Here is a 115343-nt window from a genome sequence, read left to right as displayed (position 1 = left end):
CGACCGCGGCGGGGACGACCCCGACGTCGTTCGTGGCCGCCGCCGGCGCCAACCGTCCCGGTTCAGTCACGACGATCAGGTCACCCTTCTGCATGTTCGGGTCCATACTCCCCGATTCCACGGCGACCATCGGCGGCCACACGCCGGTGACGGCGAACAGTAACGCGCCGATCGCGAGCACGATGAGGACGCTCGAGACGACGTCACGGATCCAGACTGCTGGTCCCTCCGTGGCGGTCAGAAACTCGCGAATGGACCCTCGATCCTGCCCACCAGTCGATCGACTGAGCCCCCGTTCACGGCCACGATCGCGTTCACGACCACGCTCGGCGGCCGCCGTCGTTTCCGGTGCCTGCGACGGCCGACCGGCCGGCGAATCGCGATGCTTGGATCCTGACTCCGAGTGCGTTTCCTGCGTCTCGGTCCCGCCCGTGGGCATCGCATCGTCGCGGTCGCGATCGATAGCTCGATCGTCGTCGGTCCGATCGTCACCGCCGCTCCGGTTGTCGGTCCGATCGTCACCGCCGTTCCGGTCGGCAGTTCGATCGTCGCCGGTCGGATCGGTCGTCCGTCGGCCCCCGTCGGAACCGCTGTCGGGTCCCCTCGCGTCGGATCCCGGATCATCGTCCGATGGCTCCCCCGACCATTCGTTCCCGGAGCCCATTTGATTCGTCTTTTGCGGCTTCGGGTTTGAACGTTCTGGCTCCGGGTACGCTCCGGCTTCCGACCGAAGTCACCGACGACCGGTCCAAGTCGTCGACGATCGATCGAAGTCGCCATCGGTCGGCATTCTTTTGTTCACGCTTCCCCTTCAGCGACTCGTGCCACTGGAGACGTCGTCGCGGATCGTGATGGAACTCACCGAACGCGGGTTCAACGCCGACCGCGAGGCGATCACGCTCATCGCCGGAACCGACGACCCACGCGCCACGATCGAGGCCGTCACCGAACGCGCCGATGACGACGCTCTCCGCATCACGAGTGACCAGGTTCGGTCCACGATCGAATCCGATCCCTCCATTTCGACTGGATCCAATAGGTCGACAAACACCTCGACTGAAAGGACCTCTCCACCCGAAACAATGGGGTCAACCGGGTCGGACCGCTCGCCCGTCTCCGACGCATCCTCCGACGCATCCTCTGACGTATCAACCGAGGTATCGACCGACGCATCCCCCGGCGTATCAACCGATGCATCCACCGACGAGGGGAACGTCGCCGTCGACGACACGACGGAGTCCGACCCGTCCACGTCGGATTCCCGATCGGACACCAACTCGACCGGATCGACAGCGACCGCTTCGGACACGGCTACATCGACGACGACTGCTTCGAACACGGCTGCGTCGACGACCGCTTCGAACGCGTCACGCTCCGAGACGGCTACCTCGGACGCGGACCGGTCCGACACCGCCCATCTCAGGGACCTCGAGATCGCGAACGACATGACCGGCCACAGCACCGGGACGGGCGAATACGCGGACTTCGTCCGAACGTTCCGAGACCGGTACGAGCGCCTCTCGAAGATCCTTCGCGGACGCGTGAACCATCGTCCGGCGAGCGCGATCGCGGAGATGCCCGGCGGCAGCGACGCCGCGATGATCGGGCTCGTCAACGACGTCCGATCGACCCGGTCGGGACACTGGCTCGTCGAGCTCGAGGATACGACCGGAACCTTTCCGGCGTTGATCATGAAGGACAAGGGGATCGCGGACGTCGTCGACGAGATCCTCCTCGACGAGTGTATTGCCGTCGATGGGACGCTGGCCGACGACGCCGGGATCCTGTTTGCCGATGCGGTCCACTTCCCGGACGTTCCTCGAACGTTCCAGCCGAGCTACGCCGACCGGCACGTCCAGGCCGCGCTCATCTCGGACGTCCACGTCGGCTCCCAGGAGTTCATGCGCGATGCCTGGGAGTCGTTTGCCGGCTGGCTCCACACCGAGGAGGCCGAGCCGGTCGAGTACCTCCTCCTGGCCGGCGATATGGTCGAAGGCGTCGGCGTCTACCCGGACCAGGACGAGGAGCTCGATATCGTCGACATCTACGAGCAGTACGAGCGGTTCTCCGAGCACCTCAAGGACGTTCCCGACGATCTCGAGATCGTGATGATCCCGGGCAACCACGACGCCGTCCGGCTCGCGGAGCCCCAACCCGCCTTCGACGAGGATCTCCGCGAGTTGATGTCCGCACACGACTCCCGGATCGTCTCGAACCCAGCTGCGGTCACGATCGAGGGCGTCTCCGTCCTGATGTACCACGGCGTCTCCCTCGACGAGGTCATCGCCGAACTCCCGGCCGAGAAGGCCAGCTACGACGACCCCCACAAGGCGATGTACCACCTGCTCAAGAAACGCCACGTCGCCCCGCAGTTCGGCGGTCACACCCGCGTCGCACCCGAGGAACGCGACCACCTCGTCATCGAGGACGTTCCTGAGGTGTTCCACACCGGCCACGTTCACAAGCTCGGCTGGGGGAAATACCACAACGTCCTGGCGGTCAACTCCGGCTGCTGGCAGGAACAGACCGATTTCCAGAAGTCGGTCAACATCGACCCCGACTGTGGGTTCGCGCCCATCCTCGATCTCGACACGCTGGACATGACCGTCCGGAAGTTCGCGTAGGATCGCTTCGCGGTCACGCGCCGCCCCGTTCCACTCACGCACCGGCAGTCGGTACCGAACCTACTCGCGTACCGGCAGTCGGTACCGGACCGTCTCGGCGCCGTCGAACCGTGGACCCGATCCACCCTCCTCGAAGCCGGCGCCCTCGACGATCGACCGGCGCGTTTCGTCGTCCCGGTCGACGATCGCCTCGACCGCCATTCCCTCCCGGTCCGCGAACCGGCAGGGTTCCTCGAGGAGCCGCTCAAGCGCCGTCGCCTCGCCGTCGAACCCGGTCAGATGCACCGTTCCGCGTCGCGCGTCGAACGCGACGTAGGCGATCGGTTCGCCAGGAGCTGATCCTGCGTCCGGTCGGTCGTCGCTCTCGCCCTCGGACACCGCGACGCGAACCGACCGGTCGTGGATGACCTCCCGGGTCGCGTCGACCGGCTGTCCGGACAGCGCGGCGATCGCCTCCGCGTCGGCCTCGACGGCGTCTCGTACGCGCACGGTCGGTGATCGGCCGATGGAAACTTAAACGCCTCGGCAGCGATCACCATCCAGTCGCCGAGCGTGTCGACTCGGTCGAATCGTCGGCAGGAATGGCTCGGTCGAACTGAATGGATTTAAGCGACCGGCACCCACACGTCCGGTATGAGCACCCCAACGAAGGTCGTCCTTGGAACGGTCGGAAGCGCCGCGGTCCTCTCGATCCTCACGATCTTCACGTACGCCTTCGCCTGAATGTTCTCCCGGCGTGAACTGCCCGCCGATCTTGAGGCGGTTCGATCGACGCACGCACCCGACACGCCGGTCCTCGACGCCGAGTCGGATTTCGAAACGATCCCACCGGCTGCGGCGGAGGACCTCGGGCTCTTCGTCGACCGGCTCGAGCCGGCGACGTACCCCGCCGAGTGGCTTCCGACGGACGCACCCGCGGTTCTGGAGCGCTACTGCGGATCCACGTTCACCGTCGGCGCTCCCGGCGACGGGACCGTCGTATGGACCGCCCAGACCGACCCGCCGACGGTGATCTGCAAACGACGCGCCGAAACCACGCCGGACGAGTTCCTGTCGTTCCTGATCGCCGGCGCGTTCGTCGAGATCGGCGCCGACGTCCCCGAGCACTTTCTCCCGTTCTTCGGCGATCGGTACCGGGACCTCGACGCCGCGATCCGTGGTCCGGATGTCCCGGGCGATCTCACTCCGGTCGACGTCTACCAGGTCGCGAACGCCCTCTTCGACGCCTGGATCGGGCTCCGAACCCGCGAGACCTTCGCGGACTGGGCCGGTGACCACGACCGACTCCACGACGCGTGGGTCGACGCCGGCGAGCGTCTCACCGACCGCCTCGAGGCTCTCCCGAGCCGAATGGCCCGCGGCGAGATGACCTTCCCGGATGCGACCGAGTACGCCTGTTCGGCGGTCCGCCACGATCTCGACCTGCCGACCCCGTTCTCCGCGCTCGACACCGCCGCCTACGCCGACCACGGCGCCGACTACGCGGTTCGATGGGCCGAGAAGACGTTCGCGGCGCTCGAGACGTCCTGATCGCGGTCGGTGACGGCGCCGATCGCCGGCTGGACTCTGACTGCCGGTGACCACGACCCCTGACTGCGACGCCGACTATCGGTGACGCCGACCCCTGACTGCGACGCCGACTATCGGCGACGCCGCTCCCGTCGGCTACGACTCGACCGTGGCGGTTCCGTCCTCGTTCAGATCGATGACGACGTCGAAGAGCGTCTCGAACCGGTCCAACACGTCGTCGTCGTGGACCTCCTTCGAGAGGTGGAACAGTCCCACGGCGTCGTGCTTCGCGAGCAGCTCGAGGATCCCCGCCGCGGCCTCGTAGGCCGCCTCCTCGTCCGCGTAGTAGGCCATCTCGGTGAGCGAATCGATCGAGACGCGCCGCTTCCCGTCGTGGTCGGTCAGGAACCGCTCGACGGAATCCACGACGCCCTCGAGGTCGTCCGGCGAGGCCACGTAGTAGACGTCGTCGCCGGATCGACGCGAATACCCCCGCTCGACGGAGATCGTGTCGAGGATCGTCGCCCGCGATTCGTCGACGTCGTAGTACTCGAGCTTCTGCTCGACCTCCCGCGCCGTCGTTCGCGTCGAGACGACGAGAAAGGAGTCCGTGTCGGTTTTCAGAAAGTCCGTGTCGATCCGGTCCGTCTCGCCGATGCTCGGGTGTACTAACAACAGCCCGGTTCCTCCGGGGATCGTCTCCGGCGCGTTCTCGATCGCCAACGAGTACTCCATACAGGCGGCACCCGCCGGACGAACTTAAGTTGTGTTGCGATCCGTCTTTGCGTCGTCCGGTGTCGATCAGAACACGCTGTCGGCGGTCGCCGCGCCGACGACGCTGAAGACTGCTCCGATCGTGACTGCCTTCGCCGTCGTCACCCACACCTCTCGTCCGGTCATCCCCTGATTGATGAGGAACGTGTCCGGCGCGTCGAAGAGGAGCGCGAGCACCAGCACCGACCCGAAGGAGACCGTCATCAACGAAAGGAACCGGATCGGGATCCCGGCGACCGCCTGCTCCGTGTCGGGATCGCGACCGGTATCCGCACGGTACAGCGCTGCGTAGCCGATCGCGGCGACGACGCCCGCGGTCAGGATCGCCTGAATGGGATGCATCCCCTGTGCGAGTCCCCACACCTCCTCGGTCACGACGAACGGTCCAGCCAACAGGAACCCGCCGACGGTCTGTTGGGCGGAGTCGGCGATCCGGAAGTTCGGACGCCGAACCCGTGGCCGCTTCATACGTCTCTCTGCGGGGTCGGCAGTTAAAAACCCGCTGCCGGAGGAACCCGCTGCCGTGGGACCTCGATGCTCGCCGTCCAAAACGCGTCGCTGCCCGCCGTCCCGAACCTGTTTTGCCCGTCCCGCACCGAGACCGTTCCATGAGCGTTCGCGAGGAGTTCGACGAGTGGGCAACGACCGGCAAGGACCGCGGGATGGAGGATCGACACTGGCACACCGCCAAACACGTCCTTGCCCGGATGCCGGTCGATCCCGGCGACGTCGTCGTCGACCTTGGCACCGGCTCCGGGTACGCGCTCCGCGCGCTCGCGGAACGCGGGATCGACCGCGGATACGGGCTCGACGGCGCACCCGAGATGGCGCGGAACGCCCGGTCGTACTCCGAGGACGACCGGATCGGATTCCTCGTCGGCGACTTCGATTCCCTCCCGTTCGCCGACGACTCGGTCGACCACGTCGTCTCGATGGAGGCGTTCTACTACGCCGCCGACCCCCACACCACTCTCTCGGAGATCCGGCGGATCCTCCGTCCCGGCGGCACCTGGTACTGCGCGGTCAACTACTTCGCCGAGAGCGAACACACCCACGAGTGGCAGGCGTCGATCGACGTGGAGATGACCCTCTGGGACCGCTCGCAGTACCGCGAGGCGTTCCGCGAGGCCGGACTCCACGTCGCGGCCCAGGACACCATCCCGGACCGGGAGATCGAGATCCCGTCCGCGGAGGCGTTCCCGACCGAGGACTGGGAGAGTCGCGAGGCGATGGTCGATCGGTACCGCACGTGGGGCACCCTGCTCACGGTCGGCGTCGCGCCCTGACTGGCTCCCACGTACCGATAGCGAGGCCACGTACCGAACCCTTCGCCGCCGCGCACCGAACTCGACACCGCGCACCGAACCCTTAACTCCGAGACCGCCCCCAGCGATCACAATGATACGTGATGAGACGACCGGTGACTCCGCCGGTGGACTCTCTCCCGGCGAGTTCGAGGCGGTTCGCGGCGTCGAGGACCTCTACTACCACGACACCGGGATGTTCGACGCGCCCGGATATGGTTCCGTCTACATCTACGACACGCCCACGCCCGCGGTGATCGACACGGGGACCGGCGCGAACGTCGACACCCTGTACGAGACGCTTTCGGCGATCGGGATCGAATCCGACGACCTCGTGTGGATCCTCCCGACCCACGTCCATCTCGATCACGCCGGCGGCGCCGGCCATCTGGCCGATGCCTATCCCGAGGCCGCCGTCCGGACCCACGACCGCGGCGTCCGCCACCTCGTCGATCCCTCCCGACTCGTCGAGGGGACGAAGGCGGCCGTCGGCGACCAGTGGCGTCATTACGCCGACCCCGAACCGATCCCGGCGGATCGAACCGGCGGACTCGAGGATGGCGACACGATCGACCTGGGTGACCGACGGCTTGAGGTTCTGGAGGCACCGGGCCACGCGCCCCACCAGGTCGTGTTCCACGAGCCCGGAGATGGCGTCGTCTTCACCGCCGACGCCGCCGGGATCTACGTCCCGCAGATCGACACGGTCACCCCGACGACCCCGCCGCCGCAGTTCGACCTCGACCAGTGTCTCGATGACGCCGCCGCGATCGCGGATCTCGACCCCTCCGTGCTCTGCTTCTCCCACTTTGGTCCCCGGTCGTTCGACCCCGCGGTCATCGAGGAGTTCCAGCGCGCATCCGTCGAGTGGGTCGAGGCGGTCCGGCGCAAACGCGAGGAACTCGACTCCGACGAGGCGGTGATACGCCACTTCGAGCGGACCACCGAACTCGATGGGGTCTGGACGAGCGAGCGGGCACAGGCCAACGAGCGCCTCAACGTCCGCGGCGTCCTCACGATGCTGGACGCGTAGTCCTCTGCCGGCGTCCCGTCCCAGATGGTTTATAAAGACCCCACCCAACCGCCGAGTATGGACTGGCGGGAGGCGGAACGTGAGTTCGACGACGCGGTCATCGCCGAGGAACCGATCCCACGCACCTTCGATCGGAGTGCACGACGCCACGCCGACCGCACCGCCCAGCGGTACAAGGGCGGCATCGCCGACCGATCGCTCGTCTCCGGGGGCGTGATCCCGGCTGCACCTGACGGCGAGTACGCCGACCTCACGTACGCCGAGATGCGCTCGATCGTCGAGCATCTCGCCGCCGGATTTCGGGACCTCGGCGTCGACTCCGACACTCGCGTCGCGATCGTCTCGAACACGCGGATGGAATGGGCGCAGGCCGACCTCGCCCTCCTCGCGGCCGGCGGCGTCGTCACGACCGTCTACCCGTCCGCCACCGACGCGCGGCTCCGGTACCTGCTGGCGGATCCGGAAGCGACCGTCGTCGTCGTCGAGAACGCGGCGCTGTGCGAGCGGGTGCTCGACGTCCGCGAGGACCTCGATCACGACCTTGAGGCGATCGTCACGATCGACGACGTCCCGAACGTGAACGCGAGTGGCGCCGCGAACGCGACCGACGTTCCGCCCGCGGACGCGACCGACGATCCGCCCGTCATCCCGCTTGCGACGGTTCACGAACGCGGCCGCGAGACGTTCGATCGGGGCGCCTACGAGGGGTGGATCGACGACATCGCGATGACGGACCACGCGTCCCTCATCTACACGTCGGGAACCACCGGCCGCCCGAAGGGCGTCGAACTCACCCACCACAACCTCCGGGCGAACCTGACGCAGTGTTACAGGCGGCTCGGTCCGCGCCCGGACAAGGGACCCGACCTCCCGCGGATCGCCCCCGGCACGACGACGCTGTCGTTTCTTCCGCTGGCGCACGTCTTCGAGCGGCTCGCCGGTCACTTCCTGATGTTCGCCGCCGGTGCCACGGTCGCGTACGCCGAGAGTCCGGACACGCTCCGGGAGGACTTCGAGCTCGTTCGCCCCACGACCGCGACGAGCGTCCCTCGCGTGTACGAGAAGCTCTACGAGGCGATGCGTCAGGAGGCGTCCGAGTCGGCGCCCTCCCGCCGGATCTTCGACTGGGCGTGTTCGATCGGGCGGGCGGCCCACCGAACCGACGACCCTGGTCCCGTCCTCGCCGCCAAACACGCGATCGCCGACCGACTCGTCTTCAGCTCGGTTCGCGAGGCGCTCGGCGACAACGTCGACTTCTTCATCTCGGGTGGCGGCTCGCTGTCGGCCGACCTCTGTGCGCTGTATCACGGGATGGGGCTCCCGATCCTCGAGGGGTACGGCCTCACCGAGACCGCGCCCGTCGTCTCGGTCAACCCGCCGGAGGCGCCGATCGCCGGAACGATCGGCCCGCCGGTCGTCGACACGGACGTCACGGTCGACGAGGCCGCGATAAGCGACGATCAGGCCGCCAGCGTCGCCGGCGACGGTGACGTCGGCGAACTCCTGGTCCGGGGGCCGCAGGTGACCGACGGCTACTGGAACCGCCCCGACGCGACCGCCGCGGCGTTCACCGAGGACGGCTGGTTCCGGACCGGCGACATCGTCGCCATCAGGTCGGACGGCTACATCGAGTTCCGCGGCCGCGCCGATCGACGGATCGTCCTCTCGACCGGGAAGACCGTGATGCCGGCACCGATCGAGGACCGGCTCTCCGACGCCGCGGTCGTCGAGCAGTGTCTCGTGGTCGGCGACGACCGGAAGTTCGTCTCGGCGCTCATCGTGCCGAACGTCGAGGCGCTCCGTGACTGGGCCGCCGAACAGGGGATCGACCGTCCCGCCGACCGCCGCGGGCTGAGCCGGAGTCAGGACGACCGCGTGCGCGAGCGGATCCAGCGTGATGTCGATCGGGTGAACGCGGCCCTCGAGGATCACGAACGGATCAAACGATTCCGGCTCGTCCCCGAGCCGTTCACCGAGGAGAACGGGCTGCTCACCCCGACGATGAAGAAGAAGCGGCGGGATATCCTCGATCGCTTCGCCGCCGAGGTCACCGATCTCTACGACGAGGACGCCGACCTCGATGATGAGGACGCCGACCTCGACGACGAGGGTGGCAGATCGGGCGGGGCGTGAGGCGTCTCACTCCAGGTTGACGTTGACGTTCTTCGTCTGCGTGTACTCGTGGAGCGCCTCGGTCCCCTGCTCGCGGCCGTTGCCGCTCTGTTTGAACCCGCCGAAGGGCGTCTGCGGCTGGGTAACCGGGAATTCGTTGATGCTGACCATTCCGTAGTCGAGGTAGTCGGCAACGCTGTGAGCCGTCTCGAGGTCGGTCGTCCAGATCCCGGCCATCAGGCCGTACGGGGAATCGTTGGCGATCTTGATGGCCTCCTCGCGGTCCGAGAACTCGATGACCGACAGCACGGGGCCGAAGATCTCCTCTCTGGCGATCGTCATGTCGTTCGTGACGTCGGTGAACACCGTCGGCTCGATGAAGTGGCCCGCGTCCTTGTCGTCGGGGACGCCGCCGCCGGTCGCGACCGTCGCGCCCTCCTGACGCCCGGTCTCGATGTACTCGAGGACCTCCTCGTGGTGGCTCTCGCTGACGACCGGGCCCATCCGGCCGCCGTCATCGATCCCGCTCCCGAGGGGCGTCGATTCCGCCCGTTCGACGACGCGGTCGACGACCTCGTCGTGGACCGACTCGTGGACGAGCAGCCGCGAGCCCGCCCAGCACATCTGGCCGGCGTTCATAAAGATCCCGTAGTGACAGCCCGCCGCCGCGGCGTCGAGGTCGGCGTCCGGGAAGACGATATTCGGGCCCTTGCCGCCGAGTTCGAGCGTGACGCCGGTGACGTTTTGTGCCGCACGCTCCATCACGCCCTTGCCGACCCCCGTACTGCCGGTGAACGCGACGTGGTCGACGTCGGGGTGTTCGACCAGCCGATTGCCGGCGACGCTCCCGCGGCCGGGCACGACGTTGACGACGCCGTCCGGTAGTCCTGCCTCATCGGCCGCCGCCGCGTAGTAGAGCGCCGACAGCGGGGTCGTACTCGAGGGTTTCAGGACCGCGGTGTTCCCGCACGCAAGCGCCGGCGCGAGGCTCCGACCGGCGAGCTGGAAGGGGTAGTTCCACGGGATCACGTGGCCGGTGACGCCGAGGGGTTCACGGACGGTGTAGTTCAGTCGGTCGCCCGGAACCGGCACCTCGTCGCCCTCGATCTTGTCGGTCCAGCCGGCGTAATACCGGACCGTGTCGATGACCATGTCCACGTCGAGGGTCGCCTCGAAGGGCGTCTTCCCGTTATCGCGGGACTCGACGCGGACGATCTCGTCCTTGCGGTCCTCGATCGCGTCCGCGAACGACTCGAGGAACCGGCCGCGCTCCCGCGGGTCAAGCGATCGCCACTCGGCGTCCCGCTCGGCCGCCGCCTGAGCGGCCTCGACCGCGCGATCGACGTCGGTCTCGCTCGCCTCCGCGACGGTCGCGTACGGCTCCTCGGTCGCGGGATCCTCGGTCGTAAACGTCTCGCCGTCGTCGGCGCTCGTCCATTCGCCATCGATATACAGGTCAGTCGGACCGGTGTAACTCATCCGCGTGTGGTTACCTTGCGGGCACGTAAATACTGAACGTAATACCTCGGGGTTACCCGAACTGGGTGCCGACGGTCGTGGTCCCGACTGCGCGCCGCCGTCACTCGGCTCCCAGCTGCTCGCCGACGATGGCGTCCGCCGCTGCCACGAACTCCCGCTGGCTCCCGCTCGGGATGGTCGCGCCGGCGGCGACGTCGTGGCCGCCGCCGTCGCCGCCGACCGATCGCGACGCCTCCCGCATCACGGCCGACAGGTCCAGTCCCTGCCGGACCAGCCGATGGGACCCGCGGCTGGAGACCTTCACGTGGTCAGCGTCCTTCTCGGCGAACGCGACGATCGGCTTCGACCGGTCGACCGCCGGCGAGCCGATCGCCATCCCGGCGACGATCCCGACGATCGTCTCCCGAATCCGCGATCCGGCGTCGAACCACTGCAGATGGGCCTCCTCGGTGACGCCCTCGGACTTGACCCACTGCAGCCCCTCCGAGAGGTTTCGACGGTGGTTCCGCAGGAGGGTTCGTGCGCGCTCGAGCGGCGCTCCGCGCTCGCCGAGACAGACGGCGAGCCCGACGTCCGCACGCTCGTACCTGGCGGTCGCGTTGAGCAGCGTCGAGAACTCGCTGACGTCACGCAGTTCCGTCCCGGGTTCCTCGGCGGTGAGCGTGTAGGAGGTTCCAACGAGCTCCTCGATCCGGCTCGCGGGCACCCCCGAGGAGACCGCCCGCTGTAACAGCGCGCTCACGAGCGTTCGCCGCTCGGCGTCGTCCAGGTCGACCCAGCGCCGCCAGTCGCCGTCGTCGGTTTTCACGTCGAGATCCAGATCCGAGAGGAAGGCGATCGCGCCCGCTTCGTCGTTCGAGATCCCCGGGATCCGGACGTCGCTTGCGTACTCCAACAGCTTCGGGAGCGGGCGGGTCTGGCGTCCGTAGAGGGCGATGTCGGTCCGCGTCTCGACGACGCCCGCCGCGACCGCGTGGTCGACGATCCCCTCGTTCGCGCCGGTCAGCCCCTCTGTCCCGCCCTGCATATCGCCGACCGCCCCCACGATCGCGAGCGCCGCGAGGTCACGGTTGTCGGCATCGAGCGCGTGCGCGAGGACGTAGCTCGCACCCGCCCCCGACAGCTCCGAAGCGCCGTCGATCCCGAACAGGAGCGGGTTGAGGTGGTACTCCGTCTCGGCGTCGGCGGGCTGGTGGTGATCGGCGATGACCGGCGTGAACTCGCCGGCCGCCTCGTGGTCGGCGATGACGTCGAGCTGCCCCGACCCGAAGTCGGTGAACAGGACCGTGTCGAACTCCCGGGCCGCGATCCCGGCGATCGACTCCTCGTCGAGCTGCTTCTCGAAGACGGTCTCGTGGTCGATCCCTGCGCGCTCGAGCGCGCTCGAGGCGATCGCTCCGCTCGTGAGCCCGTCGGCGTCGATGTGGGACGCGAGAAGGACGCTGTCGGCGGATCGAAGCCGGTCGGCACAGGCAGCGGCCCGCTCCGCGAGGGGTGGCACTGGTGGGTCGGCGGCGGACATACACGTTCATAGATGCGCCATCCGGGATAAACGCACGCTCCCCGTCGGCTCCGCGTGTGCGTTATTCACTCCGACCCGGACTCGGTCTCGGATCCGCTTTCGGAACTGCCGCTTTCGCCACCGCTCTCACCTGCGTCCTCGGAATTATCGTCATCGGTGTCGGAGTCGCCGCCGTCGGAGTCACTGTCGGAATCACCGTCGGAATCACCGTCGGAATCACCGTCGGAATCACCGTCGGAATCACCGTCGGAATCACCGTCGGAGCCTCCACCACTCGTTGCGTCTCCGCCGGACTGGCCCCCGTTCGAACCGCTGGCGTCGTCGTCATCCGCCTCATCGCCCCCATCTGCGCCATCGCCGTCCGCGTCGTCACCACCCTCTGCGTCGTCGCCACCCTCTGCGTCGTCACCATCTGCATCACCGTCACCCTCCGCGCCGTCCCCATCTGCGTCATCGCCGTCCGCGTCATCGCCGTCACCGTTTTTCTCACCGTCTTCTTCGTTTCCTGAGTTCTCCTGTTTCTCGTCGGGACTCTTCTGTTCCTCTCCGGTGTCCTCCTGTTCCTCGTCGTGATCTTCGCCTTTGTCGTCTTCCTCGTCGGGTTTGTCGGCGTTTTTGCCGTCGGGTTTGTCGGCGTTTTTGCCGTTCGCTTGTTCTGGAGTCTCTCCGGACTTGCTCTCCCCCTCGGCGTTCTTATCGCCGCGTTCGTCCTTCTTCTCGTCGTTCCCGTCTTTCGATTTCTCGAACCCGGCCGACACGTTTTCACCCGAGGTCGAGTTCAGTACCCGGTCCACCTCCTCCGTTGTGAACGTCTCGCCGGTCTCGATCGTTCCGCTCACCGACGCCGAATCGCCGAGCAGCGCGACCGTCGCCGCGCCGCCGCCGACGGCGGCGAGGGTGACACACAGGCAGACGATCCCGACCACGAACCGATCGTATCCGTTTGGCGTCATTTTTGGCCCCCCTCCGTCTCCTCGTCGCGGGTCGTCACGCCCTTCGAGTCGTCGTCGAAGAGCTGGGTCGGAGCGGGCGTCTCCCGATCGGCCATCTCGCCCGCAGCTGGCTCATCGGAGTCGGCGCCGCCGAGTATCGGGATCTCGATGCGACCCCATCCGCTGGTCCCGGCCGACGTCTCGGTACCGTCGATCGGCGTTCCAGCTTCGTCGACGGACGTGCCTGCGCCGGCTCCGCTGGCCGCCGGTGTGTTGGTCGTCCCCGCCATCCCCGTCGATCTCGGCGTCGAGTCCGAATTCGGAGTCGAAGCCGGATTCGGAGCCGAGTCGGCGTTCGGCGTCGGAGCCGACCGTCCCGAATCATCGTGATCGCGGCTCCGGTGAAGCGAGACCATCGCGCCGCCGATCGCGATCGCCGACAGCGTGGTCGCGAACGCCACCGCAAGCGAGAGCGCCGTCTGCAGCTCCCACGCGATGTAGACGCAGTACGGCACGACCAGGACCAACACCCCCGTCGAGAGCTGGAGGTCGTTCTCGGTGAGCACGACGTCGTCGGTCCGGTCCGGATCGGCCGTGGTCTCGCTCGTATCGTCCGTCGCCCTTGCTTCCGCCGTCGCTCCGTCGCCGACGTCGGAGCCGCCGGTTGCGGTCGCCGATCTGTCGGCGTCGGTTGCGGTTGCTGTTCCGGCGGCGTCGGTTGCGGTCGCCGTCCCGGCGGCGTCGGCAGGGGCTGGCTCCTCGCTCGGCGCCGGCCCGGTTCGACTCGAGGCCAACAGCGACCACAGCTCCGTCGCGATCAACAGCCCGAGGGGCACCGCCACGAGCAGGAGGAATCCGACCCGCGAGTTGACCGCCTGGATGACGTACCCGATGTACGGAATCGTGAACCGGACCTCGCCGAGCACGTTCTCCGCCGGTACCGCGCGGATGTCGGCGTCCTCGTTGGCGTCGCCTTTGGTCTCGAACTGTCGCTCGGCCCCGCTTCCGCGGACGTCGACGACGCGGTGTGTCACCGGCGTTTCCGTGTTCCCGCGAACGAAGGTGATCACGTCACCGGTCTCGATGGCGTCGGGATCGGTTTCGTCGACGATCACGACGTCACCCGGCTCGATCGCCGGCGACATACTGCCGGTGAGCACCACGAAGCCGTATTCGGCGCCGACGACGCCCGGAACCGCGTAGATGAGGAACGGAGCCACGAGCGCGAGCAACACGAGCACCCCGAGTACCCGTGAGACGGTGCGTCGGTTCATGAGTCGCTCACCTCGCAGATGGACGTGCCGTCCTTCGTCACGGCTTTGAGAACGGTCAGCGTCCGCGTTCCGTCGGTTACCGTGGTTCCGGGCCCGAACGGCCGTGAACAGCTCGTGTGTATCGTCCCGAGCGCCCACTCGTCGCCGTTCGGATCGCGGACCGAGAGATCGAACTCCGGCCGCCCGCGGCCGGCGATCGGGACCGTGACGGAGTCCCCCGGCGCGACGTCATCGACCGTGACCGTCTCCTGCGGTGGGCTCCCGTTCGACTGTTGTGGCGAGTTCTCGGTCGACTGTTGTGGCGGGCTCCCGTTCGACTGTTGGTCGATCACGACGGTCACGCTGCTCCCCGCCGGCCCGTCGTATTGGACCGTCGCGCCACCGACGCGACGGTCGCCCGAGTCCGACTCACAGGGCACGCAGTCGCCGTTCTCGCCGTCGCCGTCCCCGTTTCCGTCTCCGTTGTTTCCGTTCCCATCTCCGTTGTCTCCGTTCCCGCCGCCGTTTCCGTCTCCGTCGACGCACGTCGAGACGGTGATCGACTCGATCCCCGGTCGGGTCTCGTCGCCGCCGTTCTCGTCGCTCGGCGTACAGACCTTTTCGCGCGTTCGGGTGAGCGGGGGGACGACGTCGTGGGTGGCGGTTCGCGTCTCGGGTTCCTGCTCCCGATCCGAGTCCGTGCGTCCGGTCACCGTGATCTCACAGATCGGCGGCGCGGCGGCCTCCTCGAACTCGCCGGTTCCCGTGGCGTCCCGCAGCAGCCGGACCGCGGCACAGACCGTTTCCCGATCCCCGTCGCCGTCGACGGCGTCCGTGGTCCGCAGGACCTGCAGCTCGTGTTCGTGCTGGTCGTCGTGCTGGTCGTCGTGTTGCTCGTCGAGCGCGTACGTCTCGCCGGGGACGAGTCGGCCGCCGTCGAGGTCGATCGTTCCGAGCTCGGCGCACGTCTCACACTCCACGTCGGGACACGCCGACCCGGACGCCGACGTCTCGAACGCGTCCATCGTCGCGTCCGATTCGGGGACGTGACGACACTGCTCGGCGAGGAGCTCGAACGCGAACTCGCCGGCCGCGCTGCCCGCCCACGCGGCGTCGGTCGGGAGTCGGTAGTCGAACTCGAGACAGGGGTCGTCGGCCGCCGAGAGGCAGGGGTCCGTGGGGTCGTCCACGCGGGCGCCGTCGACGAGCGTCTCACGCAGGTCCGCGAGGGTCGTCCAGCCGCTGCTCGGATGAAGCGTTCGTCGCGGACCGCCGTCGCAGTCCGTCGCGACGCGAAGCCGGACCTCGAGAGCCTCACCCAGCGGATCGACGGCTGGTGGACACGTGGTTCGCAGCCAGACGCGGACCGGATTCCCCTCGATCGAGAGCCCGAACCGTTCGGTTCGCCGCTCGCCGGGTTCGATCCCCTCGAGGGCGAACGTCGTCTTGCTCCCCTCCGTGACACAGTCGTCGCACGTCACGCCGAGGCCGACGCTGCCGGTGCGCTGGGTCCCCGAGACGGTCTCACGGTCCGAGAGGTATGCGGCGCTCGTCGCTCCGCCGGCGAACCCGAACGCGCCGAGCCCGCTCACGCCCGCGAGCAACCGTCGCCGGCTCACGTCGAACCGGTCCCGGCTCATTGGCCGCCTCCACACTGTTCGGCCCGGAACGCGAGCCCGAAGTCGGCGGCCGCGCCCTGGTAGGCGTTCGTGACCGATTCGTCGATCCGCCAGGCGAAGCCCAGACAGAAGTGCTCGTCCTCGGCCAGACAGTCCTCGAGTCCGTCCGTGATGATGAGCCCGTCGCTGTCGGGGCCATACTGATCGCCCAGGTCCCGAAGCGTCGTCTCGATCGCCGGATTCTCCGGCATCGACTCCGCCCCGCGACAGCCGCCGATTCCGAGGATCCCGGTGTCGTACCAGAGCGCAACCTCGATGACGTCCGCGAGCGCGCCTGAGACCGGGTTCTCCCCGGTCCCGTCCGTGAGGAACAGCCGGACGCGTGCGTCCATCTCCTCGACCGTCAGCCCGATGCTGACCGTTCCGGAGTCGCCCGGCAGGACGTTCGACGCGTCGATCAGCGGTCCCGGAACGCCGTCGGTATCGCCGAACTGCGGTCCGTCCGGGGTCCCGGACCCGTTGTCGTTCGTTCCGCTCGGCTCGATCGTGGAATCCGACTCGTTCCCGTCCGCCTCCGTTTCCGCATCGGTTTCGGTCCCGACGTCGACGGGGTCCCCGTTATACGTGCTGTTCCACCCGACCCGGATCGCCGGCTGGTCGTCGTCATCCGGGTCCGCCGGTCCGGCGTACGTGTACCGGGCGTATCGATCCGGAACGTCGGTTGACGGACGGCTCGGTGCGACACGTCGGCCGGCGGTCAGTCCGAGAACGCCGACGCTGCTTGCCCCGGCAAGGAGGCGGCGTCGGGTCAACGTCGGTTGGGTATCGTCCGTCATCTCTGAGGTCACTTCCGGGTGAATCGTCGGCGATCGATCGCCCCTGTTCGAGTGGATCCATCACACTCTCGGACCATATGAATGGATATCCTACCACCTCGGATTCCGATGGTATACTCCCCATACCGGTCGATGAGACCCGATCCATGCGGCTCCTCGATCGCCGCGTCTCGGGCCGCCTCGATCGCCGCGTCCTGGGTCGCCTCGATCGTCGCGTCCCGGGTCGGGGTCCGGCCCCAGTTTCGAGTCATACGTCACCCCCGGTTTCGTTACCGTTCTCGGTCCCGGTCGCGTTCCCGTCCTCGGTCGCGTTCCCGGACCCAGACCCGGTCGCGTTCCCGACTCCCGGCGACTCGTTGTGGCGGCACTGTTCGGCGTAGAAGCCGAGATCGAAACCGACCGAGTCGGTCTGGACCTCGTTGCCGACCGTACACGGCAGCCACCACTCCAGGCCAACGTAGTGGGTCGTCGACGGCTCGAAACATCGCGGATCGGGATCCGGATCCGGGTCGGGATCCGGAGTTTCGGCGTCGTAACAGATGCTGACGTGACTCACGCCGTAGCGCCTGTCGCCGGTCCGGAAGGGGGCGCCGAGCCCCTCGCCCGCGCTCGCGGTCAGGATCTCGCCGTCCTCGCTCCGGCTGCAGACGTTCGCGTTCGAGCCGCCCTTCACGATGACCGTGTGGGCCTGGAACCCGTCGAACTCGACGTCGAACTCCAGCACCTCGTCGTCCTCGTCGTCCCAGTCGGTCACCGTGATCGTCACGGTACCCACGGCCGTCCCGTAGGTCAGCGACTCGCCGAGCCCGCCCGGGAGGTCCTCCGATTCGACCTTGATCGCGCGCAGGAGCCCGTGGTCGGCACAGCTGGGGTTGCCCTGCTCGACGTGGCAGTCGTCCTCGGTCAGGGTGATCCCGTCGTCGCCGACCGGGACGACTGCCGGGGGGACCGCGTCGCCCGGTCCGTCCGCGCCGCCCGCGCTGCCGTTCGGGGACAGCGGGATGCCCCGTCCCTGTTCGAGCAGTGCCAGCACCGACCCCAGCGGTCCGGCGATGATCTCCGTCTCGTCGTCCTCGATCAGGTTGTCGCCGTCGTCGTACCATAGTCGAACGAAGATCTGCTCCGCGAGCTGCCCCTCCTCGGGCAGTCCGTCGTACAGTTCCGTCAGGCGCTCCAGTTCGGGGTCGGTGTAGCCGTTCTGGGCGTTCTCGGTGAGCTCGCCGGTCAACCAGATGTAGCCGGGGTTATCACACAGGTGATAGCTGAGCGTCACCTCGCCGAAGTCGCAGGGCTTGACGTCCGACAGCGACACGAGGGGCTTTGGAGTTCCCTCCTCGTCGTTCCACGTGTCGTCGTTGTCCGTCCGGAGGCCGGTGCCCGCCCCGTCCGCGCGGGGGTCCATATCCTCCGGGGTGTCGGCGCCGAGCGCACAGACGTACTCGTCCGACTCGGGATCGTCCCAGCCTGCCGGCGGGCTCTGGACGCCGTCGTCGGTGTCGTCCGGATACGCCTCGAGCGCGGTCGCGTCCATGAAGTCGCCGACGTTCTCCTGGGGGACCACGAAGACGGGGTCGTCGCTCGGGAATCCCCGGCGGTCGCCGGGGTCCTCGATCTCGGTGAGATAGCGTCCGTACTCCGTGCCGGCGCTGCCGTCGAAGTAGTGCTCCTCCCAGTCGATCTTGAGGTCGAGCGTCCCGGCGGCGATCGCGTTCCCCGCGAACGTCTCCGCGTCGTTCAGATAGGCTGTGGTTCCGAAGCCGGCGCCGGCGGATCCGACGCCGATGGTACCGAGCCCGGCGAGCACCGTTCGTCGTGAGAGTCCGGATGGGTCATCGTTGCTCATGGGTGATCCCCGGGGTGGGGAGGCCCGCGGCCGGAGTCGAACCGGCCTCGGATCCCGGCCACGGTGGCCGTATCCGCGGGGTGCGTTCCGGCGATCCGGAACGGAACTCGGGGAGCGATGCGTCTCGGCGGAGATTACGACGAGGGAGTCCCGGTCGGCGTCGGAGTCGGGGTCGCGGTGTCGTTCGCCGTTCCGTTCCCATCGCCGGTGCTTCCGGGGGTCTCGTTGTGGCGGCACTGCTCGGTGTAGAAGCCGAGGTCGAAGTGTGCCTCGTCGCCCTGGATGATGTTGCCGACCTCGGTGGAAACCTCCCACTCGAAGCCGATACAGAAGCCCGCGCGGGCGGGGTAACAGTCCTGCCCGTCCGCTCCGACGTTGAGCGCGGTCATCCCCTCGTCCTCGGTGCCCTCTTCGAGTCCGAACTCGGTCTCCATCAGCTCCTGGAGCGTGCCCTCGAAGATGGCTTCCTCGCCGTCGCCATCGACCTCTTCGGGGTCGGCGTAGACGTTGTCACAGTCCTCGTCGTACCAGACCGTGACCTCGACGTGTTCGGCGAGGTGACCGGAGTCCTCGATGTCATCGGCGGTGACGTTGCTGTCGTTCCCTTGTTCATCGAGGAGCGCGTCGATCTCGGGCTCCGTGGTGGCGCCGCCGTTCTCCGAGAAGTTGGCGGCGGTCATCCAGACGTAGCCGGGGTTGTCACAGAGGTGCAGCGAGAAGGTAATCTCGCCGCTGTCGCCCGGCTTGACGTCGTCAAACTCGACGAGGTGCTCCTGGTCGGGGTAGTTCTCGCTGCGGAAGACGGCCGGCGTCTCCAGTTCGACGCCGCTGTCGATGCCACAGGAACTGTGGATGGTGATGTCCTCGACGACGTTGTTCTCGTCCTCGTCGAGGCCGCTTTCGAGAACGATCTCATCGGAGTCCTGACCGCTTCCTCCGCTGAGGATAACGACGTCCTCCACCGTTCCATCGTCGTTTCTTCGTGATTCTTCCGCTGCAGCGCCGTTGAACGCCGCCGAAAGGCGAAGGGCGAAATCATCCGTGAGCGCCCCGATCGCGCCGCCGTCAGTGTATTCACTCCACCAGGCCCAGTCGGCTTCCCAAGTGGCGTATGGATCGTCCCCGTCGTCTTGCACCTGCCAGTCGCCGCCACCAACCAACCAACCGGGATTGACCGGCGCTCCCTCGACGGTGTACGAGGCTGCTCCGCCACCGTTCGCTTCGGTATCGTCATTGACGACGACGAGGCTCAGCTCGCCGCTCGTCGAATCCTCATACAGGAAGATGACGCTCGCGTTTGCTCTCGTGATGTCATCATTCTGTGAGGAGTTGTTCCCGTAGTCGTAGAAGTCCTCGATGCTATCCTCGGAGGTGACCGGCTCGATGCAGTAGGACTCACCGCCGTAGGTGACGTAGTACTCGTCCTCTCCACAGTCACAGCAGGCGGGGACCTCGGCGGCGTTGAACACCGGTTCCACGTTGCCGGCGCCGGAGTAGTGGACGCCGTCCAGGTCCTGGAGGCCGTCGCCGTAGCTCTCGCCATCCATCGGCGTGTCGGGGTAGGCGTTCACGGCGTGCTCGCCGACTTGCCCCGCGTTCTCGCCGGTCGGAATCGGTCCGTTGTATGTCTGTTGCCAGTCGACCTTGAGGTCGAGTTCGCCCGCGCTGAGGCTGTTCCCCTCGAAGCTCTCCTCGTCGCTGAAGTAGGCCGTCGTGCCGAGGCCGGCACCCGCGGAGGCGACGCCGATCGCCCCCATGCTCGCGAGTACTCGGCGGCGTGACAGCCCGATTGTACCTTGTTTGCTCATGGTCACCACCCCTTTCGGGGAATCCCATCGGCGGACTCGAACCGCCGCAGTGCGGGTGAAGACCCGCGCCACCGTGGATGGGAGTCGTTCGCGCTCGTCTCGATCAGTCTGCGGTGCCGGTTCCGTTCGTGCTGTTTCCGCCCGACGGGAGCCCGTTGTCATCGGTGAAGTTGCCGTCGAAGGGATTCTCCGGCGGCTCGTCGTTGTGCCGGGCCTGGAGCGCGTAGAAGCCGAGGTCGAAGCCGACCGAGTCGGTCTGGACCTCGTTGCCGACGTCATCGGGAAGCTCCCACTCGAAGCCGAGACAGTGGGTCATCCCGCCGACGAACGGGTCGTCCTCCTCCGTGGAGCGGTCGCCGTCGAGGGCGATCCCCTCCTCGAGGGCCGCCATCGCGTTGGCGAGTGAATCCTCGAGGATGACCGTCTCGCCGCCCGTGATCGTCTGGCCGACCTGCGAGAACAGCTGCTGGATGGCCGCGTCGTCGGCGCCGAGGAAGACGTGGTCCGCGTCCGGGTCGCTGGCGAGGTCGTTGAGTTCGCTCTCGCTTGCCCCGCCGACGCCGATCGCGAAGATCTCGGTTCCGGCGTCCTTTGCGGCCTGTCCGTCGGTGTTGATGTCGCCGTCGCCGAAGACGACCATGATACGACGCACGCCCTCCGGGCAGTTCTCGAGGTCGGACTGTCCCGCATTCACTCCGGCCTGCGCGTTGGTCGAGCCACCGGCGCTCAGGTTCTCGATCGCAGGCCCGACGCCGTTTCCTGCGGCAGGATCGCCGGGTTGGTCGTCGTACACGTCGGTGAGTGGCTCTACGACGTTCCCACCGGTGGAGAACTGCGAGACGCCGACCTTGTTGTCGGGGTTGGCGTCGAGGATGGTCTGGGCGAGCTGTTGAGCCCCGTCCTTCGCGTTCTCGATGCGGGTTCCGCCCATCGATCCGGAGGTGTCGATCACGAGCTGGACGCACACCTCCTCCGACTCCGAGCCGTCGCCGCCGCCGTCGTGGACGTTGTTACAGTTCTCGTCGTACCACAGCTTCGTCTGAATGGCGTCGGCGAGCTCGCCATCGCCGTCGATCGGGCTGTCCGAAATCCCGTTGTTCTCGCCGTCGACGCCCGCCTCGGGTTCCGTGACGGTGTTCTCGTCGTTGGCCGTCAGCGCGCCGTTCATGTACATCCACGCGGGGTTGTCACAGATGTGGAGGCTGACGGTGACTTCGCCGGAGTCCCCGGGCTTGACGTCCTCGAGGGTGAACACCGGGACCTCGTCGCCGTTGATCAGGCCCAGATCCGGGGCACACAGGTCCGTGTTCTGGACCTCGTCCGCCCAGATATCTCCCTCGTCGACCTCGGGGACCTCGCCGATCAGGTAGGTTCCTTCCTCGCCGTCGACCTTCTCGACGTCGAAGGGTTCACCGGGGCCGTCGTCGCTGTACCAGCCGTTTATTTCCTCCAGGCGACCCGGGCCGCCCGCGTAGGTCGCCTTGTAGTCGAGCTTCACGTCGAGCTCGCCGGCGGTGAGGCTGTTCTCCTCGAAGCTCTCCTCGTCGCTGAAGTAGGCCGTCGTCCCGAGGCCGGCGCCAGCGGAGGCGACGCCGATCGCGCCGAGACCGCCGAGGACGCGGCGTCGGGAGAGTCCGTGTCGGTGGGGTGTGTCGTCGGTCATGAGTGGTCCCTGAACGGGTCCGGGACCCCGGCGGTCCGCCCGTCCAGTTGATCTTCCCTGTGAGTGGATACCACGTAGTTACGAGCCGACACGTCACTGCGGAACGACGGATTCGGGAGAATACGCGCCTCGTGACGGTCTCGTTCGCGAAAACGGGCGTCTCTGAACCGATCGTTTTCCGCAACGAACCGATGATTCAGGCACCGTAGACCACCCCTACGGTCGATCCAACGCGGTGTTCGTGACCGGTAGGGTCCCCATCCTGACGGTGGTCCCGATACAATCCCGGCTTGACGACGTCACCAGTTCACACACCGATCGAGAACCCGGAGATGATGTCGATATGCCCATGTTTCGAACGAACGACCTTCCAGAATCGGACGTGTATACCGTCCTTGCGAACGCGCGCCGTCGTGAGGCCGTCCGTCACCTGACCACCGCGAACGGGACCGTGACGCTCGGCGAACTGGCCACGGCGATCGCGGCCGAGGAGACGGAGGAATCACCGCCGCCGCAGGCGGCCTACGAGAGCGTCCGCAGCTCGCTTCGCCAGACCCACCTCCCGATGCTCGACGACCTCGGCATCGTCGAGTACGATCCGGACACACACGTCATTCGCCTCCGCGAGCGCGCACGAGACGTGGACACCTATATGGAGGTGATCACGTCCTACGGCATCACGTGGGGGGAGCTGTATCGGACGCTCGGCGTGCTGTCGCTGTTCGTCGTCGTGGCGGCGCTGCTGGATGTGCCACTCATCGCGCGCGTCGATCCGCTTTTGTGGGCGAGCCTCTCCCTGTTCGCCTTCGCGGCCGCCATCGGCACCCAGTTCTGGACCCACCGGTGGTACGTGCTTCGCTCGCTCCGTGGATTCGATCGGGAGGCACGATAACGGATGACGCTCGCCGTCGATTCGGGACTCACTGATCAGTTCCGTAGCCCGCTCGTTCGGGCAAGTGTCCCCTCCATTCAGGGTTGTTCCCCGGTCGGCCGATCGGACGGATCCGGGCCGTCCAGGGACGGTTCGACGCCCATTGTCACTCGTTCTCATACGATTTCGGGATCGAGTGAAAATGTCGTATGTATATGCTCTTCTCGTTCGTTGGGTGCCATCGAGACGACGTGGGCGGCGGAGTCGTCACGGTCGAAACCGTCCATCGGAACCACCGGCTCGAAATCCATCCGCGCATCGCATCGACGAGTGACAACTCCCCACCCGACACCAATGGCTTCGTCCACACATCCCCGATCACCCCGATCCGATCGCGCGTATCGATCGACCCGATCACCCGAGTGCGAGACCGAATCGGGAATGCCTGCACCGCTGCCGATCGCTCCGCGTCGACCATCGACCAAGGGGGTGCGGACGCCATGACGGGGCTCGTCACGTTGGCGACGCAGGGCCGTGCGGTCGACTCTGCCGAGTTCGACGCCGGTCCGGATGCGGACGACGCGACCACCGAGACCGACGCCGACGACACCACGGGCAGGGAACTCTCCAAGGATACGGTCTTCAGTATGCTGTCGAACCGGCGTCGCCGTCGCGTCATCGAACACCTGAGCGAGGCGGAGGACGGCCGGATGACGATCCGCGACCTCTCGGAGGTGATCGCCGCCGAGGAGAACGACGTCTCCCAGCGGGAGGTGACCTACAAACAGCGCAAGCGGGTCTACACCTCGCTGTATCAGATCCACCTGCCGACCCTCGACGACAACGGGATCGTCGAGTACGAGAAGCGGTCGGGGGTCGTCGAGCTGGCGCCCACGGCGTCGGACTGTACCGTCTACCTCGAGTCGGTTCCCGATGGCCATTTCTCGTGGTGTGAGTACTGGCTCGGGCTCGCGGCCGTCTCGCTGGCGTTCGTCACGACTGCGACCCTCGGATATCTCCCCTACTTCTCCCAACACGGACACCTCTCGGCAGTCCTCGTGGTCTCGACGATCGCCCTCTCGGCGATCGCGTTCGCGGTCTCGGACCGTCGCGTCCGTCTCTAGGGGACCGGCCGAGGTTGCTGGGAGAAGAGATCCGTTCGCGGGGACGATCGTTACTCTTCGGGGAGGTTCGATGGATCCACGTCCAGTTCGAACAGCCGTGAGTCACACGACTGGCACGTGGCGGTCACCACGTCGCGGCTCCGACAGCAGGACTCGACGACGTCCTGGGACAACACGACCGCGCCCCCGCAGGCGGGACATCGCTCGAGGAACAGCCGGAGCGCACCGAGGATCTCCGCACGGGACGCAAGCGATCGTCGATCCCAGTCGGGGTCCCACGCCGGGAGTTCCGTGGCCGCCGCCGTATCCGCCACACACGCCGCCCGGGACGGCCAGGAGGCTAGATACGCGTCGTCCGCCCACGCCAGAAACGAGCCGGCGTGTGCGTCGAACTCGATGGCGTCCGGCTCGGCGTTCACGAACGTTCCGAGGCTTCGTTTCGCCGACTGCTCCTCGCGCCAGTGGTCGCGGACCGTCCCCTCCCACGCCCGTTCGAACTCGGGGTCGAGGATCAGGTCCTCGTTCGCCGGATCGTCGACGACGACGCCGATATCGAGCAGCACCGCCTCCGGATTGTCGGTCTCCAGGCCCGCATCTCCACCGGCCATCCGCTCCGGATCGACGTGCTCCCCACCGACCGGTTCCGGCGTCTTCTCGAACCACGCCAGCACTCGGTCCGGAAAGTATCGTTTCGTGATCGTCGGCGTCCCCGGGATCAGATATCCGCGAAGATAGATCGCGAGGAGGGAGACCGACAGCGTCACGACACCGACGGCGATCGGCGACAGCTCGATCGTTAGTGCGGCGTACCCCGCAACGATCGCGAGGATGATCGCGATGCCGAGATTGAGTATCGTGCAGGGAGTACACCGGTTGTCGCCCGTATACTCCGGCCGTCTCAGTCGGGACAGTACACCCGTTTCACTCGACGTCTTCATACCTGCCGATCGGCTCATCGGCGGGTAGTTATGATCGTCCTACCGTCGCTCTGTATCCCGGTTCAGGTGGTGAGCGTGAGCGGACCGTCCCGAGCCAGCAGCTGGCGGGTGACGACCACCAGTCCGTTTTCGCTTCCGGCGCCGAACATCGCGTGCTCGCCGTCGGCCGCCGCCCCGACGGTGCTGACGAGCGCCGCCGACCGGTCGATCAGCAACAGCCGCCCGATGGATCGTTCCCCGCCGTACCCGCCGGCCAGCCACTCGAGCCCCGACACGAACGTCTCCGCCCTCGGGACCTCACTCCGGATCCGGTGTTGGAGGGACTCATCAGTCCCGCCGATCAGCAGCGATACCCCGTCGTGGACGTCCGTCAGGGCCTCGACCACCGCCTCCGAGAGAAACATCCCGTCGCCCACCACCAGTACGACCTCGCTCATCGCCTCATCGATCAGTTGCCGGATCCGGTCTTCAATCCGGTTCTCCCCGGTCATCGTCCACACGTCCGGCAGGTTCGGGATCTCCTCGACGTCCGCAACTCGGTCGAGCGACGCCGCGAGCCGTTCGAGTTCCCGCTCGTACCGCTCACGGAACGTGCGGATCGCCTCCTCGGGCGGAACGGCTCGGAACCGCTTGGGGCTCGAGTGTTGGATCGTGACCAGCTCACGAGCCTCCAACACGCGGACGGCGTCGTAGACGCGCGTCCGTGGGACGTCGGTTATCTGGCTGATCTCCTTTGCGGTCCCCGTCGAGAGCTGCAACAGGCCGACGAAACACTTCGATTCGTACTCCCGAAGTCCGAACTGTCGTAACGCCTCGGCGGCCTCTACGATCGCATCCGGTGTTGTCATTGGTGATCATCCCCCCGTTGCATTGGTAGCTATCCTCACGTTGCTATGCTCACGGAATCAGCCGGCTCGATCCCCGCTTCGGAGTGACTCTCGTGTCCTCCGTCGGTATTGTCGACTATGTGATTTATTCACATAGTTCTATCGGCCGGTTTCGATCAGGCTGCTGTATGCCCGTGTCGTATGGCACCACGATCGGGGTCCGGCAGACCTTGCCGTAACTGACGGTTATAGATACATCGAACGATATGCACATAGTACATGTCCAGAGGGTTCGACACCCGGAGTCTCCACGCCGGAACCGATCCGGATCCGGCGACCGGCTCGCGCGCGACGCCGATCCATCAGACGACGTCGTACGTCTTCGAGGACGCCGACACCACGGCGGAGATGTACGCCCTCCGGGCCGACGGCCACATCTACTCCCGGCTGTCGAACCCGACCGTCGCCGCCCTCGAGGACCGGATCACCGACCTCGAGGGCGGCAGCGACGCGGTCGCGACCGGCTCCGGGATGGCCGCGATCGACGCGATCACGACCGTGCTCGCGTCCGCGGGCGACAACGTCGTCGCCGCCGCGGAGATGTACGGCGGGACGTCCACGTACTTCACGACGGTCCTCGACCGCCGCGGCGTGGAGACCCGGCTCGTCGACACCCTCGAGTACGACGACTACGCCGAGGCGATCGACGAGGACACGGCGTTCGTCCACGTCGAAACGGTCGCCAACCCCTCGCTCGTGACTCCGGACTTCGAACGGCTCGCCGAGATCGCCCACGACCACGCCGTGCCGCTGGTCGTCGACAACACGTTCGCGACCCCGGCGCTGTGCCGGCCGTTCGAACACGGCGCGGACATCGTCTGGGAATCGACCACGAAGTGGATCACCGGCAACGGCACGACCGTCGGCGGCGTGGTCGTCGACGGCGGCACGTTCCCGTGGGACCATCCGGACGCCGACTACGACGAGCTCTCCGGGCAAAGCCCCGCGTTTCCGATCGACTTCGTCGAGCGGTTCGGCGACGCCGCCTTCGCGAACGTCGCCCGACAGCGCGGCGTCCGGCCGACCGGCGGCCAGCAGTCCCCCTTCGACGCCTGGCAGACGATCCAGGGGATCGAGACGCTTCCGCTGCGGATGGAGCGCCACTGCGAGAACGCCCGGACGGTGGCCGAGTTCCTGCAGGGCGACGACCGCGTCGAGTGGGTCGCGTACCCCGGCCTGGAGGGCCACGAGACCCACGACAACGCCTCGCGATACCTCGACGGCTACGGCGGGATGGTCACCTTCGGCGTCGCGGACGGCTACGAGGCGGCCAAGACGCTGTGTGAGTCGGTCGAGCTGACGAGCTTCCTCGCGAACGTCGGCGACGCGAAATCGTTAATCATCCACCCCGCCTCGACCACGCATGCACAGATGGACCGCGAGGCCCAGCAGTCGGCCGGCGTCTTCCCGGAGATGCTGCGCCTCTCGGTCGGCCTCGAGGACCCCGCGGACATCCTCGCCGATCTCGATGCCGGCCTCGCGGCCGGCTCCGACGCCGGCGAGGGAACCGACGCCTCGCCGGTCGAGACCGACCGGTGACGGTCGGGACCGACGACCGATCGTCGGCTCCCCCCGACGTCGCCCGAACCGACGTTCCACTCACACCACACCGATGACGACGACACTCCACAGATGACCACGACACCACACGACAGCGGGATCGTCCCACTCGGCGAGTTCACGTTCGAGTGTGGCCGATCGATCCCCGAGTTACGGATCGCCTACGAGACCTACGGCGAATTCACCGGAGAAAACGCGGTCCTCGTCTGCCACGCGTTGACCGGCAGCCAGAACGTCGCGCGGACACCCGATATCCCGGGTACCGACGCGAGCGGAGGCGCGGGCACCGGGGATGCCGCCGGGAGTGACGCGGCGGCTGACGAGGGGGACGACGCTGACGCCGACGCCGAGATCGACGCCGGTGCCGATGGAGACCCGCCGAACCAGGCGGGCCAAGCCCGCGCGTGGTGGGACGACGTCGTCGGACCGGGCAAGGCGATCGACACCACCGAGTACTACGTCGTCTGCGCGAACGTTCCCGGGTCGTGTTACGGCAGCTCCGGACCCGCAAGTCGGCGGCCGGACGACGTCGACCCCGATCGAGAGGTCGACCACGACCGCTGGGCGCTCGACTTTCCGCCCGTACAGGTGGGCGACTGGACCCGCGCCCAGCGCCGGCTGCTCGACCACCTCGGCGTCGGGCGCCTGCACGCGGTCGTGGGCGGGAGCGTCGGCGGGATGAACGTCCTCGACTGGGGCAAACGGTATCCCGACGACGCCGACCATCTCGTCGCCATCGCGACTGCCGCCCGCCTCGACCCGCAGTGTCTCGCGCTGGACGCGATCGCACGGCGGGCCATCCGGTCGGACCCCGACTGGAACGGCGGCGACTACTACGGCGACCGGCCCGCCCCGGACACCGGCCTCGGGTTGGCCAGACAGGTCGGCCACGTGATGTACCTCTCGAAGTCCTCGATGGACCGGAAGTTCGGCCGGCGGTCGGCCGGCCGTGACTCCCTGACGCGTGGGGAGGGACTTGACGTCCCCGAGAACCCGACGGCGGCCTTCTTCCCGTACCGCGAGGTCGAGTCGTATCTGGATTACAACGCGGGGTCCTTCGCGGACCGGTTCGACGCGAACAGCTACCTCTATCTCACCCGGGCGATGGACGAGTACGACCTCGCGGGCGGCTACGCGAGCGACGCGGACGCGCTGGCGGCGTTCACCGGCGAGGCGCTCGTGATGTCGTTCACCGATGACTGGCACTTCACCGTCGACCAGTCGGTCGCCCTTGCCGACGCGTTCGGCGACGCCGACGTCCCGGTCGCTCACCACATCGTCGACTCCGACCACGGCCACGACGCCTTCCTCGTCGAACCCGAAAGCGTCGGGCCGCCGGTTCGGGACTTCCTCCGGTCGGGAATCGACGGCAAATCGATCGTCGACGCCGCCGAGTCGGACGAGCCGGTGACCGACGGGTCGGGGACGTCACACGCACCGGTTCACTCGAGCCTCTTCTCCGGGTGACGTCGCGGGATCGGCCACGGTACGATCGGCCACGGTACGATCGGCCACGGTACGATCGGCCACGGTACGATCGGCCACGGTACGATCGGCCACGGTACGATCGGCCGCGGTACGACCGGTTTCAGTACGACCGGCGTTCGATCGTCGATGTCGGCCGGCACCTCCGAAATCGTTTTTCGCGAGTAGCCACAAGGGACCCGTATGAGCGGTAGCCCAGACGACGAACGGATCGAGGAACTCCGCGAACAGAAACGGCAGGAACTCCAGGATCGTGCCCAGGGCGGCGGGAACGAGGAGACTCAGGAGGCGGCTCGCCAGCAGGCGGAGGCCCAACAGGAGGCCGTGCTCAAACAGCACCTCACCGACGGCGCGCGCCAGCGGCTCAACGCGGTCGAGATGTCGAAACCCGACTTCGCCGCGCAGGTCAAAAAACAGGTGGCGGCGCTGGCCCAGAGCGGCCGCGTGCAGGGGCGGATCGACGAGGACCAGATGAAGGAGCTCCTGCGCGAGCTCCAGCCCGACCAGAAGAGCTTCGACATCCGCCGACGCTGAAATGGAACTGGCCCTCCTGTACAGCGGCGGGAAGGACTCCTCGCTTGCGGCGCTGCTGCTCGACCGCTTCTACGACGTCCGCTGTGTCACCGGTAGCTTCGGGATCACCGACGACTGGCAACACGCGGAGCGGGCGGCCGAGGCGTTGGGGTTCCCGTTCGAGCGGGTCGCCCTCGAGGAGCCGGTCGCCCGGGAGGCGGTCGCCCGGATGTACGAGGACGGCTACCCGCGAAACGGCATTCAGCACGTCCACGAACACGCCCTCGAGACGATCGCCGCCCTCGACGTCGACGCGATCGCCGACGGAACCCGGCGGGACGACCGCGTGCCGACGGTCTCGCGGGCACAGGCGCAAAGCCTCGAGGACCGCCACGACGCCGACTATCTGGCACCGCTGTCGGGGTTCGGACGCCACGCGGTCGACCGACTCGTCGAGGAGGCCTTCGACGTCGAAACCGGCCCCAGCGAGGAGATCGCCAAGGCCGACTACGAGGACGAGCTTCGCGCCCTCCTCGCGGAGACGCGCGGCGAGGCGGCGGTCGCGGAGGTTTTCCCGGACCACGAACAGACCTACGTCCGCGGTCGAACCGGGTGAGCCGCGCGGACGTCTCACACACCCACCCCCGGTCCCACGCGGCCCCGAAGGGATGGTTTCAAGCGCCCGCTGGCCGAACCGCGGCGTATGTACGACCGACTCAAGGGTTTTCGTGACTTCTACCCCGGCGAGCAGTCGGCTCGCCGCGAGGTGACCGACACGATCGAGGCCGCCGCGAAGCGCTACGGCTTCCGCGAGGTCGCCACGCCGGCGCTCGAGCGCACCCAAATGTACACGGACAAATCCGGCGAGGGGATCGTCGAGGAACTCTACTCCTTTACCGACCAAGGCGGCCGCGACGTCGCGCTGACGCCCGAACTCACCCCGACCGTCGCGCGGATGGTCGTCGCGAAGGGCCAGGAGCTCTCGAAGCCGATCAAGTGGGTCTCCACGCGCCCGTTCTGGCGCTACGAACAGGTCCAGCAGGGCCGATTCCGGGAGTTCTATCAGACCAACATCGACGTCTTCGGGTCGTCCGAACCGGAGGCCGACGCCGAGGTCCTCGCGGTCGCGGCGGACGCGCTCACGTCCCTCGGGCTGACCGGCGATGATTTCGAGTTCCGGGTCTCCCACCGGGACATCCTTGGCGGGTTGGTGCGGGCGCTGGCCGCCGACCCCGACGCGGTCGACACCGCCGACGCGATCCGCGCGGTCGACAAGCGCGCGAAGATCGACGAGGCCGAGTACCTGACGCTGCTCGAGGAGGCCGGTCTGGACCGGAGAACCGCCCGCGAGTTCGACGATCTCATCGTCGGCGTCGATGACGTCGACGACCTGGATGCGGTCGCCGAGGCCGGGGGATCGGACGTCGAGGTCGCCGTCGAGAACCTCCGGGCGGTCCTGGCGGCTGCCGACGACTTCGGCGCCGGCGAGTACTGTGACGTCTCGTTGACGACCGCCCGCGGGCTCGACTACTACACCGGCGTCGTCTTCGAGTGTTTCGACTCCACCGGCGAGGTCTCCCGGTCGGTCTTCGGCGGCGGACGCTACGACGACCTCATTGAGAGCTTCGGCGGCCAGCCAACCCCCGCGGTCGGGGTTGCCCCCGGACACGCGACCCTCAAGTTGCTCTGCCAGCGGGCCGGCGTGTGGCCCGATGAGGCGCTTGAAACCGACTACTACGTGCTCTCGGTCGGCGACACCCGCGCGGAGGCCGCTCGGATCGCCCGCGATCTGCGCGCGCTCGGCCACGTCGTCGAGACCGACCTCACCGACCGCGGCTTCGGCGGCCAACTGGGCTACGCCGACTCGATCAACGCCGAGACGACCGTCATCGTCGGCGAACAGGACCTGGCCAACGACGAGGTGACGATCAAGGCGATGGCAAGCGGCGACCAGACGACCGCCCCGGTCGGGGAGTTCCCGCCCGAATCGGGACGGCCGACGTACGACGACTACGTCTAGGTCTGCCCGGCCCCGCGGTCGTGACCGTCCTTAGCCACCGTCCGTCGGGATATTTATCCACTCCTTCTTCTATATACTTCTATATATACATATGTCGAATAGATACCGCTAATAGTAGCGTTCATCCCTGCGTCCCGACTGCTGATCGATGATGGACGTGTCCAACCGCGGCGATCGAACGAGTCTCGGAACACGGCGTCGATTCCTTACGACGGCGGGCGCGGCGGCGGCGTTCGGTCTCGCCGGCTGCCTCGGGGGCGGCGACGAACGGGAGATCCGTATCACCGGCAGCAGCACGGTCTTCCCACTCTCGGAGGCGGTCGCCGAGGAGTACCAACGCGAGAACGACGGCGTGAACGTTTCCGTCTCCTCGGACGGATCGACCGGAGGCTTCGAGCAGTTCTTCATCCCCGGCGACAGCGACATCAACGGCTCATCGCGGCCCATCCTCGAGGAGGAGGTCGAGCGGTGCCGGGAGAACGGGTTCGAACCGATCGAGATCCAGTGTGCCGGCGACGCACTGACGGCGATCGTCAACAACGAGGCCGACTGGGTGGACTGTATGACCATCGAGGAACTCGGGCAGATCTGGGACCCCGACGCCGAGAACGAACTCTGGTCGGACGTGAACTCGGACTGGCCCGACGAACCCTTCGAGCTCTACGGTCCCGCCACCACGAGCGGGACGTTCGACTACTGGACCGAGGACGTCATCGGCAAGTTCCGTCAGATCCGTGACGACTTCGAGGGCACCGAGCGGGACGACATCATCGCCTCGAGCGTTGCGGGCAGTCAGTACGCTCACGGGTATCTCCCCTTCTCCTACTACACGAACAACCAGGATCAGGTGAAAGCGCTCGACGTCGACGGCGGGAACGGCTGTACGTCGCCGAGCCTCGAGGCCGCCTCGACCGGCGAGTATCCCCTCTCGCGGCCGATCTTCTGGTACGTCAACGGGAACCGTCTAACCGAGAACCCGGCACTCGAACCGTTCATGCGGTTCGCGATCGAGATGACCGGCGATCAGTCGATCGTCGCCGACGACATCGGCTACGTTCCGATGAGCGATGAGGAGATCCAGACCAACCTCTCGAAAATCGACGACGCCGTGAGCGAGTGATCCGATGACCGCAAGCACCGCGATCGGTGACCGGTCGGACCGCGAACGTCGAGTCGGCCGCATCGTCAAGGGTGTGTTCCTCGCGTGTGCGGTTCTGACGGTTCTCATCACCGTTGGGATCATCTTCACCCTGCTTCGGGACGCGACGACGTTCTTCACACAGGTTCCGGTCGTCGACTTCCTCACCGGCACCGAGTGGAAGCCGACACAGCTCACCGGCGACGGCGAGTACAAATTCGGCGTCCTGCCGCTGTTGAGCGGGACGATCCTGATCACCGTGGTCTCGGCGGTCATCGCGCTCCCGACCGGGCTGGCGGCCGCGTTGTACCTCTCGGAGTTCGCTTCCGAGACGACGCGGTCGGTGTTGAAACCCGCCCTCGAGATCCTCGCCGGGGTTCCGACGATCGTCTACGGCTACTTCGCGCTCGTCTACATCACGCCGTTCCTCGCGTGGGTCGGGCTGCCGGTGGACACGTTCAACGCGCTGTCCGCGTCGATCGTGGTCGGCGTGATGATCATCCCGATGGTCTCGTCGATCTCCGAGGACGCGCTCTCGGCGGTTCCCGACGATCTTCGACAGGCCGCCTACGGGCTCGGGTCGACGAAGTTCGACACCTCGGTCCGCGTCGTCGTTCCCGCGGCCATCTCCGGCATCTTCTCCTCGTTCGTGCTCGCGCTCTCGCGGGCCATCGGCGAGACGATGGCGGTCACCGTTGCGGCCGGCCAGACCCCGCGGATGTTGAGCATCCTGAACATCGACCAGAACCTGCTGCAGTCGAGCGAGACGATCACGGCGGCGATGGTCAACGTCGCCCACGCCGAGGGCGGCGGCGGCACGCCCGCCTACTACTCGATGTTCGCCCTCGGGCTCGTCCTGTTCGTGTTCACGTTCAGCCTGAACATCGGCGCGGAGGTCATCCGTGACCGACTCCGGGAGGAATACCGATGAGCGTCGAGACGACGTCGGAGGCCGCCGACGAGGGACCCTCCGCGGACGGACCCGACCCCGACGCGGGGGCCAACCCCTTCGCCCGAAGCGGGTGGGGACCGCTCTACCGCGCCCTCCGTGACAAGGCGTTCGCGATCGCGCTCCTGCTTGCCGCGCTGTCGGGGATCGCGATGGTGTTCATCCTCCTCGCGTACGTGGCGCTCGACGCCTTCTCGATCCTCGACCCCGAGTACGGCTCCTGGGTCGACTGGCAGTTCCTCACGAACCTCCCCTCGCGGACCCCGTCCGAGGCCGGGTTCCTCGCCCCGATCGTCGGGTCGCTGCTCATCCTGGTCGTGATGGTCTTTGCCGTCTTCCCGATCGGGATCGGCGCGGCGGTCTATCTGGAGGAGTACGCCCCCGACAACCGGATCACCCAGCTCGTCCAGATCAACATCGCCAACCTCGCGGGCGTTCCCTCGGTCGTCTACGGGCTGTTGGGCCTCGCGGTCTTCGTCCGTGGGATCGGTCTCGAGAGTGGGATCGTCCTCGTCGGCGGGCTGACCGTCGGCCTGCTCGTGTTGCCGATCGTCATCGTCTCCTCCCAGGAGGCGCTGCGTGCCGTCCCCGACTCCTACCGGCAGGCGAGCCGCGGGATGGGTGCAAGCGACTGGCAGACGCTCCGGAACGTCACGCTCCCGCAGGCGCTGCCCGGGATCCTCACCGGGACGATCCTCGCGCTCGGCCGCGCCATCGGCGAGACCGCGCCGCTCATCATGATCGGCGCCGCCACGAGCGTCTTCAGCGTCCCCACCACGCTCTTCGACAGCGTGAGCGCGATGCCGATGCAGATCTACAACTGGCGAGCCCGGCCGCAGCCGGAGTTCCGCTACGGCGTGGTCGCCGCCGGCGTCGTCGTCCTGCTCGCAATGATGATCCTGCTCAACGCGACGGCGATCCTGCTGCGCAACCGGTACCAGCGAAGCGACACCTGAGAACGGCGGCACCCCGCCATCGCTGCTTGCCGAACCGCTCGCCGTCGGTTTCGGCCGCCGGTTCCCCACGGCTTCGGCTCACCCCTTTCGTTCCCTGCCGTCGATCGCAACCACTAGGGCCCGGCTTCGCGATCCGACGCGTATGCAACTGGGCGTCATCGGTTTGGGCCGGATGGGACGGATCGTCGTCGATCGAAGCCTCGAGGCGGGCCACGACGTGGTGGCCTTCGACCTCTCGGCGGAGGCGACCGCCGCCGCGGCCGAGGCCGGCGCGGACCCGGCTGACTCGGTCGCGGACCTGTGTGACCGACTCGCTGCGGACGGCGAGGACCAACGCGACGACGGCAAACGGATCTGGCTGATGGTCCCCGCCGGCGAGGCGGTCGACGCCACCCTCGATGACCTCGAACCCCACCTCGACGCCGACGACGTCGTCGTCGACGGCGGCAACTCCCACTTCGAGGCCTCGCTGCGGCGCGCCGAGGCGACCGACGCGGCCTACCTCGACTGCGGGACCTCGGGCGGCCCCGCAAGTGCCGAGGCCGGATTCTCCCTGATGGTCGGCGGTCCCGAGTGGGCCTACGAGTCGATGACGCCCGTCTTCGACGCCGTCGCGACCGGGCCGGACGGCCACGACCGGATGGGCGAGTCCGGAGCGGGCCACTACGTGAAGATGGTCCACAACGGCGTCGAGTACGCGCTGATGCAGGCGTACGGCGAGGGGTTCGAGCTCCTCCACGAGGGACGCTTCGACCTGGACATGGAGTCGGTCGCCCGGACCTGGAACAACGGGGCCGTGATCCGGTCGTGGCTCCTCGAACTCTGTGAGGAGGCGTTCCGTGAGGAGGGCTCGGATCTGGGGGACGTCGCCGACCACGTCGCCGGCGGGTCGACCGGTACCTGGACGGTTCAGGAGGCGCTCGAACAGGAGGTCCCCGTCCCGCTCATCTACGGCGCACTGGCCGAGCGGTTCGACTCCCGGAACGAGGGTCGCTTCTCCCGGCGGCTCGCGAACCGGCTTCGATACGGGTTCGGACGTCACGAGGTACAGCGGCGGGAGTGACGGCGGCGGTCACGGACACGCCGGTCACACCGGATACGCCGGTCTCCCGGTCACGATCGCCTTCCGCGAGAGCGCCGCGGTCGCCTCACGCAAGGGCGCCGCAGCCTCCTTACGCGAGCGCGCCGGTCACGATCGCCGGGAGCGCGTCGCTGTAGGCGATCGTGACGTACAGCAGCGTGAACAGGGTCGCGTTGTAGACGCCGTGAATGAGCGCCGGCACCACGATGTTGCCCGTGTACTCGTAGCTAGCGCCGAAGACGAGGCTCGGAACGACGAGGATCGCGACGCTGACGAGGTTCCCGGTCGCCGACCCGCCGGTGAGCGCGAACCAGTGAAGCGCGGCGAAGACGGTGCTGGCGAGCAGGATCGCCACGACGGGGTGAAAGACCTCCCGAAGGCGCCCCTGGACGACGCCGCGAAACAGCAACTCCTCGCCCGGGCCGATGAGCAGGATCGAGGCGGGGATGAGCAGGAGAAGGGTCTCTGGGTTCGACATCCCGACCTCGGCGGCCTGATTGGTGCCGGTGTCGATCTCCGTCCCGGTCGCCACCTGGTAGGCCGAGAGGGCGAACGCGCCGGCGAGGGCGCCGCCGAACGCGAGCACGTACCCGCCGATCACGACGAGCACGTCACGGAGGGTCGGGACCGAGACGCCGATCGAAAAGCGACTCGCGTCCGGTGCCATCCCGAGCAGGTCACGAACGACCGGTTGGATCTCGGGGCGGAGGTGTGCGTACGCCAGCGCGACGCCCGCACAGCCGACCCCCTGGACGAAGACGAGGCTGAGGACGAGCCCGAGTGACGCGCCGATCTCGACGCCGAACCCGATTATCAGAATCCCGCCGCCGAGAAACGTCAACAGGAACCCGAGGAGGAGGCCGCCGGCGCCCAAGCCGATCGCGCTCACGACCGCGATGACCGACGCGAGCGGGGAGCGGCGAACCACGTTCATCGACATACCGACGATATGCGACCGATCCGCAAAACGGTTGGCACTCCGGAACCGGCTCCGGCTCCGGGATCGCTCCTCCCCCCTGCCCGCTCCGGGATCGTCCCCACCTTCCGCCGGCTCCGGGATCGTTCCCACCCGCTGTCGGCTCACCGCCGCGTCAACTCGTACTGGAGGACGGCGGTCACCGTTCGTCCGTCCCGACAGTTCCCGTCCACGACGGCCGCGAGGAGGTCGTCGTAGTCCACGACGTCGACCGCGATCGACTCGTTGTGGTCGAGATCCCGTTCGGCGGTCGGCTCGCAATCGCGCGCCAGGAAGTGGTGATGGACGGAGTCGGTGATCCCGTTGGTCGGCTCGACGGTGATCAGGTGCTCGAAGCCGCCCTGTGCCGCATACCCGGTCTCCTCGGCGAGTTCGCGTGCCGCTGCCGTCTCGAGGTCGTTCGTCCCAGCCGCCTTGGGGCCGTCCGCGTCATCGGGCTCGACCGTCCCGGCCGGCAGCCCGTGATTGACCCGATCGACCGCCTGTCGCCACTCGTCGATCACGACGACGTCGCCAGCCGGCGTGAACGGGAGAACCACGACCGCCGGCGACTCGTCGACGTAGTGGTACTCGTCCGTGGTCCCGTCCGGGAACCGAACGTCGTCGGCGCGCACGTCGAAGCCCGGACACGTGTAGTCGATCCGTGTCCCGACGGTCTCCCAGGCGAGCGTGTCGACCGCGTCTCGGTCCGTCCCGTCCCCGCGATTCTCACCACGATCCGCCCCGTTCTCGCTTCGGTCCGTCTCGTTCTCGCTTCGATCCGCGTCCGGTCCTCGTTCGGTCATCGACCCGTGATCGGCCGAGCACGGGCTTAAATCGGATGACTCGTCGAGTGCGGACCGAATCGGATGGTTCAGCGCCGGCGGTATCGCCTCGGCCACCCTCGGATTTTTGGTACCCCCGTCCGTTCACCCGGCGATGTCCGAGGTACTCTGTTTCGACGTGTACGGGTCGACGCACAACCAGCACTCGATCGTCGACGAGATCGCGGCGGTCACCGGACTCCCGACCGACCTGGCCGCCGACCTCTCGCGGCTGTGGGTCGACCACCAGATCGGGTACTCGATGGAGGTCTCCCTGATGGACGCCTACGAGGACTGGCGGGAGCTCACCGTTCGGTCGCTGCGATACGCGCTGGAGTACTACGGCGTCGACCCGACCGATGAGACCGTCGAGACGTTGATGACCGCCTACGAGCATCTCGAGCCCTACGAGGACCTGTCCCACTTCGGGCGCCTCCGTGAGGCGGGCCACGACCTCTACATCCTCTCGGACGGCACCCCCAAGATGCTCCGGACGCTGGCCGGGAACACCGGCTTCGACGAGTACATCGACGGGATCGCGAGCGTCGACGAGGTCGGCGTCTACAAGCCGCATCCCGATGCCTACCGGACGATCGAGGACCGCGTCGACCGCCCGCTCGAGGAGTGTACGATGGTCGCGACCCACACCTTCGACGTCGCCGGCGCCTCGGCGGCGGGTATGGAGACGGTCCTCGTGAACCGGTTCGACGTCCCGCCGACCCGGCTCGGACACGACCCCGGGCTCGTCGTCGATTCCTACGCCGAGCTGGCCGACGAGCTCTCGTAGGCCCACAGTCGATTCGTTTGTCTGCCGTCCCGCGGATTCCGTGGCGTCGTTCCTGTCGACGCTGTTCGGCGACCTCCCGTTCGGCGACCTCCCGTTCGGCGACCTCCCGTTCGGCGATCCCCCGGTCGAATATGTTCGTCGGAAGACGGACGGCGACGGACCGCCGATCATCGACCGTATGCCAACACTCGATGTTCGAGACATCCCGCCGGTCAACCGCCACGAGACGATCCACGACGAGTTCGAGGCGATGGATCCCGGCGACACTTTGACGATCGTCAACGACCACGAGCCGAAGCCGCTGTTCTACGAGATGGCGGCCGAGGTGGAGGCGTTCGACGAGGAGGGGTATCAGGTCATCGAGGCGGCGTCCGACGAGTATCGCGCGGAGTTCCCCAAACTGGAGTGAGTCGATGAGCGCGACCACGACCCGTCTCGACGTCCGTGAGTCGGACGACCCGCCCTTCGAACGGATCAACGACGCTCTCACCGACCTCGGCCCGGCCGACCGGCTGACGCTCGTGAACGGCTTCGAGCCCGACCCGCTCTACGACGTGCTCGAGCGTCGCGGCTTCCGCTACGAGACGACCCGCGTCGCCGACGACGAGTGGCACGTCGAGATCCAACGAGCCTGATCGAACGGACCTGACCGGATGGCGGAGAACCGCCGATCCGTCCGTTCGATCGAATCAGGGTTTCGACGAGTTCGTGGCCTGTTCGACCCGGCGTGACGCCTGATCGAGTCGCCGGCTCGTTGCGCGCGAAAGCGGGGCAGGGACGCTTCCACGTGCTGCCTCGAGTCGCTCGCGTGCGCGCTGAAGACGGCCGGCGGCCGCCTCGAGACGCCGGTTTGCGGCGGTCCGGTTCCCGGTCCGTGACTCGTCGGCCGCTGCCCGCGCGTTCTCGGCGATCGCCTCCAGTGCACGGGACAGCCCGACGACGGCGTTCTCGCTCCCGTCAGGGGTGTCATCGTCGTCATCGTCAGTGTCGCCATCATCACCGACGTCGCCATCACGATCGGCGCCGTCGTTCCCGTCCGTGGCCCCCGAACCGCTCTCGATCGCGGCGATCTCCGCGCGGGTTTCCGCGGCGATGTCGCCCACGAAGGTCGCGAGTGACGCGGTTCCCGTCTCGGGGCGATCGATCCGGATCTCGGCGGCAGCGGCCGGATCCGGGTTGACCCGGTCGGCACCCACGGCGTCGTCCGCGTCGCGGAACTCGACCGTGTACGCGCCGCCCTCGTGGACGTAGACCGCGTCGGACCCATCGACGGCGGTGTCGTACAGGCGTCCGCCGAAATCGTCCTCGATCGCGACTCCCGACAGGTCGACGTCGGCGGCCTCGTCGGTGATCGAAACCCGTTTCGCTCGGTCACGGGCGACGAGCGGCACCTCGCCCCCGGCGCCCGCGGTCACCGTCGCCCCGCTGCCCTCGACGGTCACCCGTTCGCTGTGGGGTGCCGTCCCCGCTCCGTTGACGGTCAACCGGTGGTCGCCCTCGGGGACGTCCTGGACCGCCGCGACGCCGGCGAACGTCGGGACGGCCACCGGATCGCTCTCGAGCAGCGCGACCGATTCGACCCCCGACTCGGTGGTCGTGACGCCCTCGTCTTCGGGTGCGTCGTCGTCGGTGACCGCGCTCGTCACGCGCGTCAACACGGTGTTGATCGGCGCCGCATCGCCGATCGCGTCGTATCGGTCGGCCAACGCCTGTCGATGGAACGGAACCGTGATGTCCGCCGCGGGGTTCTCGTACCGCGGCTGGCTCCAGGGGGTTCCGGTCGTCGAGATGTGTCCCGCGATCGCGTCCTCGATCGCCGTCGGGACGGCGAACTCGAAGCTCAACTGCGGGCCGACGAAGTCGTCGATGTGTTCGAGTTCAGCGATCGGGACGAGATCGTACGCCACGTCGATCGCCGCTGCATCGTCACCGCCCCCGGTCGAGTCAGTCGTTTCGTCCGGTTCATCGGTCCCGTCCGATACCTCCGTCCCGTCCGATTCATCGGTCCCGTCTGATACCTCCGTCTCGTCCGATTCGGCCGCCTCATCCGACCCATCCGTCCGCCCGGCATACCCGAAGACGAGCCCCGTTTCCCGCTCCGGAAGATCGGTCGGCGGCTCCTCGATGGCCTCGAACGACCGGATCGTGAGGGCATCGTCGATCAGTGACTCCCGACTGACCGACGGCAGGTCCTCGTGATCATACACCGGATCGCCGTCGAGCTCGGGCACCACGTACGGGAGTCTGGACCCCTCGTCCCGGGGGAGACCGTACGCCAACGGCACCTCCGCGAGGTCCTCGATCCCCTCGATCGCCGTGTTCGTGATGTCGGCCAACAGCCCGTCGGCGGCGACGCGCTGGAACCGGTCCGGAACGTCGTTGACCGAGAGGGCGCTCGAGTGTGACCCGAGTTCGGAGAGGATCCGCGGGGTCCGGTCGGGATCCGGATCGAGAAACTCGTTGTTCGGAACGGCCCGGGAGTGGGAGCTCGCGACGTGCAGTTGCGGATCCCCGGTCTCCGTGTCGACGAAGACCTGGAGGACTTCCCAGTCGTGCCAGTGGAAGTTCGTCGTGAACTGGTCGAAGGCGGCGTAGTACCAGAACTGAACGACCGCGAGCGGTGAGCCGTCGTACTCCCGGACGGTGTAGAACACCGTGGGATTCGGCGGCTCGCCCGAGTCGTCGTATTGCCCGTGATACCCCTCGAGGGCGTCGAATCCGTCGACGACTGTGGTTCCGTCTTCCTCGCTCGCATACGGTCGCGGATCGGTCGGGAACCAGCGTTCGAAGGCGTCGAAGTATAACTGCGGCGCGAACCGTTCGGCGAGTTCGCTGGCGCGGTCCCCGCCATCCGGGATCGGCGTCGTCGTGGCGTCCTCACCGCGTTCGAGCGCGCTACAACCGGCGAGCCCGGCCGCTCCCGCGCCGGCGATCGCGGCAAGCATCGTTCGCCGGCCGATGGTCATCGTTCGTCGGTCGCCGGCCGTCGCTCGTCGGTCGCCGGTCCCACGTGTGCCGGTTCCGATTTCGGACGGGTCGTTCTGATCGCTGCCCCGATCCCCGTTTCCGGATCGTCCCCCCGATCGATCTCCGCTCATCGTCGTGAGCACTAGTCGCGATACGGACGGAAAACGGTTCTGGCTCCCCGAACGATGTCGCCGGCTCCGTGATGGATGCTACCACTGTGTATGTTCTATACGAATATTCCAATTAGTTTTAATGCGTGAAATGTATATATTGACGTAGATGGCATCATCGTTCACCCCGACGACCTACGAGGACCTCCCGACGGACAGGCGGCCGTCCTTCCGGATCGCGCTCGTTCCGGTCCTCGCGGTCGTCGCGTTCCTCGGGGTTGGATCGGCCGTCCTCGGCCTCGATCCCCACGCACCCCTGCTGTGGAGCGTCGTCTTCGTCGCCGCCCTCGGCCGGTGGCTCGGGTACGAGTGGGAGGACCTCTTCGAGGGCGTCTCGAACGGGCTGTTGATGGGCATTCAGGCGATTTTGATCCTCTTCACGATCTACGCGCTCATCGCGACCTGGGTCGCGTCCGGAACGATCCCCGGACTGATGTACTACGGGCTGTCGGTTCTCACGCCGACGGTCTTCCTGCCGGTCGCCGCCCTGCTCGCGGCGGTCGTCGCCTTCTCGATCGGATCCTCCTGGACCACGGTCGGAACCCTCGGCGTCGCCTTCGTCGGGATCGGCGCCGGGCTCGGCGTGCCAGCCCCGATGACGGTCGGCGCGGTGCTGTCCGGCGCGTACGCCGGCGACAAGCAATCGCCGCTGTCGGACACCACCAATCTCGCCGCCGGCGTGACGAACACCGACCTCTACACCCACATTCGCCGGATGCGGTTCGGGACGCTCGTCGCCTTCGGGATCGCGACCGTCGCGTTCGGCATCCTCGGGCTCCAGGCTGCGGGGACGATCCCCGCCGACCGGCTCGCCGAGATCCTGGAGGCGCTGACGGGCACTTACGACCTCTCGCCGCTCGTTTTCCTCCCGCTTGCGGTCACCTTCGGGCTCGCACTGCGCGGCTACCCGGCCCTGCCGTCGCTCGTTGCGGGTGTCTTCGCCGGCGTGGCGACCACGATCGCGGTGCAGGGAACCGGCTTCGTGGCCGCCTGGGACGTCTTCCTGTACGGGACGGCCCCGGAGACGGGCAGCACCCTGGTGAACGACCTCCTCGCCGCGGGCGGGATCACCGGCTCCGCGTGGACGATCAGCGTGGTCGTCGCGGCGCTGTCGCTGGGCGGCGTCCTCGAGCGGACGGGGGTCCTCGCCGTCCTCGCACACGGGCTCACGGGCGCCGTCCGGAGCTCCGGCAGTCTGGTCGCCGGCACCGGGCTCTCGGCGATCGCCATCAACGCCCTCACCGCACAGCAGTACATGAGCATCGTCCTTCCCGGCGTCACGTTGCGAAACCTCTACGCCGAGTTCGACCTCGACAGCGACCAGCTCTCGCGAGCCCTCGAGGCGGCGGGGACGCCGACCGGCGCGCTGTTGCCGTGGCACGCCGGCGGCGTGTATATGGCCACCGTGACCGGCGTCCCGACCCTCGAGTACGCGCCTTTCTACCTGTTCGGGTTCCTCTCGCCACTCGTGCTGTTCGCGATGGTGCTGGGCGGGATCGACGTCCCGCGGACCACGCGGGCTTCCGGCCCCGCCGACCCGGCCGGTACCGCGACCTCGACGCCGGTTTCCGGCGACGATTGAGGGTGCCGATCAACCATCACGATCCATCGCGACGACCGTGGTCGACGGTTCGTGTGGATTCGTGCGAGAGTTCGTGCGGATTCGAACCGACTTTGCAACGGGCGCACGCGTCGCGTGCGAAAAGATGCTCTATCGGATCGCGGGTCTTTTTAGGGGATTGCGCCGTATCGGTTCGTATATGTTCAAGGCCATCGTGAGTGCGTCGACGCTCCAGGACGCGCTCGATTCGGTGAGCGTGCTGGTCGACGAGTGCAAGATCCATCTGAACGAGGAGGAGCTCGCCATCCGCGCCGTCGATCCCGCGAACGTCGGAATGGTCGACCTCTCGCTTGAGGCCGCCGCCTTCGAGTCCTACGAGGCCGACGGCGGCGTCATCGGCGTCAATCTCGCGCGCTTGCAGGACATCGCCGGGATGGCCAACTCGGGCGACCTCATCCACCTCGAACTCGACGAGGAGACCCGCAAGCTCCACATCGAGATCGACGGGCTCTCGTACACCCTCGCGCTCATCGATCCGGACTCGATCCGTCAGGAGCCGGACATCCCCGAGCTCGACCTCCCCGCGGAGATCGTCCTGGAGGGCGCCCAGATCGACCGCGGCATCACCGCCGCGGACATGGTTTCGGACCACATTCGGCTCCGCATCGACGAGGCCGCTGAGGCCTTCTCGATCGAGGCCCAGGGCGACACCGACGACGTCGACCTGAACCTGGAGCGCGACGACCTCATCGACCTCACCGCCGGCCCCGCCGACTCGCTGTTCTCGCTCGACTACCTGAAGGACATGAACAAGGCCATCCCCAAGGACGCCGAGGTAATCGTCGAACTCGGCGAGGAGTTCCCGGTCAAGCTCCACTACTCCTTCGCCGAGGGGATGGGCAACGTGACGTTCATGCTCGCCCCGCGGATCCAGAGCGAGTGAACGGCGAGGCTTACGCCGCGAACTTTCCGTAACGCGACTCGGGACCCTCCTCGATCCCCTCACCCCGGGCCGTCTCCGGATGCCGGCATCCGGTTCAGTTTCCCGTTTCTTCCTCCGTCTCACCCTGCCGCTCCCCGTTCGGCAGCCGAAGCTCCGCGCGCGTCCCGCGCGGCGATCGCTCCGTGTAGGTGACCGTGCCCCCGAGCGCGTCGGTTGCCCAGTGGACGATCCACAGCCCGAGTCCGGACCCGTGTTCGAGCGCCGTCTCCCGTCCGGCGGCGATCGCCTCGAGCTCGTGATCGGGAATGCCCGGTCCGTCGTCCGCGACCGTTATCACGACGTCGTCGCCGTCGCGTTCGACCGTTATCCGGACCCACGGGTTTCCGTCCGATCGCTCGCTCCCGCCCCCGTCGTGATGGCGGATCGCGTTCTCCAGGAGGTTCCTCACCGCCGCAGTCAGGGTTGCCTCCCGGAACTCCCCGGCGATCCCGTCGTCTTCGGCGCCGTCGACGGGCTCGCCGAGTTCGTCACTCCCGACGACCACGGTGATCGCTGCAGTCGACGCGTCGAGTCGGTCGTGATCCTGGACGTCCGCGACGACCGATCGAACGAGGGCAGCCACCGAGAGCCGCCGCGACGGCTCACCGTCAATCAGCGTCTCGACGGTGCGGGCTTTCTCGCCGAGCGCCGCCAGGGCGCCGGCTCGTCTCTCGATCGCGTCGGCCATCCGGCGGTCCTCCGGGTCGACCCGCTCGACGAGCAACTCCGCGTAGCCGTGAACCACTCCGGCGTCGTTCCGGATGTTGTGTCGCAGGATCCGGTTGAGTACCTCCAGCTGCTGCCGGCGCCGCTCCTGCTCCGTGATGTCCGTGAACACCACCGTGTATCCGACGTGTGTCGCAGCGGGATCACGGAGCCGCGAGACCGACACCGCGAACGTCCGATCCCGGCCGTCGACGCGGCGCTCGACCGGCTCGACCGGCGTCCCGTCGTCCGCCGCCGCGGCGTCGAGATCCGCACCGACTCCAACGACGGCGGCGAATTCCGCATCCACCGGAGACTCTCCGTCCTCGCCGAAGACCGAGGCTGCGGCCTCGTTCAGCCGGACGATCCGCTCGTCGAGATCGAGGATGACGATCGGGTCGGACAGGTCGTCGATCGCGGTCCGCTCGGCCGCCCGGATCGTCGTCGGGTTCCGCTCGAAGAGGTCGGCCCGGCCGAACGCGTACGCGTCGAGCGCGACGTGCGGAAGAAACATCACCGGCGCCGGATTGAACTGTGGAACCGGGCCGACCTCGAACGCCCACGCCAGCAGGGCGAACCCCGGCGGGATGGAACTCAACGCGACGGCGGCCGCCTCCCGCCGATACAGCGGTCCGTAGCTCAACAGCGTGTCCACGAGCAGGACCACGGCCACGACGACCGACAGCGTCGCGACGCCCAGCGTCAGATACCCCCACGCGCCGATCGCGTACGAGACCGTCGCGACACCCAGGACCGGATCGAGCTCGAAGCCGGACCACATCGCGCCGTGAAGCGGGTTCGTCACGGTCACCGCCGTGGTCACGATTCCGAAGGCGGCGAACGCGCCGTACCCCGGGCCGCGAACGACGTTCCCGCGACCGGTGTACTCGAGCGCGAAGGCCAGAAAGGTGAGGCCGGTCCAGACGATCCCGATCCAGACAGCCATCTCGAAGACCAGCCGTGCCCGCGGTGCGGCGACCAGCAGACCGACTCCGTAGCCGAGACACCAGACCGCCTGGGCGATCAACACCGCGATGAACCAGTTCGCCCCGGGCGTTCCGCGGTGGTCGAGCACGTATCGGATCAGCGCGAGGCTGCCGACTCCGGCGGCCAGCGACCCGATCGCCGGCCACGGGAGCGTCGTGATCCCGACCATACCCTGGCGAGGAACGGCGGCGTGCTAAAGGTGTCGCGGTCGTGGTCCCTTCCCGGTCCCCGCTTCTGACCCCTCACGCTTCATCCGTGCCGTTCGATCACGCGTTTTGCGGCCTGCGCCTTCTCCTTCCAGCCGTACCCGGCGTCGTAGACGTGACGCTTGCTCTCGACGAGCTCCGTCGGCGACGACTCCTCGAAGCCGCCCCGATCCCACGCGCCGGAGGTCTCCAGCCAGTCGATCACGTGTTCCTTCGTCTCGCTCCAGGAGAGCCCGACCATCTCGTACCACGCGATCATCGCGAAGACCGCGTTGTCGTGACACCCCGGCACCGACCCGCGTTCGTAGATCGTCCGCATCGGCTCCCGCGTCGGCTCGGAGACGCGCTCTTTGAACTCCGCGGCGGTCAACAGCCGGAGGGGTCCGTCGTCGCCCCCATCGCGGACCACACGCTGTTCACGCTCCAACAGCCCGAGCGCGGCCGCGTGGAGCCCCGACCAGTCGTCGGGGATCGCGGCCCGCAGTTCGGGTTCCGCGATCCCGTCCGGCTCTCGGGTGAGCACCGCCAACAGATCGGTGTAGGCCCGCTCGATCCGCGGCCAGTCGACGCCCTCGAACTCGCAGTCGACCTCGTGGAGGCTGTTCGTGGTGCGACAGCCGGGACACGGATAGCGGAACGTCGGCACTGTCGAGTGATTGTTCCCGTCCGAAATAGGGCTTTCGTGCCGGTTCGATCGACGTCACCCGGTCGATCGGGTGCCGGTTCGATCGACGGCGACGGCCCGGAAACGCGGTGTCAGAACCGCTCCGAGTGATCGCTCGGAGGGCCGATCCGGAAGACCGGTCCAGCTAGAGATCGACGCGCTCGAAGACCGTCATTCCGACGTACACCGGCACGACGAACCACAGCACGAGCAGCGCGGCGATCACCGGATCGGTGAAGACGACCGGCAGCTCGTCGCCGAGCGCCTCGGCGGCCGCGGGGTCGAAAAACAGGAAGAACCCGAACAGCTGCTGGCGGGCCTCCATCTGACTCGCGTAGACCAGCGAATCGACCAGCGTCTTATACGCCGCCACCGGGTTGACGACCTTGAGTCCGAGTTCGACCAGGTACTGCTGTTGGACCGATACGCCCGCGTACTCGTTGAGCGCCGAGGCGATCCGTCCGGAGGCGGTCCCCCAAAAGAGGCTCGTCAACAGGAACAGGCCGACCGACCCGACCATCGCCTGTCGGTCCGTTTCCGATGCCGCCGAGATCCCGACGGCCAGTCCGACGAAGACGACCCCGAGCACGACCGTCAACAGCGCGAACGCGGCGAACCGGCTCACGGCTCCCCCGCTTGCGGCCGGGATCAACACGAGCCCGGCGACGAGGAAGCCGATCGCGATCGGCAGCGCGACGACGGCGGAGCGACCGAGCACCTTTCCGAGGACGACGTCGCCCCGGGAGTGGGGAAGCGACAGCAGGAGCTTCAGCGTCCCGCTTTCCCGCTCGCGCGTGATCGACGCGTAACCGACCACGATCGCGATGATCGGGACGAGTATCGCGGTACCCTCCTTCATGAACTGGATGAACAACACCGTGATCCCGCTCGCCTCGTTGGTGTCGCCCAGTCCGATTCCGAGCGTGAACCGAAGGAGGGCCGGACCGGCGAAGGCCACGATGAACAGCGCCGACAGCACCCAGATCCATCGGGATCGAACCGCGTCCTGGAAGTCCTTTCGCGCGACCGCACGGTAGCTCATTCGGCCACCTCCCCTTCCGTGTAGGCGATGAAGAGGTCCTCGAGGGAGGCCTCCTGGGTCGTGAAGTCCTGGACCGTCACGCCAGCTTCCTCGAGGGCGCCGATCACGTCCGTCTTCACGCCGCTGTCACAGCTCACCCGGACGGTGCCGCCGTCGGTCTCCGCGCTGGCGACGCCGTCGATGGCCCGAACCGCCTCGAGGTCGTCCTCGGTTGCCGCGTCGACGGTGACGATCAGCGTCTCGTCGCTCCCAACCGCCTCCCGGAGCCCGTCGATCGAGTCCTCGGCGACGAGCCGGCCGTCGCGAAGGATGCCGACGCGGTCACAGACCGCCTCGACCTGCCCGAGAACGTGCGAGGAGAAGAAGACGGTCGTCCCGTCTTCGGCCTCCTCGCGGACGATCTCGCGCATCTCCTTGGCACCGGCCGGATCGAGCCCCGATGACGGTTCATCGAGGATGAGGAGATCGGGGTCGCCGACGAGCGCCATCCCGAGCGCCAGCCGTTGGCGCATCCCCTTCGAGTAGCCGCCCGCTTTGCGGTCGCCGTCGCCGGCGAGCCCCACCCGCTCGAGGATGGCGTCGGGGTCCTCGTAGGCCCCCTTCGACTCGATCGCAAACGTGACGTGCTGTTTCCCCGTCAGCCGGTCGTAGACGTCGAACCCTTCCGGGAGGACGCCCGTCCGATCCCGCACCGCGACGCTGTCGGCTTGGGCGTCGTGGCCGAGCACGCGAACCGTCCCTGACGTCGGTCGGACGAAGTCCAACAACACGTTGATCGTCGTCGACTTCCCGGCGCCGTTCGGGCCGAGGAAGCCGAACACGTCGCCCTCCTCGACCGTGAGGTCGAGGTCGTCGACGGCGGTCAACTCCCCGAACCGCTTGGTCACCCCGGAGAGCTCGATGGCTGTCATACGCCCCGGTTCCGCCCGTTCGGATAAATGGTTGTGGGTGTTCGACGCGCTCGCGGGGATCGGTTCGAAACCCTCCGTTCGACGTCGCCCGTTCGGACGGTCATCACGACTCCGGCGGTCGCCGGGGTTCCGTTCGTCACGACTCCGGCGGCCACTCGATCCCGTGGTCGGCGAGGAGAGCCGCAAAGTCCGCCTCGTCGATCGTTTCGACGCCGTGGGCCTCGGCGTCCCGCCGCTTGCTCCGTCCGGGATCCTCGCCGACCACGAGATAGTCCGTGTTGCCGGAGACGCTCCCGGTCGCATTGCCGCCGTGTCGCTCGACGACCGCTTGCGCCTCGCTTCGCGGGACCGATAGCGCGCCCGTGAACACGAACGTCAATCCCTCGAGCTCCCCGCCGCCGGACTCGGCCCCCGTCTCGTAGGGCTGCGGATCGACCCCGAGCTCGCGGAGTTCGGCGATCGTCTCGCGGTTCCGCTCGCCGTCGAGGAACTCGTGTATCTCCGCGGCGACGGTTTCCCCGACGTCGTCGACGGTTTGGAGGTCCGCCGTTGACGCCTTCAGAAGCGCGTCGAGCGTGCCGACGTGTGCCGCCAGGTTCCGCGCCGTCGCGGCGCCCACGTCCGGGATCCCGAGGGCGGCCAGGAACTCGGGCAGCGGCGGGTTCCGGCTCGCCTCGAGCTCCGCGAGGAGGTTCTCGGCGCTCGTCTCGCCCCAGCCGTCGAGTGCGGCGAGGTCCTCACGATCGAGCCGGTAGAGGTCCGGCAGCGACTCCACGATCCCCGCCGCGCGGAGCTGTTCGACCGTCTCCGGGCCGAGTCCCTCGATGTCGAGCGCGTCGCGGCGCGCCCAGTGTTCGATCGCGCGCTCGAGCTGGGCCGGACAGCCGAGCCCGCCGGTACAGTACGCAAGCGGCCCGTCGCGCTCGACGGGCGAGTCACAGACGGGACACGCCTCGGGGAACTCGTAGGCTCCCTCACTCCGCTTCTCGACGACCGCCGGGATGTACGGGATGACGTCGCCGGCGCGGTACACCCGAACGCGGTCCCCGACGTTCACGTTCAGCATCTCGATCTCGGCGGGGTTGTGCAGGGTCGCCCGCGAGACCGTGACGCCGCCGACGTCGACCGGATCGAGGAGGGCGACCGGCGTCAATCGCCCCGTCCGCCCGACCTGGACGACGATCTCCTCGACCGTCGTCGTCTCCGTCCGCGGCGGGAACTTGTAGGCGAACGCCCATCGGTACGACCGGGACGTGGTTCCGAGCGCCTTACACGCCGCCAGGTCGTTCACCTTGATCACGATCCCGTCGATCTCGTAGGCGAGCTCGTCGCGGACCGCGGCGGTCCGGTCGCGGTAGTCGATCGCGTCCTCGATGTTGGTCACTAGCTCGGTCCGGTCGTTCCGTCGCAGCCCGAACCCCTCGAGCGCGTCGAGGTCGTCCCAGTGTGTCGCCGGCCGTTCGCGGGGACCTCCTCCGCCGGAGTCGTCCCCCGGTGTGGTCCCGGCCCACCCGAGGACGTCGAAGAAGAAGACGCTAAGCGGTCGGTCGGCGACGACGGTCGGGTCGAGCTGGCGCAGCGTTCCGGCTGCGGCGTTGCGGGGGTTCGCGAACGGCTCCTCGCCGCGCTCCTGGCGCTCGCGGTTGAGTTCCTGGAACGCGTCCCGCGGGATGTAGACCTCTCCGCGGACGGCAAGGGTTTCGGGCACGTCGTCGGGCGCTCCGCGGAGCCGGCCCGGAACGGCGCGGATCGTCGCCACCTGCTCGGTCACGTCGTCGCCGGTCGTCCCGTCGCCCCGGGTCGCCGCGCGAACGTACTCGCCGTTCTCGTAGACGACCTCGACGGAGAGGCCGTCGAACTTCGGCTCACAGACGTACTCGATGGCGTCGCCGGCGACGGTGATCTCCGACTCCGCGAGCGCCCGCCGGACGCGATCGTCGAACTCCCGGACGTCGTCGGGGTCGGTCGTCTGGTCGATCGAGAGCATCGGCGCGGTATGCTCGACCGTCTCGAGCTCCGCCACCGGTTCCCCGCCCACGCGCCTGGTCGGCGAGTCCTCGGTCGGGAGGTCGAACGCCTCCTCGAGCGCCACGAGCCGGTCGAAGAGCGCGTCGTAGGCCGCGTCCGAGACGATCGGATCCGCCTCGACGTAGTACCGGTAGTCGTGTTCGCGGATCGCTGCGCGGAGGCGCTCGGCCTGCTCCCGGGCCGTCGACGCGTCGAGTTCGGCGACGTCCGTGAACTCGGTCGGCGGCTCCCGCACGTAGGGGTTCTTCGCCGGATCCGCGTACCGCGCCGGATCGTCGTCCGGATCCGCATCCCGCGACGGATCGTCGTCCCGATTCTGCTCGTCGCTCATACCACTCCTGTCTGCGCCATCGACTAAAAGCGGTCGTCGCGAGCCGGCCGGGTTCCCAACCTATTTGGGGTGGCACGGCCCAGCCGGTTGTATGCCCGCCCTCCATCGGTCCCGGCGATCCCTCCTCGCCGCGGGCGCAGCGGCCCTGGCGAGTGCCGCGGCCGGCTGTCTCGACGGCCAGTCCTCCCGCAGCCGAACCGTGAACGACGACCCGTCACACCCGCCCGAATCGGCGACGACCGACTTCGCGATCGAGACGCTCCGTGACCCGTCGCTCGACCCGATCATCCCGATCGGGTTCGATCCGACTGATCCGGACGGCGGAGTGACCGACTCGAGCGACGTTCCCGCCACCCCGACGCCCGACCTCGCGGACCGGCGGCTCCGAAACCGGATGTGGTTCATCCTCGAGGACGCCCACCGCGATCGGTTGCGGTTCCGACGGGAGCCGGAGGGAACCGACGCGCTTCGGTCGTTTCTGACGGCGATCGACTTTGATTCCGAGTCGGTCGTCCTGATCCAGGAGCCGATCGCGGCCTGCTACGAGCTCTCGACCGAGTACGTCGAGCTCGAGGACGACGAGTTCCACGCCAGCCGCTGTCGGAAGCTCCGTCCGGCGGACGCGGCCTGTGCGGTGGACGACCGCCACCTGCTCGTGACGGCGCTGCGCGTCCCGCAGGCTTACGAGTCATCCCCGTCGGGAATGGGGCTCGGAACCAGCTCGAACTGCCGACCCGAGTCGATCGAGACGAACGGCGGTGATGACGCGTGACCCGGTCGCGTCGCTCGGTTCTCGGTGCGGTCGGCGCCGGAGTGACCCTCGCGTCGGCCGGGTGTCTCGACGTCCTCGACCGTGGCGAGGACACGCCGTCCACGTACGATGCCGCGACGCTCGAGGGAACGATCGAGTCGCCGGTCGAGACCCCGCCACGGCCCGAGCCGGTGCAGCCGAACCGGGGAACCGTCGTCGGGGTGACCGATCGGATCGACTCGCTGCTGGCCGACGTCCCGGACCCGCTCACCGCAGCCGACGTCCCGAACGGGGCCGCCCGCCGGGAGATCGAGCGGTTTCGTGATCGCGCGGTTCGCGGACTCGATGCCGTGCGGGACGCACCCGCTGCTGCCAACGCACTCGCGGAGTCCCATGAGGTCCGCGGACACGCCCGCAGCGCCGCCGAGACGGTCGCCGCGGTCGGATCGACGACGGAGCGGCGGTCCGTCGTCGAGGGGGCCCGCTCGGACGCACGCGATCGACTCGCGACCGGCGCCGATGCGCTCACCTATGCGGGGATCGACCCGCATCGAACCCTGCTCACCGCCGTGCGCCTCGAGTCGCTCCTCGATCGAGCCCGCGCCGATCTCGATCGGCCCACGCATCACCATGCCGCGCCGGAGGGGCACGCGCTGTGGATCGGCGAGTTGGCCGGCCAGGTCGAACGCGCCGTCTCGCGGCTGGCGGCCCTGGATCACCTCTCGGCGCGCCATCGCGAGCGTGCCGCGGCAGACGGTGATACCGATGCTGGCGTCGACGGCGATCCTGACGCCGATGCCGTCGAGCCCGCCGACTACGAGGGTCGCTTCACGACCGCGCTCGAAACCGCCCGCGAGGACTTTCGCGAGGCCGAATACCCGACTGACGACGCGGGCGATCCTCGCGAGCTGATCGGGACCGACGCGGACCCGGCCCGGGAGATCGTGACCGAGGGCGTCAGGGTGGTCTCGCACCTCCACGAGACCCTGTTCGAGGACCGGCGCCGACTCGGCCGATCGCTTGCGACCGCCCTCGAACTCGACGTCAACCGGCGGGCACTCGATCGCGCTCGAACGACCATCGAGGAGGGCGGACATCGCGAGGCGACGCCCGAGACCGTCCGGTCGGCCCGCGAGTCGGCGGTCACGGCGCTCCAGGACCTCCCCGTATCGACCGTCGATCCGACCGTTGGCGGCGACTTTCTGGCGGCCGAACGGTTCCGGATCGCCTCGACGGACGACCGGATACACCGCTGGATCGAGGAGGATCGAACGGTCCGGCTGGACCGGGAGTACGCGCTGTACACGCTGTCGGCGGCCCGGCTCGCGTCGTTTCCCGACGCGTGGGCGACGTTCGACGACCGGGTCGAGAACGGGGAGTGACGCCCGGCTTCCGTTTGGGCCAGCTCCGCGCCGCTCCCGTGCCGAGACGCTCACTCGCCGCGGTGGCTCGGTGCCGCCCGCTCGACGACCGCGGTCGCGAGCGACTCGAAGGTCGCCTCGTCCGGAACGACGTCGACGTCGATCCCGTGCGCTTCGGCCGTCTCCCGGGTCGGGTCGCCGATGGCGCCGACGACCGCGTCGACGAGCCCCTCGCGGGCGTCGGCCTCGATCCCACGATCGGCGGCGGCCTCGAGGAAGTGCTCGACGGTGAGCGAGGAGGTGAACGCGGCCGCCTCCAGCTCGCCGGCGGCGGCCAGCTCGGTCGACCGGCCGGCTCCCTCCGGGCGGACGAGCCGATAGAGCACCGTCTCGTGGACGTCGGCGCCCGCAGCCGCGAGCCCCTCGGTGAGGACCGTGCTGCCGTGGTCCGAGCGGGCGACCTCGATCGCGACGCCCTGATCCGTGGTGCTTTGGTCCGCGGCGCTCCGCTTCGCCGCGCCTGCAGTCCCCTTGCCGCTCCCGCCTCCCTCGGCGATCCGGCCGCCGAGCAGGTCGACGAGTCCCTGTGAGGTGTACTCCTCGGGGATCAGGTCGACGGTCCAGCCCGCCTCCCGTGCCGCCGCGGCGGTCGCGGGGCCGATCGCGACGAGCGTCGTGTCCGCGGCCGGCTCCCACCCGCGTTCGCCGGCGAGTTCGACGCCGGTCTTGCTCGTGAGGACCACGTATGGCGCGTCCGTCGGCGTCTCGCCGGTCGGTTCGACCGCCAACATCGGATCGGGAACCGGGTCGGCACCGAGCGACCCCAACAGCTCGACCGCGTCGTCGATCCGGTCGTCGTCGGGTCGGAAGACGGCGACGCGAACCTGCCGGCTCATCGGTCGGTCCCTCCTTCCCGTTCTCGCTCCCGTTCCGTTTCGGCCCCGATCGGTGCCGCGTTGGCGTTCTCCAGGACGTCGATCACGCGGTCACGGCTCGCCGCCACCTCGCCGATAACGGTGATGGCTGGCGGCTCGATCCCCGCCTCGTCGCGGACCGAGACGATCGTCTCCAGGGTCCCGGTCGCCACGCGCATGTCCGGCCACGTCGCGCGCTCGACGAGCGCCACCGGCGTTTCCGAGTCCATCCCCGCGCTCCGGAGCTCGGCGACGTACTCCGGCAGCTTGCCGACGCCCATCAACACGACGATCGTCCCGCCGGTGGCCGCAAGCGCCTCCCAGTCGACCGCCGAATCGGCCTTCGTCGGGTCCTCGTGACCCGTCACGAACGACACCGAGGAGGCGTGGTCGCGGTGGGTCACCGGGATCCCGGCCACGCCCGCCCCGGCGATCGCGGAGGTGACGCCCGGCACGACCTCGACCGGCACGCCGGCCGCCGCCAGGTGCTCGAGCTCCTCGCCGCCGCGACCGAATACGAAGGGGTCGCCGCCCTTCAACCGGACGACCGTCTTCCCCTCACGGGCGAGCTCGACCAGCCGGCGGTTGGTGTACTCTTGGGGCGTCCACTCGCCGTCGGCCCGCTTGCCGACGTCCTCACGCTTGCCCTCGGGGATCGACTCGATGATCTCCGGGCCCGGAAGCTTGTCGTGGAGCACGACGTCGGCCGCCTCGAGGAGGCGGTTCGCCCGCACCGTCAGCAGCTCCGGATCGCCGGGCCCCGACCCGACGAGGTAGACCTTGCCGGTCGCTTCCTCGTGGCTGTCGGTCGGGATCTCGCCCTCGGGACCCTCGGTTTGGGTCTCGTCCTCGAATCCGTCGCTCCGACCGTCATCCTCAGTCATCCTCCTCTCGTCCTCCGTCATCCTCCTCGCTCCGTTCGCGCGCGCGTTCGATCAGCTCGTCGGCGCCCCGTTCGGCCAGGTCCCGGCCGAACGCCTGCGCGTCCTGCCCGTAGTGCTCGATGTCGAGATCCCGCGTCTCGGCCACCTCCTCGGTCCCGTCCCGCGAGAGCACGCGGACGGTCGTGTGGACGTACGATCCCTGCACGATCGCGTTGATGCCGATTGGGGCGATGCAGCCGCCGCCGAGCTCCTCGAGGATCGTCCGCTCGACGCTCGTCTCCACGCGCGTCCGCGGGTGGTCGACCGCCGACCGGACCGCGTCAACCACGTCCGGGTCCGCCGCGACGACGGCGATCGCGCCCTGGCCGGCCGCCGGGACGAACTCGCCGCGCTCGAGCCGCGCCGTCGGGACCGCATCGAGCAGCCCGGACCGCGCGAGTCCGGCCTCCGCGAGCACCAGCCCGTCGTATTCGGTCTCGACGTCTCGTTCCATCGCTCCGCGTTCGAGTTCGGGCAACGAGTCGAACCACTCCTCGACGGTCGCCTCGAACTCGCGATCGTCCCCGTCTCCCGCCCGGTCGCCGTCCTCATCGTGGTCGCCCGCGTGGTCGTTTCCGCCCGTCTCGCCGGTCTCACCCCTCTCCTCTGACCGCGCCTCCATCCGGGCCTCGTGTTCGCGCTGGAGTCCGGGCGCGAGCAGCTTCTCGATCCGGGTGTCGACGTTGCCACGGATCGGCTCCACCTCGATGTCGGGGCGGGCGGCCTTGATCTGGGCGGTGCGGCGCAGCGAGGCGGTTCCGATCGTCGATCCCGGCTCCAGGTCGGCGAGGTCATCTCCCTCGGGGGTCACGAGAACGTCGCCGGCCGGCGCGCGTTCGGGGACGCCGGCGATGACGAGGTCGTCGAGCCCCTCCGTCGGGACGTCCTTCAGCGAGTGGACCGTGAGGTCGGCGTCGCCGGAGAGCACCTCCTCGTCAAGCGACCGGACGAACGCGCCCGTCTTTCCCAGCTCGTGGATGAGCGCGTCCGGGACCTGGTCGCCGCGGGTCTCGACCGTTCGGGTCTCGACCTCCCGGCGCCGGGTCGCGAGCGCGTCAGCGACCGTCGCCGCCTGTTTCACGGCGAGGTCGGATCCGCGAGTCGCGAGTCGAAGCGATCGTGTCATACTCGATCCGTCGGTCCCGGCGGTGAAAAGGTCACCAATTTCGGTCGCGTCAGGTCGTTGCGCGTTCGTCCACTCCGGCCGCGATGCTTTCGTGGCTCGGAGCGCGTCATTTCGCCGCTCAGAGCGCGTGTTTGTACGCCTCGAGCGTCTCCTCGACGTCCGCCTCGGTGTGTGCGTAGGAGACGAACTGGCTCTCGAACTGGTTGCCGGTGAGGAGGATCCCCTGCTCTTTCATCTCCTGGCGGAAGACGCGTTCCCAGCGGTCGGTCTCGGCACGAGCGACGTCGGCGCCCGTCTTCGGACAGTAGTCGTACCGCGGACAGTCGGGGTCCTGGGTACAGCCCGCCGGACAGCACGTCTCGAGGTCCCCGCCGGTCGGGCCCTCGCGCGTGAAGACCGTCTTGAACAGCGAGTCCGTCCCGACGACCGTGTACGTCGGCGCCTGGTCGGCACAGATGTCGGTGATCCCCTCCCGAAGCCGGCGCCCGAGCTCGTTGACGTGCTCGTAGACGTCGTGTTCGGCCGCGTACTCCAGGTAGGCCTTGCCGGCCGCCATCGCCACCGGGTGTCCCGAGAAGGTCCCGGCCTGGAAGACGTCGCCGGCCGGCGTGAACCCCTCCATCACGTCCGCTCGGCCGCCGATCGCCCCGACCGGGAATCCGCCGCCGACGATCTTCCCGAACGTGGTGAGGTCCGGGGTTACGCCGAGTTTCCCCTGCGCACAGCCGAGCCCGCCGACGCGGAAGCCGGTGATCACCTCGTCGAAGACGAGCAGCGAACCGTGCTCGTCACACAGCTCGCGCAGCGTCTCGTGGTAGCCGTCGACCGGCATCACGATCCCGGAGTTGGCGAGGATCGGCTCGACGAGCACCGCCGCGATGTCGTCGCCGTGTTCGGCGAACACCTCGCGTGCGGCCTCCGGATCGTTGAACGGGACCGGCAGGGTGTGTTCGGCGAACTCCTCGGGAACGCCCGCGGTGGAGGGCGCCTGCGACCCCGGCTCACCCTCGACGAGCGTCGACTCCTGGGCGCCGTGGTAGCCGCCCTGCATCACCACGATCTTGTCGCGACCCGTGTGGCCCCGGGCGAGCCGGACCGCCGAGACGGTCGCCTCGGTGCCGGAGTTGACGAACCGGACCTGTTCGACGCTCGGGACGTGGCGCGCGATGAACTCGGCGTGTTCGACCTCGATCTCGGTCGGGACCCCGTACATCGGGCCGTCCGCCGCCGCGGACTGGATCGCCGCCGTCACCGGTTCGGGGACGTCGTGGCCGTACAACAGCGGGCCGTAGCCCATCACCCAGTCGACGTACCGGTTTCCGTCGGCGTCGATCACGTGGCCGCCGTCTCCGTGGTCGACGAACACCGGGTGTGGGAGCGTCGCCCGAACCGAGGAGTTGACGCCGCCGGGCAGCACCGAGAGCGCGCGGTCGTACAGCGCACGCGAGCGGTCGTGGTTCATGACCCACCCTTCGGTCGGGAGGTGAAAAAGGGGTTCCGTTCAGAGCGCGACCGGTTCGCCCACGTTCGTTCGGAGCGTGGTCGTCCGGATCCATTCGTGGTCGTCCGGATCCATTTAGACCACGATCGTTTTGCCCGCCGGCCCTCACTACTCGGGTATGAATGGCGCTCGCGTGACGGTCGACTGCGATTCCTGCTCGTTCACGGAGACGTTCCCGTCCCTTCGTCGAGCACGGACCGCCCTCGAGGACCACCGGCGAACCCACGGTCACGACGCCGACTGGTCGATTGATCACCTTTCGGCGGGCGTGGAACGTGCCGGCGCCGACGCCGGCGTCTGTGGTCGACCCGAGTGTACGACGTCCGACTCGCCGCTGGTTCGGGACCGGTTCGACGCCGAGGAGTGACGCGTCACGGCGGGTGAGGATGTCACTCCCGGGGAACCGTTCAAAAGGATCGGATTCCTAATTAAAAAGACCGCCCGAAGCTCGGCCGGTTCGGACTCTCTTGGCGGCTTACACCGCCTCGGGCCCGGCCGTGCCGGTGCGCACCTGCAGTGCGTCCTCGACCGGCAGCACGAAGACCTTCCCGTCGCCGGGCTCGCCGGTGCTTGCGGCCTCGCGGATCGCCGCCGCGACCTCGTCGGCCGGGATGTCGGCGACGACGCACTCGATCTTTACCTTCTGGTGCAGGTCGACGACGTACTCCTCGCCGCGCCACTGGCCCGTCTTGGCGGGCTGGGAGCCGCGGCCGGAGACGTTCGTGACCGTCAGCGAGGGCGCGCCGATCCCGGCGAGCGCGGTCTTGATGTCGCCGAGCTTCTCGGGGCGAACGATCGCCGTGACCATCTTGATCTCGGTGCCGGCCTCCGCGCCGCCGTCGGCACGGACGCTGGCTCCGGAGCCGTCGGCGGCGATCGGCTTGCCGAACTCGGGGTAGGTGTCGACGCCGTGTTCGGAGACGTCGAGCCCCTCACGCTCGTGTTCCGGCGCGACGCGGGCCTGTCCGGCCGCCTTGAAGGCGCCGAAGACGGCCGCGGTCGCGAGGACGGTCCAGACCGTGATCACGGCGGTTCCGACCACCTGCGAGACGAGCAGGTCGACCGAGAAACCGTCGACGTGGACGAACGGCAGCGCCAGGATCCCGATGACGCCGGCGGAGCCGTGGACCGGGAAGACGGCGCAGACGTCGTCGATCTTCAGCGTGTCCGAGACGAACTCGAAGACGAACGGGAGCTGGAGGCCGCACACCAGCGCGACCGCGATGGCGCCCCACCAGGTGACGAGGTCAACGATCCCCGTGACGCCGACGAGTCCCGCAAGCAGCCCGTTGGCGACGTAGAGGGTGTCGACCTTCTTCGTGAGCGCGAGCGCTCCGAGCGCCGCGCCGATGCCCCCGGCGGCCATCCCGAGCGTCGTCGTGAGCGCGACGCGCCCGACGACCCCGAAGCCGCCAAGCGTCAACTCGCCGTTCTCGACGGCGAAGACGGTCGCGGTGGTGCCGACGTTGAAGCCGTACCAGCCGAACGCGAGGACGAGCGTTCCCAGCACCGCGAACGTCATCGAGTGGCCGGGGATGACGTTCGTGGAGCCGTCCTCGGCGTAGCGGTCCATTCGCGGGCCGATCACGTACGCGGCCGTGAGGCCGGCGATGCCGCCCATCCCGTGGACGACCATCCCGCCCGCGAAGTCCGTGAAGCCGAGCCCCGCGAGGAGGCCGCCGCCGTACCAGGACATCCCCGCGACGACCGGGTAGATGACCGCCGACAGCACGATCGTGTAGCCGACGTACGCGCGGAGCTTCGCGCGGCCGGCGACCGCGCCGGAGACGATCGTCGCCGCCGTCATCGCGAAGACGGCACCGAACAGCCAGCTGTTGACCCACGCGCCGTCGGGCGCGGTCATCGCGGCCGTGAACGTCTCCATCGAGACGCCGCTTCCGCCCGCGACGGCCTCGACGCCGAACCCGATCAGGAAGTAGACCAGGACGCCGACGCTCCAGGTCAGCAGGTTCTTCGTCAGCTGGTTGGCGACGTTCTTCGCACGCACCTGCCCCGCCTCGAGCATCGCGAAGCCGGCGTGCATGAAGAAGATCAGGAAACAGACGACTGCAACCCACAGCAGGTTCACGCCCTCGGCGATCACCGAGGGATCGACCTGCGTGAGGAGTTCCGCGCCCACCATCAGACGATCACCGCCCTATCGGGGATGGATGGTTTACGATCGTGAACTATTCCAATCGATTCCTCCGTGTTCGTGTTCGAAATCACGTTCCGACTGGGGTGGATGGAGGTATATAAATCGTATAGTTGAAAAATAGAATAATATGTGCGATTCGGTCGACGTTCGTCATATATACAATCGAATAAGGCCAATATAAGGACGTATTCTCGGCAGTTCCGTTACAAATGTTGCCGAACAACTTGACGATCGTTTTGTCGGATTGTTGGTGTATGTGCCCGAAACGCTCGCGCGCGCTCCTCGTGAGTCGCCGTCGCGAAAATCGTTGGTCGCCGTCGCGGAAATCGTTGCAACAGATGGTGTCGGCTCGCGTGAGTGGTGTGTGACCGACGCCTGCGTGTCCTCTCGGGCCGGCCTATTCCGGTTTGAGGCCGGCGTCCTGGACGCGCATCACGGCCTCGCCGTCGGCGAGGTTCGGGGCGTCGACGAGCCGGACGATCCGCTTGTCACCCTTCGACTTCCGCAGGTAGATCCGGAACGTGGAGGTGTGGCCGAGGATGTTGCCGCCGATCGGCTGGGTCGGGTCGCCGAAGTAGGAGTCGGGGTTCGAGGCGACCTGGTTAGTGACGAGGATCGACGTGTTGTACAGGTCCCCGATCCGCATCAGGTCGTGAAGGTGTTTGTTCAGCTTCTGCTGGCGCTCGGCGAGCTCGCCCCGGCCGACGTACTCGGCGCGGAAGTGGGCGGTCAGCGAGTCCACGCAGACGAGCCGGATCGGCCACTCGCTCTCCTCGTGTTCGCCGGCGAGCTCCTTGGCCTTCTCGGCCAGCAGGATCTGGTGGTTGGAGTTGAACGCCTTCGCGACGTGGATCCGGTCGAGGAACGCCTCGGTGAGTTCGGCCAGCGCCTCGTCGCTGTTCGGCGTCCCCTCGATCTCGCGCCGTTCGAGTTCCGCCTCGAGGATCTCGTCGTCGAGGCCACGAACCATGTCGTCGATCCGCTCGGGCCGGAACGTGTCCTCGGTGTCCACGAAGATGGCGCCGCCGGCGAGCCCACCGTGTTCGCGGGGCAGCTGGACGTTGACCGCCAGCTGGTGGGTCACCTGCGATTTGCCGGCGCCGAACTCGCCGTAGACTTCCGTGATCGACTGCGTCTCGACGCCGCCGCCGAGCAGCTCGTCGACCTCGTCGATCTGCCAGGAGAGCTTGCCGATCTGCTCGCGCCGCTCGAGGACCGCCGCGCCGGTCTCGAAGCCGCCGACGTCGGCGGCTTCCCGGGCGGCGTTGATGATGTCCGAGGCGGTCGAGGAGCCGATGTCGGCGGTGTTCGACAGCTCCCCGGGGCTGGCGACCGCGATGCTCTGGTAGCTCTCGTAGCCGGTGTCAATGAGCTTGTCCGCGGTCGCGGGGCCGACGCCTGGGAGGTCTTCGAGTTCGTCTTCGGGCATGTACACCCCGCTTGTTCGCTCTCCCATATAAACCCACGTTAACAGGTGGGTGAAAGTGAAATATGCGGAGCAATCCCACGATACGCGTCGCTCATCGCCTCCGACTGAACGGCGAAAAACGTCTCCGGAACGGACTGTGCTGGGCGTCGCCGAAACGGCCTGTGCTAGGCGTCGCCGTCGGACTGCCCCGGTTCGCCGACCGCTTCGACCGGAACGTTCCCGAAGACCGCGGCCTCGAGGTCCTCCATCGATCGGAAGACGTCGTCGTTCGATCGGGAGACGACCGCGGCCAGCGACTCCCTCCCGTCGGCGTACAGGAGCGTCACGTCGGACAGTTCCTCGCGCGCGTCGGTTCGGTCGATCGGGTAGTCGAGCGCGTCGATGACGGTTCGAAGCCGGTTCAGCCGTACCTCGGTGCTCATACGGTCAATACGGTCTCGAACCGTATAACCATATGCGCGTGCGCTCGGTGGGTTCCGCCCCGCCGTTCAGAACTCGACGCGGCGCACGTAGGGGAGCTCCCGGATCGCCACGAGCAGCTCGCCGGGAACGTCGTCGTCGAGGATCACGTAGAGCTTCGGGTCGGCCGCGAACTCCGGATCGTCGCTGATGACCTGTCGGATCGTGAGTTCGTGGTCGGCGATGAGTCCGGTCACCTCGGCGACGATGCCGGATTCGTCCGCTGCAGCCACTTCGACCGTGAGAACGGTCAACTCGAGCACCGGCGCGAGATCCATCAGGCTCGGGATCGAGGAGATGTTCGCGAAGATCCGGCGCAGCTCCGGATCCTCTCGGATCGCGTCGGTCGTCGAGTCGACGACGCGGCGGTCCACGTCCAGCTCGCGCGCGATCCCGGTGTAGGGGATCTCGATCCCGCCCGAGACCACGCGCCCGTCCTCGTTGACGGAGAACCCGCGCTCCAAGAGCAGGCGGATCACCGCCTGCTGGCTCGGCGACCCCTCGAACTTGCCCAGGATCTCGTCGAACATCGCTTACAAGTCGCCCTTCGTGCTCGGGGTGTCCGAGCGCCGCTCGTCGATCCGGGTCGCGTCGTCGAGCGTGCGCGCGAGCGCCTTGAACAGCGCCTCGACCTCGTGGTGGGCGTTCTCCCCGCGGACGACCTCGGCGTGCAGCGTCAGGCCGGCGTTGTGGGCAAGCGACATCGCGAAGTGGTCGGCCATCACGCTCGTGAACCCCCCGATCGATTCCTGGGAGAACTCGCCAGCGAACTCGTAGTGGGGTCGTCCCGAGACGTCGACGACCACGGACGCGACCGCCTCGTCGAGCGGGACGCGACGGTCGGCGTACCGGCGGATCCCGCGCTTGTCACCGAGCGCCTCCGCGAACGCCTCGCCGAGACAGATCGCCACGTCCTCGACGGTGTGGTGGTCGTCGATGTGGGTGTCCCCGTCACACCGGACGGTCAGATCGAACAGCCCGTGCGTGGCGAAGGCCGTCAGCATGTGGTCGAAGAAGCCGATCCCGGTGTCGATCTCGCCGTCCCCGTTCCCGTCGATCGTCAGCGTGAGATCGATCTCCGTCTCCGCCGTCGCCCGCGAGACGGCCGCGCTGCGGTCGGTGCCGTTCGATCCGCTCGGGTCGCTCATACCGGCCACTCGCGGGCGACTCTTAAGGGGATTGCGGGCGAGCCGCTTCGAACGCGAGCGGGAGCCACGTTCCGAACCGCGGCGGTGGCTATTTCGGGTCTGCGCGTGATCGACGACGTATGGGACGCGATACCCCCGCCGACCGTCCGCAGCCGACGGACTCGTCGTCGGCCGCATCGACGCCGGCGGCCCCATCGACGTCACCGGACTCACCGCCGCCGGACCAGTCGATGCCCGCGGCGGACTCGTCCGAGCCCGTCGTCGAACACGACCGCGATCGGGGCGAGGGGGAGCTCGAACGGACGATCGGACTCGTCGGCGGGCTCGCGATCGGCATCGGGACGATGATCGGTGCGGGCATCTTCGTCTTTCCGGGGCTGGCCGCGGAGAACGCGGGACCGGCGGCATCGCTCTCGTTCGCGATCGGGGCGGTCGTCGCGCTGTTGGTCGCGCTCCCGCTGTCGGAGCTTGCGACCGCGATGCCCCGCAGCGGCGGCGGCTACTTCTTCATCTCTCGGGGTCTCGGTACCACTCCGGGCGCGGTCATCGGCATCGGCCTCTGGCTCGGGCTCGTGTTCGCGGCCGCGTTCTACCTCGTCGGGCTCGGCAGCTATGCCGGCCAGGTGTTCGCGGAGGCGGGGATCGCCCTCCCCGTGGATCCGGCGGTACCGTTGGGGGTCGTCTTCGGGGGCGCGCTCACGGCTCTCAGCGTGTTCGGGACCGAGAACACGGCATCGCTGCAGAACGCGATCGTCATCGTCTTGCTCGTCATCCTCACGCTGTTCCTGAGCTACGGGAGCCTCGACGCCCTCGGCGTGTTCGGCACGGAATCGGTCCCGGAGGGGTTCTTCCCACCGGGCGGACTGGTGCCGGTGTTGCAGACCGCCGCGCTCGTGTTCACCTCGTACCTCGGTTTCGCGCAGGTGGCGACCGTCGCCGGCGACATCACGAACCCGAGCCGAAACCTGCCGCTGGCGATGGTCGGATCGGTGCTCGTCGTCGGCGTGTTCTACGTCGTCACGATCTTCGTGGCGACCAGCGCGTTCGGGAGCGTCCGGCTCGGCGAGTTCGGCGAAACCGCGATGGTCGAGGTCGCTCGCGCCTTCGTCGGCCTGCCGGGCGCGCTCGCGATCGTCGTCGCCGGGCTGCTCGCCACGTTCTCGAGCGCGAACGCCTCCATCCTCAGCGCCTCCCGGGCGGTCTACGCCGTGAGCCGCGACGACCTCCTTCCGGAGGCCGCCAGCCGCCTCAACCTCCGGTACGGCACGCCACACGTCGCCCTCGGGCTGGCTGGGGGCCCGATCGTCGTGCTCACGGCGACCGGCCAGGTGGAGCTGCTCGCGGAGGTCGCCTCCGTCCTCCATCTGGTGATGTACGGACTCGTCTGCGTCGCCCTGATCCAACTCCGACGCGAGTCGCCCGCGTGGTATACTCCCGCGTTCCGCTGTCCCGCGGGATACCTCGTCGCCGGTCTCGGCGCGCTCGCGAGCTTCTCGCTCATCGCGTTTATGCAGCCGGCGTCGATCGGCGTCGGCGCCGCCGTGATGGTCGCTGCCTACGCCTGGTACCGGTACTACGCTACCGACGTCGCACTCAAGGGAGCGTTCTAATCCATGACCGACACCGATCCCACATCCACGACCGACACCGATCCCACATCCACGACCGACACCGATCCCACACCCACGACCGACGCGCCGAACCGTCCGCCCGTCCTCTATCCGATCCGGGTTCTCGAGGGCGAGTCGCTGCCGACCGGGATCGCGGACCTGCTCGCGGACGCACACGTCGTGCTCGCCGGCTACCACGTCATTCCCGACCAGACCGCGGCCGACCAGGCCCGCGAGCAGTTCGGCGAGCGTGCGATGGCCAAACTCGAGGAGTTCGCGGCGGCGCTTTCCGACGCGGGCGCCACGGTCGACGTCCGCCTCGTCTTCACACACGAGGCGCAGGCGACGATCGACCGGCTGATCTACGAACACGACTGTCTCGCGGTACTCGTTCCCAACGGCACCGACGCCCTCGAGTCGGTGCTGCTCGCCGTTCGGGGCGACGTCGGACTCGACCGAAACACCCGCCTGACCGCCGGCCTGTTCGCGACGACCGACGCGACGATCACGCTGTACCACGCGCTCGATGACGACGAGGCGGATGCCGACGGCGAGGCGCTTTTGGAATCGACCGCGAACGCGCTCGTCGATCGCGGCGTCAGCCCGGGGTCGATCGACACGATCCTTGAACACCCGGACGCGCCGCTCGATGCGATCGCTCGTCACGCCGCCGATCACGACGCGGTCGTGATGGGCGAAACGGACCCGTCGGTCACGACGTTCCTCTTCGGAATGCCTGCAGAACAGGTCGCAGAGCGGTTCCTCGGTCCGGTGTTCGTCGTCCAACGCGAGCGACCCGCCGAGGAGTCATCCGCCGAGGAGTCATCCGCCGAGGAACGGCCGAACGGGGAGTGATATGCGGGCGGGTTCACGAGTCGCCCGGAAGTCGCTTCGCGTGCGCTCACTCCGCGCCGTCGCCGGTCGCGGCCCGCTGGGCCTCACGCAGCGTGAACGACCCCTCATACAGCGCCGTTCCGACCACGACCGCCGCCGCGCCGGCCTCCTCCAGCGCGGCGACGTCATCGAGGCTCGCGACGCCGCCGGAGGCGATCACCGGGACGTCGACCGCGTCCACGACCGCCTCGACGGCCCCGCGGTCGATCCCCTCGAGTTGCCCCTCGACGTCGACGTTCGTGAAGAGGATCGCGCCCGCGCCCAGCTCCTCGTACCGCTCGGCGGCCGCGGCGGGGTCGAGCCCGGTCGATTCGGTCCACCCCGAGACGACGACCTCGCCGTCCTTCGCGTCGAGGCTTACGACCACCGTTCCCGGGTGCGTCTCGGAGATGGCCTCCACGATCGGGGGATCCTCGACGGCCGCGGTGCCCAGGATCACGCGGTCGATCCCGAGATCCAGTAGTGCGCGCGCGTCCTCGGCGGTCCGGATCCCTCCGCCGAGCTGGAGGGCGACGTCGTCGCCGACCGCGTCGACGATCGCCTCGAACGCAGGGGCGTTGACGCGCTCCCCCTCGAAGGCGCCGTCCAGATCCACGAGGTGGAGCGTCTCCGCGCCCTCGTCGATCCAGCGCTCGGCTGCCTCGACCGGGTCGCCGTACCGTTTCCCCGTCCCGCGCTCGCCCTGGACGAGCTGGACCACCTCGCCGTCCTGGACGTCGACCGCCGGGATCACCTCGAAGCCGTCCGCGAACGCCTCGTTCATACCTCCCCGGTCGGCGGGCCGTGGATTAAACGTCCCGCTTCGATGCACGACGGATCGTCTCGCGTGGATGTACAGTGGACCGCCCCGCGTCGGTGCACAACGTATATACTGCCCCTCGACCCACCTGTGGGTATGGCGCTCGAACCCGTCATCGGCGGCGAGTCCGTCATCGACCGGATCGGTCGCGATCGCGACGACCGCGGGTTCGGGTTCGGTTTTCGCTGACCTCCGGGTGGTTTCACCGTCTCGCCGCGGGACGCCCCGCGGCGAGGCGGTGAAACCGCGCGCACCCCGTTCGTGACTCGCTTCCGTTCGGATCCATCGACCGAACACGGAACGCTTACGACGCTCACGCCGCCGAACGTACGCACGAGAGACGCCGCCGACCACACGATACATTCACCATATGCGACTCACGGAATCCCAACTCGCGGTCCTTGAGGCCGCGAGCGCGACCGACGACCGACCGATCGACGATCTCGCGGCCGAGATCGGCGAGAAGCCCGAGACGGTCACCCGAGCCGCCTTCGAGCTCGCGGACGAGGGCCTGCTCGCGGTCAGCGAGGCCGAGCAGGTCTCGGTGACCGTCACCGACGAGGGCGGCGAGTACGTCGAAACGGCACTCCCGGAGATCCAGCTCCACCGGGCGGCCCTCGACGCCGGCGCCGACGACGCGCCCCAGTCGATGGGCGAGGTCATCGGTGGAGCCGACCTCGAGGGCGGCGCCGTCGACATCGCCCTCTCGAACTACGCCCGCAAGGGCTACGGGAGCATCGAATCCGGCGAGATCACCGCCGACCCCGACGTCGATCCCGCGGACGACTCCGAATCGCTCGCGCTCGAGGCGATCGCCTCGGCGGGTCCCGCTGAGACGGCTCCCGACGAGACGGCGTCCGACCGGGACGCCTCCATCGAGCCCCCCGAATCGATCGACGCCGACGTTCTCGGGAGCCTGGAGCGCCGCGGACTCATCGAGCGAAGCGAGTCGACCGTGCGCTCGGTCACTCTCACCGACGACGGCGTCACCGCCCTGATGGAGGGGATCGAGACGGCCGAGACGGTCGACCGGCTCACGCCCGAACTGCTCACGAGCGGGGAGTGGCGGGACGTGGAGTTCGCCGAGTACAACGTCGAGGCGGACGCCGAGACCGCGACCGGCGGGCGCAAACACATCCTCCGACAGACGGCCGACCGCGTGAAGGACGTCCTCGTCGGGATGGGCTTTCGGGAGATGGAGGGCCCGCACGCGGATTCGGAGTTCTGGATCAACGACTGCCTGTTCATGCCTCAGGACCACCCCGCGCGGACCCACTGGGACCAGTTCGCGCTCGATCTCCCGCCGATGGAGTCGATCCCGCCGGGGCTGCTCGACCGCGTCGAGCGCGCCCATCGGGAGGGCTGGGGCGAGGACGGCGACGGCTACCACTCGCCGTGGACCGAGGACGTCGCGCGGGCGATCGACCTGCGCGGTCACACCACCTCGCTGTCGATGCGGCACCTCTCCGGGTTCGCGCTCGGCGACCTGGAACCGCCACAGCGGTTCTTTTCGGTCGAGAAGGTCTACCGCAACGACACCCTCGACCCGACCCACCTGCTCGAGTTCTTCCAGATCGAGGGCTGGGTGATGGCCGAGAACCTCTCGGTGCGGGACCTGATGGGCACCTTCGAGGAGTTCTACCGGCAGTTCGGGATCACCGACGTACAGTTCAAACCGCACTACAACCCCTACACGGAACCGTCCTTCGAGCTGTTCGGCCGTCACCCCGAGACGGACGAGCTCATCGAGATCGGCAACTCGGGACTGTTCCGCCAGGAGGTGCTCGGCCCGCTCGGCGTCGAGTGCGACGTGATGGCGTGGGGACTCGCCCTGGAGCGACTCTTAATGTTGATGTACGGCTTCGACGACATCCGCGACGTGCACGGGACGCTGTGTGATCTGGAACTGCTGCGGGAGACGGAGGTGGTGCGGTAATGCCCGTCGTCGACGTCGACCCCGACGAGCTGCGCGAGCTGACCGGCCACGAGAAGACCGACGAGGAGTTCGTCGACGACCTGTTCGCGCTCGGGCTGGAGTTCGAGGGCGAAACCGAGGACGGCGACCTCCAACTCGAGTTCGCCCCTGACCGCCTGGATCGTCTCTCCGTGGAGGGGATCGCCCGCTCGCTGCGCTACCACTACGGCGATGCCCGCGGCGTCCACGTTCCCGACACGAACGACGCCGACTGGACGATCGAGGTCGCGAGATCGGTCCCCGACGAGCGTCCGTACGTCACCGGCGCGGTCGTTCGCGGCGTGGATCTGGACGACGACGCGCTCGACTCGCTCATCCAGCTCCAGGAGAAGCTGCACGCGACGATGGGCCGCAAGCGCGCGAAGGGCGCGATCGGCATCCACGACCTCGCGATGCTCAAGGGCAACGCGGGGGGCGACGGCGACGGCAACGCGATCACCTACCGCGGGGTCGACCCCGAGGGTGACACGTTCGTCCCGCTCGATTCGGACGCCGAGATGACGCCCGCGGACGTGCTCGAGGATCACGATACCGGCCGCACCTACGCCGACCTCGTCGCCGAGTACGACCGCTACCCGGCGATCTACGACGACCTCGGGCTCTTCTCGTTCCCGCCGGTCATCAACGGGCGTCGGACCGAGGTGACCACGGGCAGCCGCGAGCTGCTCGTCGAGATGACGGGAACCGACCAGTGGACGATCGACCGGATGCTCGCGATCGTCTGTTACGCGCTCTCCGCCCGTGGCGCCACGATCGAGGACGTCGAGATCGCGTATCCCGACGGCGACGCTGACGGCGCGTCCGGTGCTGACGGTGGAGCCGGTGCTGACGGCGCCGCCGACGTCGAGCCGATCGCCGGCGGGAGCGACTCACCGACCGCATCCCACCCGAGCGCCGGGCGGACGCTCGTCCGGCCCGACCTCGAGGTGACCGAGAAGTCGGTTTCCCACGACCGCATCGAGTCGACGATCGGCGTCTCCTTCGAGCCCGACGAGGTCGTCGACCTCTTCGAGCGCTCCGGTCTCGACGCGACCTATTCGCTGGGCGAGGACGTCGTCTACGACGTCGAGATACCGCCCTACCGCGTCGACGTGCTCCACCCCTACGACCTCGTGGACGATGTCGGGCGCGCCTACGGGTTCAACGACCTCGAACCGCGGTATCCAGACGTCGGGACCGTCGGCGGCCGCCACGACCGATCGCGCCTCGAGGACGCGGCCCGCGACAGCCTCGTCGGGCTCGGCTTCGAGGACCTGCTCAACTTCCACATGATAAGCGGCCCGGAGAACTACGACCGGCTGCGCGTCGACCCCGGCACCGACGTCGTCGGGGGCGGCGAGCCCGTCGAGATCACCGAACCCTACAGCGAGGACTACACGCAGCTGCGCACGTGGGCGCTCCCGTCGCTGTTGATGGTCCTTGAGCGGAACACCCACCGGGCGTACCCCCAGGACCTCGCGGAGATCGGGCTGGCGGCCGAGCGCGACGAGACCGAGAACACGAACGTCGCCGAACGCCGAACGGTCGCGGGGGTCCTCGCTCGGACCGACGCGAGCTACGAGGACGCGAAGGCCCGACTGCAGGCGGTCTGTCGCGACTTCGACGTCGACCTCGCGACGCCGCCGACCGACCATCCGACCTTCATCGACGGGCGGACCGCCGCGATCGTGATCGACGGCGAGACCGTCGGCGTGATCGGCGAGGTCCATCCCGCCGTGCTCGTCGAGCACGACCTGGAGCTGCCGGTGGCGGCCTTCGAGTTCCGACTGGACGCGCTCGAGTAGGCGGAAGCCGGACGGTTCTCCCGACGGCCGTCGCTGCACCGATCGAGGCGCTTAACAGGGAACCGGCGGTATCGACAGCCAAGAATGCCCAGCGGAGAGTATGACCCCGACGCCGCCGAGGCGCGCTGGCAGCGCCGGTGGGTCGACGACGAGACGTTCGCCTATCCGGAGGAGACCGCCGACCCCGACACCGCCTTCGCGATCGACACGCCCCCGCCGACCGTTTCGGGGAACCTCCACTGGGGCCACGTTTACGGCTCGATCCTTCAGGACGTCGTCGCCCGATTCCACCGGATGAACGGCCGCGACGTCCTCTACCCGTTCGGCTACGACGACAACGGGATCGCCTCCGAGCGGCTGACCGAGCGCGAACTCGACGTCCGCCATCAGGACTTCGAGCGCCGCGAGTTCCAGCGCAAGTGTCGGGAGGTCTGCCGGGAGTACGAGGCCGACTTCACCGAGAAGATGCAGGGGATGGGCCTGTCGATCGACTGGAACAACACCTACCGCACCATCTCACCGGAGGTCCAGCGCGTCTCCCAGCTCTCGTTCATCGATCTCTACGAGAAGGGTCGCGAGTATCGCGAGCAGGCACCCGCCATCTGGTGTCCAGAGTGTGAGACCGCCATCTCGCAGGTCGAAACCGAGGACGACGAGCAGGACTCCCACTTCCACGACATCGAGTTCACCGTCGCCGACTCCGGCGAGGGATTCACCATCTCCACCACGCGGCCGGAGCTGTTGCCCGCCTGCGTCGCCGTCTTCGTCCACCCCGACGACGACGAGAACCAGCACCTCGTCGGCGAGGCGGCGACGATCCCGTTGTTCGGCCACGACGTGCCGATCATCGCGGACGACCGCGTCGATATGGAGACGGGGTCAGGAATCGTGATGTGTTGTACCTTCGGCGACCAGAACGACATCGAGTGGTACCAGGCTCACGACCTCGACCTCCGCGTCGCCATCGACGAGTCGGGCCATATGACCGACGTGGCCGGCCCCTACGAAGGGATGCACTCCGCGGAGGCCCGCGAAGCGATCGTGAGCGACCTCGACGAGGAGGACGCGCTGCTGGACCGCCGCGCGATCACCCACACCGTCAACGTCCACGAGCGTTGCGGCGTCGGCGTCGAGTTCCTCGTCACCGAGCAGTGGTACGTGAAGGTCCTCGACAAGCGCGAGGAGTACCTTCAGGCCGGCCGCGATATGGAGTGGTTCCCGGAGAAGATGTTCACGCGGTATGAACACTGGGTCGAGGGGCTCCAGTGGGACTGGCTCATCTCCCGGCAGCGATCCTCGGGCATCCCGTTCCCGGTCTGGTACTGCGCGGACTGTGACCACGAGATCGTCGCCGAGAAGGACGACCTCCCCGTCGACCCCCTCTCCGACGACCCGCCCGCCGACGCCTGTCCCGAGTGTGGCCACGGGGAGTTCGTTCCCGAGGACGACGTGCTCGACACCTGGGCCACCTCCTCGCTCACGCCGCTCATCAACGCCGGCTGGGATTACGACGCCGACGCCGGCGAGTTCACGATGGACCGGCCGGAGATCTACCCGATGGACGTCCGCCCGCAGGGCCACGACATCATCTCCTTCTGGCTGTTCCACACGGTGATCAAGTGTTACGAGCACACCGGCGAGGTGCCCTTCGAGTCGACGATGATCAACGGGATGGTCCTCGATGAAAACCGCGAGAAGATGTCGAAATCGAAGGGCAACGTCGTCGATCCCGACGCCGTGATGGAAAAGTTCCCTGTCGACGCCGCCCGCTTCTGGGCCGCCGGCTCCGCGATCGGCGACGACCTCCCCTACCAGGAGAAGGGCCTGCGCGCGGGCGAGAAGCTCATTCGCAAGCTGTGGAACGCCTCGAAGCTGGTCGAGTCGCTGGCCCCCGAACCGTACCCCGACCGTCCCGACGAGCTGGCCGAGCTCGACCGGTGGCTGCTCGCGGAGATCGACCGGGAGCTCCAGCGGCTCACGGAGCACCTCGAGAACCGGGAGTTCTCGAAGGCCCGCGACGGCCTCCGGACGTTCTTCTGGGGCACCTTCTGTGACGACTACCTCGAGATCGCCAAACAGCGGGAGGACGCATCGGCCCGGTACACCCTTCGGACGGCCCACCGCCGGTTCCTGAAGCTGTTCGCCCCGCTGCTTGCCCACGTGACCGAGGAGATCTGGCACGCCGAGTACGCCGCCGACGCCGCCGATGAGGCGTCCGCCGAGACGCCCGCGGCCGCCGAGTCGATCCACCTCGCCGACTGGCCCGACCCGCTCGGGCTCGAGGCGGACCACGACGCCGGCGAGCTCGCGATGGCGGTCGTCGGCGCGCTCCGGAAGTTCAAAAGCGATCGGGGGCTCCCGCTCAACGCGCCCATCGACGTCGTCGAGGTGTACGGAGACGTCCGCGGCTTCGAGGATGACGTCACCGGCGTGATGCACGTCGGGGACCTGCGCGTCCATCCCGACGCGGAGGCGCCCGTCGAGACGGTCACGACCGGGATCGACCTCGACTATGCCACGGTCGGGCCGGCCTACGGCGGCGACGTCCCCGACATTGAGGCCGGGATCGAGGCCGGCGAGTACGAACTCGTCGACGGCGAGCTACACGTTGCCGGTCACGAGCTGTCCCCCGAGGAGTTCACGGTCGAAACCGACCGACAGTATCAGGGCGAGGGCGACCTGATCGAGGCCGGTGACGCCGCCGTGATCGTGCGGACGGACGACTGAGCGGTCCCCACTGCGAATGTGGAGCGGACTTACAGATCGGCGCCGACGGCGTCCTCGACCGACTCGAACCCGTCGCGATCGAGCAACTCGAGAAGCCCCTCGTTGATGTCGCGAGCCACGCTCGGTCCCTGATACACCAACCCGGTGTATAGCTGGACGACCGACGCGCCGGCGCGGATCTTCTCGTAGGCGCCGTACGCGTCGTCGACTCCACCCACGCCGACGATCGGCACGTCGGTTCGTTCGGCGATGAACCGGATCAGGTCGGTCGCGGTCCCCTCGATCGGCTTGCCGGAGAGGCCGCCGCGTTCGGCACGCTGCGGGCTCTGCAGCGAGTCCGGCCGGTCCGTCGTCGTGTTGGTCGCGATCACGCCGTCCAGACCGAGGTCGTCGACGACCGCAAGCGCCTCCTCGATGGCGGGTCGCGGCAGGTCCGGTGAGAGTTTCACGAGCAGCGGATCGGCGCCGGCGTCGGTAAGCGTCCCCAGGATGGACTCGAGGGCGTCCCGGTCCTGCAGCGACCGGAGTCCGGGCGTGTTCGGACTCGAAACGTTGACCACGAAGTAGTCGCCGGCGTCCGCGACGCGCTCGTAGGTGTACTCGTAGTCCCCGGGTGCCTCCGCGAGCGGCGTCGACTTCGACTTCCCGATGTTGATCCCGACCGGGACGGTCGGAAGCGGCTCGTCATCGAGTCGCCGGCCGACGCGATCGGCGCCCTGATTGTTGAACCCCATCCGGTTGATGAGTCCGCTGTCCTCCCGCAACCGGAACATCCGTGGCCGCGGGTTTCCGGGCTGTGCCTCCGCGGTGACGCCGCCGACCTCGACGTGGCCGAACCCGAGCGCGGCCAACGCGCGCGGGATCTCCGCGTTCTTGTCGAATCCCGCGGCGACGCCGACCGGGTTCGGGAACGAGCAGCCGAACGCCGCGGTTCGCAACCGGGGATCCTCGACGACGTACCGTCGCCGGAGGAGGTCCGTCACCGGGGTTCCCTGGACCGTCCGCAACAGCCGGTGGATCGACCGGTGTGCCGTCTCCGCCGGGAGCGCGAACAGCGCCGGCTTGCACGCGTCGTAGACGTTCATCGTCGAAGCGGTCGCGCCCGACGGTCAAGAATCCCGGCATCCTCCCGGCGGGGATTCGGCACGCGCCGTGTGCCGCGTTCGACCGAAATCGACATCGACGCGTTCGACGGACGCCGCCGCCGCCGCGTTCGACCGAAGCCGACACGTTGATTTATGCAGCCGGCGGATGCTGGGATATGCAGGAACTGATAACGGCAGCGACCGTCGCGGCCGGCGTCGCCGTCGTGGGGATGACGATCGTGATGCTCTGGTTCGTGTGGGACTCCCGGAACGACGAGGTACACGCGCCCGGAAACGGCGATAGCGACGGCGACGCCGCCTGATCCGACTCGACCGATCCCGATCGTCCCCGCTCTATCGGTCACTCCGCGCCGGCGTCGTCATCCGGCTCGTTCGGGTCGTACTGCCTGGCGTCGCCCGTCGTCTGCGGGGCCCCGATCGCCAGGATCTCGATCGATTCTGCGGCGTCCGCGGGGTTGTACGCGCGCTGTGGATCGCCCGGCTCGACGACGAACAGGGATCCGGACGGTACCGTGTAGGTTTTCTCCGGCGTCTCGACGGCCAGCTCGCCCGCCAGTACGTAGAACGCTTCCTCCTGTTTCTCGTGGAAATGGTACCGGAGCGGGATCGATTCGCCCGGGTCGGCCCGATAGCGGTTCATCGCGACGTGCTCGAGTTCCGCAGGCTCGGTCAGCGCACGCTGCTCGCAGGGCCGATCGGGGGTGGGATCGATCGCGTCGGGATCGACGATACGGTAGCCCATGGCCGTCCCCTCTCGGCCGATCGACAAAAAACGCGGCGACGCCAGACCGCGCGGCCTGCCGGAGGGGCTTTACGGCTCCGTTACGTACGCCTCGGCTAACCGATGGAAGAGAGCATCTCCGGGTTCAAGATCCGCGGGGACTGGGGGGATATGGTTGAACACGGCGAGAAGATCACGCAGGCGCTTCGGGAGGCCGACGTCAACGACGACGCCTTCCACGAGTGGGACGAGTGGCGCCCGCGCGCCCACGAGCTGATCGACGAGGACGTCTCGGCGAAGACCGCAGAACAGGCCTCCGTGAGCAAGGGCGAGGGGGAAAAGGCGGGCAAGAGTGCGAGCGAGGACATGCAGACCGCCGGCGAGAAGCTCTCGGAGTCCTACGAGAAGGTCGAGGCCGGCGACAACGAGGGCGCGATCGACCGGTGGGGTGAGTCGATCGAACACGTCGCGCGTGCCGCCGACTCCGCCGGTCGGAAGGCCATCCGAAAGGTCGAGGACACCGTCTATCGCAACGTGATGACCCAGCTTGCGCCGTACTACTTCGACAACGAACTGATAAGCGCCAACATTCAGCGCGTCGGCCGCGGCGAGGCGGACGAGGAGTTCGTCTTCGAGGTGAACGTCAACGACGACGACCTGAAGGCGGAGGTCTCGGACATCCTCGCGGAGTACGAATCCACGGTCGATCGATGGCACGTCGCGACCGAAAAGGAGACCGCCAACCTGGAGGCGGCCGAGGGCGTCGATCTCCCCGAGACCGAGGACGAGTCGAAGTCGACGACGACCTGATGCCCCGCTCGGACCGCCCACCTTTTACGTCGGCGGGGTAACCCTCGAACGATGACGCTCGACCTCGACACGCCCGCGCCGGACGCTCCCGAGTGCGCCGACGACGGAGTGTGGCTCGCCTGTATCGCGTGCGGCTCCACGTTCGCCCCCTTCGAGGACGTCCGCTACACCTGTGACGACTGTGACGGCCTGCTCGAGGCCCGCTACGCGACCCCGCCGACCTTCGAGGACTTCGGCGAGGGCGCGTCCGCGGACGGCCCCGACCGCGGCGTCTGGCGGTACCGGGAGGCGCTCCCGTTCGATATCGGCGTCACCCTACCGGAGGGCGACACGCCGCTGCACACCGTCCCACGGCTCGAGGCCGACGTCGGCGTCGAGACGCTCCGAGTCAAACACGAGGGAATGAACCCGACGGGCTCGTTCAAGGACCGCGGAATGACCGTCGGCGTCCGCGTCGCCGAGGAGCTCGGCGTCGGCGCGCTCGCGTGCGCCTCCACGGGCAACACCTCGGCCGCGCTCGCAGCCTACGGCGGCCGGGCGGACCTCGAGACGCTCGTCCTCCTCCCGGCGGGCAAGGTTGCCGCCGGCAAGATCGCCCAGGCGAGCCTCCACGACGCGCGGATCCTCGAGGTCGACGGCAACTTCGACGCCTGCCTCGACATCGTTCAGGAGCTCGCCGCTCGCGGGAAGGCGTACCTGCTCAACTCGTTGAACCCCTTCCGGCTCGAGGGCCAGAAGACGATCGGCTTCGAGATCCTCGAGGCGTTCCACGCCGATCACGACACCTACCCCGACCGGATCGTGTTGCCGGTCGGCAACGCGGGCAACACCGCCGCCCTGTACAAGGCCTTCCGCGAGCTCGTCCAGTCCGGCGCGCTCGACGTCGACGACGTCCCCAAACTCACCGGCGTCCAGGCCGAGGGCGCCGCCCCGATGGTCGAGGCGATCGAGGACGGGGCCGAGGAAGTCCGGCGCTGGGAGGACGTCGAGACGCGCGCGACCGCGATCCGCATCGGCAATCCGGTCAACGCGCCGAAGGCGCTGCCCGGGATCCGGAACACCGGCGGCACCGCCGTCGCCGTCTCCGACGACGAGATCACCGACGCCCAACGCGCACTCGCCGCCGAGGGCGTCGGCGTCGAACCCGCCTCCGCCGCCAGCGTGGCCGGCCTGCGGAAACTCCGCCGCCAGGGCGTCGTTGACGATGACGAACGCGTCGTCTGTCTGACCACGGGACACCTCCTCAAGGACCCCGACGCCGCCTACGAGGCCGGCAACGACCCCGAGCCCGTCGACAACGACGTCGACGCGGTGCTCGAGCTGCTCGAAGAATAGGTCGGCTCCCGGCTCCACGGGAGGATTCGATGGTGATCGGTGTCGGTTCGAGACGTCTCGACGGCGATTCGGCGACGGTTCGATCGGCCGGACCACCCGACCGCTCGTCGCTGTATTATTCCTCGCGCCCGTTCGCCGCGTCGAGGGTGATGTCCGTCACCGAGATGATCCGGTCGTCAGCAAGCAGCTCCTCGACCGCCGCATCCGGTACCTCCTGGTCGAGGTTGTAGACCGTGATCGCCTCGCCGCCGTGGACCTCGCGGGCGTTGAACATCCCGGCGATATTCACGTCGTGGTCGCCGAGGACGGTCCCGATGAGGCCGATGACGCCCGGCTTGTCCGCGTTCCGGGCGACGAGCATGTGCCCGTAGGGGACCGCATCGACGCGGAACCCGTCGATCCGGACGATCCGGGGGTCGTCGCCGGCGAACAGCGTTCCCTCCACCGACAGCTCCTCGTCGCCGTTGTGGACGGTGACGCGAACGACGCTCTGGAAGTCCTCGCTCTGTCGGCTCTTCGACTCCACGACGTCGATCCCGCGGTCCTCGGCGAGCTGTGGCGCGTTCACCGCGTTGACCTGCCACTCGAGCGGCTCGAAGACGCCCTTCAGGGCCGAGGCGGTGACGAGATCGACCTCCTCCGCGGCGATGTCGCCCTCGTAGGTCACCTCGATCCGGGAGATTCGTTCCTCGAGCAGCTGTGCGGCCACCTTCCCCGCGGTCTCGGCCAGGTCGATGTAGGGCTCGATGCGCGGGAACGCGCTCTCGTCGACCGAGGGCGCGTTGAGCGCGTTGATGACCGGCTCGTCGTTGAACGCCGCGATCACTGCGTCGGCGGTGTCGGTCGCGACGTTCTCCTGGGCCGCCTCCGTCGAGGCACCGAGATGCGGGGTGACGACGACGTCCTCGACGTCCAAAAGCGGCGAGTCGGTCGGCAGGGGCTCGGTCGCGAAGGAGTCGAGCGCCGCCCCCGCCAGCACGCCGTCGTCGACGGCCGCCGCGAGGGCATCCTCGTCGACGATTCCGCCGCGGGCGCAGTTGATGAGGTAGCCGCCCTCGAGCTGGGCGAGCTCCGCCTCGCCGATCATCCCCTCGGTTTCGGGCAACAGCGGCGTGTGGATCGTCGCGAAGTCGCCGGCCGCGAGCGCGTCGTGGAGGTCCTCGATGAGCTCCGCGCCCATCCGTTCGGCGCGTTCCTGGGAGATGTAGGGGTCATAGACCACGAGGTCCATTCCGAGCGAGTCGAGCCGTTTGGCGACCTCCTGGCCGACGCGCCCGAGGCCGACGATCGTGAGCGTCTTGTTGTTCACCTCGGCGCCGAGGAACTCGCCTTTCGCCCACTCGCCGTCCTTCAGGCGGCCGTGCGCCTGCGGGATCGAGCGCGCGACCGCGAAGGTCATCGCCACCGTGTGTTCGGCGGCGGCGCGGACGTTCCCCTCCGGCGCGTTCGCCACGATGACGCCGTGGTCGGTCGCGGCGTCGATGTCGATGTTGTCGACGCCGATACCGGCCCGCCCGACGATGACGAGGTCCTCGGCCGCCTCGAAGACGTCGCGTGAGACCTCGGTCCCCGATCGAACGATCAGGGCGTTGACGCCCTCGACCGCCTCGATGAGCTCCGCGCCACCCTCGATGTCGTAGTCGGTTTCAACCGTATAGCCCGCCTCTCGGAGCCGATCGAGGCCCGCGTCCGCGATCGGATCGGTCACGAGAACGTTCATATCTGAACCGATCCGCGTCGGGTGGTTAATCCTTTTTCATCGACGGCTGTGGGCCGTGTTCCGTGGTATCACGGCATTCGGTTACGATTCTCAGGACGTGTTTTTTCGATCCGTTTCGCCGACTTTCGATCCGGTCGCCGGCGATCGACCCGAGCGTTCGTGGCCGGCGCGTACGATCGCCCGAGCGTTCGTGGCCGACGCTTATGGGCCTCTCACGCGAAGCATCCGTATGAACGCCTCAGCGATCGGTGCGGGACTTGTCACCATCCTGGCGTTGACCGCGATCAGCGCCTTCTTCTCGAGCAGCGAACTGGCGGTCTTCTCGGTGGGCCGACACCGGATCGATTCGCTCGTCGCGGCCGAAACGCCCGGCTCGGTCGCGCTCGCCCGGCTTCGGGACGACCCCCATCGGTTCCTCGTGACCGTCCTCGTGAGCAACAACGTTGCCAACATTGCCGCCGCTGCCGTCGCCACCGCGGTCCTCGTCCAGGTGCTGCCGCCAAGCCAGGCGGCCACCGGTGCGACCGTCTTCACCTCGGTGTTCGTCATCATCTTCGGGGAGATCGCGCCCAAGTCCTACGCCGTCACCAACGCGGAGCGACACGCGCTGCGCGTCTCCGGGGTGGTCGTCCTGGTCCAGCGCGTCCTCTGGCCGGTGCTCGTCGTCTTCGAGGCGGCCGTCGGCGTCGTCAACCGCGTTACCGGCGGCGAGGCGGGCTTCGAGACCTACCTCTCCCGCGAGGAGATCGAGACGATCGTCCTCTCCGGCGAGGAGACGGGCGTCCTCGAGTCCGACGAGACCGCGATCATCCGACGCGTCCTCGATCTCGATGCCACCGCCGTCACCGCCGTGATGGTGCCGCGAACCGACGTCGTCTCGCTTCCCGTCTCCGCCACGCTCGCCGAGGCGATCGAAACCGGAACCCGTGAGGGGATCACGCGGCTGCCGGTGTACGGGGAGAACCGCGACGACGTTCGCGGCGTTCTCGACGTCCGTGATGCGATGACGCGGGCCGAACCGTCTGACACCCGTCTCGACGAGCTCGGGGATCTCCTCGCCGACCCGACCTTCGTCCCCGAAACGAAACCCCTCGATGAGCTCCTTTCGGAGATGCAGGCCGACGGCGTCCGGCTGGTGCTCGTCGTCGACGAACACGGCGCGGTCGTCGGGCTCGCGACGATGGAGGACGTGATCGAGGAGATCGTCGGCGAGATCGTCGGGCACGGGGAGGTCGATCCGATACGGATCGTCGACGACGGCGTGGCGGTGGTTCGCGGGCGGGCGACGGTCGCCTACCTCAACGAGACGCTCGGGACCGATCTCCCGACGACCGAGGCCTTCGAGACCGTCGCCGGCCTCGTCCACCACCACCTCGGTCGGGTGGCTGCTGAGGGCGACCGCGTCGAACTCGCGGGCGTCACGCTCGAGGTGCTCTCGGCGACGGCGACACGGATCGACCGAGTGCGTGTCACTACCCACCACACGAACGACGCCCGATCACACGACTGACCCTCGGGCGACCGCTCACGACGACAGCGGGAACGACTCGATGGTCTCGTAGACCGGCCCCGACTCGGTCAGCCTCGACCGCTTCAGCCGAACCGCCTCGACGGTGAACGTCCCGATGTCCGCCTCGGCGTTTCGGATCGTCTCCTGCACGAGCTCCTTCCCGCGCGCATCGTCCATCCGGGCCAGGGTCACGTGTGGGGTGAACTCGTGATCGTCGGGCTCGTAGCCGAGGTCGGTCGTTCGAGATTCGATCACCGCTTGAAGCCGCGTCAGTTCGGCCGCTCCATCGCCCACGCCCGCCCAGACCACGCGGATGTACTCGGTTGAGGGAAACGCGCCGAGTCCCCGGATCGACGCCGTGAATGGTTCGACGTTCGCCTTCCGAACCGCCTCTCGTCCGGCCTCGATCACCGCCTCGATCTCGTGGTCGTCGTCCTCCTCGTCGCCCGTTCCTCCGCCGTTCCCCTCCCCGTTTCCGTTCCCCTCGCCGTCGGAGCCCGCCGGAACGTCGCCGAGGAACTCGAGCGTGACGTGCGCCTGCTCGGGGTCGGTGAACCGCAGCCCGTCCGCCGATCGGAGCGTCCCCTGCACTTCGGCGATCCGGTCGGCCAGGTCCGTCGGCAGGTCGACCGCGAAGAACGCGCGCATTCCGCCGATCGATCGGTGCCGGACGGACAAAAGTGCGCCGCCCGGTGTACACTCGTGGTCACCGCATCCAGTGGCCGTGGATCCCCCGTGACGTAACCCTTACCCGCCGCGACCCCCAAATCGCGCCATATGACCGACGAGCCGGACGATCACGACCACGAGTTCTCGGCCGGACAGGGGCTCGAGGAGGACTACGAGGAGTTCACCCTCGACCCGCCGGAGCTGAACGCCGACCCGTCAGCCGTGGACCCGGTCGATACGCGCGTCATCACGGACGCGCTCGACCGCCGGAACATCGCGGACGACCAGGTCGACGTCGAACAGCTGCTCGACGTCGGCCTCTCGTACATGGGGATCAACCGCTTCGAGGAGGCGACGGGCACCTTCGAGCGCGCGGCGATGTACGCCGCGGAGGACTCCCTGGAGGCCCAGGAGTCCTGGGTGAACAAGGGGGTCGCACACGCCGAGCTCGAGGAGTACGACGAGGCGATCGGCGCCTACAAGGAGGCGCTCCGGATCGACGACGACTCCGAACACGCCGCGACCGCGGAGACGAACCTCGCGTACGCGCTCTGGGAGTTCGGCCGCCACGAGGAGGCGCTCGAACACGCCGAACGCGCCGTCGAGATCGATCCGCGATTCGCGCAGGCCTGGTACAACCGCGGGTTCTTCCTGCTCGAGCGTGGCCTGGCCGAGGACGCCGTCACCGCGTTCAACAACGCGATCCGGCTCGGCCATCGGAACGCCGACGTCCTCGAGGAGAAGGCCCGCGCACTCGAGGAGATCGACGAGTACGAGGAGGCGGAGGAGGTCGCCGAGGAGGCCGAACAGCTCCGCCAGGAGCGCGAGCGCGAGCTCGTCGAGGAACACGGCGGTGGCGGGCCGGTGACCGATCGCGAGTCAGGAGGAAACGCCGGCGGTGCCCGGGGGACCGACCCCGGTCGCGGCGGCGGTCGTGGCTCGGGCCGCGGCGGAAACGCCGGCGGCGGCCTCGGCGGGGGGCTTGACGACGTTCTCGGCGGCAACGCCGGCGACGGTATCGACGGCGACTCCGGGGACGGGTCCGACGGCTTCGACTCGGAGCGCGGAGGCCGGTAGATGCTCCTGCGCGAGCGGGACACCCAAAAGGGCGTCCTCGTCTCGGTCTGTGACCCCGACTGTCTGGGGAAGACCTTCGAGAACGAGGCGGCCACGCTCGCGGTCACCGAGGAGTTCTACGGCGGTCCCGACGCGGTCGAGGCGACCCGCGAGGAGGTCGTCGCCGGGCTCCAGCGCGCACAGATCGCGAACATCGTCGGCGAGACGGCCGTCGGCGTCGCCCTCGAGGCCGGCCTCGTCGACGAGGACGCCGTCCTCGAGTTCGACGGGACGCGTCACGCGCAGCTGCTCTGGGTCTAGCGACCGTTCCGGGTCGTTCCGATTCACTCGGAGTCGTTTCGGCTCACTCCGACTCGTTCCGACTCACTCCGTTCTCCCGCACCATCGACGATCGACCCGGAACCATCCGCGTCGCGGTCGCCTTCCAGGTCGCGACGACGATCCGACCCCCGGCCAGCGACAGCCGAGACGCGCTTTCGGACGTCACGAGCGCGGTGACCGTCGTTCCGTCGACGTCGATCGTCACGGTTCGAACGGTTTCACCCGGAGCGACCTCGGTCACGGTTCCCCGAACCCGGTTCCTGGCGCTCGTCGAATCCGGATCGGACGCCCCGTCCGCAGCTGATAGCGTGACCGCGTCCGCGCCGATCCGGAGCTGCACCGCGTCTCCGTCCTCGATCGCGTTCCGCTCCCGCAACGCTCGTACCTCGCCGACCGACGTCTCCGCCGTCGCCAGTTCCCCGTCCACGGCGGTCACCGTTCCCTGGAGGACCGTTTCGGGAACCTGGGCCGCCGCAGTCAGGGCGGCTTGCAGCCGGTCGTATCGCGTCAGCAGCGTTTCCGCCGTCGGCGTGAGCTGGCTGCCGCCGCCGCCGCTTCCTCCCCGCGTCCGCTCCACGAGGGTTCCGAAGCCCTCCTCGAGGGTCTCGATCCGTGTAAGTGCACGCGCTCGCGAGCGCTCGAGCTTCGCACTCGCCGTCGCGACCGATCCCGTCCGGTCGATCGCCTGCAGCAGGGCGGCGTCACGTTCGCCGAACTCCACGCCGTCGGCGGTCAGGATCGCCTCCCCGTAGCCGGGCCGATCTGCCGATCCCTTGGTGTCCTCGGTCACACGCGCCAATCCGTTCGGGGACGTCTTGAAACGGCCGGTTGGGGGACTTCGAGAGACCGGGATCGATCGACGTGGCCGCCTGTCCGGAACGGACCGTCAGTGGAGAGGCGCTCGCCGACATCCCGTGCGCTTCAGCGCCGGGATACAGCCCGTCGGACTGTCCGTCCTGGAACCTTCGTGAACGTACGCGGCTACATTCGATATCGCGATATGTAATTTATACCCGGTGGCGATCCCCCGACGACGTGGTGTGCCGCCGGTCGCACCGAGCGTAGCGGACCGTGGCACTGCCAGCAGCCCCGATTGCTGGACCCGTCCCTTCGACCTGTCGACCGTTCGACGCCGATCGCGCCGACTGCAAACCGTGGAGGAGGACGGGTTCGTCTCGACGTGCCGGGTTTCGGCGATGGTGATCGTCGTTTCGTGGAGGCGTCCACCGCGATCACGGGGTTCCTCACCGTGCTCACCGTCGGCGTCCCATCGTCGCGTCCGGTTCCGAAGCACGTCGTCGGACGGGACGATCACTGCCGAGGACGCCGTCGGAGTTCGACCGACACCTCCGTTCGCGAACGCGTACGCGAACCCGTCAACGTATCGTGATCCCGATCGGAGCCTGATCGAGCGTATCTGCGTGGGACGAACCACACCCGCGTCCGTCCGTCGATCATCGGGCCGTCCCGGTGTTCGTGCCCGTCTCGGTTCGATGAGGGACCTCCAATAAACTATATACCGCGATATTCAATCCGAATTCGGCCGTGGAGATCGTGGGTCTCGATACCGACGGCGCCACATCGATCACGCAGCAGTCGCGACGCCCTGATCGGTCTCTATACCCCCAGCCATTCGTCGTTCCGGATCTCGTACCCGTTCGTCCGACAGAACGCCGCCGCTTGCCGTCGTACCGCTCGAGATCCGGGCAGTTTGCCGTTCTCACGGGATTCCTCGACGATCCAGTTGCTGATCGCCGTGACCCCTTCGTCGTCGTCATCCGCGTCGATCGCTTTGAGCTCCCGGAACGTCTTCTCGTAGGCGTCACGCTGTGACTCGCTGACTTCGGCGTTGGGAATCTCCCGGCTGGCTTCCAGCACCCGCTTCATGGCCGCGGCGATCGTGGGCCGCTGGACTCGCATTCGGACGGCGGCCGGGGAGTCGAACGTCTCCGCGTCCGTGTCCGGAACCAGCTCCTCGACGGTGTAGGTCCCGTCGACCGCGTCGATCTCTCGATCGCCGATCGCCGCGACGACGTCGGCTCCCGTCGCCGGGAACGTCTGTGGATCCATCGTCGACACGAGCTCGTCGACTGCGTCCGCCTCGACCGGCGGTTCCGGTTCATCCCCACGTTCGCGTTCCTCGGCGATGTCCCGCTCCCGCTGACGCCTGTCGGCATCGCGTGCCTGCTTCTCGCGACCGCTTTTGTCGTCTGCCATTCGAAAGAATAGGGCCTCCAGTCGGAAAGGTCTATGGTCGCCCGGGGCGTTCGCGGGTCCATTCGACGCCGTCGCCGGTGATCTCACCCGCGCCGTTGACGGCGTACCCCGATCGTCGCCCGATCGTCGGACTGGGAGGTGGGCTTTCGCCGTCTGCCCTCGATGGCGCTCGTGACGATCGCCGGAACGTGGGTATGGTCGGAACGCGGGTATGGTCGGGGCTACCGCTGGGTCCGACGAACGAACTCGTCAAGTTTCGCGTTGATGAGCGTCGCGACGCGCTCGCTATACTGCCAGAGTGCGTCGTTGAGTCGCGCTTCGGTCTCGTCGTCGAGGTCGTCGCTCCCGCGAAGGACGGTATCCGTCGTGATCTGTGGATGGTACACGCAGACGACTCCGAGTGCGGCGTCCGAACTCGAGGGTCCTCCCGTGTGGATTCCGTACCGGTCGGTACCCCAGACGCCATCGCCGCCCGCCCGCTCCAGTTCGGAGTCGAGTGCATCAAGCGATCGCACCTCCTCGGGGGAGAGGATGGCATCGTCACCTTCGAACAGTTCGGCGTATGCCTCCGTGCGAGCACGTTTCGTCCACTGGTCCAACTGGTCCCGGGCTCGTAGTACGAGTCGTCGCTCATCCGGAAATTCGGCCATACTACGTCTGTGGGCGGCAGGGCAATCAACGTTTGTCCCTTGGTTCGTATCTGTCTCACCAATCTTGTACTTGTGTGGCGGTACCACTGAGTGTACAGCACACCGTGGGCCAACGAGCCTTCACGCGCGACCAGCTGGAAGCCGGCGATCACCCGGCCACCGCCTCGATCGCTAGTCGCCGTTCGAGCCGCCGATCGGCATCTGAAACGTCACCACGCTCCCTCGGGGCTCGTTGTCAGTGATCGTCAACTCCCCGCCGAGCGTCGTCGTGATCCACTCCAACAGCCACAGGCCGATCCCGAGGCTGTGATCCAGTGGCGTCTCCTCACCCGATTCGATCACCTGCCGTTCCAAGTCCGGAATCCCGGGTCCGTTGTCGGCGACACGGATTCGCAGCTGGTCGGCGTCCGGATCCCGCTGTACCGTGATCGTCACTTCGGCCGGTGAGTGATCCGTGTGTTCGATCGCGTTCACGATGGCCTCGTCCATCGCCGTCTTGAACAACTCCGCGTTCCGAACCTGAACGTCCCCATCGCCCTCACACGTACACGTGATGTCCGCATCCGGATACTGTCGCTGATAGGTTTCGACCAGTGACGCCATATCGAGCCGATCCCACGTTCCGGGAGTTTCGGCCGGGTCCCAGATGGATCGAATCTTCGCCGTCTTCTCGGCGGTCTCCTGCATCGATGCGGTCTGGTCTCGAATCGCCGCGATCGACGTGCGGCGCGTTTCGGGATCCAGCCCCTCGTCCTCCAACAGCTCTGCGTGACCGTCGATCACGTTGAGCGCGTTGCGCAAGTTGTGTCGCATCACGCGATTCAACACATCGAGCGTCTGGGTCGTGAGCACCCTCTCGGTCACGTCCTGTTCGATCCCAACGAAATGCGTTATCTCGCCGTGTCCGTTCGTGACGGGGATGATCTTTTGCTTGACTTCGAACAACTCGCCCTGTTTGGTCTGGTTCGTCAGCTCGGCTTCCCAGACCTCGCCGGCCGTGATCGTCTCCCACAACTCCGCGTAGAACGCATCGTCTTGCTGGCCGGATTTGAGGATTCTGGGGTTGAGTCCCGTTGCCTCAGCCGCCGTGTACCCGGTCAATCGCTCGAAGGCGGGATTGACGTAGTCGATCGTTCCCTCGGGGTCGGTGATCAGGATGGCCTTGTCGGATCCCTCGACCTGCCCCTTGAAAAGCGAGAGATCCTGCTCGTACCGCTTCTCAGCGGTAACGTCCTGTTGGTAGCCGAGCCAGTTCCTGACCGAGCCGGCGTCGTCCCGGATCGGTACGAGCGTGACACGGTTCCAGAACATCGAACCGTCCTTCCGATAGTTCCGCAACTCGACGGTCACGGGCTCTTCGGCATCGATCGCGTCTCGCATCCGCGCCACCGGCTCCTCGCGTGTGGCCTCGCCCTGGAGGAATCGGCAGTTCTGACCGAGGACCTCGTCCTGTGGATAGCCGGTGAGTTCACGGAAGCCGTCGTTGACGTGGATGAGCGGGTTGTCGGGCCGGGAGGGATCCGAGATCGTGATGCCGACTGGCGCTTCGTCCATCGCTTGATCGTAGAGCAGTCGGCGGCTTTCGGTATCCACGCCCGTGATCGGGAACACCGACGTTTGCACCCGTTCGGTGTCGTCCCATTCGACCAACGAACTCACGAGGATGGCGCGTTGTGGCTGATCGGTGTCCGTATGGAGATCGACGGTCAGACCGAGGGTGGAGGCGTCGTTCGCTTCGATCCGGGCCGCTTGCTCCCGGAGTGGTGAGCGGGAGTCCGAGGTGACGAGATCCGTGAGTGTAGTGCCGACGAGCTGCGCCCGTGATTCTGCTCCCACGAGTGTACAGAAGCCGGGACTCGCGTAGGCGATCTCAAGACCGGAGTGGATGAGAAACGAGTCCGGGGACGGTTCCGTTCCCATACGTCCCCCCTATCGCTTCGAACCATAAGGGAGTTTCAGTCGCCCCACCTGCTCCATCGTCGGCGGAGACGGCGAAGGTTTTTCGTCGTCACCCGCCTCATCGACGCGTATGCACTACCGAGCGGTCGAGTCGACGGGGGAATACCTCGCACGGCTGGAGACTGGCGCCGACTGGCGGGCGGAGATCGAGGATCTGGCCCGTGAGGTCGACGCCGAGGCGGGCTGGTTCAACGCGATGGGCGCGGTTCAGGACGCCGAGGTCTGGTTCTACGACCAGGACGACACCGAGTACCGGTCGGTCACCTTCGACGAGCCGCTCGAGGTCGCCGCCTGCGTCGGCAACGTCGCGCGGCTCGACGACGACGTCTTCGCGCACACGCACGCGGTGCTCTCGCGCGAGAGCGGACAGGCGCTCGCGGGCCATCTCGATTCGGCGACCGTCTTCGCCGGCGAGGTGTACCTCCGCACCTTCGCGGAGCCGCTCGTGCGCGAGCACGACGCCGCCACCGACCTCGATCTGTGGCTGTGAGGACGGAGAGCCGGTCACGATGACGGAGACGGAGATGCGTCCCGACGACGAGCGCTACTTCGCGCGGATCGAGGACCAACTGGACGAGGCCTTCGAGGTGGCGGAGGCGGCCAAGGAACGGGGCAAGGACCCGAAGCCGGAGATCGAGATCCCCGTCGCCCGCGACATGGCCGACCGCGTTGAGAACATCCTCGGGATCGACGGCGTCGCCGAGCGCGTCCGCGAGCTCGAGGGCGAGATGTCCCGTGAGGAGGCGGCCCTCGAGCTCGTCACCGACTTCGTCGAGGGGACCGTCGGCGATTACGACTCCCGAGAGGGGAAGATCGAGGGAGCGGTTCGGACCGCCGTCGCGCTGCTGACCGAGGGCGTCGTCGCCGCGCCGATCGAGGGGATCGACCGGGTCGAGCTGCTCGAGAACGACGACGGCACCGAGTTCGTCAACGTCTACTACGCCGGCCCGATCCGGTCGGCGGGCGGGACCGCCCAGGCGCTGTCGGTGCTCGTGGCCGACTACGCCCGGTCGCTGCTCGGGATCGAGGAGTTCCGCCCCCGCGACGACGAGGTCGAACGCTACGCCGAGGAGGTCGCCCTCTACGACTCCGAGACCGGCCTCCAGTACTCCCCGAAGGACACGGAGACGAAGTTCATCGCCCGGAACATGCCGATCATGCTCGACGGGGAGGCCACCGGCGACGAGGAGGTCTCGGGCTTCCGGGACCTCGAACGCGTGGACACGAACTCCTCGCGCGGCGGGATGTGTCTCGTTCTGGCGGAGGGGATCGCGCTGAAGGCCCCGAAGATCCAGCGATACACCCGCGATCTCGAGGCGGTCGACTGGCCCTGGCTCCAGGACCTGATCGACGGGACGATCGGGAAGGATGATGGAGACGCGAGCGATGCGGACGCCGATGGTGGTGACGACCCGGACGCTTCCGTCGCCGACGACGCGGATGCCGAGGCGGACGCGGATGCCGAGGCGGACGCCGCCGCTCCCGACGATGGAGCGGTTGACGCCGACGTCGTGGACGATTCCGATACGGATGTCGTCGACGCCGGGCCCAAACGCGTCGACTCGGCCACCAAGTACCTGCGCGACCTGATCGCGGGACGGCCGGTCTTCTCACACCCCTCGGAGGCCGGTGGATTCCGGCTCCGATACGGCCGCTCGCGGAATCACGGGTTCGCGACCGCCGGGGTCCATCCGGCGACGATGCACCTCGTCGACGACTTCCTCGCGACCGGCACGCAGATCAAGACCGAGCGCCCGGGCAAGGCGGCAGGCGTCGTCCCGGTGGACTCGATCGAGGGGCCGACCGTCCGGCTCGCGAACGGCGACGTCCGCCGGATCGACGACGTCGAGGAGGCGCTGGCGGTCCGCAACGGCGTCGAGAAGGTGCTCGATCTGGGCGAGTACCTCGTGAACGTCGGGGAGTTCATCGAGAACAACCACCCCCTTGCACCGGCCTCCTACGTCTTCGAGTGGTGGATTCAGGACTTCGAGGCGTCGGGCGCCGATGTCCAGGCGCTGTCGGACGATCCCCACGTCGATCTCGAGCACCCGACCGTCGAGGAGGCGCTCGTGTGGGCGACCGAGTACGACTGCCCGCTTCATCCCGACTACACCTATCTCTGGCACGACGTCTCGGTCGAGCGCTTCGAAACCCTCGCGCACGCGGTCGCCGACGGCGAGGTCGTCGAGGGCGTCCTGACGATCGAGCGTACCGAGGCGACGACGGAGGCCCTCGAGTCGCTGCTCGTCGAGCACTCCCGAACGCCGGATTCGCTGCGGATCCCCGAGTGGCGGCCGCTGGCGCGCTCGCTCGGCGTCGACGACGGACTTCGGCTCACCTGGGAGGAGCTGTCGGCCGCGGCTCGGAACTGGGCGGACGGCGAGAACGCGGTGCGGGCCGTCACCGAGGTCGCGCCCTTCGCGGTGCGCGAGCGCGCGCCGACCCGGATCGGCAACCGGATGGGCCGTCCGGAGAAGTCCGAGAGCCGCGACCTCTCGCCGGCCGTCCACACGCTGTTCCCGATCGGCGAGGCCGGCGGGTCACAGCGCAACGTCGCCGACGCCGCCGGCGGAATGGATGACTCGGGGCGTCGGGGCGTCATTGAACTGGACGTCGCCGACCGCGAGTGTCCCGCCTGCGGCACGCACACCTTCCACAACGACTGTCCGGACTGTGGAGCCCACACCGAGCCGTACTACGAGTGTCGTGAGTGCGGGACCGAATGCGAACCCGACGAGGCCGGCCGCGTCGAGTGTCCGCGGTGTGACCGGGAGGTAACCGCCGTCTCCCGCCGGGAGGTCGACCTGAACGACGCCTACCGGTCGGCACTGGAGTCGGTCGGCGAGCGGGAGGCCGCCTTCGAGATCCTGAAGGGGGTCAAAGGACTCACCTCCACGAACAAGACGCCCGAGCCGATCGAGAAGGGCGTCCTCCGGGCGAAGAACGGCGTGACCGCGTTCAAGGACGGGACGGTCCGGTACGACATGACCGACCTGCCGGTGACTGCGGTCCGGCCCGCCGAGCTCGACGTGACCGTCGGCCATTTCCGGGAACTCGGGTATGAGACGGACATCGACGGCGAACCCCTCCGACACGACGACCAACTCGTCGAGCTGAAGGTGCAGGACGTCGTCCTCTCCGACGGCGCCGCCGAGCACATGATGAAGACGGCCGACTTCGTCGACGACCTCCTCGAGCAGTTCTACGACCTGCCGCGCTTTTACGAGATCACCGAGCGTGACGACCTCGTCGGCGAGCTCGTCTTCGGGATGGCGCCGCACACGAGCGCCGCGACCGTCGGTCGCGTGATCGGCTTCACCTCGGCGGCGGTGGGGTACGCACACCCGTATTTCCACGCGGCCAAGCGCCGGAACTGCTTCCACCCGGAGACGACGGTCGCGTTCGCGGACGAGGACGGGGATGAGGACGGGGAGGGCGGCTGGTGCCGCGACACCATCGAGGCGCTCGTCGAGGACCGTCTCGACCCGGAAACCGCCGACGAGGACGCCGTCGGCACGCTCGTCCAGGAGATCTCAGACCCCGTGTCCGTTCCCTCGATCGCCGACGACGGCACCCGGACCGTGCGGCCGGTCGAGGCGGTCTCGAAACACCCCGCACCCGACCACCTGGTTCGGATCGAGACCACCGACGGCCGGACGCTCCGCGTCACCCCCGATCACACGATGCTTCGTCGTTCGACGGCGGCCGGACCGGGCGCTGACTCCGAGATCGAGCGCGTGCCCGCGTCCGAGTTGACGACCGACGACGAGATCCCGGCGTCGGCCGGCGCCGGTCCCAGTTCCGATCGATCCGTCACCGATCGATCTGGGCCCGATCCATCTGGCTCAGATCGATGTGGCTCAGATCGATGTGGATCAGTTCGGACCGATGGTGGTGCCGCTGCGATCGACGTCTCGGCCGGGACTGATGGCGAATACATAGGAATATCGTCAATATCGTATGAAAAGTCGGATGTGGAATACGTATATTGTCTCACGGTGGCTGGGACGCATTCATTGGTGGCCAACGAGCTCTATTCTGGTCAGTGCGACGGCGACGAGGACTGTGTAATGTTACTAATGGATGGGCTGTTGAACTTCTCGAAGTCCTTCCTCCCTGACAAACGTGGCGGCAGCATGGACGCCCCTCTCGTTATGTCCTCGCGGATCGACCCCTCGGAGATCGACGACGAGGCGCACAACATGGACATCGTTCGGCAGTATCCCCGCGAGTTCTACGAGGCGACCCTGGAGATGGCCGACCCCGATGATCTCGAGGACGCCATTATGATCGGCGAGGACACGCTCGGCACGGCCGATCAGTACCACGGGTTCGATCACACCCACGACACCACCGACATCGCGCTCGGACCGGATCTGTCGGCGTACAAGACGCTCGGGTCGATGATGGACAAGATGGACGCTCAGCTCGAGCTCGCCCGCAAGCTCCGGGCGGTCGACGAGACCGACGTCGCCGAGCGCGTCATCGAGTACCACTTCCTGCCGGACCTGATCGGCAACCTCCGGGCGTTCTCGCGGCAGGAGACGCGGTGTCTCGACTGCGGCGAGAAGTATCGCCGGATGCCGCTGTCGGGCGAATGCCGCGAGTGTGGCGGCCGGGTGAACCTCACCGTGCACGAGGGCTCGGTGAACAAGTACATGGACACCGCGATCGCCGTCGCCGACCGGTTCGACTGCCGCCCCTACACCAAACAGCGCCTCGAGGTGCTCGAACGGTCGCTCGAGTCCGTCTTCGAGGACGACACGAACAAGCAGTCCGGAATTGCGGACTTTATGTGACGTCGGCGGCGGCTCACCCGAGATGCTCGTACGGGATGTACGTCGCCGTCTCGGGAACGAAGATGATGATCAGGAGCACGACCAACAGCGGGATGTAGTAGGGGACGATCGCACGCATCACCTCCTCGAGTGAGGCGTCGGTTACCTGTTCCAAGACGAAGAGGATGATCCCAAGCGGCGGAGTCAACAGGCCGATCATCAGCGTGAGTACCATCACGATCCCGAAGTGGATCGGATCGATGCCGGCGATGTCGATCACCGGAACCAGCACCGGGACGAGGACGGTTATGGCGGCCACGGTCTCCATGAACGTCCCCACCACGAGGAACAACGCCACCAGCAACAGCAGCATATAGGTCGGGTCGGTCGTCACGCCGGTGATCGCGTCGACGAGCATCATCGGCAACCGGAGCTCCAAGGCGACGAGGCCGTACGCCGCGGCGATCGCGATGATGAACGTGAGCGAAAACGTTTCGACCGCCGCATCCCGCGTTTCGGCGACGATCTTGCTTAGGGTGAGATCACCGAACACCAACCCGGTTACGGTGATGTACACGACGGTGATCGCTCCGGCCTCCGTCGCGGTGAAGACCCCGGACAGAATGCCGCCGATGATGAGCACCGGGATGACGAGGGCGATCGCCGCCGTTCCGAGCGTTTCGAGCACTCGTCTCGGATCGAACGTTCCCGTCGCCCCGTATCCCCTGATCCGGGTGACGATCGCGACCGAGAGCAGCAGCGTGACCGCAAGCAGGAATCCCGGGATGATTCCCGCGAGGAACAGTGCGTTTATCGATTCGCCGGCCAGCACCCCGTAGATGATGATCGGGACGCTCGGTGGAATGATCGGCCCGATGATCGCCGACCCGCCCGTGATCCCGAGCGCGACGTCCTTGTCGTAATCGTACTCACGCATCACGGAGTATTCGACGCGACCCAATCCGGCGGCGTCGGCCAGCGCAAGCCCGGACATACCCGAGAAGATGAGCGATGCGAGTACGTTCACGTAGCCGATCCCGCCCCGAACCGAGCCGACCACCGAGTTGGCGAACTCGAAGATGTCCTCGGTGAAGCCGCTTCGGTTCATCAGCCGACCGAGCAGCAGGTAAAAGGGGATGGCAAGCAGCGTGAACGAGTTCAACCCGAACAGCAACTGATTGCTGATCAGCGTGTAGTTGAACGACGGCCCGTACGGCGACGCCATCACGGTGACGACGGTAACGCCCATCGCGACCGCGACCGGCACGCCGAGTCCGTACAGCACGAGGAGCGTTCCGAGGAACAACAGTCCGATGATCGCGAGCTCCATCCTTCACCCCTCCTGGTCGGGGTCGGCGGGGCGGATTCGATCGACGGCCGTCCGCAGGCCCAGCAGCTCGTAGACGAGCATACTCCCCAAACCGAGCGCGATCCCCAGATAGACGTAGCCCGAGGTGAGAAATCCGATCCCGCCGATGTCCGAGTTCCAGTTGGCGGACATCGAGAGCAGCGTTCCGTACGCTATGAACCCGACGAATGCCACGACGACCGTCGTGTTGATCACGTCGACCCATCGTGTCACACGCGGGGCTCGCCGTTCAAGCTTCTCGAGCAAGTACGACATCCGCACGTGTTCGTCGTTTCGTGAGGCGACTGCAGCCCCGAAATACGTCGCGACGATGAGTAGATATCGGGCCGTTGGTTCCGTCCAGGAGATGCTCACTGGGATGTTCAGGTTTCGGACCAACACCTGTGCACTCGCCAGGACGATCAGCGTTGCGAACATCCCAACGGTACCGACGAGGACGATCGTATCGAACGTCGTCTGTCGTTTGATACCGAGGGACTGATCGATCTCCATAGAGACGATCCGCACATCAACCATATATATGTTCTGGGTGAATTCCCGACACCTCTCGGGATCGGTACGCGGAGCACCATCGCGGCCGTCGTCGTAACGGGGACGTGATCGACGCCGGTTCGCGCACCGCTTAGACGTTTCGCCACTCCTCCCAGGTTCCGACCCACCGGTCCTCGAACAGGGCGTTCACCGCCGGCCGTGCTCCCTCGCGGAACGCCTCCCTGTCGACGTCCTCGACCAGCGTCATCCCTTGATCGACGAGATCGTCGATCAACTCCTGCTCCCGCTGCATACCCATCTCGTTGGCTTCCTCCGCGACCTCGGCCGCGACGTCGTCCACCAGCGTCTGGTACGACTCCGAGAGGCCCTGATAGACGCTCTCGTTCATGTACATCGCCCCCGAGAACGGCGCGTGTCTGGTGGCCGAGAGGTAGTCTTGAACCTCCGGGTAATTGAACGAGTGGATCTGTTCGATGTCGCCTTCCGCGGCATCGACGACACCCTGTTGGAGGGCGCTGAACAGTTCATCGAGTGCGACCGAGGTCGGTTCCACGCCGATCTCGCTCCAGATCTGGACCCACGGTTCAAGCGGCGGCGACCGGAACTGCATCCCCTGGACGTCGTCCGGATGTGCCACGGATTCGTTCGCGGTGAAGTAGCGCTGTCCCCGATAGAACCGGGTCCCGAGCTGCCGCTGGTTCCCCTCCTCGATCAGGAGGTCGTACGCCGGCGCGAACTTCTCGCTTTCGACGACCTCGAAGAGGTGGTCGGCGTCCTCCATCACGAACGGCATATCGATGATGTAGTACTCGGGTGCGTACATCGAGAACGGCACGCCGGCGCCGGAGTGCATCCCGACGACGTTCTGGCTCGCGAGGTCGGTTATTTCTGCTTCGGACCCGTAGGATCCTCCCGAGGCGACCTCCACCGTGATCGCTCCGTCGGTTTCCTCCTCGATCCGGTCCCGGAACATCTTCGCGGCTTGGACGTTGATGTGTCCCTCCTCGTAGGTGCTCGCGAGCGTGATGTCGAGCTCCTCGTTCGAGCCGCCGGACGAGCCGTCCTGGGAGCCGCTTTCGCTCCCGTCGGATCCGCCGTTTCCACCGTTTCCGCCGTTTCCGCTTCCCCCGTTACCGGTACATCCCGCAAGCAGCGGCGTGCTCGTTGCCGTTCCCAGAACCGCGATCCGCTTCAGTGATTGGCGACGACTGAGGGACGACGAACTCGCCGATCGACCGCTTTCGTTCGAATCCATACCCGTATCTCTGAGTAATTAGGTATATGTATTTCTTAATATATATTATATATACTCCCCGTCACACGACGATTCTGATCGATCCTCGATCCGGCCGCGCTACGTGCCGGGATCGAGTAGTTGAACCGGGTGTTTCGCGTCCCGATCGAGCAGCGAGTCGAGCTGATCGCCACAGGAGGTCCCGCTCGCGGCAACGGTTCGATCCACACACTCGTCGGTCCGAAACTGCTCGCGGAGTCGATCTCCGACCGCAACGCTCAGCTCGTAGTATTCGGATTTATAACCGAAACTGCCCGCCATCCCGCAACACTCGACGTCGGAGGTGACGACGTCGTATCCGACCTCATCCAGCACTGCAACCGTGTACGGCTCGAGATCGAGGGTTCGCTGCTGGCAGTGGCTGTGGTAGGCGATCGCCGTTCCGCTATGTGGCGGGACGGCGACGGCCGTTTCCGGCCCCGCGATCGCGTTCCGATCCGCTCCGTGTTCGAGCAGACCGTAGACGTATTCGAGGACCTCATAGCTGTTCCCGGCGAGTCGTTCGAACGACTCCTCGGACAGCAGCCGTTCGTACTCTCGTGTGAACATCGCGAGGTCGCTCGGCTCGATGACGACGACGTCTCGCCCGGACGCGATCGGCCCCGTTAGTGCCTCCGCGACCGCCTCGGCACTCTCAGAAGCGGTCGCCACCATTCCCTGTGAGAGCGGTGCCCGCCCGCTTCCACCCACCTCGGGGATCGTCACGTCGACGTCGAGCGCCTCGAGTACTCGGACTGCGGCCTTCCCACGGTCGGGATCGATGTATTCGGTGTAGACGTCCGGATACAGCGCGACCCGGCGCGTCGGGTCCTCGATCGTCGCGTCGTCGCGTGCCTCGAACCACGAGGAGAACGTCGACCGAGCGAACCGGGGCAGCTCGCGCCGGCGATCGACGCCGGCGGTGCGCTCAAGGACCCTGCGGGCGATCGACGAGCTCGCCACCAGGTTCGAGACGGGCGCCGTCCGGCTTCCCACCTTTGCGAGCGTTTCGAAGTTCCCGAAGAGCCGTTTCCCGTAGTCGAGCCCCGCCGACTCCGAATCGGGGGTGAGCCCGTCGACGAGGTGGTCGAACCGCGAGGGATCCGCTCCCTCGTTCAATCGATCCCTGACGACGGTGTTGATCCACGGGATGTCGATGTTGACCGGGCAGGCATCCACACACCGCGAGCAGCCGGTACAGAGGTCGTTGAACTCGGCAGCGCTGTCCATTCCGTGGACCCCCGCCTCCCAGCCGGTCGCGATGCCGCCGCTGTACGTCTCCCCGCCGAAGGCGTGTCCGCCGACCTCCTGGAAGTTCGCACACGAGTTCGCGCACGCGCCACACCGGACGCAGTACAGCGTTTCACGGAGGTCCTCGTCCTCCCGCATCGCCATCCGGCCGTTGTCCAGGAGGACGAGGTGGAACTCCCGGTCGGTCGTCTCGCCGAACCCCTCCGTATCCGGGTGATCGAAGTCGATCGCCGGCGTCTCGACCGGCGGCGTGAACAACGAGAGGTACGCGGTGACGTCCTGGCCGGCGCCCGCGGCGCCGATGAGGTTGAAGAACGGCGAGAGGTCCTCCATCGACGGAACCAGCTTTTCGACGCCCGCCACGGCGACGTGCGTGTCCGGCGTCACGATGCACTTGCGTGCGTTCCCCTCGTTCGTCACCAGCGCGAGGGTTCCGGTATCGGCAGTGATGAAGTTCGCGCCGGTGATCCCGACGTCCGCCTCCGCGATCCGATCGGCCAACTGGTCGCTCGCGAACGCCGTCAGCTCCTCGGCCGTTTCGGGCGGCGCCTCGGGGTCGAACGTCTCCTCGAAGAGGTCGGCGATCTCCGCCTTCGATTTGTGGATCGCCGGGGACGCGATGTGGCTGGGCGATTCGTCCGCGAGCTGCAGGACGTATTCGGCGAGATCGGTCTCGTAGGTATCGACCCCGGCGTCCGCCAGCGCCTCGTTCATCTCGATCTCTTCGGTCGTCATCGATTTCCCCTTGACGACCGTCTCGGCGCCGGCGTCAGCGACGATCTCGTTGAGGATCCGGTTCGCCTCGGACGCGTCCTCGGCCAGATGGACGACGCCGCCGTTGGCTTCCACCGTCGCGGTCACCTCCTCGATCAGCTCCGGCAGCCGATCGATCGACTCCTCCTTGATCCGCCGGGACGCGGCGCGATACTCCTCCGTCTCGTCGAGTTCGGCGTACCGCCGATACCGGCCCTCGTTGAACACGCTGACGTTGCCGTGGATCTGTTCGCCCTCGGTCGCCAGTAGCTCCCGGATCCGGGCGGCTTTCTCCGCTCGCGAACTCGATCGCCCCCGCGTCGTCCCCGTCGACTGCTCGGCGTCGCTCATCGGTCCTCCAGCACGATCACGTGGACCGAGCTGGGTCCGTGTGCGCCGTACACTACCGATCCCATGTCACCGGTTCCACTCGGTCCGGTCGCGAGGACGGCGCTCGTCAATCCGGAGGCAACGCGTGCGTCGATTTCGGTGATCGCGTCCGCGATCGTGGGCTGGATGTCGCTTGCGGCCAGCACCGCGACGTGCGTGTCCGGGTAGAGGCTGATCTGCTCTGCTCCCTCGGCTCCCGAACGTACCACCACGCTTCCGAGATCCGCAACGGCGGGGCCGACCGGTGTGACACCGATCCGTGCGTCCCGTAACTCCCGCGGCGTTGGGTTCCTCGTGACGTCCTGCGGGAGCGAGACGCCTTCGAACGGGAGTGGCGCACCGACCGCTGGCCCCTCGAGCACGTCCGCGAGCGCGTCGTCGAACTCGTCTGTGTGGATCCGATCGACCGTCGTTGGTCCTTGCGTCGCTGACTGCTCGAATCGGGTGACTCTCCCACTCATACTGTTTCTCAGTCCGGGACGTATGTTAAACGTTGTGCCATCACTATCGCGATCGACACGCCTGCCGGCGATCGTTCACGACACCACCTCGCTCTATGCCGCCTCAGAACAGCTTCCCGGGGTTCAAGATCCCGTTCGGATCCATCGCCTCCTTGATTCGCTCCATCGTGTCGACGGTCCCCTGGGTGAACTCCTCGGGGAGGTACGCCGTCTTTCCGCGTCCCACGCCGTGCTCGCCGGTGCAGGTACCGCCGAGATCGATCGCGTGGTGGACGATCTCGGCGTCGACGCGCTCGCCGAGCGCGCGGTGATCCGGGTCGTCGGGGCGGACCATCACGGTGTAGTGGATGTTCCCGTCCCCCGCGTGGCCGAAACAGGGGATCTCGAGGTCGTGTTCCGCCTCGAGGGTGGAGATGTAGTCGATCAGGTCGGCGTACTTGCTGATCGGGACGGTGACGTCGCCGGAGGTGAGCATCGTGAGGTCGGGGTCGTAGTGTTTCAGCGCCGAGGCCATCTCCTCGCGGACCTCCCAGAGCCGATCCATCTCGGGGCCCGATTCGGCGATCTGGACGTCCTCGACCTCGTAGCCGGCGAGTATCGACCGGAAGAACTCGATCTCCGTCTCGACGTGGTGGTTCGCGTGGAACTCGACGAACGCCATCGGGACGTCCGGCAGGTCGGCGTCGAGATAGCGGTTGGCCATCGCCGCGCTCAACTCGTCGATCAGCTCGATCTTGGCGACGTCGACGCCCGACCGAACCGCGTCGGCGATCGCCGCGGACGCCTCGGTTCGGTTCGGGAAGACGACCCGCCCGCCCCATATCTGCTCGGGGATCCCGGCGAGCTCGAGGGTCGCCTCGGTGACCACCGCCAGCGTCCCCTCGCTGCCGACGAGCAGGTCCATCAGGTTGTACCCCGCCGAGGTCTTGCTCGCCCGACTCCCGGTCTCTATCACCGTCCCGTCGGCCAGCACGGCTTCGAGCCGAAGCACCCAGTCGTGGATCTCGCCGTATTTGACCGTCTGCATCCCGCTCGCGTCGTTCGCGATCATCCCGCCGATCGTGGAGATCTTCCCGGAGGAGGGCAACGGCGGGAAGAACAGCCCGTGTTCGGCCACGGCCTCGTCGACGACCGACCCCAGAATGCCGGGCTGGACGTCGATCTGGAAGTCGTCCGGCCGGACGTCCAGGACGTCGTCCATCCGCGTCATGTTTATGCTGATCCCGCCCTCGACCGGAACGGCGTGTCCCTCGAGACTGGTTCCGGCGGCGTACGGCGTCACCGGAATCCCTCGGTCGTTCGCCGCCGCGAGGACGCTCGAGACGTCCTCGGTCGATTCCGGCCACACCACGACGTCGGGTGGATGCTCCTCGCCGGGCATCGTTCCCCAGTCGCTGCTGTGCTCCGCGAGGCTCTGATCGCTCGTGGCGATCTGCGACTCCGACAGCGAGGTGTCGTCCAGAAACTCGATGTCCATGTGTTGTCGTCTCACGCGACACCGGTACTTATAAGACTCGACTATCCGGGACGGCTACGCGAAACCCGATACGATCGACGGGCGGTCACGTCACGGCTGGCAGGCTCACGTCACCGGGACCATCCGGCTGGCGGACTCACGCCATCGGGAACACGGTGGAGACGATCAGCGTGAGTATCAGGCCGGTGACCGACATCACGAGCCCGACGAACGAGAACGTCCGGAGCGTCTCGTCCTGTTCGAGCCCGCCGATCTCGTTGATGATCCAGAACGGGCTGGAGTTGTGCCAGGCGAAGAACATCGCGCCGGTGCCGATCGCCAACAGCAGGTAGACCGGGTGGACCGCGAGCTGGCCGAGGAAGGAGGACATGATCGTCGCGCCCGTGATCATGGCCACGGTCAGCGATCCCGTCGAGACGATCAACACGGCGGCGATGAGCCAGCCGGTCACGAGCGCGCCGAACCCGAGGTTCTGCATCACGTTCACGAGGAAGTCCCCCACGCCGGCCGAACCGAGCATCGCCCCGAAGGCGCCGCCGGCCGCCGTGATCGCGATGATGTTCCCACCGTCCTTCAGGGCGGTGACCAGCTCGTCGTTGAACACCTCGAGATCGCCCTCCTGGAACCGGTAGAACGTGCCGATGGCGGCGAGGGCGGCCACCGTCAGCGCGATGTTCGCGTCGCCGAGGAATCCGGTGACGGTCAGGATCGACGCCCCCTCCGGCAGGAGGTTCGTCGCGATCGTGTTCGCTGCCACGAGGATCACCGCGAGCACGATGGGCGCCATCGCCTCGAGGAAGCCCGGCAGCTCGGCGGTCGACCGCTCCATCGTCTCGTTGAGGTCCTCCACGGTGGTGCCGAGCGCCTCCCGCAGCGGGACGTCCATCCGGGCGTCGATCCACCGACCGTAGATGAGCCCCCCGATGATCGAGGTCGGGAACCCGATGAGGAGTCCCGCGATGATGACGATCCCGAGGTCGATATTGAACTCTCCGGCGACCGCGATCGGGCCAGGGGTCGGCGGAACCAGGGCGTGGGCGGCGAACGCGCCGCCGATGATCGCCGTAGTGTACAGCCCCATCTTCTCGCCGGTTCGGGCCCGCATCGCCCTGGCGATCGGAGCCAGCAGGTAGAACACGGTGTCGAAGAACACCGGGATCGACAGCACGAAGCTGCTGCCGAGCAGCGTCACGTCCTCGCGTCCCTCGCCGATCGTCGAGTGGAAGCCGCGAACGATCCGGTCGGCGGCCCCGCTCTCTATCAGACACTTGCCGATCAGCGCGGCCATCAGGATCGGAATCCCGACGGCCCCGAGGATCGACCCGAACGTATTCGCTGCCGAGCTGGGAATATCGGCTACCGGTACGCTCGGCGAGATCAACCCGACGCCGAAGGTCGCGAGGATCAGCGCCAGGAACGCCGGTAGCTCCAACCGCATCATGAACAGTACGACCAACCCGATCCCGATCGCCAACACGACGATCGGGTTCAGGATCGTGTCGACGACGAGCGGTGCACTCCCTGTTAACGCGTCTATCGGTAACATTCGACTCATACGATCCGAATCGGTTATTAAGTAATTTTCGATAACTAACACGAACGATATCGATGATCCGCCGGCCGGATCGACCGGTTCCGCGGAGGGCCCCGCGTCGACGCGAGAGTCCGGGTCGGGAGCCCCGGGTCGGTTTGAACGGCGGTCGACGGCGCTACCGCCCCCGGTCAGTACTCGACCGTTTCGACGATCGCCTCCTCGATGCGGGGCGGGTGCGGGATGTAGTAGTCCTCCATCGACAGCAGCGGAACCGGCGTGTCGAACCCGGTCACCCGACGCACCGGCGCCTCGAGGTACGCGAGCGCCTCGTCGTTGATCGTCGCGATCAGCTCGCCGGCGAAGCCGCCGCTTTTGGCGGCCTCGTGGACGATCACACAGCGGCCGGTCTTTTTCACGGACTTCACCACGGTCTCGCGGTCCAGCGGGGAGATCGATCGGAGATCGATCAGCTCGGCGTCGACGTCCGGCAGGTCCGCGAGCGCCTCCTGCGTGTTGTGCATCATCGCGCCCCACGCGATCACCGTCACGTCTGCGCCCGTCTGACGAACCGCGGCCTCCCCCAGCGGGGTGGTGTGTTCGCCCTCGGGAATCTCCTCGCGGAACGACCGGTAGACGTGTTTCGGCTCCATGAACAGCACCGGATCGGGGTCGCGGATCGCGCTCGTCAACATGCCCTTGGCGTCGGCCGGCGTGCTCGGGATCGCCACCTTCAGCCCCGGAAGATGGCCGTAGGACGCCTCCAGGCTCTCCGAGTGGTGCTCGAGCGCGCGGACGCCGGCGCCGTAGGGGGTTCGCACCGTCATCGGCGCGGTGATCTCCCCGCGGGTCCGCCACCGGAGCCGGCTCGCGTTCGTCACGAGCTGGTCGAACGCCGGCGGGAGGAACCCCGAGAACTGGATCTCCGCGACCGGCCGGTAGCCGTGCGCGGCCAACCCGATCGCGCCGCCGACGATCGCGATCTCCGACAGCGGCGTATCGAGGACGCGGTCCCCGCCGAACTCCTCGAGGAGCCCCTCGGTCGCCCGGAACACGCCGCCGGACTCGGCGACGTCCTCGCCGAAGACCACGGTCCGGTCGTCGCTGGCCATCTCCTCGTGTAATGCGTCGTTTATCGCTTCGATGATGGTTGCCTTCATTGGATCACCCCTTGGGCCGGTGCTCGATGTACTCGTACAGCTCCGGTCGCCGCTCGAGCAGGTCGAGGAACGCGTCGCGCTGTCGCTCGAGCTCCGGCGGGAGGTCCGCGTACAGCCACTCGAACAGCTCTGCGGGGTCCCGCTCGGGGTAGTCGTCGGCCGCCTCGACCGCCTCGTCGAACAGCTCGTTCACCTCCTCCTGGATCGCCTCCTCGTCGACGGCCTCGAGCAGCCCGCGCTCCTCGAGGAACGCCCGATAGCGTTCGAGGGGGTCCCGTCGTTCCCACGCCTCGACCTCCGAATCCTCGCGATACCGCGTCGGATCGTCGCTCGTGGTGTGGGCGGCGCGGCGGTACGTTACCGCCTCCACGAGCATCGGCTCACCGGCAAGCGCCCGTTCACGCGCCGTCGCGACCGCGTTGTAGACCGCGAGGACGTCGTTGCCGTCGACCCGAATCCCGTCCATTCCGTAGGCGAGCGCCTTCTGGGCGACGGTGTCGGCGGCGGTCTGCTCCTCGAAGGGCATCGAGATCGCGTACTGGTTGTTCTGGGTGAAAAACACCGCCGGGACCCCGAGCACGCCCGCGAAGTTGATCCCCTCGTGGAACGCGCCGGTCGAGGTCGCCCCGTCGCCGAGGTTGACGAACGAGACCGCGTCCTCGCCGTCGAGCTTCTGTCCCCAGGCCTTCCCGGTCGCGACCGGGATGTGTGAGCCGATCGAGATCGCGAACCCGAAGACGTTCGCGCCCTCCATCCGCGAGGCGTCCTCGACGCCGCGCCAGTACAACAGGAGGTCCCGCATCGAGAGGCCGTGCATCAACAGGGCTCCGGCCTCCCGCCCGTACGGGAAGATCCAGTCCTCGTCGACCAACGCGAACGCGCTGCCGATGATGCTCGCCTCCTGGCCCTGACCCGAGGCATACGTGCCGAGCATTCCCCGCCGCTGGAGCTTCGTCGCGCGCTCGTCGAAGGTCCGTTGCAACACCATCCATCGGTACAACTCGCGGAACCAGTCGTCGTCGAGGTCGGGAACCGCCTCGGGGGAAACCACCGATCCGTCGGCGTCCACCACCCGGTGGGTCCCGACGTCGAGATCGCCCTGTGAGACGCCCTCGACGTCGACGGATCCCGAGGGTCCCGGACGTGGCCGTTCGTTCATACGATACGATAACCGTCGAACAGGGATGTAATATGTGTTCCGGTGGTCGGACGGCGTGATCCGGCGTCCGCGGATCGGTGTGGGGACGGCCGCCTCACCGATTGAGCGTGTGTATCGCCTGCCCCATCGCGTTCTCGGCGGCCTCCATTACGGCCTCCGACAGCGTCGGATGGGTGTGAACGGTCGTCGCGACGTCCTCGAGCGTCGCGCCCATCTCGATCGCGAGGCCGATCTCCGCGATCAGCTCCGACGCCTCAGGGGCGACGACCTGTCCGCCCAGGACGTAGCCGCTCGGCTCGTCGGCGACGATCCGGACGAAGCCGTCGGTCTCATCCATCGTGAGCGCGCGACCGCTCGCGCGAAGCGGCATCTCTCCGACGACGGGGTCGAATCCCTCCGCATCGGCCTCGGCCTCGGTGAGTCCCACCGTCCCGATCTCCGGGTCGGTGAACACCGCGCTCGGGATCGCCTGCGCGTCGAGAGCGGCCGGTTCACCAGCGATGGTTTCGGCGGCGACGATGCCTTCGTGGCTGGCGGCGTGGGCGAGCATCGGGTCGCCCGCGACGTCGCCGACCGCGAAGACGTGGTCGAGGTCGGTCTGGCCCTGTGCGTCGGTCTTGAGGAACCCGTTTTCGTCGGGCTCCAGGCCGGCTGCGTCCAGTTCGAGCGTGTCCGTCACCGGCTCGCGACCGACCGCGACCAGCACGCGATCGGCCCCATAGACCGACTCCTCGCCGTCCTCGGTCTCGGTGACGATCTCGATCCCGTCCCCGTCTCCGTCCCCGTCCCCGTCGTCGGTCTCGCGCAGATCGCGTGCGCCCTCGCCGAACGAGAAGTCGATCCCCAGCTCGTTGGCCCGCGAACGAACGACACGCGTCACGTCGTCGTCGTAGATCGGGAGCACGTCGTCGAGCATCTCGACGACGGTGACGTCGGCGCCGAGCTTGGCGAAGGTCGTGGAGAGCTCCATCCCGATGTAGCCGGCGCCGACGACCACGAGCCGGTCGGGAACCGTCTCCGTGCCGAGCGCGTCGCGTGAAGACCACACCGCGTCCTCGGCGAACGGGAAGTTCGGTACCTCGATCGGCCGGCTCCCCGTCGCGACGATCGCGTGCTCGAACTCGACGGACTCCATCCCCTGGCCGTCGCCGCCGTGGGCGATCCGGGCGGTGTGTTCGCCGGAGAACGCGGCGGTCCCCTCGATGAGGGTCACGCCGTTCGCCTTACACAGCTTCTCGACGCCGCCGGTAAGCTGGTCGACGACGTCGTCCTTCCAGTCGGTCAACGCGGCCGCGTCGACCGCCGGATCGGCGTGGATACCCATCCCCTCGGCGTGTGCCGCCTCGTGGGCCACGTCCGCGGCGTTGATCAGCGCCTTCGAGGGGATACAGCCGTGATTCAGACAGGTCCCGCCGTAGGCGTCCTTCTCGACGAGCGTGACGTCGAGGTCGCGCTGTGCGGCGCGGATCGCGGCCACGTAGCCGCCGGGGCCCCCGCCGATAACCAATACGTCCGTTCCGGTCGTGACGTCTCCCATCACCATAATTACTCGAGTAACAGCAGGTCCGGGTTGTTCAGGTACCGCGTAACCTCGTTCGTGAACCGGGCGGCGTCGGCGCCGTCGACCACCCGATGGTCGACCGACATCGAGACCGTCAACAGGTCCCGGGGAACCACCTCGCCCTCGTGGACCGCCGGCTTCCGCTTGATCTCGCCGAGCGCCAGGATCCCCACCTCGGGATAGTTGATGATCGGCGAGGCGTGTTCGCCGCCGATCGCCCCGAGGTTCGTGATCGTGAACGTGCTCCCCTGCAGCTCCTCGGGCGAGATAGTCCGATTCCGGGCCCGGGCGGCGAGATCACGGACCTCAGCGGCCAGCTCGAGCAGCCCCTTCTCGTCGGCGTCCTCGACGACGGGCACCATCAGCCCCGCGTCGGTCGCGACCGCGATGCCGATGTCGTAGCTGTCGTGAACGATGATCTCCTCGGCCGCCTCGTCCAGCTCCGCGTTGAGGATCGGCTGTGCACGCAGTCCCGCCACGACCGCCTTGATCACGAACGGCAGGTAGGTTAGCCGGGGTGCGTCCTCGGTCGTCGACGCGGTGAGGCGTTCGCGCGTCTCGACCAGGTCGCTGACGTCGACCTCGTCGTGATGGCTGACGTGCGGGGCCGTGTACTTCGCGGTCGCCATCCGTTCACCGATGGTCCGGCGGACGCCCCGATACGGGATCCGGTCACCCGGCTGGGTCCCCTCCGTATCCGCTCCAGTCCCGGCTTCTGACCCGGTACCGGAACTTGCGCCCCCGGCGGCTGCTGGGCCGGATCCGGTGGTTCCGTCGTCGACTCCGGATCCGGAAGCGCCGGCGCCGACGCCGGTCTCGCCCGTGACGTATGCGTGCACGTCCTCGGGCGTGACGTACGCCTCGCCGTCGCGCCGCTCGCTTGCGGGAACCGCATCGATGTCGATATCCTCCTCCCGAGCGAGTTCTCGGGTTGCGGGCATCGCGAGCGTCCGATCCCGATCGGCGTTCCGCGCGCCGACACCGTCGGTCCCGCCGACCGCCGGGTCACTCCTCGGTCGGTCGTCCTCGCCCGCCGTCGGTCCATCATCGGCACCCGTCGGCGTGCCCCCGGACGCCATCGATCCGCCCGGGGTCGCCATCGATCCGCTCTCGGACGCCGTCAGATCGTCCTGGCCGCCCGGTGGCGATCGTCCGGTGATGGCTGCACGGAGGTCATCGCCGGTGATGCGCCCGCCCGGGCCGCTTCCCGGGACGGTCGCCAGGTCCACGTCGGCCTCGCGCGCGGCTCGGCGAACGCTCGGTGGCGCGAACACGCGATCGGTCGGGGTGTCGGCCGTGCCGGTGCCCTCGGTCACCGCCGCGTCGGTTTCATCGCCGGCGGCGTCACCGTCGTTCCCTCCCCGGTCGCCGTCGGCCGTTGCCGACCCCGTGTCGCTCTCGGTCGTCGATCCCTCCTCGTCGACGTCGAAGGTGACGATCACGTCCCCGACGGGCACGATCTCGCCCGCCTCGGCGTGAAGCTGCGTGACGACGCCGTCGTAGGCTGCGGGGATCTCCACGATCGCCTTGTCGGTTTCCACCTCGGCGACGGGCTGGTCCTCCTCGACGCGCTCGCCCTCCTCGACGAGCCAGGCGACGAGTTCGCCCTCGGCGACGCCCTCGCCGACGTCGGGTAACGCGAATTGGGTTTCTCCCATCTCGATCGGAGGTCTTGCTCCCGTGATATATCTTCTTCGGTGGCGTCCCCCGGACGAGCCCGTCCGCAGCGGCACACCTCCGTCGGCACGCCCGCACAGCCACGCCCGCGTTGCCACGCCTGCGCCCCCGCGTCCGCCGTCGATCCCGGGATGTCGTTCACTATCGATGAAAAGGTATTTGCGACCACGCCCTGTGTCCCGTACGTATGGGTGGGACCACCAAGACGATCGGTGCCGTCGAGCGAGCGTTCGAGATCATTGAAGCGATCGAACGGCTCGAGAGCGCCGGCGCGTCCGCGATCGCGGATGAGCTGTCGCTGTCGAAGAGTACGGCGTACACGCACCTCCACACGCTGCAGGAGATCGGCTATCTCCGGAAGGAGGACGGCCACTACCGGCTGAGCGGCGACTTCCTGCGCCTCGGGACGGCCGTCCAACAGGGCTTTCCGGTCTACCGACGCGGCCGGTCACACGTCGAGGAGTTGGCCGATCGGACCGGCGAACGGGCGAACCTCGTCGTCGAGGAACGCGGCAAGGGTACCTGCGTCCACGCCGCGAACGCCGGCGGCGCGGCCGACGGCGCGATGACCCGCGGCGAGCGCCGGCATATGCACGCGACCGCGACCGGCAAAGCCCTGCTTGCACACCTCCCCGAGGACCGCGTCGACGAGATCGTCGAGACGCACGGGCTTCCCTCGTTCACCGACCACACGATCACCTCACGGGAGGCGCTGGCGTCGGAACTCGCGGAGATCCGCGAGACCGGGATCGCGATCGACGCCGAGGAGAGCATCGTCGGGCTCCGCTGTTTCGCGGCCCCCATCCTGGTCGAGGAAACCGTGATCGGATCGGTCAGCGTGTCGGGCCCATCGCGTCAGTTCACCGATCCGGACCGTGAGCCCGAACTCACCGAGGCCGTCCGCGAGACGGCCAACGTCATCGAACTCGACTTCGTGTTTGGGTGAGGATTCCAACCGCGTCAGCTGTCGTCGGTGACCCGTTCTGCAGTGGTGAACGAGGGGTCACCCGGCGCGTACGGGGCGTGTCATCTCGAACCATATTCAGCGATGGTGAACGTCTTGCCGCCTTCGTTCTGTTCCGTCCCGACATATTACAAAATTATGGCTGTAATCCGAACGCTTCAATGACCCTCATCGGTCGTCGTCTCCCTCGTCTCTGCCGTATTCACGGTCTCTGCCGTATTCACGGTCTCTGCCGCGCCTTCCGCGTCCGTCGCGGCCGTCGCGTCCGTGGTGTATCGGACGATCAGCAGGACGCCCAGGCCGACCGCCAGGGCCGCGACGGCGGCGAAGACGAGAAAGAACGTCCCGGTCGTTCCGTACGTCAACACGAATCCGGCAAGGGAGGCGCCGACGGCGCCGACGCCGTAGACCCCGAGGTAGAAGTAGCCGAAGGACAACCCGCGAACGTCGGCGTCGGAATACTCCGCCAACAGGGCCTGTCGGATCGGCGCCGTCATGTAGATGGTGAACCCGAGGGCGCCGCAGACGACGAGCATCGGTACGATGCCCGCCTCGGCTGCGGGCAGGAACGCGAGCGAGGCGCCGACGAGGACCACGTACGTCGCGATGAGCGCGACCGCCGTCCGCGTTCGATCCGTCAGTTTGCCGCCGACGTACTGGCCGCCCGCCCCCAACAGGAGCAGCCCCGCGAAGACGTATTGGCTCGGTTCGATGGTCCTCTCGCCCAGCGGAACCGGGGCGAAAAGCGGGAGGTCGGCGAGGATCTCCGGCAGGAACGAGAGGATCCCCCGCGAGTAGACGCCGTGAACCATCATGATCGCGAACGCCACGAGGAACCCCCCGGTGAAGAGGTGGGTCGACTGCGCCAGAAACCCGCGGAGGTCGGTGATGCCTCCGCGCGTCGTGCGCTCGTCGACGTCGGTTCCGGTCTCTTCGTCGACGTCGGGGCCGTCTCCGTTCACGCCGTCGGATCCGGCGCGTTCGTCGAACTCGAACCGGAACGCGATCGCCGCCGCGAGGACCGCGGGGGCCGCAAACGCGATCGCCACCCACTCCCAGGGAGCGACCGTCAACAGCACCGCCGCCGCGAACGGTCCGAGTGCGGTCCCGACGTTCCCCGCCGCGCCGTGGTACGCCAGCGCCGTCCCGCGTTCGGTGGGTCCCCGGGTCAAAAGCGACAGCGCAGCGGGGTGATACAGGCTGGAGGCGATCCCCCAGACGACCAACGCGAGCGCGAGCACCTCGATGCGCGGCGCGAGCCCGATGAGCAGGAACGACCCGCCCATCCCGAGGATCGACGCCGTCATCAGCCGTTTGGACCCGTATTCGTCCGCGAGCACGCCGCTGCCGATCGCACCGAGACCGATCATCGCCAGGCCGCCGCCGACGAGCAACCCGATCACTGCTGCGGAGACGTCGAACGCGACGAGCCAGTAGACGATGAACAGCGGGATCGCGAGCTCGTACAGGTGAAACATCGAGTGACCGATCATCGAGAAGCCGACGATCGCTCGATCGTTGGGGGTCATCGGTGTGTGTCTCTACCCGTGGGAAGGTCGCCGATCGGCTTAAGCGTAGGCCTTCCGGCGATGCGGTCGTGTGGCTGCCAGGCCCCTCCCCCCGTTGAAACCGCCCTTCGAACCGCCATCCACGTTCTGTATGATCGAACGATATTTGTAGCTCCCCGTCAATAGTGGATATATGACACGGGGCACGGACACAGGGAACAGGGATACGGTGCAAACGACCAGAACGATGCTCGAGACCGTCGAGGTGATCAAGCGGCTTGAGGGAGCGACGGTGACCGAGGTCGCCGCCGAGCTCGGATACGCGAAAAGCACCGTCTACCGACACCTGTCGACGCTTGCCGACCTCGGATACGTGGTCAAGACGGACAACGAGTACCGCGTCGGCCTACGGTTCCTGGAGCTCGGCCAGCACGCCCGAACCCGCCAGGCCGGGTACGACCTGACGACGAAGAAGGTCGAGGAGATCGCCGAACGGACCGGCGAGCGGGCGCAGTTCATCGTCAGGGAACACGGCGATGCGGTCTACATCCACCGGGCGTTCGGCGACGACGCGGTGCGCACCGATCCGGGGATCGGAAGCCGGATCCCCCTGCACGCGACGGCGGCGGGGAAGGCGATCCTCGCGAACCTCGATGAGGACGAACTGTTCGACGTCCTGGAACAGACGGACTTCGAGGGATTCACCGATCACACCATCACGGACCGGGAGGAACTTCTGGACGAGCTCGCGGAGATCCGGGAGCGCGGCTACAGCTTCAACCGGGAGGAGAACCTCAAGGGCCTCCACGCGGTGGGCGTCCCGATCCTCGGCGACGGCGGCGTGGTGATCGGCGCGTTGAGCGTGTCCGGCCCGAGCCACCGACTGCGCGGCGATCGGTTCCACGAGGACCTTCCGAACCTCCTGTTGGGGACGGCGAACGAGCTCGAGTTGAACATCACGCACACCTGATCGTGTTGGATTACAATATTACGATAGTCAGTATCTCCGGTCGGCGCGGTCGGTGGCTCCGGGATTCGATCGTCGTTCACCGTCTTCCGTTCGACGCTACGCAACAACGGTCTCGACGGTGGATCCCGGACGTTTCGGTCGTCCACGTGTGACCATTCCGGCGCGATTTTCGCCAGTTCGTTCCGCAATGTCGAATCGGTGGCGTTGAACCGGCGTCCACGCTTCCGTGTCACCGCTGATCGTGTGTCTCGCTCCCGATCGTCACTCGTCCCGCCCCGTGACGTCATCCAGACGGTCGCGTCGGAGATCGCCGGCATCCAGGATCCGCGTCCCGTCGAGCTCGACGGTCGGCTTTCGCACGAGCCCGTCCAGATGGATCGACGACCGGGTCTCTCCCGCAAGCGTTCGGTCGTCGCCGATCGCGAAGTGGATCGTTCCGAGCCGTTTCTTGTCCTCGGCGAGGTTGCCCACGAGCCGGGCGTCCGGGTTCGTCCCGATGGCGAACTCGGCGAGGTTCCGCGCACCCGCGTCCGCCCCCTCGATCGTCTCACGAAGCTCGTCGGCCTCCCGTCCGCCCGACACCGCGGTGACGTCGCCGTCCTCCAGGGTCAACTCGATCGGGTCGTCCAGTCGCCCGATGCCGTCCATCGAATAGTCGATGACGATCGTGCCGGTTCCCGAGGCGGGTGAGGTCGGCGACTCCCCGGCCGGGTACGCACCGAGGTTGTCGTTGTGTTCGTGGCAGTACCCGTCGAGCGAGAAGGCGGGCTGGCCGCGCAGATCGAGCGTGACGTCCGTCCCCGCGGGGCTCCGAACGGTCGCCTCCGAGGCCGCATCGAGCGCCTCGCGGACGGCGAGGGTCCGCTCGCGCAGTCGCTCGTAGTCGGTGTCGATCCCGCCGGCGACGAACATGTCCTCGGTGACGCCCCGGAACACCGCCGTTCGAGCACCCGACTCGAGCGCGTTCCGGAACCCGTCCGTGTGGGTGATCGAGTTGGTCGTCGCGGTGAACACCACGTCCGCCGCCGTCATCGCCGCGATGACCGTGTCCGGCGCCTCGTTGCCGTGTTCGTCGGTTCGCGGCATGATCTCCACGACGGTCGTCGCCCCGGTGGCTCGGCAGGCCGCGGCGATCGTCTCCGCGATGTCCAGTTTCCCCGTATCGGTGAGCACGACGACGTCCTCCGTCGCGTCGACACCGATCACGTCGTCCACGATCCGTCGGGAAACGGCGCTCGTCTCGATAGATCTCATCGTGTATCGATCACACGTCACATATATAATAGATGTGTATTCCTAGCGTCCTCTTCACCCCTGCCGTGCGACGCGTTTCGGTCGTGCGGGACGGCCACTCCGAGGGGTCGATCATTCCGAAAGCACGATCTGGGCGGGGCCGCGTGCTCCGTATTCCGCCTTGTTCAACGTGATCTCGACGGCCTCCGCGAACGACTCGAGCCCGTCGAGTTCGTGGGTGATGTACTCCTCCAGCGAGACGCGGCCGTCGTCGACGAGCTCGCCCGCCAGCTCCCCGGTCGTCGTGTTCGGCGTCGGCGCGGTGACGCCGGTGACCGGATTGATCCAGTCGACGCTCTTGGTGCGGACCGCTCGCGGCGCGATCGAGATCTCGTCGATGATGTAGCCGACCTGGACGACCGACCCCCCGGACCGGGCCATCCCGAACGCCTGCGCCAGCGGGTCGGACCCCTCGGTTCCGTGGCGCTGTTCGCCGCCGACCGCCTCGAAGACGACGTCGGCGCCGACGTCCGCGGTGGCGGCCTCGACCGCCTGAACCGGATCGGTTTCGCGTGCGTCGACCGTCTCGAAGCCGTGGGCCGCGAGGATGTCCAGCTTCTCCGGATCGACGTCGACCCCGATCACCGTCCGAGCGCCCTGGGTCCGCGCCAACTGCGCGCACTGATACCCCATCACGCCGGTTCCGATCACCGCGACGACGTCGCCGGTTCCGATGTCGGCCTCGTCGACGGCGAGGATCGAGCTCGCCAACGGCTGTAGCGCCGCCGTCTCCGCGTCGGAAACGCCCTCCGGAACCGTACACAGTCCTTCCGCTGGAAAGACCGCGTACTCGGCCAACGCCCCCGGCGTGTCGTAGCCGAGATAGGTCTTGTTCGGGCAGTGGAGCTCGAATCCGCGGTCACACTGCCGGCAGTCGTGACACGGGATCTTCGCCGGAGCGTACACCCGGTCGCCGATCTCGAACTCCGAGACGCCCTCGCCGAGCTCGACCACGCGGCCGCAGAACTCGTGGCCGAACACCTGCGCCGGACCGTCCTCGAGCCGGCGTTTGATCGCCTCGTAATGGGCGATCCGCTGTCCGCGGTAGAGGGCACACTCCGTGACGCTGAGCTGTACCCGATCGACGGCGACTTTCACCTCGCCGGCGTCCGGCTCCGGCTCGGGGACGGTCTCGACGCTGTGGTCCTCGAAGTCGTGACACACGATTGCCTGCATCGTCTGTCCCCTCGGCGGAGGGACGCTTAAAGCCTTGTTCCGACCCCCGGCCGCAACTTCCGGTAGCGGTCCGGCCGATGGCGCCGACGCCCGACGACCGACAGGTTATTACCCATCGATTGTAATTCCGTACCAAGGTATACGATGGCTGGGGCACATGCACCGGCTGCGGTCCGGGAGTTGCTCGATTCCCCGGATCCGGTCGCACTCATCGACGTTCGACCCTCCCTCGAGTACGTGGAGGGGCACATCCTGGAGAGCACGTGGGTTCCGCGGCGTGACCTCGAACGGCGACTCCCACAGCTCGTGCCGAACCGATCGACGCCGATCGTGCTGTGTGATGACCACGGTGAGCGATCGGTGACCGACGCGAGATGGCTGGAGGCGCTCGGCTACGAGACCGTCGACTATCTGGACGGCGGCGTCGAGGCGTGGGCGGCGGCGGGATACGACCTCGTGGAGGCCGACGGGGACGTGCACGCCACCGCGTTCAACTACGAGAGCAAGGCGTTCGGCGAGCAGGTGGCGGCGACGCGGGATCTGCCGACGATCGGCCCGGACGAGCTGGACGCACGACGGGACGACGTGACCGTGATCGACGTGCGCAATCCGCCCGAGTACGAGCGATGGGGAACCATCCCGGGATCGGTCAACGTCGAGGGGTTCGATCTCCCGCTGTACGTCGAGGCGGTTCGGGAGGACGACGAGCCGGTCGTCGTTCACTGTGCCGGACGAACCCGCAGCATCATCGGCACGGCAACCCTTCAGTCGCTCGGGATCGACGACGTCTACGAGCTGGAAAACGGCACGATGGGGTGGCAACTCGCCGGCAAGGAGCTGGCGACTGGTCCCGGTCGCCCCGACGACGCGACGGTCGATCCGGACCGACGCGATCGGCTCCGGAAAACGACGCGGGAGCTGCTGGCCGACACGGACGTGTCGGTGCTTCCGCCCGCGGACCTCGATCGGCTCGAGGAATCGGCCGCCGACGAGAACGTGGTCTACCGCTTCGACGTCCGAACCGAGCCGGAGTTCGCGGACGGGCACCTTCCCGGATCGACCCACGTCGCGGGCGGACAGCTCGTCCAGACCGCAGGTCGCCACATCGCCGTTCGCGATGCGGAGATCGTCGTGGTCTCCGAGACGGACGTCCGAGCCGGGATCACCGCCTACTGGCTCGACCGGATGGGGTTCGAGAACGTCCACGTGCTGGAGGGCGGCACGACCGCGTGGACCGACGACGGCCGGTCGCTCGTGACCGGGGATGACGTCGAGCCCCTCGGCGGCGACATCGTCGCGCGCAGCGTCGAGTACGTCTCCCCGGCGACGCTGTCGGACACGATCGACGAGCGGACGGTGGTTCACGTCGGCGATTACGACGCCTATACGGACGGGCACGTGCCGGATTCGTGGTGGGCGCCCCGGTACGAACTCGGCGACGTGTTGACGGACGATCTCGGTGGCGCGGACGACGTCGCCGATGGTGGCCGGAGTACCGACGTCGTCTTGACCTGTGAGACCGGCACGATCGCCGACCGCGCCGGCGCCCAGCTCGTCCATAGCGGCCGGATCGAGACCGTTACCGTCCTCGATGGGGGCGTCGAGGCCTGGCGGGCTGCCGACCTGCCGCTCGCGGAGGGCGACGACGATCGCGTGCTGCGGGAGCCACGGCGGGCGACGCGGAAGCCGTACGCGCAGGGCGATCGGGAGATGGACCAGTACCTGCGGTGGGAGGAAGGGCTCGTCGAGTGACGGCGGCGGTCGGTCGAACCGCGGGGACTGTTCACGTCCGGACCGCGGGGACTGTTCACGTCCGGATCGCGGGGACCGTTCACGTCCGAACCGCGGGGACTTTTGACGCCCGGCGTCGAACGCAGGGATAATGGCTCACTCAGCGGTGGAGGGAATTCAGGCCGACGTCGCCGTCGGCGTCTTCCTCGTGCTGTCGGCGATCGCGATCATGGTGATCGGGGATCGGACCTACGCGCTCGCCTGTTTCGGCGTGGGGCTCCTGTTTCTGGCGAGAGCGTTGACGAGAGCCTGGTTCTACGACAGCTGACCGGAGTCGGGGTACACGTTTATGCTGGTTCCCGTTGTATCCGAGCTATGACGAACGTGGTCATCTGCTGTGACGGACTCGATCCGGCCTATCTCGACGACGTCGAGACGCCCGGTTGGGACGCGATCGCCGCGGCCGGGCGGGCGGGAATCTGTTCGGCGGCCGTGCCGACCCTCACGAACGTCAACAACGTCGGGATCGTCACCGGTGTCTCGCCTCGCGACCACGGCATCACCGGCAACACGTACTACGACCCCGAACGCGGCGATCGGGTGTATATGACGGATCCGTCGTTCCTCCGCCACGACTCCGTCCTCCAGCGGGCGGCTGACGGCGGTGATCGCGTCGGCGCGCTGGTCGTCAAGGAGAAACTCCGGCGGATGATCGGACGCGGCTGCGTGGTCGCCGCCAGCGCCGAGGACCCGCCGACCTGGCTCGAGGGGGCGATCGGCCCGGCGCCGGACATCTACTCCGGCCACGCGAGCGAGTGGGTCCTGAACGCCGCCGCGTTCGTCCTCACGGACCGCGACCTCGACTGGCTGTACGTCTCCACGACGGACGTCGTTCCCCACAAGCACGCCCCGGACGAGTCCCGCGCGGTCGAGTGGGTCCGGGCGCTCGACGAGGGGATCGCCACGGTCACCGACCGCGCCGACGACGTCGTCGTCACCGCGGATCACGGAATGTCGCGGAAGACGACGGTCGTCGACCTCGAATCGATCCTCGTCGCGGCCGGACACGATCCCGTCGTCGTCCGGCTGATCCGCGATCGACACACGTACCATCACCGAAACCTCGGCGGGGCCGCGTACGTCCACGTCGACGATCCGGACGCGGCGGGCGCCGTGATCCGGGACCATCCCGACATCGCCGTCGTGTGCTCGCGGGCGGAGGCGGCCACACGGTTCGACCTCCCACCAGATCGTATCGGCGATCTGGTCGTCCTCGGGGCCGAACCGACCGTCTTTGGCCCCGTCGAGGACGGCCACGTCGGCCCCGTCGACGTCCGATCCCACGGCGCACACCACGAAACCACGGTTCCGTACGCGACGACCCTCGACGGCGCCCTCGATCGAAATCACGACGCTTTCGACGCCTTCGGGACCTCACCGTCACGCGACGACGCCTGACGCGCCGATCCCGTTCCGACCGATCGAGTTGGACCCGATCGTCCCGGGACGATCACGTCACGGGATCACATAGAAGAACTTTAGTGATCTTCCGCCGTCACTCCGTCTAGATGGATCTCGAATTAGCAAACAGAACGGCGATCGTCGCCGCATCGAGCAAGGGGCTCGGCTACGCGTCCGCGCAGCGGCTGCTCGAGGAGGGTGCGAACGTCACGGTGTGTTCCCGGTCGATGGAGCGGGCCGAGGAGTCGGCGGCGTCACTGGCCGTGGAGGCCGACGTCGACGCCGATCGCGTGTTGCCCGT

Annotated in this window: 99 protein-coding genes (2 of these 99 cut by a window edge); 43 read left to right on the top strand and 56 right to left on the bottom strand. The window is 67.6% G+C overall.

Going from position 1 to position 115343, the window contains the following annotated elements; genetic code table 11:
- Positions 1–664, bottom strand: partial view of a S26 family signal peptidase gene (locus OQF70_RS04330; protein WP_280536048.1) — the 5' portion only. It extends 509 nt beyond the left edge of the window; the window shows 664 of its 1173 coding nt (coding positions 1–664); its start codon is at positions 662–664; the stop codon falls past the left edge of the window.
- A gap of 157 nt (positions 665–821) precedes the next feature.
- Here OQF70_RS04330 and OQF70_RS04325 point away from each other — a divergent pair, with 157 nt between their 5' ends.
- The gene (locus tag OQF70_RS04325; protein ID WP_280536046.1) at positions 822–2624 is read left to right on the top strand and encodes a DNA-directed DNA polymerase II small subunit; all 1803 of its coding nucleotides are present in this window, start codon (positions 822–824) and stop codon (positions 2622–2624) included.
- Between the two features lie 60 nt (positions 2625–2684).
- Here the strand turns inward: OQF70_RS04325 and OQF70_RS04320 are convergent, their stop codons facing one another.
- Positions 2685–3113 carry a hypothetical protein gene (locus OQF70_RS04320; protein WP_092816816.1) on the bottom strand — a complete coding sequence of 143 codons (429 nt, stop codon included), beginning with the start codon at positions 3111–3113 and terminating at the stop codon, positions 2685–2687.
- A 234-nt stretch (positions 3114–3347) separates the two neighbouring features.
- On the opposite strand from OQF70_RS04320, the gene OQF70_RS04315 reads away from it, so the two are divergent.
- Positions 3348–4154 carry a hypothetical protein gene (locus OQF70_RS04315; protein WP_280536044.1) on the top strand — a complete coding sequence of 269 codons (807 nt, stop codon included), beginning with the start codon at positions 3348–3350 and terminating at the stop codon, positions 4152–4154.
- A 135-nt stretch (positions 4155–4289) separates the two neighbouring features.
- Here OQF70_RS04315 and OQF70_RS04310 read toward each other — a convergent pair whose 3' ends face one another.
- Positions 4290–4868 carry a hypothetical protein gene (locus OQF70_RS04310; RefSeq protein WP_280536043.1) on the bottom strand — a complete coding sequence of 193 codons (579 nt, stop codon included), beginning with the start codon at positions 4866–4868 and terminating at the stop codon, positions 4290–4292.
- Between the two features lie 66 nt (positions 4869–4934).
- Positions 4935–5375, bottom strand: coding sequence for a DUF2391 domain-containing protein (locus OQF70_RS04305; protein WP_280536042.1), 441 nt, complete (start codon positions 5373–5375; stop codon positions 4935–4937).
- 140 nt (positions 5376–5515) lie between these two features.
- Here OQF70_RS04305 and OQF70_RS04300 point away from each other — a divergent pair, with 140 nt between their 5' ends.
- From OQF70_RS04300 to OQF70_RS04290, 3 genes are all read left to right on the top strand, one after another.
- Positions 5516–6193 (top strand): class I SAM-dependent methyltransferase, encoded by a 678-nt coding sequence (locus OQF70_RS04300; protein WP_280536040.1) that lies wholly within the window; start codon positions 5516–5518, stop codon positions 6191–6193.
- Positions 6194–6305: 112 nt separating this feature from the next.
- On the top strand, positions 6306–7244 hold the full coding sequence (locus OQF70_RS04295; protein WP_280536038.1) for an MBL fold metallo-hydrolase: 939 nt from the start codon (positions 6306–6308) through the stop codon (positions 7242–7244).
- Between the two features lie 57 nt (positions 7245–7301).
- The gene (locus tag OQF70_RS04290; RefSeq protein WP_280536037.1) at positions 7302–9377 is read left to right on the top strand and encodes a long-chain fatty acid--CoA ligase; all 2076 of its coding nucleotides are present in this window, start codon (positions 7302–7304) and stop codon (positions 9375–9377) included.
- Between the two features lie 6 nt (positions 9378–9383).
- Here OQF70_RS04290 and OQF70_RS04285 read toward each other — a convergent pair whose 3' ends face one another.
- From OQF70_RS04285 to OQF70_RS04245, 9 genes are all read right to left on the bottom strand, one after another.
- Positions 9384–10835, bottom strand: coding sequence for an aldehyde dehydrogenase family protein (locus OQF70_RS04285; RefSeq protein ID WP_280536036.1), 1452 nt, complete (start codon positions 10833–10835; stop codon positions 9384–9386).
- 100 nt (positions 10836–10935) lie between these two features.
- Positions 10936–12357: a DHH family phosphoesterase gene (locus OQF70_RS04280; RefSeq protein ID WP_280536034.1), complete on the bottom strand. Its 1422-nt coding sequence runs from the start codon at positions 12355–12357 to the stop codon at positions 10936–10938.
- A gap of 65 nt (positions 12358–12422) precedes the next feature.
- Entirely contained in the window at positions 12423–13310 is an 888-nt protein-coding gene (locus tag OQF70_RS04275) for a hypothetical protein (protein ID WP_280536033.1), read from the bottom strand.
- A complete protein-coding gene (locus OQF70_RS04270; protein WP_280536032.1) occupies positions 13307–14563 on the bottom strand; it encodes a signal peptidase I in 1257 nt (418 codons plus the stop codon). Before OQF70_RS04270 ends, OQF70_RS04275 begins: the two co-directional genes overlap by 4 nt.
- Positions 14560–16182: a hypothetical protein gene (locus OQF70_RS04265; RefSeq protein WP_280536031.1), complete on the bottom strand. Its 1623-nt coding sequence runs from the start codon at positions 16180–16182 to the stop codon at positions 14560–14562. The genes OQF70_RS04270 and OQF70_RS04265 overlap by 4 nt, the downstream gene beginning before the upstream one ends.
- Positions 16179–16997 (bottom strand): hypothetical protein, encoded by an 819-nt coding sequence (locus OQF70_RS04260; RefSeq protein WP_280536030.1) that lies wholly within the window; start codon positions 16995–16997, stop codon positions 16179–16181. Before OQF70_RS04260 ends, OQF70_RS04265 begins: the two co-directional genes overlap by 4 nt.
- A gap of 247 nt (positions 16998–17244) precedes the next feature.
- On the bottom strand, positions 17245–18840 hold the full coding sequence (locus OQF70_RS04255; RefSeq protein WP_280536029.1) for a hypothetical protein: 1596 nt from the start codon (positions 18838–18840) through the stop codon (positions 17245–17247).
- Between the two features lie 134 nt (positions 18841–18974).
- Positions 18975–20648 (bottom strand): SipW-dependent-type signal peptide-containing protein, encoded by a 1674-nt coding sequence (locus OQF70_RS04250; protein WP_280536028.1) that lies wholly within the window; start codon positions 20646–20648, stop codon positions 18975–18977.
- A 103-nt stretch (positions 20649–20751) separates the two neighbouring features.
- Positions 20752–22311: a vWA domain-containing protein gene (locus tag OQF70_RS04245; protein WP_280536027.1), complete on the bottom strand. Its 1560-nt coding sequence runs from the start codon at positions 22309–22311 to the stop codon at positions 20752–20754.
- A 343-nt stretch (positions 22312–22654) separates the two neighbouring features.
- On the opposite strand from OQF70_RS04245, the gene OQF70_RS04240 reads away from it, so the two are divergent.
- Positions 22655–23203: a hypothetical protein gene (locus tag OQF70_RS04240; protein ID WP_321169489.1), complete on the top strand. Its 549-nt coding sequence runs from the start codon at positions 22655–22657 to the stop codon at positions 23201–23203.
- A 155-nt stretch (positions 23204–23358) separates the two neighbouring features.
- Here the strand turns inward: OQF70_RS04240 and OQF70_RS04235 are convergent, their stop codons facing one another.
- On the bottom strand, positions 23359–23550 hold the full coding sequence (locus OQF70_RS04235; RefSeq protein WP_280536025.1) for a hypothetical protein: 192 nt from the start codon (positions 23548–23550) through the stop codon (positions 23359–23361).
- A 132-nt stretch (positions 23551–23682) separates the two neighbouring features.
- On the opposite strand from OQF70_RS04235, the gene OQF70_RS04230 reads away from it, so the two are divergent.
- Positions 23683–24306 (top strand): hypothetical protein, encoded by a 624-nt coding sequence (locus OQF70_RS04230; protein WP_280536024.1) that lies wholly within the window; start codon positions 23683–23685, stop codon positions 24304–24306.
- A 50-nt stretch (positions 24307–24356) separates the two neighbouring features.
- Here OQF70_RS04230 and OQF70_RS04225 read toward each other — a convergent pair whose 3' ends face one another.
- Complete coding sequence (locus OQF70_RS04225; protein ID WP_280536023.1) at positions 24357–25244, bottom strand: hypothetical protein; 888 nt, start codon at positions 25242–25244, stop codon at positions 24357–24359.
- A gap of 62 nt (positions 25245–25306) precedes the next feature.
- A complete protein-coding gene (locus tag OQF70_RS04220; protein WP_280536021.1) occupies positions 25307–26092 on the bottom strand; it encodes a helix-turn-helix domain-containing protein in 786 nt (261 codons plus the stop codon).
- Positions 26093–26350: 258 nt separating this feature from the next.
- Between OQF70_RS04220 and OQF70_RS04215 the strand changes: the two genes are divergently transcribed.
- The 9 genes from OQF70_RS04215 to OQF70_RS04175 all read left to right on the top strand — a co-directional run bounded on the left by OQF70_RS04215 (position 26351) and on the right by OQF70_RS04175 (position 35815).
- Complete coding sequence (locus OQF70_RS04215) at positions 26351–27670, top strand: O-acetylhomoserine aminocarboxypropyltransferase/cysteine synthase family protein (protein WP_280536020.1); 1320 nt, start codon at positions 26351–26353, stop codon at positions 27668–27670.
- 93 nt (positions 27671–27763) lie between these two features.
- Entirely contained in the window at positions 27764–29158 is a 1395-nt protein-coding gene (gene metX / locus OQF70_RS04210) for a homoserine O-acetyltransferase (RefSeq protein WP_280536019.1), read from the top strand.
- 201 nt (positions 29159–29359) lie between these two features.
- The gene (locus OQF70_RS04205) at positions 29360–29710 is read left to right on the top strand and encodes a DNA-binding protein (RefSeq protein ID WP_092816796.1); all 351 of its coding nucleotides are present in this window, start codon (positions 29360–29362) and stop codon (positions 29708–29710) included.
- 1 nt (position 29711) lies between these two features.
- A complete protein-coding gene (locus OQF70_RS04200; protein WP_280536017.1) occupies positions 29712–30305 on the top strand; it encodes an alpha hydrolase in 594 nt (197 codons plus the stop codon).
- Positions 30306–30392: 87 nt separating this feature from the next.
- Positions 30393–31709: a histidine--tRNA ligase gene (gene hisS, locus OQF70_RS04195; RefSeq protein ID WP_280536016.1), complete on the top strand. Its 1317-nt coding sequence runs from the start codon at positions 30393–30395 to the stop codon at positions 31707–31709.
- A gap of 151 nt (positions 31710–31860) precedes the next feature.
- Entirely contained in the window at positions 31861–32829 is a 969-nt protein-coding gene (locus OQF70_RS04190) for a PstS family phosphate ABC transporter substrate-binding protein (RefSeq protein WP_280536015.1), read from the top strand.
- Positions 32830–32833: 4 nt separating this feature from the next.
- Positions 32834–33778, top strand: a complete 945-nt coding sequence (pstC, locus tag OQF70_RS04185; protein ID WP_280536014.1) for a phosphate ABC transporter permease subunit PstC — start codon at positions 32834–32836, stop codon at positions 33776–33778.
- Positions 33775–34752, top strand: coding sequence for a phosphate ABC transporter permease PstA (gene pstA, locus OQF70_RS04180; protein ID WP_280536013.1), 978 nt, complete (start codon positions 33775–33777; stop codon positions 34750–34752). The genes pstC and pstA overlap by 4 nt, the downstream gene beginning before the upstream one ends.
- A 142-nt stretch (positions 34753–34894) precedes the next feature.
- Positions 34895–35815, top strand: coding sequence for a decarboxylating 6-phosphogluconate dehydrogenase (locus tag OQF70_RS04175; protein ID WP_280536012.1), 921 nt, complete (start codon positions 34895–34897; stop codon positions 35813–35815).
- Between the two features lie 109 nt (positions 35816–35924).
- Here OQF70_RS04175 and OQF70_RS04170 read toward each other — a convergent pair whose 3' ends face one another.
- Positions 35925–36767, bottom strand: coding sequence for a CPBP family intramembrane glutamic endopeptidase (locus OQF70_RS04170; RefSeq protein WP_280536057.1), 843 nt, complete (start codon positions 36765–36767; stop codon positions 35925–35927).
- A gap of 146 nt (positions 36768–36913) precedes the next feature.
- Positions 36914–37594 (bottom strand): NUDIX hydrolase, encoded by a 681-nt coding sequence (locus OQF70_RS04165; RefSeq protein WP_280536011.1) that lies wholly within the window; start codon positions 37592–37594, stop codon positions 36914–36916.
- Positions 37595–37727: 133 nt separating this feature from the next.
- On the opposite strand from OQF70_RS04165, the gene OQF70_RS04160 reads away from it, so the two are divergent.
- Genes OQF70_RS04160 through OQF70_RS04150 form a run of 3 tightly spaced genes read left to right on the top strand, consistent with a single transcriptional unit; the run spans position 37728 to position 39034 of the window.
- Positions 37728–38399 (top strand): haloacid dehalogenase type II, encoded by a 672-nt coding sequence (locus tag OQF70_RS04160; protein WP_280536010.1) that lies wholly within the window; start codon positions 37728–37730, stop codon positions 38397–38399.
- Positions 38400–38439: 40 nt separating this feature from the next.
- Positions 38440–38808: a DUF2249 domain-containing protein gene (locus OQF70_RS13420; protein ID WP_321169488.1), complete on the top strand. Its 369-nt coding sequence runs from the start codon at positions 38440–38442 to the stop codon at positions 38806–38808.
- A gap of 4 nt (positions 38809–38812) precedes the next feature.
- Complete coding sequence (locus tag OQF70_RS04150; protein WP_280536009.1) at positions 38813–39034, top strand: DUF2249 domain-containing protein; 222 nt, start codon at positions 38813–38815, stop codon at positions 39032–39034.
- Positions 39035–39088: 54 nt separating this feature from the next.
- On the opposite strand, the gene OQF70_RS04145 is transcribed toward OQF70_RS04150, so the two are convergent.
- On the bottom strand, positions 39089–41497 hold the full coding sequence (locus OQF70_RS04145; protein ID WP_280536008.1) for a hypothetical protein: 2409 nt from the start codon (positions 41495–41497) through the stop codon (positions 39089–39091).
- A gap of 148 nt (positions 41498–41645) precedes the next feature.
- Here OQF70_RS04145 and nhaC point away from each other — a divergent pair, with 148 nt between their 5' ends.
- Together nhaC and OQF70_RS04135 are read left to right on the top strand one after the other, a co-directional pair.
- A complete protein-coding gene (nhaC, locus tag OQF70_RS04140; RefSeq protein WP_280536007.1) occupies positions 41646–43118 on the top strand; it encodes a Na+/H+ antiporter NhaC in 1473 nt (490 codons plus the stop codon).
- 178 nt (positions 43119–43296) lie between these two features.
- A complete protein-coding gene (locus OQF70_RS04135) occupies positions 43297–44040 on the top strand; it encodes a DNA polymerase sliding clamp (protein WP_280536006.1) in 744 nt (247 codons plus the stop codon).
- A 94-nt stretch (positions 44041–44134) separates the two neighbouring features.
- Here the strand turns inward: OQF70_RS04135 and OQF70_RS04130 are convergent, their stop codons facing one another.
- The 5 genes from OQF70_RS04130 to ligA form a co-directional block, all read right to left on the bottom strand.
- Positions 44135–45940, bottom strand: a complete 1806-nt coding sequence (locus OQF70_RS04130; RefSeq protein WP_280536005.1) for a histidine kinase N-terminal 7TM domain-containing protein — start codon at positions 45938–45940, stop codon at positions 44135–44137.
- 80 nt (positions 45941–46020) lie between these two features.
- Positions 46021–46623 (bottom strand): hypothetical protein, encoded by a 603-nt coding sequence (locus tag OQF70_RS04125; RefSeq protein ID WP_280536004.1) that lies wholly within the window; start codon positions 46621–46623, stop codon positions 46021–46023.
- Between the two features lie 163 nt (positions 46624–46786).
- A complete protein-coding gene (locus OQF70_RS04120) occupies positions 46787–47683 on the bottom strand; it encodes an ABC transporter permease subunit (protein ID WP_280536003.1) in 897 nt (298 codons plus the stop codon).
- Positions 47680–48594: an ABC transporter ATP-binding protein gene (locus OQF70_RS04115; protein WP_280536002.1), complete on the bottom strand. Its 915-nt coding sequence runs from the start codon at positions 48592–48594 to the stop codon at positions 47680–47682. Before OQF70_RS04115 ends, OQF70_RS04120 begins: the two co-directional genes overlap by 4 nt.
- 136 nt (positions 48595–48730) lie before the next feature.
- Positions 48731–50953 carry an NAD-dependent DNA ligase LigA gene (ligA, locus tag OQF70_RS04110; RefSeq protein ID WP_280536001.1) on the bottom strand — a complete coding sequence of 741 codons (2223 nt, stop codon included), beginning with the start codon at positions 50951–50953 and terminating at the stop codon, positions 48731–48733.
- Between the two features lie 91 nt (positions 50954–51044).
- Between ligA and OQF70_RS04105 the strand changes: the two genes are divergently transcribed.
- Positions 51045–51725 carry a hypothetical protein gene (locus OQF70_RS04105; protein ID WP_280536000.1) on the top strand — a complete coding sequence of 227 codons (681 nt, stop codon included), beginning with the start codon at positions 51045–51047 and terminating at the stop codon, positions 51723–51725.
- Positions 51722–53086 (top strand): hypothetical protein, encoded by a 1365-nt coding sequence (locus OQF70_RS04100; protein WP_280535999.1) that lies wholly within the window; start codon positions 51722–51724, stop codon positions 53084–53086. Before OQF70_RS04105 ends, OQF70_RS04100 begins: the two co-directional genes overlap by 4 nt.
- A gap of 50 nt (positions 53087–53136) precedes the next feature.
- On the opposite strand, the gene OQF70_RS04095 is transcribed toward OQF70_RS04100, so the two are convergent.
- The 4 genes from OQF70_RS04095 to OQF70_RS04080 all read right to left on the bottom strand — a co-directional run bounded on the left by OQF70_RS04095 (position 53137) and on the right by OQF70_RS04080 (position 57490).
- Positions 53137–53961: a uroporphyrinogen-III synthase gene (locus OQF70_RS04095; RefSeq protein WP_280535998.1), complete on the bottom strand. Its 825-nt coding sequence runs from the start codon at positions 53959–53961 to the stop codon at positions 53137–53139.
- On the bottom strand, positions 53958–54863 hold the full coding sequence (gene cobA, locus OQF70_RS04090) for a uroporphyrinogen-III C-methyltransferase (protein WP_280535997.1): 906 nt from the start codon (positions 54861–54863) through the stop codon (positions 53958–53960). The genes OQF70_RS04095 and cobA overlap by 4 nt, the downstream gene beginning before the upstream one ends.
- Positions 54856–56028 carry a hydroxymethylbilane synthase gene (gene hemC, locus OQF70_RS04085; protein ID WP_280535995.1) on the bottom strand — a complete coding sequence of 391 codons (1173 nt, stop codon included), beginning with the start codon at positions 56026–56028 and terminating at the stop codon, positions 54856–54858. Before hemC ends, cobA begins: the two co-directional genes overlap by 8 nt.
- A 118-nt stretch (positions 56029–56146) precedes the next feature.
- Entirely contained in the window at positions 56147–57490 is a 1344-nt protein-coding gene (locus OQF70_RS04080) for a glutamate-1-semialdehyde 2,1-aminomutase (RefSeq protein ID WP_280535994.1), read from the bottom strand.
- 157 nt (positions 57491–57647) lie between these two features.
- Here OQF70_RS04080 and OQF70_RS04075 point away from each other — a divergent pair, with 157 nt between their 5' ends.
- On the top strand, positions 57648–57896 hold the full coding sequence (locus tag OQF70_RS04075) for a hypothetical protein (protein ID WP_280535993.1): 249 nt from the start codon (positions 57648–57650) through the stop codon (positions 57894–57896).
- Positions 57897–58004: 108 nt separating this feature from the next.
- On the opposite strand, the gene OQF70_RS04070 is transcribed toward OQF70_RS04075, so the two are convergent.
- The 5 genes from OQF70_RS04070 to hisB form a co-directional block, all read right to left on the bottom strand.
- Positions 58005–59672, bottom strand: coding sequence for an ammonium transporter (locus tag OQF70_RS04070; RefSeq protein WP_280535992.1), 1668 nt, complete (start codon positions 59670–59672; stop codon positions 58005–58007).
- A gap of 412 nt (positions 59673–60084) precedes the next feature.
- Positions 60085–61116 (bottom strand): DNA repair and recombination protein RadA, encoded by a 1032-nt coding sequence (radA, locus tag OQF70_RS04065; protein ID WP_092816772.1) that lies wholly within the window; start codon positions 61114–61116, stop codon positions 60085–60087.
- 164 nt (positions 61117–61280) lie between these two features.
- Positions 61281–61538 carry a hypothetical protein gene (locus OQF70_RS04060; RefSeq protein ID WP_280535991.1) on the bottom strand — a complete coding sequence of 86 codons (258 nt, stop codon included), beginning with the start codon at positions 61536–61538 and terminating at the stop codon, positions 61281–61283.
- A 66-nt stretch (positions 61539–61604) separates the two neighbouring features.
- A complete protein-coding gene (locus OQF70_RS04055; RefSeq protein ID WP_280535990.1) occupies positions 61605–62105 on the bottom strand; it encodes an amino acid-binding protein in 501 nt (166 codons plus the stop codon).
- Positions 62106–62108: 3 nt separating this feature from the next.
- Positions 62109–62723 carry an imidazoleglycerol-phosphate dehydratase HisB gene (gene hisB, locus OQF70_RS04050; RefSeq protein WP_280535989.1) on the bottom strand — a complete coding sequence of 205 codons (615 nt, stop codon included), beginning with the start codon at positions 62721–62723 and terminating at the stop codon, positions 62109–62111.
- A 230-nt stretch (positions 62724–62953) separates the two neighbouring features.
- Between hisB and OQF70_RS04045 the strand changes: the two genes are divergently transcribed.
- Complete coding sequence (locus OQF70_RS04045) at positions 62954–64333, top strand: APC family permease (RefSeq protein ID WP_280536054.1); 1380 nt, start codon at positions 62954–62956, stop codon at positions 64331–64333.
- A gap of 3 nt (positions 64334–64336) precedes the next feature.
- Positions 64337–65188, top strand: a complete 852-nt coding sequence (locus OQF70_RS04040) for a universal stress protein (protein ID WP_280535988.1) — start codon at positions 64337–64339, stop codon at positions 65186–65188.
- A gap of 46 nt (positions 65189–65234) precedes the next feature.
- Here OQF70_RS04040 and hisA read toward each other — a convergent pair whose 3' ends face one another.
- Entirely contained in the window at positions 65235–65990 is a 756-nt protein-coding gene (gene hisA / locus OQF70_RS04035) for a 1-(5-phosphoribosyl)-5-[(5-phosphoribosylamino)methylideneamino]imidazole-4-carboxamide isomerase (protein WP_280535987.1), read from the bottom strand.
- A gap of 406 nt (positions 65991–66396) precedes the next feature.
- Here hisA and OQF70_RS04030 point away from each other — a divergent pair, with 406 nt between their 5' ends.
- From OQF70_RS04030 to OQF70_RS04020, 3 genes are all read left to right on the top strand, one after another.
- Positions 66397–67962 carry a phenylalanine--tRNA ligase subunit alpha gene (locus OQF70_RS04030; protein WP_280535985.1) on the top strand — a complete coding sequence of 522 codons (1566 nt, stop codon included), beginning with the start codon at positions 66397–66399 and terminating at the stop codon, positions 67960–67962.
- Positions 67962–69785, top strand: a complete 1824-nt coding sequence (locus tag OQF70_RS04025) for a phenylalanine--tRNA ligase beta subunit-related protein (RefSeq protein WP_280535984.1) — start codon at positions 67962–67964, stop codon at positions 69783–69785. The genes OQF70_RS04030 and OQF70_RS04025 overlap by 1 nt, the downstream gene beginning before the upstream one ends.
- A gap of 84 nt (positions 69786–69869) precedes the next feature.
- On the top strand, positions 69870–72512 hold the full coding sequence (locus tag OQF70_RS04020) for a valine--tRNA ligase (protein WP_280535983.1): 2643 nt from the start codon (positions 69870–69872) through the stop codon (positions 72510–72512).
- 29 nt (positions 72513–72541) lie between these two features.
- Here the strand turns inward: OQF70_RS04020 and OQF70_RS04015 are convergent, their stop codons facing one another.
- Positions 72542–73597, bottom strand: coding sequence for a quinone-dependent dihydroorotate dehydrogenase (locus OQF70_RS04015; RefSeq protein WP_280535982.1), 1056 nt, complete (start codon positions 73595–73597; stop codon positions 72542–72544).
- Between the two features lie 176 nt (positions 73598–73773).
- On the opposite strand from OQF70_RS04015, the gene OQF70_RS04010 reads away from it, so the two are divergent.
- Positions 73774–73920: a hypothetical protein gene (locus OQF70_RS04010; RefSeq protein WP_177167465.1), complete on the top strand. Its 147-nt coding sequence runs from the start codon at positions 73774–73776 to the stop codon at positions 73918–73920.
- A gap of 38 nt (positions 73921–73958) precedes the next feature.
- Here the strand turns inward: OQF70_RS04010 and OQF70_RS04005 are convergent, their stop codons facing one another.
- On the bottom strand, positions 73959–74360 hold the full coding sequence (locus tag OQF70_RS04005; RefSeq protein WP_280535981.1) for a cupin domain-containing protein: 402 nt from the start codon (positions 74358–74360) through the stop codon (positions 73959–73961).
- A 102-nt stretch (positions 74361–74462) separates the two neighbouring features.
- On the opposite strand from OQF70_RS04005, the gene OQF70_RS04000 reads away from it, so the two are divergent.
- Positions 74463–75149: a DUF5828 family protein gene (locus OQF70_RS04000; protein ID WP_280535980.1), complete on the top strand. Its 687-nt coding sequence runs from the start codon at positions 74463–74465 to the stop codon at positions 75147–75149.
- 51 nt (positions 75150–75200) lie between these two features.
- Positions 75201–76484 (top strand): threonine synthase, encoded by a 1284-nt coding sequence (thrC, locus tag OQF70_RS03995; protein ID WP_280535979.1) that lies wholly within the window; start codon positions 75201–75203, stop codon positions 76482–76484.
- 115 nt (positions 76485–76599) lie between these two features.
- Here the strand turns inward: thrC and serA are convergent, their stop codons facing one another.
- On the bottom strand, positions 76600–78204 hold the full coding sequence (serA, locus tag OQF70_RS03990) for a phosphoglycerate dehydrogenase (RefSeq protein WP_280535978.1): 1605 nt from the start codon (positions 78202–78204) through the stop codon (positions 76600–76602).
- Positions 78205–78433: 229 nt separating this feature from the next.
- Here serA and OQF70_RS03985 point away from each other — a divergent pair, with 229 nt between their 5' ends.
- Positions 78434–79714 carry a hemolysin family protein gene (locus OQF70_RS03985; protein WP_280535976.1) on the top strand — a complete coding sequence of 427 codons (1281 nt, stop codon included), beginning with the start codon at positions 78434–78436 and terminating at the stop codon, positions 79712–79714.
- Between the two features lie 15 nt (positions 79715–79729).
- Here OQF70_RS03985 and thpR read toward each other — a convergent pair whose 3' ends face one another.
- Entirely contained in the window at positions 79730–80362 is a 633-nt protein-coding gene (thpR, locus tag OQF70_RS03980; RefSeq protein WP_280535975.1) for an RNA 2',3'-cyclic phosphodiesterase, read from the bottom strand.
- 129 nt (positions 80363–80491) lie between these two features.
- Between thpR and OQF70_RS03975 the strand changes: the two genes are divergently transcribed.
- Positions 80492–81460 carry a tetratricopeptide repeat protein gene (locus tag OQF70_RS03975; RefSeq protein ID WP_280535974.1) on the top strand — a complete coding sequence of 323 codons (969 nt, stop codon included), beginning with the start codon at positions 80492–80494 and terminating at the stop codon, positions 81458–81460.
- Entirely contained in the window at positions 81461–81760 is a 300-nt protein-coding gene (locus OQF70_RS03970; protein WP_092816754.1) for a DUF424 family protein, read from the top strand.
- Between the two features lie 43 nt (positions 81761–81803).
- Here OQF70_RS03970 and OQF70_RS03965 read toward each other — a convergent pair whose 3' ends face one another.
- From OQF70_RS03965 to OQF70_RS03950, 4 genes are all read right to left on the bottom strand, one after another.
- Complete coding sequence (locus OQF70_RS03965; protein WP_280536052.1) at positions 81804–82520, bottom strand: TOBE domain-containing protein; 717 nt, start codon at positions 82518–82520, stop codon at positions 81804–81806.
- Between the two features lie 878 nt (positions 82521–83398).
- Positions 83399–83998: a hypothetical protein gene (locus OQF70_RS03960; RefSeq protein WP_280535973.1), complete on the bottom strand. Its 600-nt coding sequence runs from the start codon at positions 83996–83998 to the stop codon at positions 83399–83401.
- 221 nt (positions 83999–84219) lie between these two features.
- Entirely contained in the window at positions 84220–84648 is a 429-nt protein-coding gene (locus OQF70_RS03955; RefSeq protein WP_280535972.1) for a hypothetical protein, read from the bottom strand.
- Positions 84649–84819: 171 nt separating this feature from the next.
- Entirely contained in the window at positions 84820–86568 is a 1749-nt protein-coding gene (locus OQF70_RS03950) for a PAS domain-containing protein (protein ID WP_280535971.1), read from the bottom strand.
- 109 nt (positions 86569–86677) lie between these two features.
- On the opposite strand from OQF70_RS03950, the gene OQF70_RS03945 reads away from it, so the two are divergent.
- On the top strand, positions 86678–87097 hold the full coding sequence (locus tag OQF70_RS03945) for a PPC domain-containing DNA-binding protein (RefSeq protein ID WP_280535970.1): 420 nt from the start codon (positions 86678–86680) through the stop codon (positions 87095–87097).
- A gap of 34 nt (positions 87098–87131) precedes the next feature.
- Complete coding sequence (locus OQF70_RS03940; RefSeq protein ID WP_280536051.1) at positions 87132–91406, top strand: DNA-directed DNA polymerase II large subunit; 4275 nt, start codon at positions 87132–87134, stop codon at positions 91404–91406.
- 13 nt (positions 91407–91419) lie between these two features.
- Here the strand turns inward: OQF70_RS03940 and OQF70_RS03935 are convergent, their stop codons facing one another.
- The 11 genes from OQF70_RS03935 to OQF70_RS03885 form a co-directional block, all read right to left on the bottom strand.
- Positions 91420–92715 carry a TRAP transporter large permease gene (locus tag OQF70_RS03935; RefSeq protein ID WP_280535969.1) on the bottom strand — a complete coding sequence of 432 codons (1296 nt, stop codon included), beginning with the start codon at positions 92713–92715 and terminating at the stop codon, positions 91420–91422.
- Positions 92716–92718: 3 nt separating this feature from the next.
- Positions 92719–93246, bottom strand: coding sequence for a TRAP transporter small permease (locus OQF70_RS03930; protein ID WP_280535968.1), 528 nt, complete (start codon positions 93244–93246; stop codon positions 92719–92721).
- A 130-nt stretch (positions 93247–93376) separates the two neighbouring features.
- Positions 93377–94501: a TRAP transporter substrate-binding protein gene (locus OQF70_RS03925; protein ID WP_280535967.1), complete on the bottom strand. Its 1125-nt coding sequence runs from the start codon at positions 94499–94501 to the stop codon at positions 93377–93379.
- A gap of 99 nt (positions 94502–94600) precedes the next feature.
- Positions 94601–96874, bottom strand: coding sequence for an LUD domain-containing protein (locus OQF70_RS03920; RefSeq protein ID WP_280535966.1), 2274 nt, complete (start codon positions 96872–96874; stop codon positions 94601–94603).
- Positions 96871–97374 carry an LUD domain-containing protein gene (locus OQF70_RS03915; protein ID WP_280535965.1) on the bottom strand — a complete coding sequence of 168 codons (504 nt, stop codon included), beginning with the start codon at positions 97372–97374 and terminating at the stop codon, positions 96871–96873. The genes OQF70_RS03920 and OQF70_RS03915 overlap by 4 nt, the downstream gene beginning before the upstream one ends.
- Before the next feature lie 103 nt (positions 97375–97477).
- On the bottom strand, positions 97478–98851 hold the full coding sequence (locus OQF70_RS03910) for an FAD-binding oxidoreductase (RefSeq protein WP_280535963.1): 1374 nt from the start codon (positions 98849–98851) through the stop codon (positions 97478–97480).
- Positions 98852–98987: 136 nt separating this feature from the next.
- Positions 98988–100397, bottom strand: a complete 1410-nt coding sequence (locus tag OQF70_RS03905) for an SLC13 family permease (RefSeq protein ID WP_280535962.1) — start codon at positions 100395–100397, stop codon at positions 98988–98990.
- Between the two features lie 176 nt (positions 100398–100573).
- A complete protein-coding gene (locus tag OQF70_RS03900) occupies positions 100574–101542 on the bottom strand; it encodes an alpha-ketoacid dehydrogenase subunit beta (RefSeq protein WP_280535961.1) in 969 nt (322 codons plus the stop codon).
- 4 nt (positions 101543–101546) lie between these two features.
- Entirely contained in the window at positions 101547–102701 is a 1155-nt protein-coding gene (gene pdhA, locus OQF70_RS03895; RefSeq protein WP_280535960.1) for a pyruvate dehydrogenase (acetyl-transferring) E1 component subunit alpha, read from the bottom strand.
- Positions 102702–102795: 94 nt separating this feature from the next.
- Positions 102796–104244, bottom strand: coding sequence for a dihydrolipoyl dehydrogenase (gene lpdA / locus OQF70_RS03890; RefSeq protein WP_280535959.1), 1449 nt, complete (start codon positions 104242–104244; stop codon positions 102796–102798).
- Positions 104245–104246: 2 nt separating this feature from the next.
- Complete coding sequence (locus tag OQF70_RS03885) at positions 104247–105920, bottom strand: dihydrolipoamide acetyltransferase family protein (RefSeq protein ID WP_280535958.1); 1674 nt, start codon at positions 105918–105920, stop codon at positions 104247–104249.
- Positions 105921–106126: 206 nt separating this feature from the next.
- Here OQF70_RS03885 and OQF70_RS03880 point away from each other — a divergent pair, with 206 nt between their 5' ends.
- Positions 106127–106885, top strand: a complete 759-nt coding sequence (locus OQF70_RS03880; RefSeq protein WP_280535956.1) for an IclR family transcriptional regulator — start codon at positions 106127–106129, stop codon at positions 106883–106885.
- Between the two features lie 176 nt (positions 106886–107061).
- Here OQF70_RS03880 and OQF70_RS03875 read toward each other — a convergent pair whose 3' ends face one another.
- The gene (locus tag OQF70_RS03875; protein ID WP_280535954.1) at positions 107062–108432 is read right to left on the bottom strand and encodes an MFS transporter; all 1371 of its coding nucleotides are present in this window, start codon (positions 108430–108432) and stop codon (positions 107062–107064) included.
- Between the two features lie 172 nt (positions 108433–108604).
- Here OQF70_RS03875 and OQF70_RS03870 point away from each other — a divergent pair, with 172 nt between their 5' ends.
- The gene (locus OQF70_RS03870; RefSeq protein ID WP_280535952.1) at positions 108605–109381 is read left to right on the top strand and encodes an IclR family transcriptional regulator; all 777 of its coding nucleotides are present in this window, start codon (positions 108605–108607) and stop codon (positions 109379–109381) included.
- Between the two features lie 261 nt (positions 109382–109642).
- Here the strand turns inward: OQF70_RS03870 and OQF70_RS03865 are convergent, their stop codons facing one another.
- Complete coding sequence (locus OQF70_RS03865; protein WP_280535951.1) at positions 109643–110635, bottom strand: aminopeptidase; 993 nt, start codon at positions 110633–110635, stop codon at positions 109643–109645.
- 111 nt (positions 110636–110746) lie between these two features.
- Entirely contained in the window at positions 110747–111850 is a 1104-nt protein-coding gene (locus OQF70_RS03860; protein ID WP_280535950.1) for an alcohol dehydrogenase catalytic domain-containing protein, read from the bottom strand.
- Between the two features lie 144 nt (positions 111851–111994).
- Between OQF70_RS03860 and OQF70_RS03855 the strand changes: the two genes are divergently transcribed.
- The 4 genes from OQF70_RS03855 to OQF70_RS03840 form a co-directional block, all read left to right on the top strand.
- Positions 111995–113602, top strand: a complete 1608-nt coding sequence (locus OQF70_RS03855; RefSeq protein ID WP_280535949.1) for a rhodanese-like domain-containing protein — start codon at positions 111995–111997, stop codon at positions 113600–113602.
- Between the two features lie 130 nt (positions 113603–113732).
- Positions 113733–113909, top strand: a complete 177-nt coding sequence (locus tag OQF70_RS03850; RefSeq protein ID WP_280535948.1) for a hypothetical protein — start codon at positions 113733–113735, stop codon at positions 113907–113909.
- Positions 113910–113956: 47 nt separating this feature from the next.
- Positions 113957–115039, top strand: a complete 1083-nt coding sequence (locus OQF70_RS03845) for an alkaline phosphatase family protein (RefSeq protein ID WP_280535947.1) — start codon at positions 113957–113959, stop codon at positions 115037–115039.
- 110 nt (positions 115040–115149) lie between these two features.
- Positions 115150–115343, top strand: partial view of an SDR family oxidoreductase gene (locus OQF70_RS03840; protein WP_280535946.1) — the 5' portion only. It continues 607 nt past the right edge of the window; 194 of the gene's 801 nt are visible here — the first part of the coding sequence; it begins with the start codon at positions 115150–115152; its stop codon lies beyond the right edge, outside the window.

Origin of the sequence: Halopenitus sp. POP-27 (genome assembly GCF_029889855.1) — an archaeon.
Taxonomy (GTDB): Archaea; Halobacteriota; Halobacteria; order Halobacteriales; family Haloferacaceae; genus Halopenitus; species Halopenitus malekzadehii.
Note: the sequence above shows the minus strand (reverse complement) of the source record. Positions and strands in the feature narration are given on the sequence as shown.

Coding starts and splice junctions, on each gene's coding strand:
- OQF70_RS04190 (WP_280536015.1), top strand. CDS start 31,861: ATGGACGTGTCCAACCGCGGCGATCGAACGAGTCTCGGAACACGGCGT.
- OQF70_RS04080 (WP_280535994.1), bottom strand. CDS start 57,490: ATGAACCACGACCGCTCGCGTGCGCTGTACGACCGCGCGCTCTCGGTG.
- OQF70_RS03950 (WP_280535971.1), bottom strand. CDS start 86,568: ATGGGAACGGAACCGTCCCCGGACTCGTTTCTCATCCACTCCGGTCTT.
- OQF70_RS04070 (WP_280535992.1), bottom strand. CDS start 59,672: ATGGTGGGCGCGGAACTCCTCACGCAGGTCGATCCCTCGGTGATCGCC.
- OQF70_RS03935 (WP_280535969.1), bottom strand. CDS start 92,715: ATGGAGCTCGCGATCATCGGACTGTTGTTCCTCGGAACGCTCCTCGTG.
- OQF70_RS04105 (WP_280536000.1), top strand. CDS start 51,045: ATGCCCGCCCTCCATCGGTCCCGGCGATCCCTCCTCGCCGCGGGCGCA.
- OQF70_RS04260 (WP_280536030.1), bottom strand. CDS start 16,997: ATGACGGACGATACCCAACCGACGTTGACCCGACGCCGCCTCCTTGCC.
- OQF70_RS04305 (WP_280536042.1), bottom strand. CDS start 5,375: ATGAAGCGGCCACGGGTTCGGCGTCCGAACTTCCGGATCGCCGACTCC.
- OQF70_RS04245 (WP_280536027.1), bottom strand. CDS start 22,311: ATGACCGACGACACACCCCACCGACACGGACTCTCCCGACGCCGCGTC.
- OQF70_RS03960 (WP_280535973.1), bottom strand. CDS start 83,998: ATGGCAGACGACAAAAGCGGTCGCGAGAAGCAGGCACGCGATGCCGAC.
- OQF70_RS04275 (WP_280536033.1), bottom strand. CDS start 13,310: ATGACGCCAAACGGATACGATCGGTTCGTGGTCGGGATCGTCTGCCTG.
- OQF70_RS03875 (WP_280535954.1), bottom strand. CDS start 108,432: ATGACCCCCAACGATCGAGCGATCGTCGGCTTCTCGATGATCGGTCAC.
- OQF70_RS04285 (WP_280536036.1), bottom strand. CDS start 10,835: ATGAGTTACACCGGTCCGACTGACCTGTATATCGATGGCGAATGGACG.
- OQF70_RS04145 (WP_280536008.1), bottom strand. CDS start 41,497: ATGAGCGGAGATCGATCGGGGGGACGATCCGGAAACGGGGATCGGGGC.
- nhaC (WP_280536007.1), top strand. CDS start 41,646: ATGGCATCATCGTTCACCCCGACGACCTACGAGGACCTCCCGACGGAC.
- OQF70_RS04295 (WP_280536038.1), top strand. CDS start 6,306: ATGATACGTGATGAGACGACCGGTGACTCCGCCGGTGGACTCTCTCCC.
- radA (WP_092816772.1), bottom strand. CDS start 61,116: ATGCCCGAAGACGAACTCGAAGACCTCCCAGGCGTCGGCCCCGCGACC.
- OQF70_RS04175 (WP_280536012.1), top strand. CDS start 34,895: ATGCAACTGGGCGTCATCGGTTTGGGCCGGATGGGACGGATCGTCGTC.
- OQF70_RS03915 (WP_280535965.1), bottom strand. CDS start 97,374: ATGAGTGGGAGAGTCACCCGATTCGAGCAGTCAGCGACGCAAGGACCA.
- OQF70_RS04310 (WP_280536043.1), bottom strand. CDS start 4,868: ATGGAGTACTCGTTGGCGATCGAGAACGCGCCGGAGACGATCCCCGGA.
- OQF70_RS03910 (WP_280535963.1), bottom strand. CDS start 98,851: ATGGACATCGAGTTTCTGGACGACACCTCGCTGTCGGAGTCGCAGATC.
- OQF70_RS04250 (WP_280536028.1), bottom strand. CDS start 20,648: ATGAGCAAACAAGGTACAATCGGGCTGTCACGCCGCCGAGTACTCGCG.
- OQF70_RS04255 (WP_280536029.1), bottom strand. CDS start 18,840: ATGAGCAACGATGACCCATCCGGACTCTCACGACGAACGGTGCTCGCC.
- lpdA (WP_280535959.1), bottom strand. CDS start 104,244: ATGGTGATGGGAGACGTCACGACCGGAACGGACGTATTGGTTATCGGC.
- OQF70_RS04200 (WP_280536017.1), top strand. CDS start 29,712: ATGGAACTGGCCCTCCTGTACAGCGGCGGGAAGGACTCCTCGCTTGCG.
- OQF70_RS03865 (WP_280535951.1), bottom strand. CDS start 110,635: ATGAGATCTATCGAGACGAGCGCCGTTTCCCGACGGATCGTGGACGAC.
- OQF70_RS03905 (WP_280535962.1), bottom strand. CDS start 100,397: ATGTTACCGATAGACGCGTTAACAGGGAGTGCACCGCTCGTCGTCGAC.
- thpR (WP_280535975.1), bottom strand. CDS start 80,362: ATGCGCGCGTTCTTCGCGGTCGACCTGCCGACGGACCTGGCCGACCGG.
- OQF70_RS04135 (WP_280536006.1), top strand. CDS start 43,297: ATGTTCAAGGCCATCGTGAGTGCGTCGACGCTCCAGGACGCGCTCGAT.
- OQF70_RS04280 (WP_280536034.1), bottom strand. CDS start 12,357: ATGTCCGCCGCCGACCCACCAGTGCCACCCCTCGCGGAGCGGGCCGCT.
- OQF70_RS03940 (WP_280536051.1), top strand. CDS start 87,132: ATGCGTCCCGACGACGAGCGCTACTTCGCGCGGATCGAGGACCAACTG.
- OQF70_RS03955 (WP_280535972.1), bottom strand. CDS start 84,648: ATGGCCGAATTTCCGGATGAGCGACGACTCGTACTACGAGCCCGGGAC.
- OQF70_RS03930 (WP_280535968.1), bottom strand. CDS start 93,246: ATGGAGATCGATCAGTCCCTCGGTATCAAACGACAGACGACGTTCGAT.
- OQF70_RS03985 (WP_280535976.1), top strand. CDS start 78,434: ATGAACGCCTCAGCGATCGGTGCGGGACTTGTCACCATCCTGGCGTTG.
- OQF70_RS04130 (WP_280536005.1), bottom strand. CDS start 45,940: ATGGTCGGGATCACGACGCTCCCGTGGCCGGCGATCGGGTCGCTGGCC.
- OQF70_RS04215 (WP_280536020.1), top strand. CDS start 26,351: ATGTCCAGAGGGTTCGACACCCGGAGTCTCCACGCCGGAACCGATCCG.
- OQF70_RS04120 (WP_280536003.1), bottom strand. CDS start 47,683: ATGAGCTACCGTGCGGTCGCGCGAAAGGACTTCCAGGACGCGGTTCGA.
- OQF70_RS04170 (WP_280536057.1), bottom strand. CDS start 36,767: ATGAACGTGGTTCGCCGCTCCCCGCTCGCGTCGGTCATCGCGGTCGTG.
- OQF70_RS03860 (WP_280535950.1), bottom strand. CDS start 111,850: ATGCAGGCAATCGTGTGTCACGACTTCGAGGACCACAGCGTCGAGACC.
- cobA (WP_280535997.1), bottom strand. CDS start 54,863: ATGACTGAGGATGACGGTCGGAGCGACGGATTCGAGGACGAGACCCAA.
- OQF70_RS04165 (WP_280536011.1), bottom strand. CDS start 37,594: ATGACCGAACGAGGACCGGACGCGGATCGAAGCGAGAACGAGACGGAC.
- OQF70_RS03870 (WP_280535952.1), top strand. CDS start 108,605: ATGACACGGGGCACGGACACAGGGAACAGGGATACGGTGCAAACGACC.
- OQF70_RS04265 (WP_280536031.1), bottom strand. CDS start 16,182: ATGAGCCGGGACCGGTTCGACGTGAGCCGGCGACGGTTGCTCGCGGGC.
- OQF70_RS03850 (WP_280535948.1), top strand. CDS start 113,733: ATGGCTCACTCAGCGGTGGAGGGAATTCAGGCCGACGTCGCCGTCGGC.
- OQF70_RS03885 (WP_280535958.1), bottom strand. CDS start 105,920: ATGGGAGAAACCCAATTCGCGTTACCCGACGTCGGCGAGGGCGTCGCC.
- OQF70_RS04000 (WP_280535980.1), top strand. CDS start 74,463: ATGGAAGAGAGCATCTCCGGGTTCAAGATCCGCGGGGACTGGGGGGAT.
- OQF70_RS04315 (WP_280536044.1), top strand. CDS start 3,348: ATGTTCTCCCGGCGTGAACTGCCCGCCGATCTTGAGGCGGTTCGATCG.
- OQF70_RS03975 (WP_280535974.1), top strand. CDS start 80,492: ATGACCGACGAGCCGGACGATCACGACCACGAGTTCTCGGCCGGACAG.
- OQF70_RS03925 (WP_280535967.1), bottom strand. CDS start 94,501: ATGGATTCGAACGAAAGCGGTCGATCGGCGAGTTCGTCGTCCCTCAGT.
- metX (WP_280536019.1), top strand. CDS start 27,764: ATGACCACGACACCACACGACAGCGGGATCGTCCCACTCGGCGAGTTC.
- pdhA (WP_280535960.1), bottom strand. CDS start 102,701: ATGAACGAACGGCCACGTCCGGGACCCTCGGGATCCGTCGACGTCGAG.
- OQF70_RS04225 (WP_280536023.1), bottom strand. CDS start 25,244: ATGAAGACGTCGAGTGAAACGGGTGTACTGTCCCGACTGAGACGGCCG.
- OQF70_RS04300 (WP_280536040.1), top strand. CDS start 5,516: ATGAGCGTTCGCGAGGAGTTCGACGAGTGGGCAACGACCGGCAAGGAC.
- OQF70_RS04290 (WP_280536037.1), top strand. CDS start 7,302: ATGGACTGGCGGGAGGCGGAACGTGAGTTCGACGACGCGGTCATCGCC.
- ligA (WP_280536001.1), bottom strand. CDS start 50,953: ATGAGCGACGAGCAGAATCGGGACGACGATCCGTCGCGGGATGCGGAT.
- OQF70_RS04150 (WP_280536009.1), top strand. CDS start 38,813: ATGAGCGCGACCACGACCCGTCTCGACGTCCGTGAGTCGGACGACCCG.
- OQF70_RS04220 (WP_280536021.1), bottom strand. CDS start 26,092: ATGACAACACCGGATGCGATCGTAGAGGCCGCCGAGGCGTTACGACAG.
- pstA (WP_280536013.1), top strand. CDS start 33,775: ATGAGCGTCGAGACGACGTCGGAGGCCGCCGACGAGGGACCCTCCGCG.
- OQF70_RS04095 (WP_280535998.1), bottom strand. CDS start 53,961: ATGAGCCGGCAGGTTCGCGTCGCCGTCTTCCGACCCGACGACGACCGG.
- OQF70_RS03945 (WP_280535970.1), top strand. CDS start 86,678: ATGCACTACCGAGCGGTCGAGTCGACGGGGGAATACCTCGCACGGCTG.
- OQF70_RS04025 (WP_280535984.1), top strand. CDS start 67,962: ATGCCCGTCGTCGACGTCGACCCCGACGAGCTGCGCGAGCTGACCGGC.
- OQF70_RS03845 (WP_280535947.1), top strand. CDS start 113,957: ATGACGAACGTGGTCATCTGCTGTGACGGACTCGATCCGGCCTATCTC.
- OQF70_RS03920 (WP_280535966.1), bottom strand. CDS start 96,874: ATGAGCGACGCCGAGCAGTCGACGGGGACGACGCGGGGGCGATCGAGT.
- OQF70_RS04040 (WP_280535988.1), top strand. CDS start 64,337: ATGACCGACACCGATCCCACATCCACGACCGACACCGATCCCACATCC.
- OQF70_RS04270 (WP_280536032.1), bottom strand. CDS start 14,563: ATGAACCGACGCACCGTCTCACGGGTACTCGGGGTGCTCGTGTTGCTC.
- pstC (WP_280536014.1), top strand. CDS start 32,834: ATGACCGCAAGCACCGCGATCGGTGACCGGTCGGACCGCGAACGTCGA.
- OQF70_RS04015 (WP_280535982.1), bottom strand. CDS start 73,597: ATGAACGTCTACGACGCGTGCAAGCCGGCGCTGTTCGCGCTCCCGGCG.
- serA (WP_280535978.1), bottom strand. CDS start 78,204: ATGAACGTTCTCGTGACCGATCCGATCGCGGACGCGGGCCTCGATCGG.
- OQF70_RS04060 (WP_280535991.1), bottom strand. CDS start 61,538: ATGAGCACCGAGGTACGGCTGAACCGGCTTCGAACCGTCATCGACGCG.
- OQF70_RS04240 (WP_321169489.1), top strand. CDS start 22,655: ATGCCCATGTTTCGAACGAACGACCTTCCAGAATCGGACGTGTATACC.
- hemC (WP_280535995.1), bottom strand. CDS start 56,028: ATGACACGATCGCTTCGACTCGCGACTCGCGGATCCGACCTCGCCGTG.
- OQF70_RS04055 (WP_280535990.1), bottom strand. CDS start 62,105: ATGTTCGACGAGATCCTGGGCAAGTTCGAGGGGTCGCCGAGCCAGCAG.
- hisB (WP_280535989.1), bottom strand. CDS start 62,723: ATGAGCGACCCGAGCGGATCGAACGGCACCGACCGCAGCGCGGCCGTC.
- OQF70_RS04160 (WP_280536010.1), top strand. CDS start 37,728: ATGTCCGAGGTACTCTGTTTCGACGTGTACGGGTCGACGCACAACCAG.
- hisS (WP_280536016.1), top strand. CDS start 30,393: ATGTACGACCGACTCAAGGGTTTTCGTGACTTCTACCCCGGCGAGCAG.
- OQF70_RS04020 (WP_280535983.1), top strand. CDS start 69,870: ATGCCCAGCGGAGAGTATGACCCCGACGCCGCCGAGGCGCGCTGGCAG.
- OQF70_RS04205 (WP_092816796.1), top strand. CDS start 29,360: ATGAGCGGTAGCCCAGACGACGAACGGATCGAGGAACTCCGCGAACAG.
- OQF70_RS03880 (WP_280535956.1), top strand. CDS start 106,127: ATGGGTGGGACCACCAAGACGATCGGTGCCGTCGAGCGAGCGTTCGAG.
- OQF70_RS03855 (WP_280535949.1), top strand. CDS start 111,995: ATGGCTGGGGCACATGCACCGGCTGCGGTCCGGGAGTTGCTCGATTCC.
- OQF70_RS04010 (WP_177167465.1), top strand. CDS start 73,774: ATGCAGGAACTGATAACGGCAGCGACCGTCGCGGCCGGCGTCGCCGTC.
- OQF70_RS03900 (WP_280535961.1), bottom strand. CDS start 101,542: ATGAAGGCAACCATCATCGAAGCGATAAACGACGCATTACACGAGGAG.
- OQF70_RS04075 (WP_280535993.1), top strand. CDS start 57,648: ATGAATGGCGCTCGCGTGACGGTCGACTGCGATTCCTGCTCGTTCACG.
- OQF70_RS04030 (WP_280535985.1), top strand. CDS start 66,397: ATGCGACTCACGGAATCCCAACTCGCGGTCCTTGAGGCCGCGAGCGCG.
- OQF70_RS04115 (WP_280536002.1), bottom strand. CDS start 48,594: ATGACAGCCATCGAGCTCTCCGGGGTGACCAAGCGGTTCGGGGAGTTG.
- OQF70_RS04045 (WP_280536054.1), top strand. CDS start 62,954: ATGCCCGCGGCGGACTCGTCCGAGCCCGTCGTCGAACACGACCGCGAT.
- OQF70_RS04230 (WP_280536024.1), top strand. CDS start 23,683: ATGACGGGGCTCGTCACGTTGGCGACGCAGGGCCGTGCGGTCGACTCT.
- OQF70_RS03970 (WP_092816754.1), top strand. CDS start 81,461: ATGCTCCTGCGCGAGCGGGACACCCAAAAGGGCGTCCTCGTCTCGGTC.
- thrC (WP_280535979.1), top strand. CDS start 75,201: ATGACGCTCGACCTCGACACGCCCGCGCCGGACGCTCCCGAGTGCGCC.
- hisA (WP_280535987.1), bottom strand. CDS start 65,990: ATGAACGAGGCGTTCGCGGACGGCTTCGAGGTGATCCCGGCGGTCGAC.
- OQF70_RS04005 (WP_280535981.1), bottom strand. CDS start 74,360: ATGGGCTACCGTATCGTCGATCCCGACGCGATCGATCCCACCCCCGAT.